A 114,607-nucleotide genomic window follows, 5' to 3' on the forward strand; every position below is an offset into this window, starting at 1 on the left:
GAGCAAGCCGGCGGCGGTGACGGGATCGGGCGCGGCACCGGCCTTGGCCTGCTTCTGCGCGGCCGGTACGGGCAAGGCGATACACAGCAACAGGATCAGCAGCAACGGGCGACATGGTTTCATGCGGATCTCCTGGTGGTGGGCAGCGGCCAGCCGCCGCCGTTCGGGCGCGGCCAGGCCAGGCAGGGTGGGCGGTCGCGGGGTGGGCATTCCTGCTCCTTTGCGTCGAACGTCGTCCTGGCGGTCGAGGGGCCGCCCACGGGCACGGGCGGCTAGCGGCGCGCCGCAGCCGGTCGAGCCGGACTGCGAACCATGGCTCTCCCTCCATGCGGCGCGCAGCCACACTAATAGAGCAGCGGATGTTAGGCCAGCATGAGGCCGGCCCGACCTGCGATTGCACCGCGATCCGCAGCGCCCCGCTCTATTTGCAGGCGTCGTAAACCGCGTCGTTGAGGCGGCGCACCAGGTCGTAGTCGCGGTCCATGCCCGCCGCCTCGAGAGCCCGCTCGCGCTTGGCCCGCGCGCTCACGCAAGCCGAACTGCCGCCCAGCGCGATCAGGTGCGCGCCGCCACCGCGCGGTCGGTCGGTGCCGGCCAGGCGCGAGAGGTAGCCGGGGTCGGGGCGGCGCGGTGCGCGCACCGGCGAGAAGGCGGGCATGACGGTACCGCTCTCCCAGACCTGGATCAGGCGCATGCCCTGCGCGCAGGCTTGGGACTGGTAATGCGGCACGCCATCGGCGGCGAGGCATTTGTAGATGGTTTGCGCGCCGGCAGATGCGGGCAGCAACAGGAACAAGAACAGCACGACGGCGATAGGCATGGCGGTGACGGCTCCAATCGGACCTGCGCCGGAGGGCGCAACGGGTCGGTGTCGTCAGCCTGCCGTCGGCGCAGGACACATCGCATCGCCGCGATGGCCGTCGTAAGCGCAGTGCACGCCCTATTCGGAGGTAGGAAATGTCCTAGCCTGCGAAGAGCCGGAGTGCGGGAGCGAGGTGAGCCGACATCGGCTCCGGACTCGCCAGAACGCCGGCGCTCGGGGGTATCGCGGCTTACGCCCCTCCCACATCCCACCTGCGTCGGCGGGCGTGGTGGCGCGGTCGCGGCTCACGCCGCTCCTACCCCAATGCGGTTGCGCGGGTCATGGGGACTTGGGCGGCAATTTGGAGGCATGGCTGGCCACCATCACCCAGCCCTTCGGCGTGCGCACATAGGTATCGGTGAACTGGAAGTCGGCCGCGAACGCCTGGCCGCCGAACACGCCCTTGACCTCGGTCACGCCCAGAGCGATGGCGGTGTCGTCGCCGTAGAAGCGCAGCTGGGTGCCGTGGTTGCGGAACACCTCGTACTGGGCGGTGCCGCTGGCCAGTTCGGCGACTTCGTCGTCGCGCGTGGTGATCTTGCCGTTGGACGCGGTCAGGGTGAACCGCGGGTCCAGATGGCGCCCGATCCAGTCCGCGTCCTCGCGTTCGTAGGCGGCGCAGATCTCGCGTTCGGCCTGCAGGATGGCGCGCTCGTCGGCGCTGCGGTCGGCGGCGGCGACGGGGGCGGATACGGCCAGGCACAGGGGCAGCAACCAGATCGAGCGCATTGCGGGCAGTCCTTCTATCGGGGGTGGGAGGACGCCTGCGCGCCCCTACGCCCAGCATGCCCGTACCCGCGTTGCGTAGGCTGCACCGATCTTGCGCTTTGGCCTCAGTAGCCCACGCCGTGCGGCTGGATCACGCCGCTGAAGATGCCGGCCGCGACCAGCGCGATCAGCGCCACCGACAAGGCGATGCGCCGGGTCAGCGCGTTGACCGTGCGCTTGCTCTGGCCCTGGTCGACGAGCATGTAGTACATGCCCGCGCCCAGGTTCCAGAGAATCAGCGCCATGAAGGCGAGGATGAACAAGGTTTTCAGAGCGTAGTCCTGCCGGCTCGGCCGGCGCAGTAAGGAACGGCCCGCGCAGCGCCGCGGGCGGCGCACCGCTTAGCCGGCGGTGGCGGACGCGCGCCAGCCGCGCAACAGCCGCAAGCGCAGCAGGAAGGCGGCGGTCATCAGGCCCAGGAACAGGCCGTAGGCCACCGAGGTCGCCAGCACCTGCTTCCAGATCGCGCCGGCGCTGGGGTCGGCGTTGTACATCGACCAGTGCATGCCCCACCCCGCCGCCAGCGTGGCCAGCAGCAGCGCGCCGGCGTCGAACAGGCTGCGCGCGGGCGGCCGCGGCTGCCGCGGGTAGGCCCAGTACAGCCAGGACAGGATCGAGAACCAGGGCACGAACAGGATCAAGGCGAGATTGAGTTCGACCTGGGGGTTCATGGCGGCGGCGAGCATGGCGCGGAGGCTCATGAGGGGGTATGGCGGCATGGTGCGCGGACCGGATCAGTTCCGCCAGAATCAGAAATCGGATAAAAAACCATATCAGTTGCCAGGAACGGCCCCTATGAAGCGCTACCAGGCCCTGGCCGACGACATCGCCGCGTCCATCCGCGACGGCCTGCTGCGGCCGGGCCAGCGCCTGCCCTCGGTGCGCCGCACCAGCACCGCCCGCGGGGTCAGCCCGGCCACGGTGTTCCAGGCCTATTACCTGCTGGAGGCGCGCGGCCTGGTGCGCTCGCGCGCACGTTCGGGCTACTACGTGAGCAGCGCCCCGCCGGCCTTGCCGCCGGAGCCCGACGCGGCTTCGCAGCCCGACGGCGAGTCGCGTCCGGTGGACGTGAGCGAGCTGGTGTTCGAAGTGCTGGAATCGGCGATGGCGCGCGACGTGGTGCCGCTGGGCTCGGCCTTCCCCAGCCCGCAGCTGTTCCCGCTGCGCAAGCTCGGCCGCGCGATGGCCTCGGCCGCGGTGCACCTGGACCCGTGGAGCACGGTCGACGAGCTGACCCCTGGCAAGGTCGCGCTACGCCGGCAGATCGCGCTGCGCTACCGCATCGACGGGCTGCAGGTGGGCGCGGACGCAATCGTGATCACCAACGGCGCGCTGGAAGCCTTGAACCTGTGCGTGACCGCGCTGACCCAGCCCGGCGACGCGGTGCTGGTCGAATCGCCCTGCTTCTACGCCACGCTGCAATCGCTGGAGCGCCACGGCCTGCGCGCGATCGAAGTGCCCACCCATCCGCGCGACGGCATCGACCTGGACGCGATGGACGCGGCCATCGGGCGGCACCGGCCGAAGGCCTGCTGGCTGATGACCAACTTCCAGAATCCGCTGGGCAGCGCCATGCCCGACGAGAAAAAACGCGCCCTGGTCGAGCGCCTGACCCGCCACGGCGTGCCGTTGATCGAAGACGACGTGTACGGCGAGCTGTATTTCGGCGAGCGCCGCCCCACGCCGGCCAAGGCCTACGACCGCGACGGTCTGGTCATGCATTGCGCTTCGTTCTCCAAGACGCTGGCGCCGGGCTACCGCATCGGTTGGGTCGCGCCCGGCCGCTACCTGCGCGAGGTCGCGCGCGCCAAGCTCACCGCCACGCTCAGCACCTGCGTGCCGGCGCAGCTGGCGTTGGCCGATTACCTGGCCCAGGGCGGCTACGACCGCCATCTGCGCCGCCTGCGCACCGCGCTGCTCGCGCAACAAGGACAGTACCTGGAGGCGGTGGCGCGCCACTTCCCCGAAGGCACGCGCGTGACCCGGCCCGCAGGCGGGTACTTCTTGTGGATCGAACTCCCGGAAGGCGCCGATGCGCTGCGCGTGTACCGGCAAGCGGCGGACATGGGCATCAGCATCGCGCCGGGGCCGATGTTCTCGGTGCGGCGCGGCTTCGGTCATTGCCTGCGGCTCAACTGCGGGCATCCGCTGGACGAGCGGGTGGAGGCGGCGCTGGCGACTTTGGGCCGGCTCGCGGCGGCCAGCGCCGGCATTGCTTGAATGCCACAATAAGCAGTAGAGAGTGCGGAAGCGAGAACGCATTAGCACACATGGCGATCCGCAATTCGCACAGCCATCATGCGTATTTTTTGCGCAAACCAGACGTGTGGCTGCGTGAAGAACGCGTCTACAAACTGAACGACTCGTCAAAATAGTGCCCACAGGCACCAGCAACGTTGCACACCGTTAACCCATACGCACCTAGATTGTCCCTGCAACCACGGGGGAATTCGCAGTGTTCAAAGTGTCGTTGAGGGAGCACGCACTGATGAGCGTGCTGGTGGGGCTGCAGCGGGGCGTGCAGCCGGAAACCAGCCATCTGAAGCATTGTTTGGTCGAAGAAGGTCTGGCCCTGAACCAGGGCGGACGATTGTGCCTGTCCGAAGCCGGCAATACCTTGCTGCAAGGCCTGCAGCACCTGCTATGGGCGGAAGTGGAAGCGCTGCAGCAAGTGCTGTCCAATCGCGCCGGCGCCAACGCCAGCAATACGGCAACGCCGGACTACGCGCGCAGCCCCGCGACCACGCCTTGAATCCAGCGGCACCGGCGGCACGCGGCCGCCGGTGCGCTACGGACCTCAGGCCGCGCTCTTGCTGCGGCGGCCCAGCCACCAGGCGATCGCGGCGCCGGCCAGCAGCCAGCCGATCAGCTGTTCCAGCAACACGCCCAGGGTGAACTGCATCGGGAACAGGTACCAGTTCCAATGCGGCACCGCGAGCGAGAACCACAGGAACAGCGCGAACGCGCCGGCGATGGCGACGCGGCGGCCGAAACTCCATGGGCCCAACGACGCCACCCAAGCCAGCAGCCATGCCGCCAGCAGGCAGCTCACGAACTGCTTGATCAGGTTCGGCCCCATGCTCTGGATGGCCGGATTGCCGCCGGGCTGATAGACCACGAAGGCGTAGGCCTTGTCCTTGTTGCCGGCGATGAAGGCGTTGCGCGCGGCTTCGTCGTTCCACTGCGCCATGTCCATGCTCGGGTACATGTAGATGCCCTCGCCCGAGGTCGAGGCCTTCACCGCTTCCAGCACCGTGTCCTGCTGCGCCTGCGCGGGCACCTTGATGCCCATCTCGCCGATTGGCAGCGCCATGTGCGCGACCGCGCCCCAGATGAACATCACGACCGCGCCGATGATGCCTGCTACCAGTACCCGCATGGCCTAGCCCCTTTCGTATGGGTTCCCCCGAACCCGGCGCCGCGAGCTTGCACCCCGGCGGGCGCGGCGGCAATGCGCAGTGCCGCATACCGACGAACGGACGGCCGCTGCGGCGCGGCGGCTGCGTCTGCTGGAGTGGGAGGGACCGATCCCGTCTACAGGCCCGGACGCCGGGGACAGCGCCATGGATTGCCGTCGTTGCACACCCTTGCGGCTGCGCGCCGCGGCGCTGCTGTTGAGCGCGCTGGCCTCGCCCCTGGCGCTGGCCCAGGACCCGCCGCAGCGCCAGCGCATCAGCAGCCGCGCGCTGCAGGGCGAACTGCGCCAACGGCCACAGGGCGTGACCGTGCCGGCCGAAATCACCCAACGCGGCGACCGCCTGGTACTGCAGACCGCCGACGCGGCCGTACCCGTGGTCAACCCCGGCGCGCTGGGCCAGAACGTGCGCCAGCTGCCGGTGCAGGTGGTGGTCAGCGATACCCCGGCCGGCGTCGAGGGCGTGCGCATCGGCGCGGTCAAGCTGCAGGCCACCGAGCGCTGGCGGCAGCTGAGCCCGCAGCAGCGCAGCAAGTTCGGCAATGTCGACGCCGCCCAGCGCCGCCTGGGCGCGGCCGCCGAATCGGCGCTGCGCCCCAACGCCACGCCCGCCGACCTGGGCCGCCTGCGCCAGGCCGTGGACGCGACCGAGCGCCAGGTGCTGAGCGCCTACCGCTCGCTGCCGCCCAGCCAGCGCAGCGAACAACGGGTGCTGGTGGAACAGCACAGCGAACTGCGCCGGGCCAAGAAATCGCTGTACGGCCTCAACCGCGACGACCGCTACCCGCCGCAGGCCTACGAGCGCATCTATGCCAATTCGCGCGGCGCCTTCGCCCTGCGCGTGCGCGGGGAGGAGATGCCGCGCTGCAGCGCGGTGCTGATCGGCGAGACGCTGGCGCTGACCAACAACCATTGCATCCTGGAAGACCTGCCCAGCGAACTGGAGGCGGTGTTCGACTACGAGGACGACCTGGACGGCCGCCACCTGGACAGCCAGGTCTTCCCCATCGCCGACATCCGCCTGACCTCGGAAGAGGAACGCGACAACCTCGACTTCGTGCTGCTGGAACTGGGCGCCAACCCGCAAGGCGCCCTGCCTGGCGCGGTCTACCCGCCGCAGTGCCTGTCGCTGAAGCCGGTGCGCCGCGACGACCCGTTGTACGTGATCGGCTTCCCGCTGGGCGGGCCGCGCACGGTGCACGACAACAGCTACGTCTACTTCCCGTTCCTGGCCAGCGCCGACGAATTCGCCGAGATCGAAATCCTGGTGCGCTCGGAGTTCGCCACCCTGGAGGACGAACAGCAGTCCTACATCGACGGCAAACTCAAGGAATTCATCGACAGCTACCGCCCGCGCACCGCCGCCGACGGCAGCCGCTACTACGAATACGTGAGCGTGCGCTTCGGCGACCAGCCCACCATCGGCGCCGACAGCGACACCTACCACGGCAACTCCGGCTCGCCGGTGTACAGCCGCCGCAACCACGCGGTGGTCGGCCTGTTGTTCGACGGCCAGGAAGACACCTCGCAGCCCTGGTCGCCGGGCTGGCGCGCGCACGAGGCGATCCTGCCGATCGGCAAGGTAGTCGAGCGCCTGGACACCGTCGCGCCGGATTGGCGCAGCGATCCGCGCCTGTGCGTGCGGCCGGCGAGTTGAGGCGCGCATGGCCATCCGCCCACGGCATTGGAAGGCCTGGCTGCTGGCGGCCTGTGCCGCTGGCTGCGGCGCGCAAACGCCGGAACCGCCTGCGCCGGTAGCGACCCAGGCGCCCGCGCAAGCGCCGGTAGCCGCGCCGGAGCCGCCTGCGCCCGCGCCTGCGCCAACGCCCGCCGCCGAGCCGCCCACCGGGGCCGCGCCGCCGCAACCCAAACCAGTGCCAGTGCCGCTCCCGCCGCCGCAAACACCGGATCCCAAGCCCAAACCCGCCGCACCGCCCGCGCCTTACCTAGATATCAGCATCACCACCCTGTCCAAGGGCCGCGGCGTGCCCGAGCCCACGCGCGAGGCCTACCAGCGCGTGCGTGCCCTCATGGACCACAAACAGCGTGAGCAGCAGCTGTCCGGCCTGAGCGTGCGGCGCATGGGCCTGGAAGGCGAAACCCGCTTGTGCGCTCGCTTCAGCGATGCCGCACAGGCACGCGAGGCCCTGGCCGAGATCCGCGAACTCACGGCCGGCGTCGAACTGATCGCCGTCGAATCCACACCCTGCATCCCGTCCAAGGAGGACGCGCCATGAAATCCGCTCCCTCGCTTAGCCTTCCGCTGGCTCTCGCGCTCGCGGCCGTGCTGACGGCACCGGCCTGCAAGCGCCAAGAGGCGCCGCAGCCGGTCGCGCCCGCGCCCGAACCCACGCCGGAACCGCCGCCGATCACCTTGAAGATCCGTCCCGCCAGCGGCGCGGTCGAAGCCAGCGAGGCCAACGTGGCCAAGACCAAGGAGCAGATCGCCGAGTCGGCGCAGAAGATGCGCGAGCAGTGGATCGGCAAGTCCTTCGAGGACTTCGAAAAGGCGGTCTACCGCGAGCCCGGCGAGAACGGCAAGTACATCGTCAACGGCGACATCGCCTTCGCCGACCGCAAGCACCTGGAGGAGTTCTTCGACCATCTGCAGGACAGCGCCAACGGCGTGGCCGGCGGCAAGCTCGTGGTCAACCGCATCGGCGGCGAAGGCGAGCCGGCCGGGCTGGCCGTGGCCACCTTCAACGGCCGCGCCGACGTCTGGAACAGCGGCAACAAGAAGCGGCTCACCTACTGCGTGAGCACCGGTTTCGGCGCGCGTCACGCCGCCGTAGTCGCCGACATGGAGGCCGCCGGCCGCGCCTGGGAGGAAGCGGCCGACGTCGATTTCGTCTACCTGCCCGCGCAGAACGGCAACTGCACCGCCAGCAACCCCGGCGTGGTGTTCGACGTGCGCCCGGTCAACGTGGACGGCAACTACCTGGCGCGCGCGTTCTTCCCCAGCGACCAGCGCCGCGACCGCAACGTGCTGATCGACGAGTCCGCGTTCCAGCTCGACCCGGCCGACAAGCTCAAGCTGGTCGGCATCCTGCGCCACGAACTGGGCCACGCCCTGGGTTGGCGCCACGAACAGACCCGCCCCGAGGCCGGCACCTGCTTCGAGGACAGCGACTACATCCCGGTCACCGACTACGACCGCTTCTCGGTCATGCACTACCCGCACTGCAACGGCGGCGGCGACTGGTCGCTGACCCTGACCGCCGCCGACAAGGCCGGCGCCGGCTGCATCTACGGCAAGGGCAGCAACAACCCCGAGAACCTGGGCGCCTGCCGCTTCCGCATGCCCGACGTGGCCAGCGGCAGCGCCGCCAGCGAGACCTTCGCCGCGCAGACCGTGGCCAAGGGCGCGATGAAGCACTACGGCCCGTTCCGGGTGAAGCCCGGCTCCCTGCTCGAAGTGCGCCTCAGCGGCGCCGGCGCCACCCCCGGCGACCCCGACCTGTACGTGGACTTCACCCGCAAACCCGAACTCAACCGCTGGGTCTGCCGCCCCTACCTAAGCCGCGCCGACGAGGTGTGCGAACTGCAGGTGCCGAGCAACCGCAGCGAGGTGTTCGTGGCCGTGCGCGGGTACACGGCGGCGAACTTCGGCTTGCAGGTGAACTACGTGAAGCCATAAGCCGGCGATAAGTCCGGCGCAGCTTTGCGCACTATTTATTTTTAAAAACAATTAATTAGAGAGTAAATCTCCAGTTAATTCACGAGTGCAATCAAACCGCCCCACCCCACCCGCGTACTGTCGCCATCCCCAGCGCCGTCATCGCCAGCGAGCCGAACAAATGCAGCGCCGCCGTCGCCAGCGCCCAGCCGTACTGCTGGCGCAGCAGCTGCTGCACCACTTCGGCGGAGAAGGTGGAGAAGGTGGTCAGGCCGCCGAGCAGGCCGGTGATGGCGAACAGCCGCCACTCCGGCGCGATCGCGGCGTGGCTGTCGAACCAGGCCACGGCCAGGCCCACGCCGTAGCCGCCGACCAGGTTGGCGGCCAGGGTGCCCAGCGGCAGCGTGGCGGCGATGGGATTCAGCCACAGCGACAGGCCCCAGCGTGCCCAGGCGCCGAGCGCGGCGCCCAGGCCGACCGCGGCGAAGGGAATCAGCCAGGCGCCCATGCTCAGCCCCCCTGCTCGCCCTCGCCGCGCGCGTTCGCACGTGCGGTGCGCAGGCGATCGAGTTTCTCCTTGAGCTTGATCTCCAGGCCACGCTCCACCGGCTGGTAATACACGCGCTCGCCCATGGCGTCGGGGAACCCCGTCTGGTCCAGGGCGATGCCGCCGGCGGCGTCGTGGTCGTACTGGTAGCCCTGGCCGTAGCCGAGCTGCTTCATCAGCTTGGTCGGCGCGTTGCGCAGGTGCAGCGGTACGTCCTGGGTGCCGAACTCGGCCACGTCGGCGCGGGCCGCGTTGTAGGCGCTGTAGGCGGCGTTGGACTTGGCGGTGCTGGCCAGATAGATCGCCAGCTGGGCGAAGGCCAGTTCGCCCTCGGGGCTGCCCAGGCGGTCGTAGGTGTCCCAGGCTTCCAGGGCCATCTGCAGCGCGCGCGGATCGGCCAGGCCCACGTCCTCCACCGCCATGCGGGTCAGCCGGCGCGCCAGGTAGGACGGGTCGCAGCCCCCGTCGAGCATGCGCGCCAGCCAGTACACGGCGGCGTCGGGGTTGGAGCTGCGCACGGATTTGTGCAGCGCCGAGATCTGGTCGTAGAACTGCTCGCCGCCCTTGTCGAAACGGCGGGTGCGGTCGGCCAGCACCTGGGCCAGGGTGGCCTCGGTGATGACGCCGCCTTCGTCGGCGGCCAGTTCGGCGGCGATCTCCAGCAGGGTCAGCGCGCGGCGCACGTCGCCGTCGGCGGCGCCGGCGATGTGCAGCAGCGCCGCATCGTCGACCTGGACGCCCTGCCCGCCCAGGCCGCGTTCTTCGTCTTCCAGCGCGCGGCGCAGGGCCACGGCGATGTCGGCGGCCGACACCGCCTCCATCACGTGCACGCGGCAGCGCGAGAGCAGCGCGGAGTTGAGTTCGAACGAAGGGTTCTCGGTGGTCGCGCCGACGAACAGGATGGTGCCGCGTTCGATATGCGGCAGGAACGCGTCCTGCTGGGCCTTGTTGAAGCGGTGCACCTCGTCCACGAACAGCACGGTGCGCCGGCCTTCGGCGAAACGGTGCGCGGCCTCGGCCAGCACCTGGCGGACCTCGGGCAGGCCCGAGAGCACGGCCGAGATCGCGCGGAAGTCCGCGTCCGCATAGCGCGCCAGCAGCAGCGCCAGGGTGGTCTTGCCGCAGCCCGGCGGCCCCCACAGGATCATCGAATGGACCTTGCCGGCCTCCACCGCGCGGCGCAGCGCGGTGCCCGGCGCGAGCAGGCGGCGCTGGCCGACCATGTCGTCCAATTCGCGCGGGCGCATGCGTTCGGCCAGCGGACGCAGGCCTTCGCGGTCGACGCTGAGCAGGTCGGGGGCGTCCTCGGGACGGCGGGAGGTTCGGCGGGCCACGCGGGGTTCGTTCGTCAGGCGGTATCGAAGGCCACGATAGCAAGATCGCGTCGCAGCAGAAGAGAAATGCGGGCCAAGACCTTGATGCGCAAGGCCGCTCGCCCCCCAGCTCACAAACCGGGGCCCGCCGCGTTGGCATTAAGCGGGCCGGCGACGCGCGCCGCCCGGCGCTCGCCTGCGCCCTACCGCCCCGGACCCCGAGCCATGGCCAATTTCGATCTGTATTTCCCGCAACTGCTGAGCTTCGAAGGCGGCTACGTCGACGATCCGCACGACCCCGGCGGCGCGACCAACAAGGGCATCACCCTGCGCACCTTCCAGGCCCACGCCTCGCCGTTGCTGCAGGTGGCGCCGACCCTGGCCAACCTGCAGGCGCTGACCGACGCGCAGGCCGCGACCTTGTATCGCGCGCTGTACTGGGACCCGCTGCACGGCGACCAGATCCAGCTGCAGTGCCTGGCCAACGAGTTGTTCGATTTCTACGTCAACGCCGGCGTGCACGCGATCTTCCTGCTGCAGCGCCTGCTGGGCGCGCCGGTGGCGGTGGACGGCGTGTTCGGCCACGACACCCTGGCCGCGCTGCAGGCCAGCGACCAGCGCAGCCTGTACGCGCGCTACCGCCAGGGCCGGATCGACTACTACCGCCTGCTGGCGGCGCAGCACCCGGTGCTGGCGCGCTTCCTCGCCGGCTGGCTGCGGCGCGCGCAGTGGTTCCCGGTCAGCGCGCCCTGAGCCTGGCGATCAGCGCTCGCCGCCGATCACGTCGGTGCCGGCCGGCGGGGTGAACTTGAACTGGCCGGTGGCGAAGGCGGGATTGCGGCGCCAGCCGGTGAAGGAAATCTCGGTGCGTTGGCCCAGGCTGTCGACCACCTGCATGCGCGCCAGGCCGGCGGCGTTGAAGCCGAGCTTGGCGCTGCGGAAGCCGGCCTCGGTGCCGGACTTGGGCGCCAGGCTCAGCCAGTTCAGGCCCTCGGCGGTGCCGGCCTCGCGGACCACGAACTGCGCGTCGAGCTTGGCCGGATCGATCAGCGCCGACAACGGGCTGTTCTGCTCTTCGGCGCCCTGCGGACGCACGGTGACCTGCTGCAGGTCCGGGTCGTGCACCCAGACCTTCTTGCCGTCGGCCACGATCAGCTGCGGATAGGGCTTCACGTACTCCCAGCGGAACAGACGCGGCGCGGACAGCGCGACCTTGCCGTTGGAGCTTTCCTTGCGCTTGCCGTTGGCGTCGAACACCTGCTGGGTGAACTGACCGTCCAGGCCCTTGAGGCCGCGGGTGAAGGTGTTGAGGTCGTCGCGCGCGCCGGCGGTGGCGGCGCCGGCGAACAGCGCGCCGGCGATCAGGGCGGTGCGGGCGGCATGGCGGACGGTGGCGGACAGGCTCATGCGGGGGAAGGCTCCGGTACGTAGCTTTGCGGCGAGTCTGCCGCGGTGAAACTGAATAGAGCTGCACAGTATCGCCTGGATGCGAAGACGGCGTTCAGGCGGCGGTATGGCCCCGATCCACTCCCTCCCGTCATTCCGGCGAACGCCGGAACCCACTTTGATCTTCGCTCCGACTGGCGGGGCCAGAGCACAGGCAGGCGGCGATGCGATTTCGTCACACGCCCCACCCGTCGTTGCGGCGAAAGCCGGAACCCACTTTGATCTTCGCTTGCGCCAGCGGAGGTGAAGCAAAGACAAGATGGGTTACGGCTTTCGCCGAATGACGGCTTTTACCGCCGTCGCCCCGCCTTAAAAACTGCGCAAGGCGTTGCGCTTGATCTGCGATTCGATCTGCTGCTGCGGCGATGCCTGGGCCTGCGCCGGCGCGTCCAGGCCGACGCCGGCATGCTCGTCCTGCAACTGTTCGCAGCGGCCGTCGTCGTCGCAGGCGTAGACCTGGGGCGCGGCCGCGACCAGCGAGGCGTCGCTGTCGCTGCCGACGGTGACGTAGGCGCCGCCGCGATGCGGCGTAGGCGCGGGTCCGGTCACGGCGGCCAGGCGCGGGGCGGACGCGGCTGCAGCCACATCCAGTTCGCGCACCGCAATCGGGTCGGCGGCGTCGTAACCGGCGACGGCCATAGCGACCACCGCACGACCGGAGGTGTCAGGCTGGGGCCCGACACGCGCAGGCACTTCATCAGCGGGTTTCGCTGGCACCGGTGCGGCGGTGGCGACGGGCGCGGCGCGCGGCGGCTCCGCTGCCACGGGTGCTGCGACAGGCTCGGGCGCGGTCGCCTGCACAGGCTGCGCCGCAGGCAGGCGCTTGGCCGGATCCTGGTCGCGCAACGAAGGCACGCTGCGCCACCGCACCCACTCCTGCGCGGGCGCCGGCCGATGGACGCAGACGATCAGCAGCAGCGCCGCGGCGACGGCGCCGGTCTTGCTCGAATACCGGGCCATGCGGCCACTCCCCGAGTCCGAACCGCAAGATCCCCCCGTCCCCAGCTTAAGCCGGCTTGTGTGACCGCCGCCAGCGCCGCCGGCGGCCGTCCGTCGGGGTGGCGGGCTACTTCGGCGGGGGCGGCGCCAGCACGCTGCGGTCGCCGTTGTGCTCGGGCGGGGAGACCACGCCGGCGGCCTCCATGGCCTCGATCAGGCGCGCGGCGCGGTTGTAGCCGATCTTGAGCCGGCGCTGCACGCCGGAGATCGAGGCGCGACGGGTCTCGGTGACGATGCGCACGGCCTCGTCGTAAAGCGGGTCGGACTCGTCCCCCGCCCCGCCGCCGCTTTCCGGCAGGCCGGTGGCGCCGACCACCACGCCGTCGCCCAGGGTCTGCACCTCGTCCAGCACGCCCTCGATGTAGTCCGGGCCGCCGCCGACCTGCTTGAGGTGCTCGACCACGCGGTGCACTTCCTCGTCGGAAACGAAGGCGCCGTGCACGCGTTCGGGCATGGCCGTGCCCGGCGGCAGGTACAGCATGTCGCCGTGGCCGAGCAGGGTCTCGGCGCCGGACTGGTCCAGGATGGTGCGCGAGTCGATCTTGCTCGACACCTGGAACGCGATGCGGGTAGGAATGTTGGCCTTGATCAAGCCGGTGATCACGTCCACCGACGGGCGCTGGGTGGCCAGGATCAGGTGGATGCCGGCCGCACGCGCCTTTTGCGCCAGGCGCGCGATCAGCTCTTCGACCTTCTTGCCGACGATCATCATCATGTCGGCGAATTCGTCGATGAAGATGACGATGAAGGGCAGCGTTTCCAGCGGCCGCGGCGCCTCGCCGAGCTCGGCGTTGGGCTTGAACAGCGGGTCCATCATCGGCTGGCCGGCGTCCTGCGCGTCCTTGACCTTCTTGTTGAAGCCGGCCAGGTTGCGCACGCCCACCGCGCTCATCAGCTTGTAGCGCCGCTCCATTTCGGCCACGCACCAGCGCAGGCCGTTGGCGGCCTCCTTCATGTCGGTGACCACCGGCGCCAGCAGGTGCGGAATGCCCTGGTAGACCGACAGCTCCAACATCTTGGGGTCGATCATCAGCATCCGCAGGTCCTTGGCGGAGGCCTTGTACAGCAGGCTCAGGACCATGGCGTTGACCGCCACCGACTTGCCCGAGCCGGTGGTGCCGGCCACCAGCAGGTGCGGCATGCGCGCCAGGTCGGCCACGGTGGGCCGGCCGGCGATGTCCTTGCCCAGGGCCAGGGTCAGCGGGCTGCCGGACTTGTCGTATTCCTTGGAGCGCAGCAGCTCGGACAGGAAGATCATCTCGCGCGAGGTGTTCGGCGTTTCCAGGCCGATCACCGACTTGCCCGGGATCACGTCGACCACGCGCACCGACTTCACCGACAGGCCGCGGGCGATGTCCTTGTCCAGCGAACTGATCTGGCTGACCTTGACGCCCGGCGCCGGCTGCACCTCGAAACGGGTGATGACCGGGCCCGGATAGGCGCCGACCACCTGGGCGTCGATGCGGAAATCCTTGAGCTTGAACTCGATCTGCCGCGACAGGGTTTCCAGCGTTTCCTCGCTGTAGCCCTTGGGCTGCGGCTTGGGATCGTCCAGCAGCGCCAGCGGCGGGATGCCGGTGCCGTCGCCGGTATGGAACAGCGGGATCTGGGTCTCGCGCTTGGCGCGCTCGCTCTTTTCCACCACCGGCGCCGGCGGCGGTTCGATCTTGACCTTCTCGCGCTTGGCGCGCAGTTCCACGTCGACCTTGCGCGCTTCCTCGCGCTCCTCGCGGTAGGCGCGGGTCTGCTGCCATTCGCTGGCCTGCTGGCTGCCGCGGCGGAACAGCTTGCTCAGCAGCGGGCCCAGGGCCAGGGTCCACTGGCCGATCTTGTCCATCACCGCCAGCCAGGAAATGCCGGTGGCCAGGGTCACCGAGATCAGCAGCAGGGCCAGCAGGAACAGGTTGCCGCCGACCGGACCGAAGCCCGAATACAGCGAACGCCCGACCAGCTGGCCGAGGATGCCGCCGCTGCCGGCGGAGAAATATTCGGCCGTGCCCAGGCGCAGGTGCAGCAGGCCGGTGGCCGAGACCAGGAAGCCGACGATGCCGACCAGGCGCAGCGCCGGCCCCAGGTCGGCGTCGCCATCGCCGTCCGCGTCCATGCCGAACAGGGCGATCCAGGCGATCGCGCCCAGCATGACCGGCAGCAGGAAGGCGACGTAGCCGCACAGGTACAGCAGCACATCGGCGGTCCAGGCGCCCACGCGCCCGCCCAGGTTGTGCACCGGCGCGGTGATCGAGCCCGAATGCGACCAGCCCGGGTCCGCGGGCGAGTACGACAGCAGGCTGGCCAGCAGGTACAGCAGCAACGGCGCGATCAGGATCAGCGCGATATCGCGCACCAGCCGCTGCCGGCGCGGCGAAGGCGGCGCCTTTTCCTTGGCCGGAGCGGCCTTTTTGCGGCTTGCGGAAGGAGCTTGCGCCACCGTGAAGTTCTGCCTCAGCTAGATAACGTTAGTTATTGAATATACGCGAAAAGCCCCTGCCCCGCGCAAGCCGCCCCGGGGCTGAGCCGGGGGCTGCGTACGGGCGCCGTCGAAACGAAAACGGGCGGCCAGCGAACGGTAGCATCAAAGCCCGCGTCCGCCGCCGCCCGCCGTGCGGGACAGGGGCCGGCATCCGGCCCCGATCCGCCGTGCTTACAGGCTCATGCCCTGCAGCGCCGGGTGCACCAGCTTGCCGCCTTCGACATTGATGCCGCGCACCAGGGCCGGGTTGTTGCGCCACTCGTTGCCGGCCGCCAGCTTGTTGACCCAGGGCAGGATCGCCGCGCAGATCGCCTGCGAGGAGGTCTGCGGCACCGCGCCGGGCATGTTGGTCACGCAGAAGTGGGTCACGCCCTCCTCCACATAGGTCGGCTCCTTCCAGGTGGTCGGACGCGAGGTCTCGAAGCAGCCGCCCTGGTCGATGGAGATGTCCACCACCACGCTGCCGTCTTCCATGCCCTTGAGCATCTCGCGGGTCAGCACGTGCGGCGCGCGCGCGCCGGTCACCAGCACCGCGCCGATCACCAGGTCGGCCGAGGCCACTTCGCGCGCGACCACGTCCACGTACGGGAACAGCGCGGTCACGTTGTTGCCCAGGCGCATCATCTGGTCCATGCGGTCCTGGCGCATTTCGAACACGGTGACGTTGGAGCCGCCGGCCGCGGCCAGCGCCGCCGACGCGCCGCCGGCCTGGCCGGCGCCGAACACCACCACCTTGCCGCGCTCGGTGGACGGCAGGCCGCCCAGCAGCTTGCCCTTGCCGCTCATGGGCTGGTGCAGCAGGTGGGTGCCGACCTGCACGCCGATCTTGCCGGCGATGATCGACATCGGCGCCAGCAGCGGCAGGTCGCCGTTGGGCAGCTCGACGGTCTCGAAGGCCACGCCGGTCAGGCCGATGTCCAGCAGCTGCTTGGTCAGCACCGGCTCGGCGGCCAGGTGCAGGTAGCAGAACAGCAGGTGATCCTTGCGCAGGTGCTGCAGATCGCCGGCGATGGGTTCCTTGACCTTGACGATCAGTTCGCCCTTCTCGTACAGCGCGGCCGCGTCCGGCGCGATCTTCACGCCCAGGCGGGTGTAGTCGGCATCCTTGAAGCCGCTTTTGACGCCGGCATCCTGCTCCAGCCAGACCTCGTGGCCGCGCTTGACCAGGTCGCCCGCGGCGGCCGGGACCAGCGCGACGCGGCCTTCGAGGGTCTTGGTTTCCTTGGGTACGCCGATACGCATTGCCTTCGCTCTCCAGTGGGGCCAAGAAAAAACGCCGCATGCGCGGCGCACCCAGCCCGGATTGTGTTGTGCAGTTTCGCTGCTGTGGGGGATCGGTCTTTGGCGCTGCAACGTTGCGTCCGCGGCGCGCGCCTTGTTTTGCCGGGACGTCGCCGCCAAGCTATGGCAACGACAGCGCCTTCAACACGCCAGCGTATGGCTCGCGTGCCGGAGGCACATCGCGCTCACGCGCGTCCCAACAGCCCGCGATTATATACATGACCCCTTCGAAGCACTCCCGCGTCGTCATCCTCGGTTCCGGCCCGGCCGGCTGGACCGCAGCCGTCTACGCCGCCCGCGCCAACCTCAAGCCGCTGGTCATCACCGGCCTGCAGCAGGGCGGACAGCTGATGACGACGACCGAGGTGGACAACTGGCCCGGCGACGCCCACGGCCTGATGGGCCCTGACCTGATGGCGCGCATGCAGGCGCATGCCGAGCGCTTCGATACCGAGGTCGTGTTCGACCACATCCACACCGCCGACCTGTCCAAGCGCCCGTTCCGCCTGATCGGCGACAGCGGCGAGTACACCGCCGACGCGCTGATCATCGCCACCGGCGCCACCGCCAAGTACCTGGGCCTGCCCTCGGAAGACCTGTTCAAGGGCCGCGGCGTGTCCGCCTGCGCCACCTGCGACGGCTTCTTCTACAAGGACCAGGACGTGGCCGTGATCGGCGGCGGCAACACCGCGGTCGAGGAAGCGCTGTACCTGTCCAACATCGCGCGCAAGGTCTACCTGGTGCACCGCCGCGACACCCTGCGCGCGGAGAAGATCATGCAGGACAAGCTGTTCGCCAAGATCCAGTCGGGCAAGATCGAGCCGGTGTGGCACCACGTGATCGAGGAAGTGCTGGGCAACGACGCCGGCGTGACCGGCATGCGCGTGCGCTCGGTGCAGGACGACAGCGTGCGCGACATCGCCGTGCACGGCCTGTTCGTGGCCATCGGCCACACCCCGAACACGTCGCTGTTCGAAGGCCAGTTGGAAATGAAGAACGGTTATCTGACCATCAAGACCGGTCTGGACGGCAACGCCACCCGCACTTCGGTGGAAGGCGTGTTCGCCGCCGGCGACGTGGCCGACCAGGTCTACCGCCAGGCCATCACCTCGGCCGGCTTCGGCTGCATGGCGGCGCTGGACGCCGAGAAGTTCCTCGACAAGGACGCCTGAGCATGCGCGCCGCGTTCGCGACCGTGCTGATCGCGGCCGCGGCGCTGTTGCCGTGTGCCGCGCAAGCGAGGGAGCCGGGCCTGTTCTGTCTGGACCGCGCCGAGCTGGCGACCGAGCGCGACAAGGCCAGCCCGGCGGCCCGGCAGCTGATCTACAACGAACAGTCCAGCTTCGGCGCCCTGCTGGCCGGCTATGAACGCATGCTGCAATCGGCCGAGCGCGGCGACGCGACGTCGCAGCGCCGGATCGGCGGCTATTGGGCCGCCTGCGTGCTCGCCGGCGACGGCATGAGCGCACAGAAGCAGGCCACCGCCGTGTCCTACCTGCAAGCCGCGGCCGGCAAGGGCGACACGCAGGCGCAGCGATACCTGGCGCAGTTCCACGCCCTGGGCGCCGGCGTGCCCGCCGACTACGGCCAGGCATACAAGCTGCTGGTGGACTCCGGTTATCCGCCCGACACCGCGGCCAAGACCGCGATCCGGCTCAAGCTCACGCAGTCCGCGCCGTCCGAACAGCAGGCCATGGCGGTGTTCGGCGTGGTGCTGAGCGCCATGCTCAAGGAACGTCTGGAGGCGCTGTCGGACGAAGTGGTGCGCAAGGATGCGGCCGGCCAACTGCAGAACGTGCGCGCCACCGTGCGCACCTGCCCCAATCGCGTCGAGATCCAACAGGCCGACCCGGGCATCGATCAGCCGGCGATGCTGGCTGCGCTGCGGGCCTTGCTCCAGCGCCTGCCCAGCGAAGGGCTGCCGTGCAAGGACGACAGCGGCCAGGCGTTCGGCTTCGCCCTGCCTTTTTCCATCCAGCGCTAATCGCCATGTCCGACACCCGTTTGCAGATCCGCGACGATCGCCACGACGCGCTGTCGGACAGCGACTTCGCGGTCATCCACGGATTCCTGAGCCAGACCTATTGGGCCGGCAACATTCCGGCCGAGACCCAGCGCCGCGCGCTGGAACACTCGCTGTGTTACCGCGGCTATATCGACGGCGCACTGGTCGCGTTCGCGCGCGTGGTCAGCGACCGCGCCACCTTCGCCTATCTGGCCGACGTGTTCGTGCTGCCCGAGCAGCGCGGCCGCGGCCATGCGCGCGCGCTGGTGCGCGCGGCGATGGACGACCCGCGCCTGCAGGGTCTGCGCCGCTGGCACCTGGTCACCCGCGACATGCAGACGCTGTACGCCGGCCTGGGCTTCGAGGCGCTGAGCCAGCCCGAGTACCACATGCAGCGCCACGACCCCGACGTCTACCGTCGCAATGACCGCAACGGCTGAGCCGCTGACCGCACGCCTGTTGCCCGGCCTGGCGCAGATCGCGCCGGCGCAATGGGACGCGCTGCACGACGGCGGCAACCCGTTCCTGGCCCACGCCTTCCTGTCCGGCCTGGAAAGCCAGGGCTGCCTGCGCGAGGACTGGGGCTGGACTCCGCATCACCTGAGTCTGTGGCGCGGCGACGAGCTGATGGCCGCCGCCCCCGCGTATCTGAAGGACAACTCGCACGGCGAGTTCGTGTTCGACCACGCCTGGGCGCACGCCTACGCCCAACACGGCCTGGACTACTTTCCCAAGTGGCTGTGCGCGGTGCCCTACTCGCCCGTGACCGGCCCGCGCCTGCTCGCGCGCGACGACGCGGCGCGCGCGCAGCTGATCGCGGCGATGGCCGCGCTGACCCAGCGCCAGGAGCTGTCGTCGGCGCACGTCAATTTCCACCGTGAGGACGAAGACGCGCTGTTCGGCGAGGACTGGCTGGCGCGCACGGACGTGCAGTACCACTGGCGCAACCCGGCCGGCGCCGACGGCGCGCCCACCTGGCGCAGCTTCGAGGATTTCCTCGCGGCCATGGACCACAAGCACCGCAAGAACATCCGCCAGGAGCGCGCCAAGGTCGCGCGCGCCGGCGTGCGCCTGCGTGTGATCGAAGGCGCCGATGCGAGCGAGGCCGAGCTGGCGGCCATGCACGGCTTCTACCTGCGCACCTTCGCCGACTACGGTAACCACCCGGCGCTGACCCTGGAATTCCTGCACCACCTGGCCCGCACCCTGTCACAGGCCCTAGTGATCGTGCTGGCCGAACGCGACGGCCGCGCCATCGCCGGCGCGCTGTGCCTGCGCGGCGGCGACACCTTGTACGGCCGCTATTGGGGCGCCAGCGAACAGGTGCCGGGCCTGCATTTCGAAACCTGCTATTACCAGGGCATCGACTACTGCCTGCGCACGGGCCTGCGCCGTTTCGAACCCGGCGCGCAGGGCGAGCACAAACTCGCGCGCGGGTTCTTGCCGCAGGTGGTGCGCAGCCGGCATTGGGTCGCGCATGAGGGTTTCCGCGGAGCGCTGTCGGCCTGGTGCCGCGAGGAGAGCGCGTCGGTACGGCGCTACGCGCGCACGTTGGCGGGGCATAGTCCGTTCAAGGGGGGCGACGCTTGAACTGGGGCAACAGCAAATCCCCCCTCGCCCTCCTTTTTCAGAGGGAGAACCCGAATTGCCGCCGCCGTTGCTGTTCCCCCCCTTTGAAAAAGGGGGGCTGGGGGGATTGGCTGTTGCTCTTCCCCCACTCGCCGCTCGCTCGTCCATCATCGCCGCGATGAGCCGCCTGCCCGCCCTGCTCCCCGCCGATCCCGAAGCGCCGTTCCCGCCGGCCGAGCGCGCGCTGCGCCGGCCCAACGGCCTGCTTGCGGTGGGCGGGGATCTGAGCACGGCGCGCCTGCTCAACGCCTACCGCCACGGCGTCTTCCCCTGGTTTTCCGAAGGCGACCCGATCCTGTGGTGGACGCCGGACCCGCGCATGGTGTTCGCCACCGACGGCGTGCGCCTGTCGTCCAAGTTCCGCCGCGGCCTGCGCCGCAGCGGCTGGATCGTGCGCGCCGACACCGCCTTCGCCCAGGTGCTGGACGCCTGCGCGCAAGCGCCGCGACCCGGGCAGGACGGCACCTGGATCACCGCCGGCATGCGCCAGGCCTACCTGGACCTGCACGCGCTCGGCCATGCCCATTCGATCGAGGTCTACGACGGCCCGCGCCTGATCGGCGGCCTGTACGGCATCGCGGTGGGGCGCATGTTCTTCGGCGAGAGCATGGTGTCGCTGCAGTCCGGCGGCTCCAAGGTCGCGCTGGCCGCGCTGGCCCGGCGCCTGCACGGCTGGGACTGGCCGCTGCTCGACGCCCAGGTCGAGAACCCGCACCTGCTCAGCCTGGGCGCGCAGCGCTGGCCGCGTCCGCGCTTCCTGGCCGCGGTGACGGAACTGGCCGCGCAGCCCGAGCCCGCCGGCTCTTGGACCGCCCGCTTCGGCGATTGGCCGGCCCGGTTGCTGGCCGAATCCGAGGCGCCCGACGCCGCTTAACTTAATTTTTGCGCCAGCGCCCCCGGCATGGCACAATGCCGGGCTTCGCGGGCGCGAACCGCCCGCTTTTCCTCATCCAGGGAACACATGGCAAAAGACGACGTGATCGAATTCGAGGGCACGGTGGCGGAAACCCTTCCGAACACCATGTTCCGCGTGCGCCTCGAAAACGGCCACGAGATCATCGCCCACATCTCCGGCCGCATGCGCAAGAACTACATCCGCATCCTGACCGGCGACAAGGTCAAGGTCGAAATGACCCCCTACGACCTGACCAAGGGCCGCATCACCTACCGCATGAAGTAATCGCGGTAACCGATTGAAAAAAGCGGCCGCCGGCCGCTTTTTTCGTTTGCACGCCCAGGCAGCCGCGCCCCCGCCCTCGCGGAACAAGAGAAACCCACCTGCGGCGCAACCCGCATTTTGCGCAACCGGCACGACCCGCTGTCTGTGGAGCCGGCGCAACCCGCTTTCTGTGGGAGCGGCGTGAGCCGCGATTCGCAAGCCGCAACTGCGCACCGCACTCGCCCACGACCCGGCACACGCATCGAACCTGTGCGAGCCGCGCCCCCGCCCTCTCCTCACCTTCGCGCCGTGCATCGCGACGCAAGCGCAGCGCCCGGCCGCACGCCGCCGATCGCCATCGGCCTGCAACGAAATCGCCTCCGCGTACATCCATATTCGCCAGGCCGCACGACACAGCGACCGACGCGTTCGCGGGCCCGCGAACGCACCGTCCGCATGCGGCCTAAGCGCGCATCCGGCGCCGGCAACGCCTGCGCGGCGCCATCGCGCGTGCGGATTCGTCGCCGCTGCAGGCCTTTCGCACCGGCTTGGGCGGGAGTCGTCGCAAACCGTCTTGCGTCGTCGGCGCGCTCGCGCAGCATGCGTGCTGCACGACGCGCACGGTGCCGAAGGTCATGGTGCCGGAGGTCACAACGACTTCCTCCAGATTCGGTGCGAGCCGCACATCACTACCTTGTCCCCGAGCTAGATCCACCCCTTAAGGAGAGCCCCACCATGCGTCACTCTTATCGCGTTTCCCTGCTGCTCGCCGCCGGCCTGTGCGCCGCCAGCGCCCAGGCCTTCGCCGCCGACGCCATCCAGGACTGCGTGGACCTCAGCGGTTCGCAACAGGTGTCGCGCTTCGGCGGTCAGTACGTGCTAGTGGCCGACGGCAGCGACTACTACCGCCTCAGCGTCGGCAGCTCCTGCGACGGCCTGCAGCTGGCCACCCGCTTCGAGCTGTCCACCGAAGGCCAGGCCGGCCGCGTCTGCCCCAGCGGCACGCGGGTCAAGCTCAACAAGGGCGATTGCAAGATCAGCAAGGTCGAGCGCATCGACGAGGCGGCGTACACGCGGTATTCGCGCCGGAGCTGATGGCGATCTTTCGCCGCGATTTGCTGTTGCGACTGCCCTCACCCCAACCCGCACCCCGGCCCGCCCGCAGTGCGGTCGGGCGTTCGGTGCAGCGCGAGCCAGTGGCTCGCAAGCGCTGCCCCTCACCCCGTGAACGGGAGAGGGGCTAAAGCATCAAGCGGCGTCGGATGCGTCCCCTCTCCCGCCTGCGGGAGAGGGCTAGGGTGAGGGGGTGAGCGCAGCGAATGCTCTTGCTCCTCGGTCGGGCACCGAACTCGCCACGCCAATAGCAGACCCGTAGGGCGGCGCACAGGAGGTGCGCCGTTTTTCGCTGGCACAGGATGTGCCATCGAAAAATCCCGGCGCACGCCCCGATCTCGCAGGGGAGCTCTGGCGAAGCGTTTTTCTTTGGTTACTTTCTTTTGACGCTTATCAAAAGAAAGTGACCCGGCCGCTTGCGGACGGAAGCTGTTGCTGTTGCTTCAAAGCAGCACCCCCACACACCTTCGCGAGTTCGGAGCGGATCGCGGCTCACGCCGCTCCTACAGAAAGCACATCCCGCAGAGACCGAAGCGTTCGTCGTAGTTGAGGATTCGCGGTCGCAGCTTACGCAGCTCCTACAGGGGGCAAGCGTGGGGTTCGTCGCAGGTGCGGATTCGCGGTCGCAGCTTGCGCAGCTCCTACAGGGGCAATCGTGGGGTTTGTCGTCGATGTGAATTCGCGGTCGCGGCTTACGCCGCTCCTACCCGGGAGCAAAAAAAGGCGGCCTGGGGGCCGCCTTTTTTCTTGTTGCGTGGGGAACGCTCAGACCGTTGCCGGCAGCAGGCGCTCGGGTTCGGCTTGCGCCTCCACCACCAGTTCGTCGTCCTTGACGTCGATCATGACCCGGCCGCCGCCGACCAGCTTGCCGAACAGCAGCTCGTCCGCCAGCGGGCGCTTGATCTTGTCCTGGATCACCCGCGCCATCGGCCGCGCGCCCATCAGCGGGTCGAAACCGTGCTGGGCCAGCCAGTCGCGCGCGGTCGGGGTGGCGCTCAGGCTCACGCTCTTCTCGTGCAGCTGCGCTTCCAGTTCGATCAGGAACTTGTCCACCACGCGCAGGATGTGGTCGAAGCCCAGCGCCTGGAACTGCACCACCGCGTCCAGGCGGTTGCGGAATTCCGGGGTGAAGCTGCGGCGGATCACTTCCATGGCGTCGGTGGAATGGTCCTGCTTGGTGAAGCCGATCGTGCGACGCGAGGCCTGGGCCGCGCCGGCGTTGGTGGTCATCACCAGGATCACGTTCTTGAAGTTGGCTTCGCGGCCGTTGGTGTCGGTGAGCGTGCCGCGGTCCATGACCTGCAACAGGATGTTGAAGATGTCCGGGTGCGCCTTCTCCACCTCGTCCAGCAGCAGCACGCAGTGCGGCGTCTTGACGATCTTCTCGGTCAGCAGGCCGCCCTGGTCGAAGCCCACGTAGCCCGGAGGCGCACCGATCAGGCGGCTCACCGAATGCGGCTCCATGTACTCGGACATGTCGAAGCGCACCAGCTCGATGCCCAGCTGCAGCGCCAGCTGCTTGGTCACCTCGGTCTTGCCCACGCCGGTGGGGCCGGCGAACAGGAAGTTGCCGATCGGCTTGTCGGGATTGCCCAGGCCCGAGCGGGCCAGCTTGATCGCCGAGGTCAGGGTGTCGATGGCCGCGTCCTGGCCGAAGATCACCATCTTCAGGTTGCGCTCGAGGTTCTTGAGCACGTCCTTGTCCGAGGCGCTGACCTGCTTGGTCGGAATGCGCGCCATCTTGGCCACGATGGTCTCGATCTCCTCCACGTCGATCAGGCTCTTGCGCACGCCCTCGGCGAGCAGGCGCTGACGCGCGCCGGCCTCGTCGATGACGTCGATGGCCTTGTCCGGCAGCAGGCGGTCGCCGATGTGCTTGACCGACAGGTCCACCGCCGCCTGCAGCGCCTCGTCGGCGTAGGTCACGCCGTGATGCGCCTCGTACTTGGGCTTGAGGCCCTGCAGGATCTCGAAGGTCTCGCCCACGGTGGGTTCGACGATGTCGATCTTCTGGAAGCGCCGCGCCAGCGCGCGGTCCTTCTCGAAGATGCCGCGGTATTCCTGGAACGTGGTCGAGCCGATGCAGCGCAGCTCGCCCGAGGACAGCGCCGGCTTGATCAGGTTGCTGGCGTCCATGGTGCCGCCGCTGGCGGAACCGGCGCCGATGATGGTGTGGATCTCGTCGATGAACAGCACCGCGTCGGGCAGCTTCTTCAGCTGCGCCAGCACCGCCTTGAGGCGCTTTTCGAAGTCGCCGCGGTACTTGGTGCCGGCCACCAGCGCGCCCAGGTCCAGGGCGAAGATGGTCGCGTTCTCCAGCACCAGCGGCACGTCGCCGTCGACGATGCGCTTGGCCAGGCCTTCGGCGATCGCGGTCTTGCCCACGCCGGCCTCGCCCACGTACAGCGGGTTGTTCTTGCGCCGGCGGCACAGCACCTGGATGGTGCGCTCGACCTCGTCGGCGCGGCCGACCAGGGGGTCGATCTTGCCGTCGCGGGCGAGCTGGTTGAGGTTGACCGCGAACTCGGCCAGGGCGTCGGACTTGCCCTCGCCCTCGCCGCCCTCGGCCGGCTTGGTCTCGCCGTCCTCGTGCGGGCCGGCGTCCTCGGCGCCCTGCTTGGCGATGCCGTGCGACAGGTAATTGACCACGTCCAGGCGGGCCACGTCCTGCTGGTTGAGGAAGTAGACCGCGTGCGAGTCCTTCTCGCCGAAGATCGCCACCAGCACGTTGGCGCCGGTGACCTCCTTCTTGCCGGAGGACTGGACGTGGTAGACGGCGCGCTGCAGCACCCGCTGGAAGCCCAGGGTGGGCTGGGTGTCGCGGTCGACGTCGTCGGGGAGCACCGAGACCGAGGTGGCGATGGCCTGCTCCAGGTCGCTGCGCAACCGGGCGAAGTCGGCGCCGCAGGCCTTGAGCACGCCCTCGGCCGAGGGGTTGTCGAGCAGCGCCAGCAGCAGGTGTTCGACCGTCATGTACTCATGGCGCGCCTCGCGGGCGCGCTTGTAGCACTGGCCGATGCTGTATTCGAGATCCTTGCTGAACATGGGGAGGGAGCCTCCAGAACGTATGCACCCTAGGTGGGGCCGGCCGGCGGTTTTTCCATCCCCGTCGTCGCGGAGTACGGTTCCTGTTTAAGCCTTTTCCATCGTGCACAGCAAGGGGTGCTGGTGCAGCCTTGAAAATTCGTTCACCTGCGCCACCTTGGATTCGGCGACCTCGCGCGTGAAGACCCCGCATACGCCCCGCCCGCGGGTGTGGACGTGGAGCATGATCTGGGTGGCTTTTTCGGCGTTCATCGGGAAAAAGCGCATCAGCACTTCCACCACGAAATCCATGGGGGTGTAGTCGTCGTTCAGCAGCAGCACGGAATACAGCGGCGGCCGGGCGACTTCCGGCTTCCCCGTTTCCACCAGTACGCCGTGGCTGTGTTCGTGATCGGTCTGTTTGGGCATACGGAAATTATACGTCCGGCAGGCCGCGGGCCGTGGACGCCCACCAGCGGGTGAATCAAAATGGCGACCAAACGCCGTAAACCAAGCCCGACCGCCACCCAACCCGAGAAAGGACTTCCGATGCGCCCGACCGCCCTGGCCCTGCCCGCGATGCTCGCCGCCGCCCTCGCGCTGCTGCCCGCCACCGCTCCTGCCGCCAGCAACAACAAGGCCCAGGCCGCCGAGGCCCAGCATTCCACCGCCGCCGACGCCCGCATCGGCAAGCAGCTGGACGGGCTGGGCTACAAGTACGAGGTCGACGAGGACGGCGACTACAAGCTGACCTTCGACATGGGCGAGGACCGCAGCCAGCTGGGCTTCGTGATCTCGCGCACCGAAAGCTACGGCAAGCACAAGGTCCGCGAAGTCTGGGCGCCGGCCTACCGCTCCTCCGGCGAGCAGTTCCCGGTGGAGATCGCCAACAAGCTGCTCGAAGACAGCCAGTCCAGCAAGATGGGCGCCTGGGTCAAGCAGGGCAACATGGCCGTGTTCGTGGTCAAGATCCCCGCCGACGCCAGCGACCAGGAGCTGGACGACGCCCTGGACTACGCGCTGCGCGCGGCCGACCTGATGGAGAAGGAACTCTCCCCGGGCAAGGACGAGTTCTGATGAGCTACCGCGAGGGCCGCTTCTGGCAGCCGGACGTCACCGTGGCCACGGTGGTGGTCGATGGCGGACGGCTGCTGGTGGTGGAGGAAACCGTCGGCGGCAAACTGGTGCTGAACCAGCCCGCCGGCCACCTGGAGCCGGACGAGAGCCTGGTGGACGCGGCCCTGCGCGAGACCCGCGAGGAAACCGGTTGGGACGTGCGTCTGACCGGTTTCGTCGGTGCCTACCAATGGAAAGCACCGTTGCAGGCCGACGGCAGCGGCGGGCGCCACTACCTGCGCTTCGCCTTCGCCGCCGAGCCGGTGCGGCACGATCCGAACCGGGCCCTGGACGAAGGCATCGTGCGCGCGCTGTGGCTGACCCCGGACGAACTGCAGGCGCAGGCGCCGCGGCACCGCAGCCCGCTGGTCTGGCGCACCGCCGCCGACTTCCTGGCCGGGCGCCGGCACCCGCTGGACCTGTTGCAGCACCTGGGCTGAGGCGGTGACGACGGTGCGCACGGTGGTGGGCATGTCCGGCGGCGTGGATTCGTCGGTGGCGGCGCTGCGCCTGCGCGAGGCGGGCGAGCCGATCGCCGGCTTGTTCATGCAGAACTGGGCCGACGATGGCAGCGGCGACTGCCGCGCGGAGGACGACCGCCGCGACGCGGTCGCGGTCTGCGGCCGGCTGGGCCTGCCGATCCACTTCCGCGATTTCTCGCGCGAGTACTGGGACGGGGTGTTCGCCCACTTTCTGGCCGAATACGCGGCCGGGCGCACGCCCAACCCGGACGTGCTGTGCAACCGCGAGATCAAGTTCAAGCATTTCCTGGACGCCGCCCACAGCCTGGGCGCGGAGTTCATCGCCACCGGCCACTACGCCCGGGTCGAGCGCCGCGAGGGCCGCCACCGGCTGCTGCGCGCGGCCGACCGCAGCAAGGACCAGAGCTATTTCCTGCACCAGTTGGGCCAGACCCAGCTGGCCGCGACGCGGTTCCCGCTGGGCGAGCTGCTCAAGGTCGACGTGCGCGCCATGGCCCAGGCGGCCGGGCTGCCGACCGCGGCCAAGAAGGATTCCACCGGCATCTGCTTCATCGGCGAGCGCGACTTCCGCGACTTCCTCGCCCGCTACCTGCCCGCGCGCGAGGGCGAGATCCGCGCGGTGGCCGGCGACGGCCGTCCGGACGGGCGCGCCATCGGCCGCCACGCCGGCGTGTTCTATTTCACCCTGGGTCAGCGCGAAGGCCTGAATATCGGCGGCGTGCGCGGTTTCGACGCCGCTCCCTGGTACGTGGTGGGCAAGGACGTGGCCCGTAACGTGCTCTACGTCGATCAGGGCACGGACAGCCCCTGGCTGCGCTCGCAGGCGCTGTGGTCGGAAACCGCGCACTGGATCGCCGGCAGCCCGCCGGCGCGCCGCTTCGCCTGCACCGCGCAAACCCGTTACCGCCAGCCGGACGAGGACTGCGAAGTGCAGGTGCTGGACGACGGCCGCGTGCAGGTGCGCTTCGCGCGCCCGCAACGCGCGGTCACGCCCGGTCAGTCGCTGGTGCTGTACGACGGCGAGGTCTGCCTGGGCGGCGCCGTGATCGCCGCCACCGACGCGCCGCTGGAACAACATTTGAAGGTCAACGCCGCATGAGCTCCACCCGCAACGCCTCCCCCGCCCAACGTGCCATCTCCGAACGCGTACTCGCCCTGGCCGGCCTGGTCCAGGCGCTGGCGCAGGTGCGCCGCATCGCCGACACCGGGCAGGCCAATAACGCGGTGCTGACTACGGCGCTGGAGTCGGTGTTCCGCATCGACGCCGACACTCCGGCCGAGATCTACGGCGGAGTCGAGGCGCTGCGCCCGGGCCTGGTGCTGCTGCGCGACTATTTCGTGCGCGACACCAAGGACGAGCAGCTGCCGCGCCTGGCGATGGCGGTGCTGCAGCTGGAGCGCCGCTTCGTACGCGAGAGCGCCATGGCCGAGCGCGTGCAGGCCGGCATCCGCGCCCAGGCGATCCAGGCCGAGCGCCTGGGCAGCAGCCACCCCGACGTGCTGGCCGCGCTGGGCAGCCTGTACGCCGAAACCCTGAGCCACCTGCGCCCGCGCGTGCTGGTGCAGGGCAACCCGCATTACCTGGGCCAGGCCAACGTGGTGGCCGAGGTGCGCGCGGTGCTGCTGGCCGCAGTGCGCTCGGCCGTGCTGTGGCGTCAGCTCGGCGGCAGCTTGTGGGACTTCCTGCTGCGCCGGCGGGACATGATCGCGGCGTTGAACGGGTATTTGGACTGAGGGGCGTCCCGCCCCGCTGCATGGGCGCGCCGTGCGGTGCGCCTGCGGCTTACCGCCACGCTACGGGCTCCTATGGGAGTAACGTCGGCACTCTGGATTCCCGCCTTCGCGGGAATGACGGGGTGGAAGGACGCTCTTGCTCGTCATTCCCGCGAAAGCGGGCTCCGCTTTACTTCGGCGGAGCCGAACATCCAGACCTCCGGCGTGGCAATGACGGGGCGGACGTCTGCCGCTCTTGCCCGTCATTCCCGCGGAAGCGGAAACCCAGGCCTCCGGCGCGGTTACGCCAGCGCGCCTACAACGCCGCGCCACCCTGGGCCCAGGCCCAGGCGACGGCGGCGATCAAGGTCAACCCCAGCGTCCAACGCAAGGCGCGGTCGAGCCGGTCGGCTCGGACGGTTTTCATCGACTTCATACTGCTCCCCCTGTGCGTGCAGATCACACACCAGCGCCGTGCCGGTGTCTGCGAATACGGTCACGCGCTGCACGCTGTTCTTGCGCATATTGCGACCGTGTTCGCGCCTACGCTCCCGTATGCAATGGCCCTACCCCTAGCCTACGTCGCAAACAAAAAACCCCGGCCAAGCCGGGGTTTTTCGTGATTCATCGCGATGCAGCGACGCGATCGGGCCGGGACGGTCCCGGTCACCCTCTACTGGGCCACGAACGCCGCGGCCCAACGCCTGAAGAGCCGCTACGCGAAGCGACCTCCGCTTAGACCCGCTCTCGAGCAGCCTGCATCACCGCGCGGCCCGCTTGGACAGATGCTTCATGTGATAAGCGGAGTACTCCGCTGGTATCAGGCGATAATACGGGTATGGCTCCGCTCCGTTGACGTACAGGAGATAAGCGGAGGTCCTATCGGGCAAGCGAACTTCGTAGGTGCAGGGTGACGCGGGATACGTGTGACGGGTAGTGAACTTATCCCCGGATTTCCACGCACCTTTCCAGCTAAGCAGCACCTCCCATAAGACGGTCTCACGGAAGGTTCCGGCGTAGCGCCTAGCCGCCGCTTGCTTGGGTAAGAACGAGCCCCCCACAGGTCGCGCGAGTACAACCACGTCGCTGCGCTCAAACTCTTGATCGGGTGGGAACATGATGACCGAACATGCTGCCGCTGGCATGGAGGCCGTTAGCAAGAGCAGTAAGCCCATCGTGCATTTCATGCCGCACCCCATTGCTGGATTGGATGAAGCTAGCGCAGATCGCGGGCGAAGCGCTACAGCACGGGAACCGCCCCTGCCCTCCGACAGGCAACAAAAAACCCGGCCGAAGCCGGGTTTCTCGTAGAACGCCGCGCGGCCCGGATCAGGCCGCGACCGTATCGGCCACGGTCTTGTAATCCTCGATCTGGTCGAAGTTCATGTAGCGGTAGATCTTGTCGCCATTGGCGTTGATCACGCCGATGTCCGCCATGTACTCCTCGCGGGTCGGGATGCGGCCCAGGCGCGAGCAGATCGCGGCCAGTTCGGCCGAGCCCAGGTAGACGTTGGTGTTGCGGCCCAGGCGGTTGGGGAAGTTGCGGGTGCTGGTGGAGAACACCGTGGCGCCCTCGCGCGCCTGTGCCTGGTTGCCCATGCACAGCGAGCAGCCCGGCATTTCCATGCGCGCGCCGGCCGTGCCGAAGGTGCCGTAGTGGCCTTCCTTGGTCAGCTCCGAGGCGTCCATCTTGGTCGGCGGCGCGACCCACAGGCGGGTCGGGATGTCGCGCTTGCCTTCCAGCAGCTTGGCCGCGGCGCGGAAGTGGCCGATGTTGGTCATGCACGAGCCGATGAAGACCTCGTCGATGACCGCGCCGGCCACGTCGGACAGGGTCTTCACGTCGTCCGGGTCGTTCGGGCAGGCGACGATCGGCTCGACGATCTGGTCCAGGTCGATCTCGATGACCGCGGCGTACTCGGCGTCGGCATCGCCTTCCAGCAGCTGCGGGTTGGCCAGCCAGGCTTCCATGGCCTTGATCCGGCGCTGCAGCGAGCGCGGGTCGGCATAGCCCTCGGCGATCATCCACTTCAGCAGGGTGATGTTGCTGGTCAGGTACTCGATGATCGGTTCCTTATCCAGCTTGACCGTGCAACCGGCGGCGGAGCGTTCGGCCGAGGCGTCGGACAGCTCGAAGGCCTGCTCGACCTTGAGCTGCGGCAGGCCCTCGATCTCGAGGATGCGGCCGGAGAAGATGTTCTTCTTGCCCTGCTTGGCCACGGTCAACAGACCGGACTTGATCGCGGCCAGCGGGATCGCGTTGACCAGGTCGCGCAGGGTCACGCCGGGCTGCATCTGGCCCTTGAAGCGCACCAGCACCGACTCGGGCATGTCCAGCGGCATCACCCCGGTGGCCGCGGCGAAGGCGACCAGGCCGGAGCCGGCCGGGAACGAGATGCCCACCGGGAAACGGGTATGCGAGTCGCCGCCGGTGCCGACGGTGTCGGGCAGCAGCATGCGGTTGAGCCAGCTATGGATCACGCCGTCGCCCGGACGCAGGGCGATGCCGCCGCGGTTGCTGATGAAGGCCGGCAGCTCGTGATGGGTCTTGACGTCCACCGGCTTGGGGTAGGCGGCGGTGTGGCAGAAGGACTGCATGACCAGGTCGGCCGAGAAGCCCAGGCAGGCCAGGTCCTTGAGCTCGTCGCGGGTCATCGGGCCGGTGGTGTCCTGCGAACCCACCGAGGTCATCTTCGGCTCGCAATAGGTGCCCGGGCGGATGCCCTGTCCTTCGGCCAGGCCGCAGGCGCGGCCGACCATCTTCTGCGCCAGCGAATAGCCCTTGCCGGTGTCGGCCGGGTTCTGCGGCAGGCGGAACAGGGTGGACGGCGCCAGGCCCAGAGCCTCGCGCGCCTTGGCGGTCAGGCCACGGCCGACGATCAGCGGGATGCGGCCGCCGGCGCGCACTTCGTCCAGCAGCACGTCGGACTTGAGCGCGAACTCGGCGATGGTTTCGCCGTTCTTGTAGGCCTTGCCCTCGTACGGGCGCAGCTCGATCACGTCGCCCATGTTCATCTGCGACACGTCGAGTTCGATCGGCAGCGCGCCGGCGTCTTCCATGGTGTTGTAGAAGATCGGCGCGATCTTCGAACCCAGGCACACGCCGCCGAAGCGCTTGTTCGGAATGTAGGGGATGTCCTCGCCGGTGAACCACAGCACCGAGTTGGTGGCCGACTTGCGGCTGGAGCCGGTGCCGACCACGTCGCCGACGTAGGCGACCAGGTGGCCCTGCGCTTTCAGCGATTCGATGAAGGCGACCGGACCGCGCTTGCCGTCTTCCTCGGGCACGATGCCGTCGCGGGCGTTCTTCAGCATGGCCAGCGCGTGCAGCGGGATGTCCGGACGGGTGGTCGCGTCCGGCGCCGGCGACAGGTCGTCGGTGTTGGTCTCGCCGGTCACCTTGAACACGGTGACGGTCAGCGACTGGGGCACTTCCGGCTTGCTGGTGAACCACTCGGCGTCGGCCCAGCTTTGCAGCACGGCCTGGGCGTTGGCGTTGCCCTTCTCGGCCTTTTCCTGCACGTCGTGGAAGGCGTCGAACATCAGCAGGGTGTGCTTGAGCGCGTCGGCGGCGACGGCGCCGACTTCGGCGTCGTCCAGCAGTTCGATCAGCGGATGGATGTTGTAGCCGCCGAGCATGGTGCCCAGCAGCTGGGTGGCGCGGGCGCGGCCGATCAGCGAATTGGTTTCGGTACCGAAGGCGACTGCGGCCAGGTAGGAAGCCTTGACCTTGGCCGCATCGTCGACGCCGGCCGGAACGCGGTGGGTGATCAGGTCGAGCAGGAACTCTTCCTCGCCCGCCGGCGGGGCCTTCAGCAGTTCGATGACGTCGGCGGTCTGCTGGGCGGTCAGCGGCAGCGGCGGAATGCCCAGCGCGGCGCGCTCGGCAACGTGTTGGCGGTAGCTGGAGAGCATGGAGAGTCCCGTAGATGAAGCTGGATTGCACCGCGCCGGCGCCGCACCGGCCATGGCAATGGCGTGCGTCGCGGGCTGGCGGGGAGTCGGAGCTTGCCCGGTGGGAGCTGGTCGTCAGCGGGCGGCCCCTCGACCGCGTATTTTGCCTGGAATGGCGTTTCACGGCAACGCGCCGCAGGCCTGTCAGCCATATCCGGCAAGGCTTTGCGCGGTTTTTGCGGAACGCTGTGGCGCGGCTGCGACCATTGTCTGCACGCTACCTGAATCCGATAGGGTGATAATCAGGACCACGCATGCCACCCCGCCCGCACCGGGCCGGTCAGCCGCACTCAGGAGCCCCACCCCATGCCCGACTCCTTCTCCACCCGCCGCCAGCTCGATGTCAACGGACGCCGCTACACCTACTTCAGCCTGCCGGCGCTGGGCGAGCGCTACGACATCGCCCGCCTGCCCTACTCCATGAAGATCCTGCTGGAGAACCTGCTGCGCCACGAGGACGGCGGCATGACCGTGGGCAAGGAGCACATCGAGGCGGTGGCGCAATGGGACGCGGCGCGCGAACCGGACACCGAAATCGCCTTCATGCCCGCGCGCGTGGTGCTGCAGGACTTCACCGGCGTGCCCTGCGTGGTCGACCTGGCCGCCATGCGCGACGCGGTGACCCGGCTGGGCGGCAGCCCGGCGCAGATCAACCCGCTGATCCCGTCGGAACTGGTCATCGACCACTCGGTCCAGGTCGACGTGTTCGGCCGCCCGGACGCGCTGGACCTCAACGGCAAGATCGAGTTCGAGCGCAACAAGGAACGCTACAGCTTCCTGCGCTGGGGCCAGAAGTCGTTCGAGAACTTCAAGGTGGTGCCGCCCAACACCGGCATCGTCCACCAGGTGAACCTGGAGAACCTGGCACGTGTGGTCGTGGGCCGGGAGGTCGACGGCGAACTGCAGGCCTTCCCGGACACCGTGTTCGGCACCGACAGCCACACCACCATGATCAACGGCATCGGCGTGCTGGGCTGGGGCGTGGGCGGCATCGAGGCCGAGGCGGCCATGCTCGGCCAGCCCTCGTCCATGCTGATTCCGCAGGTGGTGGGCTTCAAGCTCAGCGGCAAGCTGCCCGAGGGCACCACCGCCACCGACCTGGTGCTGACCGTGACCCAGATGCTGCGCAAGCTGGGCGTGGTGGGGAAGTTCGTCGAGTTCTACGGCGACGGCCTGCAGCACCTGCCGCTGGCCGACCGCGCCACCATCGCCAACATGGCGCCCGAGTACGGCGCCACCTGCGGCATTTTCCCGATCGACGCCGAGGCGCTGAATTACCTGCGCCTGTCGGGCCGCTCCGAGGAGCAGATCGGCCTGGTCGAGGCCTATGCCAAGGCCCAGGGCCTGTGGCACGAGCCGGATCAGCCGCACGCCACCTATTCGGCCACCCTGGCGCTGGACCTGGGCGACGTGAAGCCCTCGCTGGCCGGGCCCAAGCGGCCGCAGGACCGGGTGCTGCTGGAGGACGTGAGCCGCAACTTCGAAGAGAACCTGGGTCCGCTGATCGCCGGCCGCAAACCGCGCGGCGTGGGCTGCGCCATCGACGAGCTCAAGACCGAGGGCGGCGCGCAGCCGCAGGCCGAGCATCTGGCGGCCAAGCCGGTGTCGAAGATCCGCATCCAGGACCAGGACGCCGAGCTGTGCGACGGCTCGGTGGTGATCGCCGCGATCACCTCCTGCACCAATACCTCCAACCCGGCGGTGATGCTGGGCGCCGGCCTGCTCGCGCGCAACGCCGCGCGCCTGGGCCTGAAGGCCAAGCCCTGGGTCAAGACCTCGCTGGGCCCGGGCTCGCTGGTGGTCACCGACTACCTGCGCAAGGCCGGCGTGCTCGACGACCTGGAAAAGCTGGGCTTCTACGTGGTCGGTTACGGCTGCACCACCTGCATCGGCAACTCCGGCCCGCTGCCGGACGAGGTCTCCAAGGGCATCGCCGAGAACGAGCTGGTGGTGGCTTCGGTGCTGTCGGGCAACCGCAACTTCGAGGGCCGCGTGCACCCCGAGGTCAAGGCCAACTACCTGGCCTCGCCGCCGCTGGTGGTGGCTTACGCGATCGCCGGCACCGTCAACCTGGACCTGACCCGCGACCCCATCGGCCAGGGCAGCGACGGCCAGGACGTGTACCTGCGCGACATCTGGCCCAGCAACAAGGAGATCGGCGACACCATCGCCGCCACCGTGGGCCCGGAACTGTTCGCGCAGAACTACGCCGACGTGTTCAAGGGCGACAGCCGCTGGAACCAGATCGCCTCGCCCGACGGCGAGTCCTTCCAGTGGGACGAGTCCTCGACCTACATCAAGAACCCGCCCTATTTCGACGGCATGACCATGGCCGTGGGCGGCATCGACGACGTGCACGGCGCGCGGGTCATGGGCCTGTTCGGCGACTCGATCACCACCGACCACATTTCCCCGGCCGGCAACATCAAGAAGGACTCGCCCGCGGGCCGCTTCCTGATCGCGCGCGGGGTGCAGCCGGCGGACTTCAACAGCTACGGCAGCCGCCGCGGCAACGACGACGTGATGGTGCGCGGCACCTTCGCCAACATCCGCATCAAGAACCTGATGTTCGGCGGCGAGGAAGGCGGCAACACGCTGTATTACGGCAAAGACGGCGCCGCACCGGAAAAGCTGGCGATCTACGATGCCGCCATGAAGTACAAAGCCGACGGCGTCCCGCTGGTGGTGTTCGCGGGCAAGGAATACGGCACCGGCTCCTCGCGCGACTGGGCCGCCAAGGGCACCAACCTGCTCGGGGTCAAGGCGGTGATCGCCGAAAGCTTCGAGCGCATCCACCGCTCCAACCTGGTCGGCATGGGCGTGCTGCCGCTGCAGTTCCTGGATGGCGAGAACGCGCAGAGCCACGGCCTGGACGGCTCCGAAACCGTGGACGTGGTCGGCCTGGACGACGGCAAGGCCAAGGCCGCCACCGTGGTGGCCAGGAAGGCCGACGGCCGCGATATCAAGTTCCAGGTCAAGGTGCTGCTGCTGACGCCGAAGGAGGCCGAGTACTTCCGCCACGGCGGCATCCTGCATTACGTGCTGCGGCAGTTGGCGGCGAAGAAGGCCGCATAAGCCGCGCTGAGCCCCTTTCCCTCCGGGAGAAGGGTTAGGTAACCGCTCCCTTCTCCCGCTGGCGGGAGAAGGTGCCCGGAGGGCGGATGAGGCTGCGGGGCGTGGTTGGAGTTGGCGCTACAACCTCGGCGTCCACTCCGCACTGGTCATCCGCCACTGCCCATCGCTGTCGCGCCAACCGGTGCGCACCTCGTACAGCTGCGCGGCATCCGGCAGCACGCCGGCGCCGCCGGTGAGCGCGGCGCTGAAGGAGACCGTGGCGCGGTCGCCCTGGATGTCGATTTCGGCCGGGCCCAGGTTCACGCCCACGTCGTGGTAGCGGCGGAAGCTGATCATGGCCAGAGCGCGCGCGCCCTTGCGGTCCAGCCCCTCGGGGCCGACGAAGTCCTCGGCCAGCGCCGCCTGCAAGCCCTCCAGGTCGCGCGATTCCATCGCCTGCTGCAACTGCCCCAGCGAATCGCGCAGGCGCTGTTCCGGCGCCTGCCGGGAGCACCCGCCCAGCAGCGCCGCCAGCGCCAGCGCGCACAGCCACAGCGCTGCGCCGCGCGGGCGCGAAACTGCGATCGCCGTCCTTGTCCGGGTCGTCATGGTCCTGACCGTTCGTTCGATTTCCCCACCCCTATCCTGCCATGCCGAGACGGCCGCGGCGCGTCTTCTTGCCAGCCAATAGAGCCTATGCTCCAATCCGGAAAGGACCGTACGGCGGCGCATTCGAGCGCCGTCGCTCAACGGAAGGCGCAGCGATAGAGAGGGGATCGCGATGAGTTTGGAACGTCCGTGGCTAGACCAGTACCCGGCGGAAGTGCCGCCGCAAATCGACGTGGACGAGTTCCCGTCCATCGTCTCGGTGCTGGAGACCGCGATCGAAAAGTATCGCGACCGCCCGGCTTTCCATAACCTCGGCAAGACCCTGACCTACGGCGAGATCGACCGCCTCAGCGCGCAGTTCGCGGCCTACCTGCTGGGCGAGCTCAAGCTCAAGAAGGGCGATCGCGTCGCGATCATGATGCCCAACTGCCTGCAGTACCCGATCGCGACCTTCGGCGTGCTGCGCGCCGGCCTGACCGTGGTCAACACCAACCCCATGTACACCGCGCGCGAGCTCAAGCACCAGCTCGACGATTCGGGCGCCAGCGTGATCCTGGTGCTGGACAACTTCGGCAACACGGTCCAGGACGTGGTCGCCGGCACCCAGGTCAAGCAGGTCATCACCACCGGCCTGGGCGACATGCTCGGCTTCCCCAAGGGCTCGATCGTCAACTTCATGCTCAAGCACGTGAAGAAGATGGTGCCCGACTACGACATTCCCGGTGCGATCCGCTTCCGCGACGCGCTGACCCTGGGCCAGCGCCACACCCTGCCCGAGCTGGAAATCACACCCGACGACATCGCCTTCCTGCAGTACACCGGCGGCACCACCGGCGTGGCCAAGGGCGCCATGCTCACCCACCGCAACCTGGTGGCGAACATGCAGCAGGCCGCGGCCTGGGTCGGCACCAACGTGCGCCTGGGCGAGGAAGTCATCATCACCGCGCTGCCGCTGTACCACATCTTCGCTTTGACCGCGAACGGCCTGGTGTTCATGAAGTTCGGCGGCCTCAACCACATGATCACCAACCCGCGCGACATGCCGGCGTTCGTGAAGGAACTGAAGAAGACGCCGTTCACCGCCATCACCGGCGTCAACACCCTGTTCAACGGCCTGCTCAACACGCCCGGCTTCAGCGAGGTCGATTTCTCGCGCCTGCACCTGACCCTGGGCGGCGGCATGGCGGTGCAGCGCGCAGTGGCCGAGCGCTGGAAGCAGGTCACCGGCGTGACCCTGCTGGAAGCCTACGGCCTGACCGAGACTTCGCCCGCGGCCTGCATCAACCCGATGGACCTGGCCGACTACAACGGCTCGATCGGCCTGCCGATCTCCTCCACCGACGCCTGCGTCAAGGACGAGAACGGCAACCAGCTGCCGATGGGCGAAGTCGGCGAGCTGTGCATCAAGGGCCCGCAGGTGATGAAGGGCTATTGGCGCCGTCCGGAGGAAACCGCCAACGTCATCGACGAGGACGGCTGGCTGCACACCGGCGACATGGCGCGCATGGACGAGCAGGGCTACTTCTACATCGTCGACCGCAAGAAGGACATGATCCTGGTCTCGGGCTTCAACGTGTACCCGAACGAGGTCGAGGACGTGATCGCGATGATGCCCGGCGTGCTCGAAGTGGCCGCCGTCGGCGTGCCCGACGAGAAGTCCGGCGAAGCGGTCAAGGTGGTGATCGTCAAGAAGGACGCCTCGCTGACCGCCGAGCAGGTCAAGGCGCACGCGCGCGAGAACCTCACCGGCTACAAGCATCCCAAGTACGTCGAGTTCCGCACCGAGCTGCCCAAGACCAACGTGGGCAAGATCCTGCGCCGCGAACTGCGCGACGCACCGGCGGCTTGAGCGCCGCCGCGCGCCAGGGAGCGTTCGCCCCTGGCGCGCGGAAACCGTCGAATCGCTCAGCGGTTCCTGCCGCAACGGCCAGCTGAACCGGGCGCCTACAAGCCCCGGCAACGAAGCCGGCATGACTGCACCCTACCCCGCGTTGCCGGCCATCGCCGGTCCGCCTCGCCGACGGCGCCGTCCGTCCGATAAGCCCCGCCGCCGCGCCCGCATGGCCGCTATGCCTTGCGGGACGCGTGTTTTGGGCGCATAGAATCCGTCAACCGGGCACATCCTTGCCATGCCGACCACAGTGGCGGCGGCAAGCTGCACCGGCCGCACACCCGTTCCGGCTGGGGAGCCGGCGTTTCTCGAGCTTCGAGTCTGAACGGCAGGTGTAGCATCGATTGCCGGGCCCTTGCCCGTCACCACCTCTACGACCAGGAGCCTCGCCATGTCCGCTGTTCCCACCCGCTTGCACCTCGAAGACACCTCCTTGCTGCGCCGCGTTACCGATGCCGCCGGCACCTCCGACTGGTGCTACATGCATGCCGCCGCCAACGGCGCTTACCACCCCTGCTTCTCCGAGCGCCTGCTCTGGGACATGAAGCGCACCCAGGAATGCATCCGCCGCGAGCTGGCCGCCGACAATTCCAAGTCCGCCGGCATCCATCATCTGATCCTGGCCTCCGACGACAAGCTCGCCTTCAACCTGGGCGGCGACCTGTCGCTGTTCTCGCAGCTGATCCGCAACGGCAACCGCGGCCGCCTGCTCGAGTACGCCAAGCTGTGCATCGAAGTGGCCTTCAACCTGTACCAGCTCTACGAAGACCGCGTACACAGCATCGCCGTGATCCAGGGCGACGCGCTGGGCGGCGGTTTCGAGGCGGCGCTGTGCTGCCACACCATCATCGCCGAGGAAGGCACCGGCATGGGCTTCCCGGAAGTGCTGTTCGATCTGTTCCCCGGCATGGGCGCCTACACCTTCCTGACCCGCCGCGTGACCCCGGTGCAGGCTGAGCGGATGATGCTCGACGCGCGCGTGTACCCGGTGGAAGAGCTGCATCGCATGGGTGTGGTCGACATGGTCGTGCCGCGTGGCGAAGGCTTGCGCGCCGCCGCCGACATGGTCCGCCGCAACCAGCGCATCGGCAACGCGCTGCGGGCGATGAACACCGTGCGCCAGGCCTGCAACCCGGTCACCCTGGACGAGCTGCTGTCGGTCACCACCGAGTGGGTCGACGCCGCCATGCGCCTGAACGATCGCGGGCTGAAGACCATGGAACGCCTGGTGCGCGCGCAGCAGCGCCGCGCCGAATCCAACGCTCCGGCGGTGGCGTTCGCATGAAATCTTCTCGGGGGGAGCCTGCCACGCAGCACGCCGGGCGTGGCAGGACGGGCCCCCTAGGAAACGTCGGGAACGTCCTTGCCGCGGCCGCCGCGGCTGAGGCGTGCGACTTCGTGACGGCTGGCGTCGGTCACCGCGGCTAGCTGCCCGGACAGATCGGTCACCAGCTTGGCCTGTTCGCGTGCGAGCACTTCGTCGCTGGCGCGCATGATCTGCGAGCAGCGCTCGGCGATCGAGTGCGCGCCCAGGTTCTCGGCCACGCCCTTGTAGGCATGCGCGACCTCGCGGAACTGCTCCCAGTTGCGCGCCTGCCCTACCCGCTCCAGCTCCTGCTGGCAGCCACCGGCATCCTTGAGACACTGCTCGACGAAGTCGCGCAGGAATTGCTCGCCCAGGCCCATTTCGGCCAGCTCGGCCAGCACCGCCGGATTGGTCAGCGGCCGGCTGATGTCGCTGACCGCGCGCACCGCCGGCAGCTTCTGCGAATCGAGCACGTCGGCGATGGTCTCCAGCAGCTTGCCGACCACGATCGGCTTGGTCAGGAAGGCCATGGCCCCGGCTTCGTTGGCCGCTTCGGAGGCCTGCAGGGTGGCGTCGGCGCTGAGGATGATGGTGGGCGTGCTGCGGCCGGTGCCGGCCTGCATGAAACGAAGCTGGCGGATCACGTCCAGGCCGCTGAGGCCGGGCATGTGCATGTCCAGCACGGCCAGTTCGAACTGCGCGCTCTCCAACTGGTCCAGCGCCTGCTCGCCGTCGTTGACCGCGGTCACCCGGTGGCCGGCGCGCTCGAGGATGCGCGTGAGCACGGTGCGGTTGGCCTGCTGATCGTCGGCGATCAGCACGCGCAGGTTGCGCACCCGGGTCTTGTGGCGGATGAAGGGATCCTCGAACGAGATCACCTTGCCGCCGCCGTCGCGCACGGTCTCGTGCTGCTGCGGCTGGGTCTGTTCCAGCAGCATCGGCAGCTCGATCCAGAAATGGCTGCCGCCGCCGGGGTTGTTCTCCAGGCCGATCTCGCCGCCCAGCAATTGGGTCAGGGTACGGGCGATGGTGGTGCCCAGGCCGGTGCCGCCGAAGCGGCGGGTGGGACCGTTATCGACCTGTTCGAAGGCCTGGAAGATGCGCTCGGCGTCCTGCTGCGGCACGCCGATGCCGGTATCGCGCACCGAAAAGCGCAGCCATACCCGGCGCTCGCCGTCGCCTTCGCGCGCGTCCGCCGGACGCGTCTCGGCCAGGCGCGCCACCAGCGACACCCCGCCCTTCTCGGTGAACTTGACCGCGTTGTGCAGCAGGTTCAACAGCACCTGGGTCAGCAATGCGCTGTCGCCGTTCAGGCGCACCGGCACGTCGTCTTCCAGGTCGACCTTGAAGGTCAGGCCCTTGGCCGCGGCCAGCGGCTGCATCATCTTCTGCAGGCGCTTGAGGGTTTCCTGCAGGTTGAAGTCGACGTCGCGGCGCTGCAGCTTGCCGGCCTCGATGGCCGAGATGTCGAGCACGTCGTTGACCAGCAACAGCAGCGACTGGGCCGAGGTGTGGATGACCTCGGCGTACTCGCGCTGCTCCGGCGCCAGGCGGGTGCCGTGCATGAGTTCGGCCATGCCGATAATGCCGTTGAGCGGCGTGCGCAGCTCGTGGCTCATGTTGGCCAGGAACCGGCTCTTGGCTTCGTTGGCGCGGCGCGCGTCCTCGGTGGCTTTCTGCAGGCTGCGCAACAGCGAAGACAGGTAGGCCGGGATCGAGACCAGGCCCAGCCACAGGCCCACGGCCAGATAGGGCTGCACGCGCCAGTACGGATTGCCGATCGCGACCATGGCGAACGAAGCCGCGGCCAGCGCCGATGCGGTGTACAGATAGGTGGTGCCGTAGCGCAGGCCGTTGCCGATGGTCACCCACAGCACGATCACGTACAGCGGCGCCAGCGACGGCGGGTCCAGCGACATCAGCATCGCCAGGGTCGAATAGTCGGCGACCATGCCGATCCAGCGCCGGAAGTGCGACACGCCCGGGGCGATCACGATGCCGGCGAACAGGCCCAGGCCGATCACCGACTCGGCCAGCATCACCCACAACATCACCAGGGTGGCCTGGCTGTCGCGCTCGAACGCATGCAGGCTGAGCAGATAGGCGACGATCAGGCAGGCGATGACCAGCCGCACCAATGCCTGCCCGTGCTCGCTGTCGGGGCGATTCGAAAGGCGCTCCTTCAACAAGCGCAGGACGGAAGCCATCGGCTGCTCCATGCCGGGACGGGGGACACTCGTCGAATAGCGGCTGCAGATCTCTTCGAGGCGGGCACGGCTGCGGATCAGGGCGTCCACGCAGCGCGGGTCGAACAAGCGGCCGCGCTGGGCGTACAGGTAGCCCAGGGCGGCGTCCACGTCCCAGGCCTTCTTGTAGGGGCGCGGGGAAATCAGCGCATCGAACACATCGGCCACGGCGACGATGCGCGCTTCCAGCGGGATCTCCTCGCCGACCAGGCCGTCGGGATAGCCGCTGCCGTCGTAACGCTCGTGGTGGCGCAGCGCGATCATCGCGCCGGCCTGGATGAAACGGTTCTGGCTGCCGCTGAGCAGCTCGTAGCCGATCTTGGGATGACGGCGCATCACCGCCGTCTCTTCCTCGGTCAACGGGCCGGGCTTCATCAGCACCGCGTCGGGAATGGCGATCTTGCCCACGTCGTGCAGCGGCGCGGCCATCTCGATCACCCGCACCTCGTCCTCGAACATGCCCAGCGCTTCGGCGATCAGGCCGGCGATGTGGGCCATGCGTTCCAGGTAGGCGCTGGTGCCGGCATCGCGGTACTCGATCGCGCGCGCCAGCCGCGACAGGGTCTCGCGCTCGCGTTCCTCGACCTCGTGCATGCTCGACAGCAGGCGCTGCTCCAGCGACAGCGCACGCTGCTTCACGTTCTCCGACTGCTGGCGCAGCTGCAGCAGGTTGCGGCAACGCGCGCGCAGTTCGCGCGGGCGCACCGGCTTGACCAGGAAATCGATGACGCCGGCTTCCAGCGCGGCCTGGCGCACCGGCTCGTCGCCGACCACGGTCACCAGAATGATCGGAATGTCGCGGTGCAACGGCAGGCGGCGGAAACGGCGCGCGAATTCCAGCCCGTCGATGCCGGGCATGCGGTAGTCCAGCAGCAGCAAATCCGGCTGGCTGGATTCGCACCAGGCCAGCGCGGCCTCGGGCTCGCCGAAGTCGTGCACGGCCAGCTCGGACGCGATGTCCTCGATGATATGGCGCAGCATGGTGCGCGCGGACGTTTGGTCATCGACGATAACGACGTTCACACCGGCATCCGTGAGGGGCCACCCCCTGTGGTGGCCGTTGGACTGAGGATACCCCGCCAAGCGGCAGTTGGCAGCCGCCCCGTTCATTATTGCTTTTACTTGTACACCCACAACGGCAAAAGACCGCCTGGGCGGCCTGTTTGCGCCGGACCGGTCGGGCGCAGCGGCTTCACGCCGGCCGTGCCCGGGCGTTGCCCGAGCCGGGCCCGCCTCAGCCGGCTTCGGGGCGCATGTAGGGGAACAGCAGCACGTCGCGGATCGAGTTCGAGCCGGTCAGCAGCATCACCAGGCGGTCGATGCCCACGCCCAGGCCGCCGGTGGGCGGCAGGCCGACCTCCAGGGCGCGGATGTAGTCGGCGTCGAAGTGCATGGCCTCGTCGTCGCCGCCGGCCTTCTGCTCGACCTGGGCCAGGAAGCGCGCGGCCTGGTCCTCGGGGTCGTTGAGCTCGGAGAAGCCGTTGGCCAGCTCCTTGCCGCCGATGAACAGCTCGAAGCGGTCGGTCAGCTCCGGGTCCACGTCGTTGGCGCGGGCCAGCGGGCTGACCTCGACCGGGTGGTCGGTGATGAAGGTGGGCTGGATCAGGGTGTGCTCGACGGTCTTCTCGAACACCTCCAGCAGCAGCTTGCCCCAGCCGTAGGACGGCTTGACCGGGATCTTCAGCCGCGCGCAATGGGCGCGCATGGCGTCCACGTCGCGCAGTTCCTCGCGGCCGATCTCGGGATTGAGCTCCAGCACCGCCTCGGTCATCGACCAGCGCCGGAACGCCGGGCCCAGATCGATGCGCTGGCCGTCCCATTCGGTCGTCACCGCGTCCACTTCCTGCGCGCAGTGGCGGACCACCGCCTCGGTCAGGTCCATGATCTCGGTATACGTGGCGTAGGCCTCGTACAGCTCGAGCATGGTGAATTCGGGGTTGTGCCGGGTCGACACGCCCTCGTTGCGGAAGTTGCGGTTGATCTCGTACACCCGCTCCAGGCCGCCCACGGTCAGGCGCTTGAGGTACAGCTCCGGCGCCACGCGCAGGTACAGCTGCAAATCCAGGGCGTTGTGGTGGGTGGTGAAGGGCTTGGCCGCGGCGCCGCCGGGGATGTAATGCATCATCGGCGTTTCCACTTCCAGGAAACGGCGCGCGTCCAGCCAGGCGCGGATGGCGCGGATGATCTTGGAGCGCTTGACGAAGACCTCGCGCGATTCGGGCGACACGATCAGGTCGACGTAGCGCTGGCGGTAGCGCTGCTCGATGTCGGCCAGGCCGTGGAACTTGTCCGGCAGCGGGCGCAGCGACTTGGTCAGCAGGCGCAGGCGGTCGGCGCGCACCGACAACTCGCCGGTCTTGGTCCGGGTCAGCGGACCTTCGGCGGCGACGATGTCGCCCACGTCCCAGCCCTTGAAGGCCTCGTAGGTCTCGCCCAGGGCGTTGGCCTGCAGGAACAGCTGGATGCGGCCGGACTCGTCCTGGATCTGCACGAAGCTGGCCTTGCCCATCACCCGCTTGAGCAGGATGCGGCCGGCCACGGCCACGCGCCGGGCCTGCGCGTCCAGCGCGTCCTGGGTCCAACGCTCGGCGTCGGCGTACTCGGCGGCCAGGTCGCCGACGTAGTCGCCGCGGCGGAAATCGTTGGGGAAGGCGATGCCCTGCCCGCGCAGGGCCGCGAGTTTGGCCCGGCGCTCGGCGATCAGGTGGTTCTCGTCGGTGGGCGTCTGGCGGGTCTCGTCGGTCATGGTCTTGGCGGGTTGGGTGTAAAGGGATAAGGCGGGGCTAGCCGCAGAGTACTGGCCCCGGCGCGGCTTTGCTCGCGCCGGCACCGGTCGGCAGGGGGACCTTCGGCAGGCTCGGGCCCGGTGTAGCCGGCGTTAGCGTTTGCAGGCGGCGCCGTTGGGGCGTGCGCGCATCGTCAACGACGGGGGTGAAACGTGTTCAAGAAAGCGCTGATCGGAATGGCGGGGGTGCTGGTGGTGTGCCTGCTCGCGGCGGCCGGCTACCGTTACGGCCAGCATCTGGCCCAGCGCGACAAGGCGGCCGAGCAAGCGGCTGCGGCCGACGCGACGCGCTGAGCGCGCCGCGCCGGAGCGCGGCTCAGACCGCGTCGCTGCGTTTGGAGCCCGCTTCCAGGCCCGATTTCAGGCTGGCCTCGACGAATTCGTCCAGGTCGCCGTCCAGCACCTTCTGGGTGTCGCTGCGCTCCACGCCGGTGCGCAGATCCTTGATCCGGCTCTGGTCGAGCACGTAGTTGCGGATCTGGCTGCCCCAGCCGATGTCGGACTTGGTGGCCTCCACCGCATCTCGCTCGGCGTTGCGCTTCTGGATTTCCAGCTCGTACAGCTTGGCCGCCAGCATCTTCATCGCGCGGTCGCGGTTGGCGTGCTGGCTGCGCTCGGTCTGGCAGGCCACCACGATGCCCGAGGGCACGTGGGTGATGCGCACCGCCGACTCGGTCTTGTTGACGTGCTGGCCGCCGGCGCCCGAGGAGCGGTAGACGTCGGTCTTCAGGTCGGCCGGGTTGATCTCGATGTCGATCTTGTCGTCGACCTCGGGCGAGACGAACACCGAGGTGAAGCTGGTGTGGCGGCGGTTGTCGGAGTCGAACGGCGACTTGCGCACCAGGCGGTGCACGCCGGTCTCGGTCTTCAGCCAGCCGTAGGCGTAATCGCCCTCGACCCGGAAGGTCGCCGACTTGATCCCGGCCACGTCGCCGCCGCTGACTTCCATCAGCTCGGCCTTCCAGCCGCGCGATTCGGCCCAGCGCAGGTACATGCGCAGCAGGATTTCGGCCCAGTCCTGGGCCTCGGTGCCGCCGGCGCCGGCCTGGATGTCGACGAAGGCCGAAGCGCCGTCCATCTGGCCGGAGAACATGCGCTGGAACTCCAGCTTCTCCACGTCCTTGGCATAGCGCTCGACGTCGTCGACCACGGCCTGCGCGGTGGACTCGTCGCTCTCCATTTCGGCCAGTTCCAGCAGCTCGCCGGCGCCGTTCAGGCCGTCGGTGAGGTCGCGGATGCCGTTGACCACCTTTTCCAGCGCGGAGCGCTCGCGGCCCAGGCCCTGGGCGCGCTCGGCGTTGTTCCAGATGTCGGGGTTTTCCAGCTCGCGGTTTACTTCTTCCAGACGTTCGACTTTGCTGTCGTAGTCAAAGATACCCCCTGAGCGAATCCAGCCGTCCGGTGAGGTCGGCGATGCGCTGGCGGACGGGATTGAGTTCGATCATGTCCGGTGGTCGTGATGCGGATGAACCGGCGATTCTAGCAGGCCGGGGGCCGCGCCGGCTGCGGCCTAGCGCCCGTGCCCTGCCCTGAACGGAGCGCTCGCTGCCACGCCCCAAAAGACCGTCATTCCGGCGAACGCCGGAACCCATCTTGATCTTGGCGCTTGCAGCGGCGGCCGGTGGTTCGGCACGGAGCGAACGCAAAATGGGTTCCGGTTTTCGCCGGAATGACGCGGAGGGGCATCGCCCTGCCCGACCGGCCCCATCGGACCGGCCGGCGGCGCGCTCACTTCACCTCGAACTCGCCCACGAACACCGTCTCCGAGCGCTCCTTCAGCCGCAGCGTTACGCGCTGGTCGCGCTGGTTCGGGGTGCCGAAGCCGGTGCTCAGCCACAGCTGCAAGGTGGTGGCGCCGGTGACCAGTTGCTGGCGGTCGCCGAAGAAGTTGGCCTCGACCTTGTACTTGCCCGGCTTGGCCTGGCGCAGCATGAACTCTTCCGGCCCGTAGCCGCCGGTGAAGTCGTCGGAGATACGCCCGCCCTGATAGGTGAGCTTGTGCTGGTAGAAGCAGCGCTCGCCGTTGGGGTCGGTGACCCACAGGTCCATGTCGGAGTTGTCGCTGTCCCAGCTCAGCACCGCGCGCAGGTCCAGCGGCAGGTTGCGCAGCAGGCGCGGGTCGATGGCGGCGGTGTCGAGTCGGCCGCCGGCGCCGGCCGCGATCGCATTGAGCTCGTGCAGGGCGATCAGGGCCACGCCTTCGAAGCGCGCGTCCCAGGGCCGCGCGACCACTTCGTACAGCGAGCCGATCGCGGCCTGCGGCTGCCCGGCGGCGGCCTGGGCCAGGCCCAGATCGCGGAAGCTCTGCGGCTCCTGCTCGCCCAGGCGCGCGACCCGCTCGAACAGCGGTAGCGCCAGCGCCGGTTCGTCGGCCTGCAGCAGGCGGTAGCCGAGCACGCGCAGCACGTGGCGGTTCTCCAGGTCCAGCTCAGCCAGGTTCGACAGCACCCGCAGCGCCAGCGCGCGCTGGCCCTTTTCCAGCAGCACGTCGGCCACGTCCAGGTAGAAGGCGGTGCTGGACGCGTAACCGTCGCGTTCGTCCAGGTAGATGGCGTAGGCCTGTTCGGGCGTGGCCGCGCGCAGGCGCCGGGCGTAGGGCGAGTCGGGCTGCCAGGGCTGCAGGGCGATGCGGGCGCCGATGCCCGCGTTGCCGGGGGCGCCGCCGGCGACGTCGTCGGCGCGCAGCCGCGAACCGGTCACTTCCACGCGCTCCAGAGCCGGACTGTCCACAGGTGAGGGCTCGTCGAATACGACCGGCGGTTCCGCCGGCGGCGGCGCCATGGCGGCCGGGGCCGGCGCATAGAGCACCCCATCCGGTCCCTGCGCACGCGCTTCGGCCTTCAGATGCTCCGGCTCCGGCGGCCGGCCTTTGGGCCAGGTCTTGGCCCACCACTGCTGCTCATCGGCGAAGGCCGCGGCGATCCGGTCCAGGTGCGCGCGGCGATCGTGCTCGCGCTGCCGGCCGCGCTCGGCCAGCAGGCGTTCGTACTGGCCGCGGTACTCGGCCGGCGGCACGATCTCGTGCTGCACGTAGTCCTCGATGGCTTCCAGCACCAGCAGCGAGGTTTCCGGCGTGACCAGGGCGAAGTCGCGGCTCAGGCGCGCGATCTGGGCGCGGTGCAGCTCCGGCTCGGCGCCGAGCTCGCCCACGCGGTAGCCCGCCCACAGGCGCGCGGCGTAGGCGCTGACGGGGGTATCGGCCTCCAGCTTCAGCTGCAGCGGCGCGCGATCGGACAGGTGCAGGGTGATCCGCGCCTGCGGCGAAGTCAGGCGGCCGGCGATGCGCAGCACGCCGTCCTGCGGGTACGGCGAGGCGGCGACCAGATCGGTGGCGCCGTCGCCGTCGAGTTCGTCCAGCCGCGTCGGCGCGGCCAGCAGCGCTTGCGCGGCGGCTTCGCGTTCGGCCGCATTGCGCCAGCTCAGCAAGCGGCCGCCATGCGCCTGCGCCAATGCGGCCAGACGCTGGCTGTCGGCGGCATCGCCGGCGCCGTTGATCGCGTACAGGCGCTGCACCCGCTGCAGTGTCGGAAAACGGCGCTGGCCGTAATTGAACAAGCCGTCGCTGACCAGCAGGTATTCCTGCACCTGCAAAGACGGGGTCCAGCCGCCGGGATCGGTGGCGCCGTCGTAGACCGTAGCCTTGAGCGCCGCGCGCAGTTCGCGCCAATCGCCGCCGCGCACCTGGAAGCTTTGCGCTTCCTCGGCGCGATCGCGCAAGCGGGTCAGGCGCACTTCGGCGTCGCCCAATGCGGCGAAGTAACGCTCCAGCAAGGCCAACTCGCCGGCATGGTCGCGTTTGCGGCCCGAGGCCGAGCTGTCCCACAGCAGGCCGACCACCTTGGGCAGCGCGCGCTGTGCCTGCGCCGCGGCCACCGGCACTTCGGCCACGAAGTAGCGCTGGCCGTCGTAGGCCTGGGTATAGGCCTGGGCGCCGCGTGCGGCCGGCAACAGCAGGCTCACGCCGCCCGCGGCCACGCGCTCGGCCGGCAGCTGCGCGCGGTAGCCGTCGCGCTCGCGCACGAAGTCCACCGCACCGAAACCGGTCTGCGCGCGCGGCGCACCGCCGGCGCGGTTGAGCACGCGCAGATCCACCGTAGGCAGGCCGCGCGCATACGCCAGCGGCAGGTGCAGGCGCCGGCCCTGGCCATCGGGCTGCAGCGCTTCGACATAACTCAGGCGCACGCGCCGCGTGCCCTGCGCCGGGATCGGGTAGACGCGCAGGCGGAAGTGGTTGCCCTCGGTGCGTTCCAGCAGCGCGGGATCGACGTTGCGGCGTTCGATCGCCTCGAACACCGCCTGCCCCTGCGCCTTGGGCACCGGCACCGCGTCGCGCAGGCGGCCGTCGATGTCCAGGGCGAAGGCGCTGATCTGCTGGCCGTCGGCCAAGGGGAACTGCAGGTTGCCTTCCAGCGGCCGCGCGTTGGGGTTACGGAACACCAACTCCACCGTGGTCTGGGCCAGGCCGCCGTTGATCTCCACTTCGACCTGGGCCGACTGCAAGGCGATCGGCCGTTCGGCGCCGTCGGCGCGCATCAGCGGCGGCGCGGTCAGCGGACCGGTCACCTGCGCGGCGGCCGCGCCGCTCAGGCCCAACAGCAGGCAGATGGACATCAGATAGGAACGCACCGGTCACCCCGTTTCGGTTTGCGGCGGCCGCGGCGGCCGCCTTGTCTGTCTGGTTCAACGCCCGAATCCCGCGTTCGGGGTTGCGCGCACGGCCGCGCATGCGCGGCGGCAGCGGCCACCTTAGCGAAGGATTGCGGCGCCGCGTGCGCGGCGCGCGGCCGCGGTTCCCTCCTCCTTAATGGCGCTTGCGGGCACGCTTGAGTTGTCGAATCGGAAAATGTGATGAATTCGACCATTTATGAGCATTTACCCCCTGCCAGAGCGGCTTCCGACCCTTCCGGCCGCGCGCATGATCGCCGACAGCCCGTGCCGCGCCGCGGGCCCACCGCACTCAACCACGACCCCTGGGGAGCCACACGCAATGACACGTAAAGGCATGCTTCGCACCACCCTGCTGCTAGGTATTTCCTGCGCCGTCGGCACGGTTTCTGCCGCGGAAATGTCGTCCGCGCCGGTGACCGCACGGCCCATGGCCAGCGCCCTGGGCGGCGCCGATTTCGCCACCGGCGGCAAAGTCCGCGCGCAGCGCGCGGTCGACCTGGGCCTGCCCGATGCGGCCAGCCTGGCCGCGGTGCGCACCCGCCGCGCCGACCAATACAAGCACGGCCAGCCGCTGGAAATCGGCTTCGCCCGCAACGTGGCGCGCAGCAAGGTCGACCTGACCACGCTGGACTGGGAAGCCCTGCCCGACGGTTCGCACGGCGCCCGCTTCACCCTGAGTTCGACCCACGCCGTGGCCCTGCGCGCGGGCCTGGTCCTGCGCCCGGCGCGCAAGTCCGGCGGCGATCCGGCGGCGGTGACCCTGCGCTTCGCCGGCAACGACGGCCGCGTGTTCACCGACAACGGCCGCAGCTACAGCGGCGATGAAGCCGGCTGGTCGCCGACCGTGGCGGGCGACACCCTGACCGTGGAAATCGTGCTCGCCCCCGGCCAGCGCCCGGACGGCTTCAGCCTGAGCGTGCCGCAGCTCTCGCACCTGGACGTGGACCCGGCCTCGAACACCCGCGACCTGTCCAAGGCCAGCGGCATCGGCGCCAGCGGCGCCTGCGAGAAGGACATCGTCTGCCGGGTCAATCCGACCGCGGGCTTCCTGGCCGCGAGCAAGGCCGTGGCGCGCATGGTCTACACGTCCAAGGGCAAGTCCTACCTGTGCACGGGCACCCTGCTCAACAACAACAATTCGCCCAAGCGCCAGCTGTTCTGGACCGCCGCGCATTGCATCAGCACGCAGAAGGTCGCCGACACCCTGCAGACGTACTGGTTCTTCGACGCCACCGCCTGCAATAACGACACCGCCAACCCGGGCGCGGTCACCCTGACCGGCGGCGCCTATCTGCGCCATGCCAACACCACCCGCGACACCGCGCTGCTGGAGCTCAAGACCGCTCCGCCGACCGGCGCGTTCTACGCGGCCTGGAACAGCAGCGCCATCGCCGCCACCGGCACCGCGATCGAGGGTATCCACCACCCCGCCGGCGATCTGAAGAAGTACTCGCTGGGTTCGGTGACCAGCCTGTCCTACACCCTGGACGGCAAGTCGCCGCTGACCCGCGTGGTCTGGAACACCGGCGTGACCGAGGGTGGCTCCTCGGGCTCGGCGTTGTTCACCATCGCCGGCAGCGGCGACTACCAGCTGCGCGGCGGCCTGTACGGCGGCACCTCGTTCTGCTCGGCGCCCAGCGATCCGGACGGCTACTCGCAGCTCAGCGGCGTGTGGTCGAGCATCTCGACCTACTTCGGCCCGTAAGCTCCACCGCCGCCGCTCCCACCGGAGCGGCGGCTTCCGCTTTAGGGTAGGAGCGGCGTGAGCCGCGACCCGGCCGCTCTGCGCGTGGGCCCAGCCATGCCCATCGAAGTCCGCCTGCTGTGGGAGCGGCGTAAGCCTCGATCTACTCCAGACCTGGATCCCCCGCCCAGCCTAAGCTCAATGCATCGGCTCGCCCGATGCCGCAGCGCCTTCCTCGATGCCCTGCGCCAGCAAATACTCCCCCAGCACATGGGTCACGAAGCCCGACAGGCCCTGAAACCCCAGCGCCTGCGCGTGGGTCTCCGGATCGGGCAGCATCGGACCGTAGCGATGTTCGTACCAGCGCTGCAGGTCCGGGTAACCGATACCGAAATCTTCGGCGGACAGTTGCTTGAGCCAGGTCTCGCCATAGCGCTGGCGAATCGCGGCGACGTTGGCGACGGCGTCGGCGTAGCGTCCGTTGGCTTTCAAGGCGGCCAGCAGATAGGCATCCACGCCGGCCATGGCCTGCAAGGACAGCTGCTGCACGCGCGCGTCCATCTGCAACAGCGCCAGCCAATCCGCATCGCTCAACCCCTGCTGCGCGCGCCAGGCGCGCAGATCCTCGCTGCTGCGCAGGCCGTTCTTGGCTGCGATCCGGAACACGGCCGCCTTCAGGTCCTGGGCGCCGGGCGGCGCCGCCGCGCGGCTCTCCCGGGCGATCTTCATCAGTAGCGCCTCGCGCAGCAGCGCGTCGCGCAGCGGCGAGGCCGCGCGCGCGTGCTCGACCACTTCGGCATCGATCGGCGCGCTGGACAGCGCCGCCTGCAGCGACTCGCTGGCCACGCGCGCTTCCTGCGACTGGGTCAGGTCGCGCCACAGGCCGGTTTGCTCCAGCACGAAGCCGGGCTCGCGCGGCTCGTCCGCGCCATCCTCCAGCGCCGCCAGATGCCGCAGCAGCGCGACGGCATCCTGGGCCTTGGCGTCGGGTTCGGCGGCGACGTCGCGCAGCGCCGCCAGCACGTCCTCGCCCAGGCCGAGGCCCAATGCATAAGCATAGGTGTCGGCCCAACTGCGCACGTTGTAATGCTGCGACTTGGCGTAGGCGCACAGCCGGTCGTGCTGCTCGGCCGAGATACGGCCCGCTTGACGCAACCCGTCCAGACCGAAGCGCAGGCTGACCATGGCCGTGGACAGGGAGCGATAGCCCTCTTCCTGGGTGGCGTGCGCCACCGCGACCTCGTCGTCGTCCTCGATGACCAGATCGCGATAGGCCTCGAACACCCGGCCCAGGCCGCGCATGCCGAAGCCGTGCAGCTCCGCCGCGCGCAAGGCGCCCATGCTGGAGGCGCCATAGACCGCGATCCCCTGTTCGATCGCGTACAGGATTTCCTTGTGCCAGACCGCGGGCACCTGTTCGAAGAAACCGTCGACGATCGCCACCCGGTCGCCTCGGCGCGCGCGGGTCCGCACCAGGGTGTAGAGATCGCCCATGGCGATGGGATCCAGGTACTCCGCCGGCAGGATCCGCTCGGCCTGGTCGCGCGGCAAGGATGGGCCCAGATAGACGTAGGTGGCCATCAGCGCGGCGCTCCACCGCGGGCGAGCCGGTCGCGCTGCGGCACCCGAATCGCGCGGCCGTGCGACAGGGCGCCGGCCAGGCCCGGCACCACCATGCGCACCACCGACACGCCGATCTCCGGTTTGCGTAGGTCCACGGCCACCGCGTTGTCGATGCCGGCCGCGCGCAGGGTGTCGAGCAGGTAGCGGATGTCGCCGTTGAAGCTCGAGGTCGCCAGGTTGCGCCGCTCGCGGAAGTCCAGGCTGGCCGGCGAGCGCGCCCAGGCCTCGCGATAGCTCTTGAGCGCGTTGGGATTGCCGCCTGAACGGTACTGCCCGGGCGCGATGTCGTCGCGCGAGCCGCTGATGTAGGTCAGGCGGCTCTGCACCGCCTCGGTCACCGCGCGCAGCATGGCGATGCCGGGGTTGAGATGGCAGCCGTAGCCGTTGAAATGCGGCAGCGTGCGCCAGCGCAACGCATCGTCGGCATCGACGATGGAGCAGCCGTACACGGGGATGCCCAGGTCCGAGGTCAGGTCGAAGGCGGCGACCGATACGCCGGCGGCATCGAGCTTGTCGATCACCGCGCGGCAGTCCGCGTCGTCGATGGTCTCGATGCGCACGCGGCGCGCGCTGTCGAAGCTGCGCATCGCCTCGCCCGCGTAGTGGATCGCGTCGCGCTCGATGAGCTCCTTGAGCGCGTGGACGATCGCTTCCAGCACTTCGTTGCCGCCAGCCAGGCCGTTGCTGGACTGCATGAACGTGGTCGCCGAGCCGCGTTGGCCGCTGCCGACGTAGTTGGTGCTCACGCTCTCCAGCGGCAGCCAGCAGGGCCCGTCCTGCAGCAGATCGTAGCCCTCGACCCAGGCGATGGGCTGGTCCGCGCGCGGCGGGCTGTCCTCGTAGTGGCTGAGCCGCTGGTATTGCACAATCGGCGCCTTGCGCCCGAACGACCAGGGCGAATCCACGCGTACGGGCCGCTCGATGTGCTCCGCGTGCCAGCACTCCACCGACTCCATCAGCGCCGAGGCCTGCGCCGCGGCATGGGTCAGGCCCTTGCCTTGCGAAGTGGCCAGGCCGCGGGAATTGGGCCGGATCGCGACCCACACCGGCACCCCCACCACGTCCAGCCCGGTCACATTGGCCAGCCGGGTCAGGCCGATCCGCGGCGCCAGCGCCCGCAAGCGCCGCACCGTGTCCTGCGGATCGCAGGCGCGCTGGGTGCCATCCCAGAACGACTTCGCCAAGCTCAGGTCTTGGCCGAACACGCGGATCGGCGCGGCCGCCGGCGCGCCAGCGTTCGAGACCTCGGGCGCGGTCGCCGACGGCGCGGCTGCGTGCATGCGCGGCTCCATGCGTCTGCGCCGGCCTCAGGCCGCGGCCAGGGCCATGTCGACGAAGCGGCCCTTGTCCAACTGCATGCCCAGCGTGGCGTAGCCGGCCGCGCGCTGGTCGTGGGTGACCATGACCACGGTCTTGCCGAGTTCGCGGTTGAGATCGCGCAGCAGGTCCAGCACTTCGCTGGCGACCGCACGGTCCAGGTTGCCGGTGGGCTCGTCGCACAGCAGCACCGGGGCGTCGCCGACGATCGCGCGGGCGATGGCCACGCGCTGCTGCTCGCCGCCCGAGAGCTGGCTGGGCATGTGCCGGGCGCGATGGGACAGGCCGACCAGATCCAGCGCCGAGGCCACCCGGCGCTTGCGCTCGCCGGCGGCCATGCGCACCAGCGACAGCGGCAGCGACACGTTCTGCTCGGCGCTGAGCATCGGCAGCAGGTTGTAGGACTGGAAGATGAAGCCGACGTTGCGCGCGCGCCATTCCGACATGGCCGCCTGCGGCATGTCGTCGATGCGCTTGCCGCCGAACAGGATCTGCCCGGAGCTGGGCCGGTCCACGCCCGCGAGCAGATTGAGCAAGGTGGTCTTGCCCGAGCCGGACGGCCCCATCAAAGCCAGGAACAGGCCCTGCGGAATGTCCATGTTCAGCTCGTCGAAGATCGCGGTCGACTCGGCGCCCCGCTGGTAGACCTTGGAAACGGAAACCAGCTTGAATCCAGTGTTGTTGCCCATGACTCCCCCCGAAACCGATCGTTCGACTAGATGAAATTGACGTTGGCGCGCATGCCCGGCAGGACCCGCGGGTCCTTGCCGACGATCACGATCTGCACCTGCAGCGTGCCCTTGGCCCGATCCGCGCTGGGCACGATGCGCTGCACCTTGCCCTGCATCTGGGTCTGCTCGTCCGAGTACAGGCGGAAGGTCACCGACTGGCCGACCTTGACGTTCTGAATCTGCTGTTCGCCCACGTCGACCACCAGGATCAGCGAATCCATGTCGACGATGGTGCAGATGCCGGTGCGGGTGAAGCTGCCGCCCGCGCTCATCGGCGCCACCAGCTCGCCAACCTGCGAATTGCGCTCGACCACGATGCCGGAGAACGGCGCGCGGATGGTGTAGTTGCCCAGCAGGCTGCGCTGCTGGCGCACCCGCACCTCGCCCAGGTCGAGCTCGGCGACGGTGCTGGCCAGCGAGGTGCTGGCGACGATGCTGGCGGCCTTCTTCTCGTCCACGCGCGCGCGCGAGGTGTAGTGGCTCTTTTCCAGTTCCAGCTCGCGCCGGTACTCGCTCTCGGCCTGGTCCTTGCGCGCCTGTTCGCGCGCGACCATGGAGCGCAGCGAAAACAGTTCCTTCTCGGCCAGTTGCAGGTCTTTTTCGGCCAGGTCGGAATTGAGCACGCCCACGACCTGGCCGCGCTCGACGTAGTCGCCCACGTCCACCGGCACCTCGGTGACGATGCCGGCGACGCGGGTGGACACGGTGGCCTGGCGCCGGGCGACGACGAAGCCCTGTGCCTGCAGCACCACGTTGGCCTCGCCGATCGCCGCGGCGGCGCCAGCTTGGGCCCGCGGCGAACCGCCGGCGGCGCCGGCCGCACCCACCGCGCTAGCGGCGGCAGCGGCACCGCCCGCCGTGTCATCGCCGCGGCCGACCATGAAGTAGGCGAAGACCAGCGTCTGCGCCACCAGCAGGCCGGCCAGGCCCAGCACCCAGCCGGACGGACGCTTGCCGCGCGCCGGCGCCGGCTCGTCGCGCACCAGCGACAGCCCCCTGATTTTTTCGATCCGCGCTTTGGCGGCGCTGTTCATCTCTTCCATGTCGGACTCGGCTGTGCTCATGCGCTGCGGCTCGCGGGCGTCTTGCGGTAGCTGGGAATCGCCAGGCTGGAGAAGGCGCCGCCGATCAGGCCCACCGTGATGGCCAAGCCCAGGGCGTTCAACAGCACGCTCCAGTCGACCTTCATGGTGTACTCGACGGTGGCGTAGTACTTGCCGACGATGGTGGCCGCGCGACCGTCGACGAACAGGTACATGAGCAAGGTGCCCAGCAAGGCGCCGGTGACCGTCAGCAGCAGGGTTTCCAGCAGCACCGCCAGGCGGATCGCCGCCGGCGCGAAGCCCAGCATCATCAGCACGCTCAGGTTGCGCTTGCGCCCTTCGATGACCATGAGCATGGTGTTGAGCACGCCGGCGAAGGTGCCGATGGTCAGCACGAAGGCCAGCGGCCAGCCCAGGTACATGATGACGTTGCTGGTGTCCTCGACCTGGTCGCGGTACAGGTCGCGCTGGGTCAGCACGTCGACCTGGAAGCGCGGGTCGGCCTCGACGAAGCTGCGCAGGCCGTCCAGGGTCGCGCCCGGCTCCAGCCAGGCGTACAGCGACTGGTATTGGTTGTGGCGGTCGAACGCGGTCTGCACCGATTGCACGTCCGCGTAGTACTCGCTCTCCAGCAGGCTGTTGGACATGGTGAACACGCCCACCACCGTCCAGGTCTTGCCGCTGAGCACGATCTTGTTGCCCAGCTCCAGGCCGCTGACCCGCTCGGCCAGCTTGCGGCCCACGATCATTTCGTAGACGCCGGGGCGGAACACCCGCCCTTCGACCAGCTTGAAGCCCTGGCGCTCGCGCAGCAGCAAGCCTTCGGGACGCATGCCGCGCAAGGTCGAGTTGATGCGCTTGGCGAAGCCCTTGGCGCGGCGGCTGACCGAGACCACGACCTCAGGCGAGACCTTGGAGGTCGTGCTGAGCATGGACAAGCCGGGAGCGCGTTCCAGCAGCACCGCCTCGGCCGGATCGATGTCGCTTTCGATCTCGATCGGCGCCTGCCGCCCGAGCATGACCGCCATGCGGTCCGAGCCGGCGCTGTCGCCGGCGGCGTAGAAGCCGCGCGACATGGCCAGGAACGAGCACAGCACGATCACCGACAGCATCACGCAGCCGATGGTGGTGGCGCTGGCCCAGCGTGCGCGCAGCGCGTTGCCGATGGCCACCGGGATCAGCGCCGCGAACTGCGACAGCGTGCCCACGTGTTCGGCGCTCACCGGGCCGCTGCCCGCGGAGGGTTGGGATGGGCTCATATCGCTTCCTCCGCCATGGCTTCGACCGGCTTGGTTCGCAATGCGATGTACGCGGGAATCGCCGCGGCGATCAGGCTCAGCACGATGCCGATGACCAGGGCCTGGCCCATGACCGGAACCGGCAGATACAGATGCGGCAGGATCTCGGGGTAGCGCGAGGTCACCGCCCAGTTGAAGGCGAAGGCGACGAGCATGCCCAGCGCCGCGCCGGCCAGGACCACCATCATGGTCTGGCCGACCACAATGCGCAGGATGCGGGCGTTGGAGTAACCGATCACGCGCATGATGCCCAGGTCGCGCCGGCGCTGGCGCACGCCCAGCGCCATGCCGCTGCTGACCATCAGCATCAGGGCGCAGAAGGTCACCACGACCACCATCTCGATCATCGACACGATGTCGCCGAACTGTGCGAAGAACTCGTTGTGGAACACCTGGTCGGAGCTGGTGTACGAAGGCCAGGCGCTGGTCTCCAGCGCGGTGTCGATGCGCTGCGAGGCGTCGTCGGCGGTGACGTGCGGCTTGAGCGTGATCACGAAGCTGCCGACGGTGTCCTTCCAGATGTCGCGGTTCTCGTTGAGGAAGTCGTAGTGGGTGACCGCGAAGTTGCGGCTGCCCGCGCCCTTGGTCGAATCGAAGATGCCGGCCACGATGTGATTCCAGGCGCGCTCGCCATGCGGCGGCCGGAACAGCAGGCTCTGCAGCGGAATCGAGTCGCCCTTCTTCCAGCCGAACTTGTCGGCGATGTCGGCGCTGACCAGGATCGCGCGCTTGTCGGTGAGGAAGGTCTTGCGGGTGTCGGCGTCCATGACCATGTCGGGATGGGTGTCCAGCCAGGTCTGCGGCTCCACCGCGAAGCTCATGAACATGTTCGACTGTTCGCGGTAGTACAGGCCGATCCAGGTCGCGTAACTGATCGTCTCCAGCCCCTCGACCTTGCGGATGGTGTCGATCGACGACAGCGGCAGCACCTGCATCGCGCCGGCGTCGCTCATCGCCATCAGCCGGCGCGAGGCGATGGAGTTGTCGCCGCCGTTCATGGAATAGCGCAAGGCGCCGAGGATGCCGAAAGTGCAAAACGCCAGGGCGACGGCCGCGGTCAGCAACAGCGAGCGCAGCTTGAAAAACCTGTGGTACCGCCAGATGAGGTTCAACTCGTTCATGCCACCGTGTCCTGTTGCTGCAAAGCGTTAGCGGCACCGCCGAGGATGCGCGCCAGTAGTAGCTCACCTGCCGCCGGCAGGCCCAGGCGGTTGTTCAACATGTGCATCTGCGAGCCGACGATGCCGAGCACGGCGTTGCGGCACATCGCATCGCCGACGGTCGCGCGGCCGTCGTAGGGCGCCAGCAGCCGCCCTTGCGCATGCAATTCCCTCAGGTGCAGCGCCAGCTTCTGCACGCCGCGTGCCCAGACCGCATGCGCGCTGCGGCTGTCCCAGCCCGCCGCCGCTTCCCGCTCCAGGCGCAGCAACAGTTGCAGTTGTTCATCGCTGGCGCGCGGCGCGTCCGCTTCCAGCGCCTCGCGGCCGACCATCGGCGTCCACAGCGCGCCATAGCGCTCGAAATAGCCGCCCAGCGCCGCCAGATCTTCGCCGCAGGCCAGCACCGCCGCGGCCATCAGCGCGAAGGCCGCCGACAGGCGCGCGCTGCGGCTGCCTTGCGTGGCCTTACACAGGCTCAGCGCCAGCCGCGAGGACAGCTCGAACAGCCCCTCGTTGGCGGCCATGGCCTGCTCGCCGCCGTAGCGCAGCCATTCGGGCTCGTAGGCGATGGCCGCCACGGTGCCCTCGGCGTACCAGGGCAGGTCCTCCGGCGCCACCGGGCGGCCGTCGAAGGCGTGTCCGCGGTAGTACTCCTCGCGTGTGGGGGGCCGGGCCGACAGATAAGGCTCGACGCCCTCGGCCAGCACCGCCCGGGCCGCGGCCTCGTCGGCCGCGATCGGGCCGGCCAGACGCACGCGCAGGTGCGGCCCGCCTTCCCAGTAGCGGATGAAGAACCATTGCCGCAGCGCACCGTCGGCGCTCCAGCGCTGGATCGCCGGCGCCAGGCGCTCGTGCAGATAGCGCTCGCTGGCGACCGGGTCGGACAGGAACACATGCAGCGAGAGCCAATCGCGCGGCGCGGCGTCCATCAGCACAGCTCCATGGTCGGATTGGCCGAGCGCGAGTGCCCGCACAGCACCAGGTAGACGGCCTGGCCGCGTAGCGCGAGCTCGGACTCCAGCCGGGCCTCGCGCATCATCTTGGTCGGCCGCGCATACAGGTCGTGGGCGGCGGCGGCCAGCGAAAAATCCTGCGCCGTCGCTCCGGCGGCCAGGTGGATCTCGCGCAGCGCGGCATCGCCCAGCCGTTCCATCGCCGCGCGCACGTCGGCCTGCACGATCAGCACCGCCGTCAAGGTGGCGAAGTTGTACTTGGTGTTGGCGTACGGAAGCATGCGCACCACCGCTTCGCGCAGGTCGCCGCGCCAGGCTTGCGGCGCCGGCGCGTCGGCATCGATGTCGAGGACGCCCGGCGGCCGACCCGGCTCCTGCCCCAGCCACAGCAGGGAATGGGCCAGCTCAGCGGCCGCGGCGCTGGACGGACGCCTGCGGCGGATGGCGCTCCAGGTCGCGATCACCGAAGCGCAGGTGCCGGCGGGCACTTGGGTCAGCACCGAGGACGCCAGGCCGCGATCGTTGCCGGAACTGCGCCGGCGCATCACGCCCAGCACCCCGCGCCCGCCGACGTCGCCGCGGCGCGCCGCACTCAAGCCCGGGACGGCCGACGCGGCCACGCGCGCGGGTGTGGCGCCACGGTCGAAGCTGCGCTGGAACAGCCGCAGCCGCGGGAATCGCTGCTCCATCTCCGGGTAGGGCCGCGGCGCGCTGAGACGGGGGTGTTCGGCCGGCAAGTCTTCGGGCTCGAAGCCCGGGCGCAAGCCGATGGCATACAGCGGAATTTCGAACGGCTGCGAGCACAAGGGCCGGCCGGTCTCGCGATCCGGATCGGCGGTTTCGTCGATGCCGAGCAGTTGGGCCAGATGCTGGGCTTGCGCCTGCGCATGACCCGCCTCGAGCACGCAGGGCACATGCGCGAACTCGCCGTACTCCTCGGCGTAGCGCCAGGCCCGGCCCACGCACACCAGCGCCGCGGTCCCCTCGCCCATCGCCCCCGCGGCCAGCGGCGGCAGCGCTTGCAGGCCATGGAACTCGGGCACGTAGGCATGCACCTGCGTGGTTCCGCCGCGGCTGCGCAGCAGGTAGTACTTGAGCGGATAGCGGCCGCGCGAGGACGGCACGGCCTTGTGGATCGCCGACTCGCTGTAGGGCTCGTAGCGCAGCGGAGCGGCCAGATAGCGGAAGAACAGCGACCAGCGGACCGGCTCGTCCAGCGCCGGCATGCCCGCGCGCGAGCCCGACAGCCACGCATCCAGGTCGCACAGCTCGCGCGGCAGGCCGGCCGAGGGCAGCAGGCGCAGGCTCGCCGGTTCGACCGCGCTGGCCTGGCGCCGCAACGCTTTCTTGCCCTCGGCGAAGGCCGGCACGATCAGGCGCTCCAAGCGCTGGTGGCCCGAGAGCAACCAGGCTTCCAGCTGATCCGCGCGTGCCGGGTCGGGAGCGGTCATGGGAAGTTGTGCGGATAGGGGTTGACGTTGGCCAGCGTGTACGCCGGGGCGGCGATGCCGCGATGGCGGGCGAACCGGTCCAGGCGGTCGGTGTCGATGCGCCGGTACTGGTGCCCGAAGGTCACCGGCATCAGGCCCGGCACCAGCACCTTGGCCGCGCTCAACCCCAGTTCGCGCAATTCGGCGAAGGTCTGGTCCACCACGATGATGTCGGTGGCGATCCCCAGCACCTTGGCGCAGTCCTCTTCCAGCTCCCGGGTTAGGTCCAGATGCCGCACGTCGGGCAGGCGCTCGCGGCATTCCTGCAAGGTCCGGACCTCGCCTTGGAGCAGGAACAGCAGCCGCTCCAAGGTTTCGTCCAGGCTGTACAGCAGCACGTGGTCGAACATGTCCTTGACCAGCGCATGGTCTTCGTACATGGCCCGCGCTCGGGCGAAATCCAGGGTCTCGCTCTTGCGGTACACGCCCATCGAGGTGGTGACTTCGGCCAGCGCGGAGAAGATCGTGTCGCTCCAGCGCCCGCCGCAGGCCGAGGCGCAGTAGGACTTGACCTTGGCGTCGCTGGACGGGTCCACGATCATGGCGCCGACCACCGGGATCTGCGCCTCGCTGGTCATGTCGAACAGGTAGACCTCGAAGCCGGCGGCTTCGGAACGGGCGATCAGGGCGGCGCTGTGGCGGTCGTCGATGCTGCGGTTGTCGATCCGCGCCGGCGCGATCCGCGAATACCAGGTCGAGAAATAGGCGTCGCGCTCGATCACTTCGTGCAGCCCGCCCAATACCGCTTCCTCGATGCTGCCGCCCAGCGAGCAGCCGTTGGACGAGTCGTAGATGAAGCGGTTGGCCGGCACGCCCGGCCGGCTCTTGATGTTGTAGTAGCCCAGTTGCTCGGGCACCAGGATGGGCTCGTCGCGACGTAGCGAATGCCCCCAGACCCAGCCGAACTCCAGGTCTTCGGTATAGGTTTCGAAGCGGAACAAGGGGTTCGCGCGCTGCTCGTCGGTGTGCATCACGAACACCGCCGGATCGACCACGCGGTCGCCGTAGCGCGCGACCATCTGCGCGCGGCTGCCGCGCAAGGCGACCATGCCGTCGCGCGGCTCGTTGCCGGCGTAGCGCTCCACGCCTTCCAGCAATGCGATCAGCTCGGAAGTCTGGTAGTTGAAGGCGCGGCCATGGTTGTAATCGGTGGAGCCGCCGCCCGGGAACGGCCGCTCCGAGGTGAACAGCGGCATCAGGTCGGATTGCCAGTTCTGGAACACGTGCTTGATCAGCCCGCAATGGCGATCCAGGAACATCCGCCGCACGCTGCGCAGCGACAGCTTGTCGTTGGGCGGCCGCCGGTCGCTCGGGTCGAGCTTGATCCGCGACTGGAACCGCAGCGCCGCCGGTTGCGACGGCGCCGGCCGGATATCGCAGGCCGGGCACTGGCTGACCTGCATATAGCGGTGCCGCGCGATCTCCAGCGCGTCCACGCGCAGCGTGTAGTAGTGGCCCGGCGGCAATGCGCTGTCCTGCTGGCCCAGGTCCGCGCCGGCCAGCGACGCCATCAGCTCGGCGACGGCGATGCGCGCGGCGGGCGACAGCGGCTTGAACGGCGTGGGACGGCGGCCCGACCGCTCGGCCGTATAGGTCTTGCCGGTGGGGTGATTGGTGCGGATCCATTCCTGCAGGCACTGCAGGCAACGGCCCTGGCCGGGCACGACCACCGGCCCGATCTGCACGGACCCCGGCTCCACGCCGACGAAGAACACCGTGACCCCGGCTTGGACCAGGCGCCGTTGCAGGTCGATCGCCGACAGCAGATCCAGCCTCTGGTCGAACAGCAGCAGGCATTGGCTGCCCGGCTCGGCTTCGAAATGCTCGGCCCGGGCCAGATCGGCGAACGCTTCGACGTTCGCGTCCCACAGGCGCGCCACCGCAGCCGGGCCGCCGAGCACGTCCAGGCAGGCCGGATTGGCGACCACATAGCGACGGCTGCGGTCGCCGCTCATGCCGCACCCGCCGCGGCGGTCAGGCTGGCATGACCGCAATACACGCCGGGCGGTAGTCCCGGTGCGGCGAACAGGTGGAAATCGGCCTGCCGCGGCGCGGCGGCCTGCGCCGCGATCAGGGCCGTGCGCCAGTCCGGCACCTGCGTCGCGGCGGCCGGCTCGGGCAGCGCCAGCGGCGGATCGAAGCGGTCGCCGTGCAGGCCCTGCAATTGGAACAGGCTGCACGCCTTGCCCAGCGCAAGCTCCACCGCGCCCAGCGGGCTGTCGGCGACCGCGCTGCACAACGCGGTGTGCTCGTGCGACACGCGGGCGATGAAGGCGTCGCCGGCCGAATTCCACTGCAAGCGCAGGCCGATGCCGTCGGGCGCATGGAAGCGCAGCAAGGCATGCAGCACGCGCGCCGGGCCGGGCGGCAACTGGGCCAGATCAACCCAGGCCCATTGCTGGGTTCGCGCCATCTCTTCCGAGACCGCGACCGCCTGGGCGAGCGCGAGACGTTTCCATGCGTCCTCTTCGAAGGCGCAGACCGGCGCCGGCAGGTCCGGCTGGAAGCTGTGCGCCAGCGCGGCGACCGCCTGGGACAGGCCGTGGACGACAGCGGCCGCATGCTCCAGGCCCCAGCCCACGACGATGCGCTCGCGCCCGGCTTCGGACGCCGAGCGCACGCGCACCGGGTACTGCATCAACGGAACCTGCTCGATGCGGTCGTCGGCGACCACGCTGAACGGCCCCAGCAAGGGATCCAGCCACGGTTCCAGCGCGAACTTGACCCGCTCGAACGGCAGCAGGGCGCGGCCTTCCGGCATCTGGTACTTGCTGGGGTGCACGAACGGAACCGGTGCGCCCTCGCCTCGCGCGGACGCCACCAGCATGCGGTATTCGACTTCCAGATCCGCCGACACGATCGCGGCCTGACCGCCGGACGCGGCCGCCTCGATGCCGAAGTAGCGGCAGATCGCCGCCTGCGCGACCACACAGCCGAGCAAGGCCTTGGCCACGGAACCCAAGGTGGCCGAGTTCGGATCCGGCGGCGGCAACCAGTGCAGCAAATCCGCAATGCCGGGACGGCCGGCTTGCGACGCCGGCGCCACCCAGGCGCGGCCGTCGACGATCGCGCCGATCGCGCCGGCGATGCCGCGCTCGCGCATCGTCCGCTCGACCTGGGCCGCCCTGGCCGTGATCGCGCCATCGCCGATGTACAGCAGCATGCCGGCCGATTCGATGGGGCTGCCGTCGTCGATCGCCGCACGCAGGGCCAGCCGTGGACCTTGAGCGGACTCGATCTCGTCGCGCAGTTCGTCCCAGCCCGGGGTCGCCGCGCCATCGAACTGCACGCTCAGGTGGCCGCAGCCGCTGTCGGCCAGCGCCCTGACCGCCGACAGCAGCGCCGGTCCGCCTCCGATCACGACCACCTGCGCGTCGCGCCAGCGGCGCAGCGCGGCTTCGACGCCCTGCCCCTGCAGCCGGTCTTCCAGGAACTTGCGCAGTTCGTTGCTCGCGGTATGGGCCACGAGCCGGTCGGCCGACGGTTCCTCGGCCTCCACCGCCAGCAGCATGCCGTGCTCGCTCAGCGAGGCCAGCAACCGGCGGAAGAACTCGGCCAGCTTCGCCGGCGCGCGCTCCAGGATGCTCTCCACCGGATTGCCGGCGTCGATCAGCGCGATCAGCTTTTCGACCAGCGGATAGGCCGATGCGTCCTTCAGGACGAAGGAGCTATCGCCGGCGTCGAACAGGATGCCGTCGGGCACCAGGCCGAAATAGACATGGTTCTTGAGTTTGACGCGGCTACCGGCAACGGTTTGATTCATGGGCTGGAGCTCTCCATAGCGCGGATCCGCTCGACTTTCTGCCTCCAGTCCTGGCCGAACACGCGTTCGACCGAATTCGACAGCACGTGGCAGAGCAGGAATTTCTGGATCGGCGCCACTTCCAGCAGCGGAAGCAGCGCATAGAAGAAGTTGACGTTGATCCGATAGGCCAGGAACGCCGGCTTCTGCAGCGCCTCCTTTCCGGCCTTGGTGTTGATGAACGCATCGCCGATCTCGGAGATCTGCCGTTGTTCGATGCGCTGGAAGAACTCGTCGGGCACGTCCTGGCGCATCTGCGTGGCCATGTCCATGAACTGATCGTTCTGACCGACCAGTTCCTGGTAATGCGACTCGACGATGCGCTTGCTGCGCGCATCGACCTCCGCCAGGGCCCGGACCCAGTCCTCCAGCACCCGGACGAACGGCGCCGGCAGCCCGGTCTCGTCGTAACGACCGGCCACGACCGCGGCCGTGGCGCGGTCCAGCCTGGCCTGGTGTTTGGCATCGACCTGGTCGAAACGCCCGCGCAGGGCGTTGTCGGTGTCGTAGGCGGCGAAGAAGTAGTCGGCGTGCGAGCGCATCGACATGTAGCCTTCTTTCGCCCCGGCCTTGGGCGTGTTGGCGGTGGCCGCCAACATCGAATGCAGGGTGATGAAGAAGGCGTCGCGGTCGGCGTCCTTCAGCCGGTACAGCGCCAGGATCAGCTCGGCGCAGTCGCTGAGCATCAGTTCCTTGCTCTCGGCCACCGCCGGGATCAGCAGGGTCTTGGGCCGAAGGTAAGGCACCGGCGCGACCGTGTTGTCCTTGAGCAAGGGCAGATAGGGCCCGCTGTCGATCTCGAAGGTGCCGATCCACCTCGAGGTCTTCTCGTATTCCTCCGGATCGATCCGCACCTGGCTCGGATGCTCGGCGATCCACCGCTCCACGATCGCCTGGATCGCCGGCAGCACGCGCAGCGCGTAGGACTCCGAATCGCAGCGCAGGACCAGGTCGATGTGCGGGCCGAACTTCCAATGCGGCAGGAAGAACGCCCGCTCGACCCCGAAGTCGCGCTTGGCGGTCTCGATCGCTTCGGCGACCGGGCCCAGAATCAGCGGCCCGCGATCGCCGAAGTAGGCGATACGCAGCGCATGCCAGCGCGCCTCGGGCGCAGGCCGCTCGAGATTGCTGGTCAGCTCGAAATGCAGTTCCGAGACATGGGTTTCACCCTCGACAGAAGAGGCGTGGTCGTCGAAGTCCGGCAACAGCTCCGTCACCATCAGCGACAGGGTGTGGCGCTTGAGCATGTTCTGCAGCAGGCGCACGAACCTGGGGTTGCGCAGATCCACATAGAACGGCTTGAGATCCTTGAAATTGATCTCCTTCATCGCCGAGTAGCGCGAGATCCGCGCGCGCTCGCCGGTACCGGCCAGCAAGGCACGGACGAAGAAGCGCTGCGGCAGGCCATGGGCCTTCTGCCAGTCGCGTATGGCCAGGTAGAAGCGCGCCGCCGGCATCGACGGGTCCGGACAGGTGGAGTACGCCAGGGTCCAGGACCTGCGCGAGATCACCACATTACCCAAGGCGATCCGGGGCGAGTACAGCACGTCGCTGCCGCTGGCTTCCTTGGCCTTGGCCAGCGCGTTGGCGGCCAGGAAACACGGGCCTTCGCTGAACGCCAGCGCGATCGTGCGCTGTACCGCCGGCAGCATCACCGGGGTGAGCAGACCGTGGTACCAGATGTCGATGGCGCGGCCGTCGCGGTCGCGGAACTCCAGGCGATGCTCGGCCGGGACGTACACCAGATGCAGGTCGGCCAGGGCGAGCTTGCCGGTGTGCGGGTAGGACGGCGCGAACGGCGGAACGACCAGCTCCAGGCCCGACATGGCCGGGTGCCGGTTGGCGTTGAAGCCGAACACTCCGCCCAGTTCCGCATGGCGTCCGGATTCGGAGCCCTTGCCCAGGTACGCGCGCAGGCGTGCCATGCCGTCGTCGTCCAGCACTTCGCAGAACCGGGACAGGATGCCGGAGCGCCCGCCGTAGATCTGGTTCAGCACCACGCCGTCGCCGCCGTCGCTCTTGAACGGCTGGACCAGGTAGCTGTAGGACGCGCGCCGGTTGCGCATGCCCGGTGGCAGCATCGACACGATGCCGCGCAGCGCCTCGGGCTCCAGACGGATGTCGCGTCCCTGCCCCAGCTGCTGCCTGAGATGGTCCTCGAACGCGCGCTTGGCGCGGGTCAAGGCCAGCGTGCGCGGCGAACTCGCCGCCACGCCCTCGGCGTCCATCTTGCCCTCCGACACCAGCGGCGCGTAAGCGGCGTCGAACTCCTCGATGAAGCGCTGCACGTCGGTGCACACGCCCTGCTCGCCGAAGCGCGAAACGAAGTAGTCGCACAGGCTGGTGTGGACCAGGTAGTTGGCGTCCACGACCCGGTTGAGCTGCTGGATCAGTTCGAACTCTTCCCGGTACGCGTCGATCGCGCCGATCGACAGGTCCGCGTCGTCGCCGGCGTAATAGCAGTTCTCGTAGTAAGGCGTGCGGTACAGATAGCCGCCTACCCGAGCGCCCGCGGCCGTGGCCAGGTAATAGATCGACGGGTCGATGTCCCGGCTGGCCTGGATCCGGCGCTCGAGATCGTCGCCGCGCATCACCTCCAGGTTCGCGCGCAGGCGCGCGAGCGCCGTGCGGAAGGCGTCGTCGGTGCCGTCGTCCAGCGCGGCCTCGACGCCCGCGATCCACTCCAGGGTGTCGGTCTGCTCGTGCAGGCCCGTGCGCGCGACCAGGTAGCCGATCTCGTACAGCTTCCTCACATAGCCTTCGACGGCCGGCGGCGGCAGCTTGGGCGCGAGCGCGCAGATCCGCGCGACCAGCGCCTGCGCAGGCAGGGAGTCGTCGTCCGATTCCTCCAGCGCATGGCGCACGCAGGCGAGCACCGGATTGGCGTCGAACTTGGCGATGTCCACGCCGGTGCCCCAGATCCGGCCGATGAAGTCCTTGCCCGCGCTGACGGTCTGCAGTTCCAGCTTGCCGTCGGCCTCGCGCACCGTCGGATTGAGCGCCAGCGGGAACGCCTGGGTCGCCTTGGCGTAATCGCGCAGCCAGCTTTCGACGATGTGGCGCATCAGCGCGGCCTTGGCTTCGACCCGCCGTTCGATCCGGTTGGACAGCCGGCTCTCGCTCGCGCCCTCCTCGCCCTGCCAGTGCCCCACCCGGTTCAACGTCAGCGACGACAAGGGGCTGGTCTTGGTCGAGGCGCGGGCGAAGAACTGCAGCAGGGAGTCTTCCAGATTGCGTGCGGTCTTGGCGTCCGTGGGCGCGGCGCCCTCGCCGTAGTGCTTGTGCAGGCGAGTCAGCAGCTTCTCGTTGTTGTAGCTCAGGGCGAGCTGGAGATTCATCGACTCCAGCAGCAGGTGGATGGACTGGGCTCCGTCGGCCAATTCCCGATCGAAAGCCGCGGCGAACGCCTGTTGCGCCGTAGCCAGGGTGGCGTGGACGCCGTCCAGTTCGACGATGCGGGCGTACAGTTCGGCATCGGCGTACTTACCGCCCGCCTCCAGTTCGGAGGCCTTGGCCGGACGGCCGTTGTGCAGGGCGCGACGCAGTTCCAGCACCCGCCGCCGGTCGCCGACGTCGAGTACGCTGGGCACGACCAGCGCCAATCGGTCGCACACGTCGGGGGCCAGCGCAGCCGAACGCTCGCGCAGTTCGGTCAGCTGCGCCCAAGCCCGGTCGGATTCGCCCGTCCAGATCGCGTCCAGCTTGGACGCCGGCTCGCCGGCGACGCGCAGCACGTAGTTCGGGTGCACCCACATGGCGGCGACGCCGGTGTCCGACCCGCCGATTGAGACCACTGCCCTGTCGTCCATGGCCGCCGTCAACGGTAGCTGTTGCGAAAGATCACCGCGGCGGCGAAGGCGCAGACCGCGCCGAACACCAGCAGCAGCGCGATCGGGAATACCGAAGCCCGGGTGAACAGCTCGTTCTCCCAGGCCAGCCGCGAGATCTGCACCGCGTAGGTGGTGGGCACGAAGTCGGACAGGGCCTGGGCCCACTGCGGGAACGCATCGCGCGACATGCCCGCCCCGGACAGGATCAGCAGCGGCTGCATGAACAGCATGCCGGCGGAAAAGGCCCGCTGCGGGGCCGGGAACAGCACGCCGATCAGGATGCCGGCCGGCAGCATCGCGAAGCCGATCACCAGCATGGGCAGCATCAACTGGATCGGATTGGCCTTGGGCCAGTAGCCGAACATCACCAGGCCCGCCAGCAGCATGACCACGTAGCCGATCGCGAACAGCAGCATCGCGCGCAGGCAGAAGCCGGCCCAGAGCTCGTACACCTTCACCGGCGTCACCATCAGCCGGTTGAGGAAGCCCATGTGCTTGGCCATCGCCACCGACGGCGCGATGTTGAGGAACGAGATCAGCAGGATCAGCACCGCGGTGAAATTCGGGGTATTGGTGTTGTAGTACTTCAGCGACGCCGCTTCGGAGCCGATCGCGCCGGAGAACGAAGCGAAGAAAATGTAGAAGCCGACCGGGAACACCAGCAGGAAGAAGATCGCGGTCTTGTCGCGCAGGGTGCTTTTCACGTCCAGCGCGGTCACGGCATAGATGTTGGCGACGTTCATGCCGCACCTCCGGCGGACTTGCTCACCAGGATGTTGTAGGCATCGTCCAGGTTGTTCGCGGCCTCCCCGGCCAGCGATACCAGCTGCGCCACGCTGCCTTGGGCGACGATGCGCCCGGCGGTGAGCATGATCACGCGCGAGGCCAGCGCTTCGGCCTCCTCCATGTGGTGGGTGCTGAACAACAGCGTCTTGCGGCCGCTGGCATGGGCCTTGCGGATGATGGCCCAGAACTCCCGGCGCATGATCGGGTCCAGACCCACCGTGGGCTCGTCGAGTATCACGAACTCCGGCTCGTTGATCATCGCCAGCGCCAGCGCGATGCGCTGCCGTTCGCCGCCGGAGATCTTGCCCAGCGGCCGGTCGATGAAGGCCCGGAGCTCGAATTCGTCGACCATGGCGTCGATGCTCAAGCATCGCGGGTAGACGCGCTGGAAAAAGCGTATGTAGTCGCGGCCGCTGAGGCTGCCGAAGAATTTGGTCTGCTGGATCTGCACGCCGATCCGCGACACGTAGCTGCGATCGATCGCCGGATCGCAACCCAGCACCGAGACCGCACCGTCGTCGGCACGGCGCAGCCCCATCATGATTTCCAGCATGGTGGTCTTGCCGGCGCCGTTGGGGCCGACCAGGGCGACGATCTCGCCGGCGGGGATATCGAACGACACCCGGTTCAGGGCGCGATGGCGCCCGTACGACTTGCAAACGTCGGCGAACGCGACGACCGCGCCGCGGCCCGGTGCGGCGTCCGCCGCTCCGATCTCCGCCGCGGGGGCGTCGACCGCAATGGAATATTCGACCTGCATGGATGGCTCCGCGATCTCGATCGGCTCAAGACCGGACACATCGGCCGATAGGCACCGATGTGTCCGGCCCACTGAACGGTGGAGTGCTGCGATGCCGATTCGCGAACGAATCGGCGATCGTCAGCGCTTACCGGACAGTTACTCCACCGTCGCCACGTCGTTGAAGCACGACGAGGAACCGCAGCTCGAGCACGAGCTACAGATGCTGACGGCGCTGGACGCGCCGGTTTCCGGCAGAGCCATCGCTTCCTTCAGGGTCACAACTTCCATGCCTTCGATGTTCAGGCTGGCCAGATCCAACGAGTCGAAATCGAAATCATTGTTCATGACAACTTCTCCTTACGATTTATCCACTACCATGTGGACATACATTGGGTGGAGTGGAGGCACCCAATTCCTTGACACGGTTCCTTGCGTGGTCAGCGCTTTCCATTCGGATCCTCGAGCCGGACGCGCACGCACAGCGGCGGCATCGCGCTCTCGCGGCCCCTTAGATCGAGTAGCGTATTCGGACGCGAATCCGGGTCGCGCCATTCACCTTGATGCGGGATGCATCGAACTGCGGCGCGGCCTTGGCCAGGTTCGCGTTGTTGCTGAAGCCGATTCCTTCCGCGCCCAGCTCCAGGCGCGAATTGTCGTTCTCGTCGTGATAGAGCGCGAGCGCGTAGTCGCCTTGCGCCAGGCCCTTGAAGTCCAGCGACACCACGCCGTCGGCGGCCTTGGCGCGCGCGGTACGGGTGCAACCGGACGGGAACGCCTCGCCTTCCTTGCACAAGGTGCCGATGATGAAGCCGTGATCGCCGCGAACGCCGCTGACGTCCACGCGCAGCGCGTCGCCCTGCCCTGCCTGCGCCGCGAGCGGTGCCTTTGCGCCGCGCTCGCGCGCGTTGCGCGCCCCGTCTTCGGCGCCGCCCTTCGAGACCTGCCACGCTCCCCAGAGCACCGCGACCGCGACTACCGCGCCGATCGCTCCCCGTGCGACTTGCGACCTCACATACGATTTGCCAGTTTCCAAGTCACTTCCCTATGTTGACCGGACGGGCTTCAGCTCGTCGCCTTCCCATGCGACGAACGCTTGCCCACTACGAACCCCAGCACCACGATCTCCCTGGCGCCGTCCGCCCCCACGTATGCCGCTACATCCCCATCGCAGAATCCGCCCCAGACGCAGCCAGGCAAGCCGCGCGCCATCGCGGTCAGATGCAGGTTCTGGCTCAGCGCGCCGGCCTCGTTCATCACGAAGCGGTAGCCGCGATCCAGGTACTTGGCCATCGAGCGCAACAGCACCGCGGTGACCACGAACACCACGCTGGCCTGTGCCTTGAACTCCGGCTGCAGGTCGAAGCCCGGCATCGCCGCGCGCGCGTCCTCGCGGCGCAGGCAGGACAGCGCATGGGCGACCGCGTCGTAGTGGTAGACGCCCGGCGCCAGGCCGGTCACGTCCATCACCACCGGATAGATTTCCAGCGGGTACAGCGCGCCGGCCGACGGGCAGGCCCGTAGCCGCTGCACCGGGACCGTCTCGCCGAGGCGGCGTTCGCCCAGCACGCCGTAGGAATACTTGAGGATCGCGGCCAGATCGTCGACACCGACCGCACCGTCGCGCGGCGCAGCGTCGCTGGCCAGGGAACGCCGGCGCAGCAAGGCCTGCTGCAGCGTCAGCTCGCCCAGCTGCGCCTCCGGCAAGGCGATCGATTCGGCATCGCGATGTTCGTTGCGGCTGCGCGACACGATCTCGCGCAGCGCCGGCTCGCTGAGGAAGGCGCGGATGCGCGAGGACAAGCCGCGATCCAGCGTCCGGCCCCAGGTGGTGCGCGCATGGAAGGCATCGACGGCCGAGGTATCGTCGCCGGCGAACAGCAGTTCGGTGCGGTCGCGGCGCACGCCGTTCGCGCCCGCTGCCCGGGTATCGGCTGGCATCGTCGCGCTGGCCTCAGTAGACCGCATCGGTGCGCTCGATATCGCGGGTCCAGGCTTCGATGCCGCCGTCCAGGCTGGCCACGTCGCGGAAACCGCGCTCGGCCAGGAAGGCCGCGGCGCGCAGCGAGCGCACCCCCGACTTGCAGTAGCACACCACCGGCAGGTTCCGGTCCAAGGTGTGGAAGTGCTCCTCGATTTCATCCACCGGCATCAACAGCGAACCGTCGATGCGCACGATCTGGTGCTCGTTGAGCGTGCGCACGTCGACCAGTTGCAGCGCATCCGCCTGCCCCAGACGCTGCTGCAGCCATTGCGCGCTGACCCGCTCGATCGGCGCGGCCTCCGCGTCGCCTGCGCCGTCGCCCAGGCCGGTGCCGCAGAACACCGCGTAGTCGACCAATCCGGTCTGGGTCGGGTAGTCGCCGCAGACGCAGCAGCCCGGATCGCGACGCAGTTCGAGTTCGCGGAAGCTCATCTCGGTGGCGTCGAAGCGCAGCAGCCGCCCCGCCATGGGCCGGCCGATCCCGGTAATGAGCTTGATCGTCTCCACCGCCTGCAGCAGGCCCATGGTCCCGGGCAGCACGCCGAACACCCCGCCCTCCGCGCACGAAGGCGCAAAGCCCGGCGGCGGCGGCTCCGGGTACAGGCAGCGGTAGCACGGGCCGTCGCCGAGGTTGAACACCGACAGCATGCCCTCGAAGCGGAACACCGAGGCGTAGACGTTGGGCTTGCCGCTGAGCACGCAGGCGTCGTTGATCAGGTAACGCGTGGCGAAGTTGTCGGTGCCGTCGACGACGATGTCGTAGTCGGCCAGCAGCGCCAGGGCGTTATCGGCCTCGATCCGGCAGCGGTGCTCGACGATCGTGATGTGCGGATTCATCGCCGCCAGGCGCGCGGCGGCGGCTTCGACCTTGGGCCGGCCCACGTCCTGCGCGGTGTACAGCACCTGGCGCTGCAGATTGCTCACGTCGACCGTGTCGTGTTCGACGATGCCGATCGTGCCCACGCCCGATGCCGCCAGGTACTGCGCGGTAGGCGAGCCCAGGCCGCCTGCGCCGACCAGCAGCACGCGCGCGGCCTTCAGCCTGCGCTGACCCTCGCTGCCGATCTCCGGAATGATGATGTGCCGGCTGTAGTGACGGATCTCGTCGCGCGAGAGTTCCGGGCCTGGCTTGAATTCGGGAGTCCTTTCCCTGTTCATCGCTTATCCCCCAGCGATCGCGGGCAGGATGGTGATGACGTCCTGCGGGCGCAGCGGCGTTTGTTCCTGCTGCAGGAAGCGGATGTCCTTGGAGTTGAGGAAGACGTTGATGAAACGGCGCAGTTGCTGATCGCCGGCGAACATCTGCGTGCGCAGCAGCGGGTATTGGTCCGAGATCAATCGCAGGGCTTGTCCGACCGTTTCAGCCTGGACATCCACGGAGCCGGCCTGGCCGGTGAAACGTCGCAATCCCGATGGGATCAATACGACTACGTCCGCTAGCGAAGGCGCGCTTGCAGCGGCGCCATCTTCCTTGCGATCCATCCCCGTTCATCCTTGATGTGCATCCCCTTTTTTCACACTTGCATACCCAAATAGGAAAAGCAATAGCCCAAAGTAAGTCATACCAACGGACAAGAAATGCAAAGCATCGCGCGGAGATTTTCGTTAGCGAGCGCGCCATACACTCGCGCATTGGCTTGCGTTTTTCGCCTCCCGGTTCGCGGGTAAAGCAGCGGTTTTTCAGTGCGATGGACGCGATTTCTTAAAGCCCGTACGAGCGTGAATGCAGCGCCAACGCAACACGAATGCATTCTCCCCCATACGCAGCAGTACATCGGCGGCGAACGGAGCGATGCGCCCGACGAACGGTGCGCGGGCGCAGTGCGGTTCCCGTCGTGCCATCGCTTTGCTTAACTGTTGCGTTGCAGCAGCACGAACGATCGGAATTCAACGTCAGGAAGGGTCATGTCACTGTCTATCGCTCCATCGCATCAAAGCGAAATGCGCCATGCCTATTACGGCGGCGCGCCGGGAGCGCTGGTATCCGGACTGGTGTGGATCGCGGCGGCGGCCGTGTGCCACGCGCGCGGTGTCGAACCAGCGGTATGGACGCTGCTGATCGGCGGCGCCCTGATCCACCCCTTGGGCATGGCCGTCGCCAAGCTCGCGGGACGACCAGCGAGCACCGGCAAAGACAACGCGCTCAACGCGCTGGCGATGGCCTCCACGGTCTGGCTGATCGTGTGCTGCGCGATGGCTTACGGTCTGTTCCTGCTCAAGCCCGCGCTGTTCTTCCCGGCGATGATGGCGGTGATCGGCAGCCGCTACCTGGTACTGGCCAGCGTATACGGCCGCAGGATCTTCTGGGGCTTGGGCATCGCGTTGATCGTGGCCGCGAACGCGGCGCTGTTCGTGGCGATGGCACCGGCGATCGTCGCGGCATTAGGCGGCGCGATCGAACTCGCGGTCGCGTGCCTGCTGTTTTCCAAGGCCTCCAAGACCGGCGCCTGATGGGCTTGCTGTGGGAGCGGCGTGAGCCGCGATCCTGCGCCGCCACGCAAGCCTTGGGCGGCTTAGCGGCTCAAGCGTCCGCCGATTCCCGATGCACCACCACCAGCTGGATCGCATCCCCGCCGCGATAATCGTCCGGCTCCAAACGATAAGCGATGCGCACGCGCGCCGGCGGCGGATTGCCGTGCCAGCCGTTGAACTCGATGGCGTTCAGGCGCCGGCCCTGATGGCCGAGTTCCAACTTGAGGTGGCGTTCGCCGACCACGCGCCAAGCCAGTACCGGGAATTCGCCGTCGAACTGGGGTTCGGGAAAGCCCTGTCCCCAAGGCCCGCCGTCGCGCAGGCATTCGGCGCTGCGGCGGTCGAAGTCGGCCGGGTCCAGTTCGCCGTCGCTGAGCACGTCGGCCTGCAGCAGTTCCGGCGTCAGCAGCGCCTGCGCGCAAGCCTCGAACGCGGCGCGGAAGGCCTCGAGCGCGTCGCGCCGCAGCGACAGGCCGGCGGCCATGGCGTGGCCGCCGAAGCGTTCGATCAGCTGCGGATGGCGCGCGGCCACGTCGGCCAGCGCATCGCGGATGTGGAAACCGGGAATCGAGCGCGCCGAGCCGCGCAGCGCGTCGCTGCCGGGCTCGGCCGGGGCGAAGGCGATCACCGGGCGGTGCACGCGCTCCTTCATTTTCGAGGCGACCAGACCGACCACGCCGGGGTGCCAGTCCGGGTCGTACAGGCAGAGCGCGGCCGGATCGCGGGTGGCGTCCAGGCTCACGCGCGCGAACGCGGCGGCGGCTTCGTCGGTCATCTGCTGCTGCACCGCGCGGCGCTCGGCGTTGATCTCGTTGAGCGCGTGGGCGATCTCGCGCGCCTGCGACTCGCTCTCGGTCAGCAGGCATTCGATGCCCAGGGCCATGTCTTCCAGGCGCCCGGCGGCGTTGAGCCGCGGCGCCAGCGCATAGCCGATGTCGGTGGCGGTGAGCCGGCCGGCATCGCGCTGCGCGACTTCGATCAGCGCGCGCAAACCGGCGCAGCCCTGGCCCGCGCGCAGGCGGCGCAGGCCGGCGGCGACCAGGGCGCGGTTGTTGGCGTCCAACGGCACCAGATCGGCCACGGTGCCTACCGCGACCAGATCCAGCAGGCTCTGCAGGTCCGGTCCCTGCCATTCGCAGCGGCCTTGCTCGCGACGGTGGCGGCGCAGCGCCAGCAGCACGTAGAACATCACGCCCACCCCGGCCAGCGCCTTGCTCGGGAAGGCGTCGCCGTCCAGGTTGGGATCGACGATGGCGTCCGCCGGCGGCAGGCGTTCGCCCGGCAGATGGTGATCGGTGACCAGCACGCGCCAGCCGCGCGCCTTGGCCGCGGCGATGCCGGCGTGACAGGCGATGCCGTGATCGACGGTGACCAGCAGTTCGGGCTGCAGCGCGGACAGCTCCTCCACCAGCGCCGGCGACAGGCCGTAGCCGTGGACGATGCGGTTGGGCACTGCATGCGAGACGCGGCGCGCGCCGAGCATGCGCAGGCCGCGCACGCCGACCGCGCAGGCGGTGGCGCCGTCGCAATCGAAGTCGCCGACCACCACGATGTGCTGGTCGCGCTCGATCGCCTCGTCCAGCAGGGCCACGGCCGCGTCCAGGCCGCCCATCGCGTCCGGCGGCAACAGCTGCGCCAGGCGCGGCTGCGCCTGCTCGATCGCGGTCGCGCCACGCGCGGCGTAGACCCGGCGCAGCAGCGGCGGCACGTGCTCGGGCCAGGCGCCGGGGTCGGCGATGGCGCGGCGGCGCAGGCGGGCGTTGGGCGTCATGGCTGCGGCGAACGCAGCGGCCGGCGCCAGAAGCGCCAGCCTTGGCCGCGCGCCAGCGCGTAGGCGCTGCCGTCGGCGAAATCCAGTTCGATGCGCGCGAGCTCGCCGGCGTCCAGCTGCGCGCACAGCGGCGCCAGCCAGTCGCGCTGCAAGGCGTCCAGATCGCGCGAGCGGCGCAGGTCGATCGCGGTGCTGCCCTCGCCCGCCGCCCAACGCGGCGGCAGGCCGGCGACGGCGGCGCCGGCCAGCGCCCCCAGCGCGGTCAGGGCTTCGTCGTCGCTGCAGATGCGCGCGTAGTCGCTGCGCACGTGGTCGGGCAGCACGCCCGCGCCCCAGAACCACAGCGAGTTCACCGGCGCCAGGCCAGCGGCGATGCGTTGGGCGTTGCGCGGGTGGTTGTGCAGCAGCACCTGGGCCTCGCTGAGCAGCGCGCGCCAGCGCCGGCCCTCGGCGCTGGCGTCGGCGGCGTCGGGCAGGTGCTCGAACAGGTCGGCGCCGAGCGCGGTCTCCGGCGAGTCGAACGCCGGCAGGCGCGCGCCGGCCGGCAGGCGCAGGTACCAGCGCGACGGCGCAGGCGCGTCGATGGGGAAACCGGCGTCGCCGAACAGCGGCTTGAGCGGACGCACGAATTCGGCGGCCTCGGCCGCATCCAGGTGCAAGGCCTGGCCGTAGGCGAGCAGGCGCGCGCCGTTGATATCCGGCCGCACATAGGCCGGATCGGCGCGCAGCCAGGCCGCGTGGGCGGCGTCGCCGGCGTCGCGCTGGCGCGTGGCCGCGGCCACCGGCCAGCCGCGCGGCAGCACGTCGAGCACGCGCGCGAGCGCGTCGCCGGTGCGCTGCGACCGGTCCGCGCGCGCGAGGCGGCGGCCCAGGTCTTCGCTCAGGCGCTGGCCGCCGTAGCGTTCGCGCTCGGGCAGCAGCAGGGTGACGTGGGGGGCGCCCATGCGCGGCGCGGGCCGGCTCAGCCGGCGTAGCTCACGCCGACGATTTCGTACTCGCGGGTGCCGCCCGGCGCCTCGATGACGACGCTGTCGCCCTCGTGCTTGCCGATCAGGGCGCGCGCCACCGGCGAGGAGATCGCGATCAGACCCTGTTTGATGTCCGCTTCCAGGTCGCCGACGATCTGGTAGGTGTGCTCTTCGTCGGTGTCCACGTCGGTCAGTTCGACGGTGGCGCCGAACACGATCTTGGAACCGGCGTTGAGCGTGGCCACGTCGATCAGCTGGGCGTGCGAGAGCTCGGACTCGAGCTGCTTGATCCGGCCTTCGATGAAACTCTGCTGTTCGCGCGCGGCGTGGTACTCGGCGTTTTCCTTCAGGTCGCCGTGGGCGCGGGCTTCGGCGATCGCATTGATCACGGCCGGCCGCTTGACCGACTTCAGCTCATCCAGTTCCGCGCGCAGGCGCTGCGCGCCCTTCACCGTGATCGGTGCTCTCATGACTGCTTCCTCATGCCGGCCCAGCCGGCGCCATCTTTGTCCAATCGGGATTGTGCCGCGAACGCGGCCGCTTGGCACCCCGTCCGGGGCGCCCCTGCCGCGGCGGCGGCTGGGCGGACGCGGGCCTGGGCCCGCGTCCGCAGCGGGACTCAAGCGCTGGCCTGGATCTGCGCGTGCAGCTCCTGCAGCGACCACACCGGGCCCTGGCCGCGGTAGTCCAGCGAGTTCACCAGCGCGCGCGCGCCCGACACGGTGGTCGAGTACGTCACTCGAGCCTGCAGCGCTTCGCGGCGGATCGAGAACGAGTCCGAGATCGCCTGGCGGCCTTCGGTGGTGTTGATGATGTAGACGATTTCGCCGTTCTTGATCAGGTCGACGATGTGCGGGCGGCCTTCGGTGACCTTGTTGATCACCTCGCAGGCCACGCCGTGCTCGGCCAGGAAGGCCTGGGTGCCGCGGGTGGCGACCAGGCCGTAGCCGCGGCGCAGCAGCTCCTGCGCCACCGGCAGCACGCGTTGCTTATCGGGGTCGCGCACCGACACGAACACCTTGCCCACCGGCGGCGCCTTGATGCCGCCGGCTTCCTGCGCGCGCGCCATGGCCGCGCCGAAGTTCTTGCCCACGCCCATCACCTCGCCGGTGGAGCGCATTTCCGGGCCCAGGATCGGGTCCACGCCCTGGAACTTGGCGAACGGGAAGATCGCTTCCTTGACCGAGTAGTAGTCCGGCACGATCTCCTCGATCGCGCCCTGCGAGGCCAGGGTCTGGCCGACCATGCAGCGCGCGGCGATCTTGGCCAGGGCCATGCCGGTGGCCTTGGACACGAACGGCACCGTACGCGAGGCGCGCGGGTTGACCTCGATCAGGTAGATGGTCTCGTTGCCGTCGGCGTCGGTCTGGATCGCGAACTGGGTGTTCATCAGGCCCACGACCTTGAGCGCCTTGGCCAGCGCCACCACCTGCTCGCGCAGCTTTTCCTGCGTGGCCGCCGACAGCGAGTACGGCGGCAGCGAGCAGGACGAATCGCCCGAGTGCACGCCGGCCTCTTCGATGTGCTCCATCACGCCGCCGATCAGCACCCGGCCTTCTCGGTCGGCGATCACGTCCACGTCCACTTCCACGGCGTTGTCGAGGAAACGGTCCAGCAGCACCGGCGAGTCGTTGGACACCTTGACCGCGTCGCGGATGTAGCGGGTCAGGTCGGCGTCGGAGTAGACGATCTCCATGGCGCGGCCGCCGAGCACGTAGCTCGGGCGCACCACCAGCGGGTAGCCGATCTGGCCGGCCAGTAGCAGGGCCTCGTCCGGATTGCGCGCGGTGCGGTTCAGCGGCTGGGCCAGGCCGAGCTCCTGCACCAGCTTCTGGAAGCGCTCGCGATCCTCGGCCAGGTCGATGCTGTCGGGCGTGGTGCCGATGATCGGCACGCCGTTGGCCTCCAGCGCGCGCGCCAGCTTCAGCGGGGTCTGGCCGCCGTACTGCACGATCACGCCCTTGGGCTTTTCCAGGTCGGCGATTTCCAGCACGTCTTCCAGGGTCAGCGGCTCGAAGTACAGCCGGTCGGAGGTGTCGTAGTCGGTGGACACGGTCTCCGGGTTGCAGTTGACCATGATGGTTTCGTAGCCGTCCTCGCGCAGGGCGAGCGCGGCGTGCACGCAGCAGTAGTCGAACTCGATGCCCTGGCCGATGCGGTTGGGGCCGCCGCCGAGCACGACGATCTTGTCGCGGTTGGTCGGCGCGGCTTCGCACTCGTCCTCGTAGGTCGAGTACATGTAGGCGGTGGTGGTGGCGAACTCGGCCGCGCAGCTGTCCACGCGCTTGTACACCGGGCGCACGCCGAAGGCGCGGCGCAGGGTGCGCACGGCGGTTTCGTCGGTGCCGGTGAGCTGGGCCAGGCGCGCGTCGGAGAAGCCCATACGCTTGAGCGCGCGCATGCGCGCCTTGTCCAGCGCGGCCAGGCCGCTGTCGGCCACCTCGCGCTCGGCCGCGATCAGTTCCTCGATCTGGTCCAGGAACCAGGGATCGACGAAGGACAGCGCGTGCACGTCTTCCACGCTCAGGCCGGCGCGGAAGGCGTCGCCGATGTAGAACATGCGCTCCGGGCCGGGCTCCTTGAGCTCGCGCTTGAGCCGGGCCACGTCGTCGGCGACGCTCAGGTCCAGACCGGTGGGGTCCAGGCCGACCTTGCCGGTCTCCAGGCCGCGCAGGGCCTTGTGCAGCGATTCCTGGAAGGTACGGCCCATGGCCATCACCTCGCCCACCGACTTCATCTGCGTGGTCAGGCGCGCGTCGGCCTGCGGGAACTTCTCGAAGGCGAAGCGCGGGATCTTGGTGACCACGTAGTCGATGGTCGGCTCGAACGAGGCCGGGGTGGCGCCGCCGGTGATCTCGTTGCGCAGCTCGTCCAGGGTGTAGCCCACCGCCAGCTTGGCCGCGATCTTGGCGATCGGGAAGCCGGTGGCCTTGGACGCCAGCGCCGAGGAGCGCGACACGCGCGGGTTCATCTCGATCACCACCACGCGGCCGTTCTGGGCGTTGATGCCGAACTGCACGTTGGAGCCGCCGGTGTCCACGCCGATCTTGCGCAGCACCGCGATCGAGGCGTCGCGCAGGCGCTGGTATTCCTTGTCGGTCAGGGTCTGCGCCGGGGCCACGGTGATCGAGTCGCCGGTGTGCACGCCCATGGCGTCGAAGTTCTCGATCGAGCAGACGATGATGCAGTTGTCCGCCTTGTCGCGAACCACCTCCATCTCGAACTCCTTCCAGCCCAGCACCGACTCCTCGACCAGGATCTCGTGCACGGGCGAGAGTTCCAGGCCGCGCTTGGCGATCTCCTCGAACTCTTCCTTGTTGTAGGCGATGCCGCCGCCGGTGCCGCCCAGGGTGAAGCTGGGGCGGATGATGGTCGGGTAGCCGACCTTGGTCTGGATCTCCAGGGCCTGCTCGAAGTTGCGCGCGACCTCGGCCTTGGGGCACTCCAGGCCGATCTCCTGCATGGCCACGCGGAACAGCTCGCGGTCTTCGGCCATGCGGATGGCCTCGCGCGAGGCGCCGATCAGCTCCACGCCGTACTTCTCGAGCACGCCGTTGTCGGCCAGGTCCAGCGCGCAGTTCAGCGCGGTCTGGCCGCCCATGGTCGGCAGCAGCGCGTCGGGCTTTTCCTTGGCGATGATCTTCTCGACCGTCTGCCAGTTGATCGGCTCGATGTACACGGCGTCGGCCATGTTCGGGTCGGTCATGATCGTGGCCGGGTTGCTGTTGACCAGCACCACGCGGTAGCCCTCGTCGCGCAGGGCCTTGCAGGCCTGGGCGCCGGAGTAGTCGAACTCGCAGGCCTGTCCGATCACGATCGGACCGGCGCCGATGATGAGGACGGTTTGGATGTCGGTACGCTTGGGCATTTAGCTCACTCGAAAATCGTGGAAGTCGAAACGTTGCAGGTGGTCATGGCGCCCAGCATCAGCTTGGTCACCAGGCGCGCGCCGATGCTCTTGCCGGCGTCGCTGTTCTGTTCGGCGCTCTTGCCCGGGTCGAAGGCGTCGCCGATGCCGACCAGCTCGCGCAGCGGCGCGTGCTTGGGCTCGCTGATGAATTCGACGAAGGACAGCATCTGGTCGGCCTTCATCTTCTTGATCACGTCGGCGGCCTCGACCTTCTGTCCGGTCTGGGCCTCGCTGACGCCGGCATTGATGAAGTCGCCGAACACGCTGGCCGCACCGCCTTCGAGCAGCTTGAGGTCGGCGCCGACGCGGCCGGGGTTGGCCTGGGCGTAGGCGGCGACCTCGGCGCGCTTGCTGCGCTGGTAGCCCTGCGAGGACAGCTCGCGGCGCAGGCAGCCCAGCTGGGCCGGGTCGACCTTGCGGGCCTTGCCCTGCAACGGCCAGGTGGGATCGGCGGCGGCGGCATCGTCGAGGATCTTGCCGAAGGGCAGCATCTGCACCAGCACGCCGGTCAGGCGCTCGACCTGGGCGTCGCCGGCGGCCTGCGCCGAGGCGGCCAGCGGCGCCAGCGCGATCAGGGCGACGGCGGCGGCGCGGATGCAGGCGATTCGAATCTGGGTCATTCCATGTCTCCGTTGGGGTCGCGTCGCAAGTCGTTGGTGGGCAAAGCGCACATCAGTACAGGCGGTCCTGCCAGTCCGAGGGCGGCAGCCAGGTGATGCGGTCGGGCTCGCTCGCATCGATCGCGCCCGCGCGCACGGCCTGCAGCACCGCGGCGTTCATCGCCGGCCAGTCGGCGGCAGCGGCGCCGATCTGCGCGCCGATGCGGTTGTTGTGCGCGTCCATCGCGCGGCCGCGGTTGCCTTCGCCGCCGCGTTCCATGACCTGGGTGACCAGGTCCACCAGCCGCGGCGAGGTCGTGTAGGCGACCACCGCGCTGGCCAGGCTGTGCCGGTAGGCGTCGGCCGGGCCGTTGCGCCCACCCGGCAGGTCCGCGGCGAAGAAGCGCGAGTACACCGCCACCAGCACGAACGCCGGATACACCGCGAGCAGCGCAGCAACGGCCAGCCACCGGCGCCAGCGGCGCTTGGGCTTGCCCGGCGCGGACGCGGCGGCCATCACCGCTCCAGCGACACGCCGCAGCGCTGCGCGACCTGGGCCACGAGCTGGTCGATCTCGGCCTCGTCGGGCGCGGTGTCGGGGAAATCGCGCTGCAGCACGGCCGCGGCCGGACTCTGCATGAACAGCATCACCTGCTGCAGCTCTTCGGCGTTCATGTCCTTGAAGAACTGCACGTCCGGCTGCGGGTTCTGGCCGCTGACCTGGCGGTCGATGCTGGCGTTGACCTGCTGACGCATGCCGGCGAAGAACTTGGCGCCGCCCTCGGTCTGGCCGAAGCGCGACCACGCGGCGATGGTCTCGCCGTCGCCGAACAGGGTGCGGAAGGAGTCGCGCATCTGCGCCTCGAACGGCGGCAGCACCTGGTCGCGGATGCAGCCGCGCTCCTGGCCGCTGAGGGTCTTGAACTCCTCGGCCTTGTCGATCTTGCCGGCGATCACGTTGCGGATCGCGGTGTCGAACCCCAGCAGCTGCTGGATGGTCCGCACCTCCGCGTCGGTGGGCACGGCGGCCGCGGCGGCGCCGGACAGCGCCACGCTCAGGGCCAGCGCGATGCGCGCCAGCGCCGTGCTCACGAGGCGCGCCCCGCGGCGGCCATGCTGGCCACGAAGCGATCGAACAGCGGCGCCACGTCGTGCGGGCCGGGGCTGGCTTCCGGATGGCCCTGGAAGCTGAAGGCCGGCGCGTCGGTCAGCTCGATGCCCTGATTGCTGCCGTCGAACAAGGAACGATGGATCACCCGCACGTTGGCCGGCAGGGTGGTCTCGTCGACCGCGAAGCCGTGGTTCTGCGAGGTGATCATGACCCGGCCGCTGTCCAGGTCCTGCACCGGATGGTTGGCGCCGTGGTGGCCGAACTTCATCTTCAGCGTCTTCGCGCCCGCGGCCAGGCCCAGCAGCTGGTGGCCCAGGCAGATGCCGAAGGTCGGGATCTTGCGCGCCAGGAACTGCTTGATCGCGGCGATCGCGTAGTCGCAGGGCTCCGGGTCGCCGGGGCCGTTGGACAGGAATACGCCGTCGGGGTTCAGCGCCAGCACGTCGGCGGCCGCGGTCTGCGCCGGCACCACGGTCACCTGGCAGCCGCGCTCGGCCAGCATGCGCAGGATGTTGCGCTTCACGCCGAAGTCGTAAGCCACCACGTGGAACTTGGGCTCGGCCCGGACGAAGGCGTTGGCATCCAGGTCCAGCTGGCCGTCGCGCCATTCGTAGCGCTCGCGGGTGCTCACGTCCTTGGCCAGGTCCATGCCCTTGAGGCCGGGGAACTTGCGCGCGGCTTCGATGGCGCGGGCCGCGTCGATGCCCTCGCCCGCCATCAGCGCGCCGTTCTGGGCGCCGCGGTCGCGCAGCAGCCGGGTCAGCTTGCGGGTGTCGATGTCGGCGATGGCGACCACGCCGCGCTCGGCCAGCCACTGCGGCAGCGCGGCCTGGCTGCGCCAGTTGCTGGGGCGCCGCGGCACGTCGCGCACGATCAGGCCCGAGGCCCAGACCTGGCCGGCCTCGTCGTCCTGGTCGGTGCAGCCGGTGTTACCCACGTGCGGATAGGTCAGCGTAACCAGCTGGCGCGCGTAGGACGGGTCGGTGAGGATTTCCTGGTAGCCGGTGATGGCGGTGTTGAATACGACTTCGCCGACGCTGAGGCCGGGCGCGCCTACGGAAACGCCCTCGAACACGGTGCCGTCTTCGAGAGCGAGGATTGCGGGTTGGGTCACGGGGGTCGCCTTGGCTGCCGGGGGTACTGACCCCTCCAGCGCACGCCGGCAAAACCGGCTTGCAGCAAAGCGCGGACGCGGTGCGGGACCGGTCCGGCGGAAGGGGTTCAGGCGAGCGGGAATTGTACCGGCGCCGGCCGGCGAACGCCAGCGAAACCGCGCCCGTGGCGTGTACCGGGCGTGGCGACTGTGGGCCGGGCTACGCCGGGAGCCGAGCGCGGCAGGCGGGCCCCTTCGCCGTCGTTCCGGCGCAAGCGGGAACCCATTTTGCTTTCGATTCGCAGGGCCGGGCCGAGGCTGGGGAGGCCAAGATCCAAACGGGTTCCGGCTTGCGCCGGAATGACGGGGCCTGGGGTTCCCGACCCTACAGATTCGGGAACATCAGCTCCGCCAGCCGGTAGCGCCCCGGCGCCTGCCGGGCCAGCTTCAGCGCCGCCTCCAGCGCGCCGCGGGCGAAGATGTCGCGGTTGGTGGCGCGGTGGATCAGCTCCAGGCGCTCGCCGGCGCTGGCGAACTGCACCAGGTGCTCGCCGACGATGTCGCCCGCGCGCAGGCTGGCGTAATGCGGCTCGCTGCCGCGGCCGATCGCCACCGCCTGGCCCAGGTGCAGGGCCGTGCCCGAGGGCGCGTCCAGCTTGCGGGTGTGGTGGGCCTCGATCAGGTCGCAGTCCCAGGCCGGCAGCGCGGCGGCGGCGCGGCGCACCAGTTCGGTCAGCACCGCCACGCCCAGGCTGTAATTGGCCGCCCAGACCACGGCGATGCCGGCCGAGGCCGCATCGATGGCCTGGTTCTGCGCCGAGGACAGGCCGGTGGTGCCGGAAACCAAGGCACAACCGCGCTGGACGCACAGCGCCAGCACCGGGTCGAAGCCTTCGGGCAGGCTGAAATCGATGGCCACGTCGAACTCGGGCACGCCGTTCAGCTCGCTGGCGGCGAACTGCGGCACGCCCTCGACCACGCGCTGCGCCGGCGATTTGCGCGCCACCGCGGCGGCCACGCTCAGATCGTCGCGTTCGGCGGCCAGGCGCAGCAGGGCCTGGCCCATGCGCCCGGAGGCGCCGTGGATCAGCAATCGCAGGGGGCTAGTCATGCGCGCAGGCTAACGGCTGGCGCGCGGTTTCGACAAGGCGCGCGATGAACTGCGTTATGGCGGGTAAGCGTCCTGCAGCGTGCGCTTGAACGACAGCCCGGCCGGCCCGACCAGATCGTCGGCACGCCAGCAGCCGGACGCACCGCTGAATTGCAAGGTCGCGCTACGCATCTGCGCCGGTTCGGAAGGAGCCAGCAGGAAGCGGTAGCTAACGCGCACCGCACGCTCGCCTATCGCCGTGTACTGCGGATCGCGGGCCTCGCCGTCTTGCGCGTCCAGCCAGGGGTCCGCGCCCAGGGCGCAGAGTTCGCCCTGCGCGGTGCAGTCGTATTCGCGCTGCAACAGGCGATACAACTCCGCCGTATACAGGTCGCGCGTGGGCGCCGGATCGTCGTTGAAGAATTCGTAGTGACGTTCGAACCAGGCCCGCGCCGCGGCCAGCGGCGTTGCGCCCAGGCAGGCTGCCTGCGCCGGCATGGCGCAGCACAGCAAGAGCCCCATCGCGATCGCCTTCATCCCTACCCTCCCCTCATTCCGCCGGCAACAGACGCCCGGGCTCCTGCCCGCGCTCGCGCATGCGCGCTTGCTCGCTGTCGCGCGACAGCGGCGGCCAGCGCAGGCCGCGCGCGACCAGCCGGTCGCGGATCGCCAGCAGCTTGCGCTGCGCAGGCGAGCCGTCCTGCTGGCGCACGATCTGGAACTGCAACTGACCGGCGAAGGACACGCCGTTGATGTTGACGAACTCCGGCTCGGCGCCACGCTCTAGCAGCCAGTCCACGGTGTCCAGGCGCTGATAGGTCAGCGCATGCATCAGCGCGGTATTGCCCAGGCGGTCGTGGCGGTTAATGCGCGCGCCGCGCTCCAGCAGCAGCGCGGCGAATTCCGTACCCTGCGCCTCCACCGCGTCGAACAGCAGCGGCCGGTCGCCGGGCGCCGCGTCCGCGTTCAAGCCGGCGTCGAGCAACGCGCGCAGGTACAGCGGGCTCTTGGCGCGCAGCGACACGCCGGCCGCGCTGCCCAGTTCGGGCACCGGCTGCAGCGGATCGGCGCCAGCGGCGACCAGCGCGCCCAGCACCTGCAGGCCGGTGGGCTGCTCGCCGAAGGCGTGCTGCAGGGCGAAGAACAACAGGGTCATGTCCTGCGCGCCGGGACGATTGAGCGTGGGGACGTCGAGCGCGGCCGCCAGGCGTCGCACCTCGTCCACGCGACCGCGCGCGATCGCCTGAGCCAGCGGCAGTTGCTCGCCGGCGAAGATGCGCTCGGCGGCCGGCACGCGCGCGCCGGCGACGTTGACGCCCAGCAGCGAGGCGCCCAGCGCGATCAGACCCAGCCAGCGACGCATGCCTTGCGCTCCTGCGGCCAGCGGCGGCCGTTCGCGCTCATTCATACCATCGCCAGGCCTGCAGCAGCGCGTCGGCGCGCGCGGCGTCGGCATCCAAAAACGCGGCCAATGCGTCGCGCACCTGGGCGCGCGCCTGCGGGCGCAAGGCGCCGTCTTCGTCCAGGGCGTCCTCGCCCAGCGCGGTGTAGGCGTCGGCGACCGTGGCGATCGCGCCCAAGGCGGTGGCCGCATCCCCGGCGATGAGCCGCGGGTTCCAGTCGCCGCCGGCCAGGTCGAAATAGACCCGGCCGCTGCGCAAGTCGTAAATGAAGGGGTGGCTGCCCTCGTGCGCGATCACCAGCCATTCGTCCTTCCAGCCGCGCAGGCGCTCGCCGCTGAGCCCGTGCCAGCGGTAGCCGGCCTGGCGCGACCACAGATGCTGCAGCGGCGGGATCGAGACCGGGTTGCCGCCGCAGGGCAAGTCCAGGCCGACGGGTCCGATATTGGCGTGATGCACGCCGCCCCACGGCCCGATCTGTCGATAGAAATCCAGCAAATCCGGCGGCAGCGCGAACTCGCCCTGCCAGTCCGAAGCCGGCTGTGCGCGCAGTTCGCCCCAGCGTTCCAGCAAGGGACGGATCCAGGCGTAGCCGCGGCTCACGCGTCGGCGATCTCGGCCACGCCCCAGCCCTGCGCGGCGGCGTAGCGCTGCAAAGTCTGCATCCACTGCGCGGCCGCCGCTCCGCCCGTCAGTTCCACGTGCAGGCGCGATTGCGGCAGGGCCGGATCCCAATCGCTGCCGCGCACCCGGCACACCGCGCCGTCGCGGCCGCCCTCCCAGTAGAAGTCGTAGGACTGGTTGGGACCGTGCCGCTCCTGGAAGCGGTAGCGGCCGATGCCCAGCGCGGCGTAGATGCGGCTGGCACCGGCCTGCAGGCTGCAGGCGTGGCGGCCCAGGGCCAGGCTCAGCTCAGCCACCGGCGCAGGCATGCGCGACCGGCAGCGGCGCGGCTCGCGGCCGGCTCACTGGTACACCACCTGCGCCTTCAGGTTCGGCAGCACCTTCTTGGCGAAGTCGCGGAACGCGCGGTTGTATTCGGGCGTGCAGGTCGGTCCCGGCGTGGCGTCCTCGATCACGCGGTTGGCTTCGAGCACGTTGCCCTTGAGCTGGTAGCGGGCGCTGTAGCGCAATCCGCCCGATTCCACCGCCAGATCCGAAGGCACGGCGATTACCTTCATTTCCGCTGGAAATTCGATCCGGTACACCTCTTCCGAGCGTCCGCCGGTGCAAGCGGTTTCCACCTCGGTGCCGACCTCGTCGTTGGCATCGGACACGAAGCCGATCACCGGCATGGGGTTCATGAAAGGCGACGCCAGCGGGATGGCGCCGGGCACCGGCAGCATCTGCGCGACTTCGAACTCGACGTCGTAGTTCTGGCGATCGATCAACGGCTTGGGATCGTCCTGGCGGAAGCGACCTTGCGCGACCAGACCCTGCCCCTGGAAGTAATTCTTGACCATATCGCGCGAATGCTCTTCGGTCATCTCGCGCAGCAAGGCGCGCATCGTGATGGCCGGAATACCGGAAACGTCCACCGCCACCTTGCCCTTCACCGAGCCGTCCGCGGCCACGGTCAGATGGGTGGTGATGCGCTGGCGGTTGCGGTCGCCGGGAAACACCGGCGCCTGCGCCTTGAGCTCCGGCCGGTCCAAGCGCAGTACCGGCTTGCCAGCGACACTGGGCGGCAGATAGCCGAACGGGATGCCCTTGGCGGTCGCGTCCAGATACAGATCCATCCCCGGCAGGTAATTGATCACGTGATTGACGCTGGACACCACCGGCAGGTCCGGCAGCTCGTAGACGCTGCCCGCGTTCACCAGCGCCTGGGTCGCCTCGACCCCCTTGGCGGCGAGCAGGGCCTGCAGCAAGGTCGCGTGGTCCTTGCAGTCGCCGATGCGGTTGTCCAGCACGAATTCCTGGTCGCGCGGCACCACCGCGCCCAACCCGATGCAGTTGCCCCCGTAATGGATGTTGGTCGATACCCATTCGTACAGTGCGCGCGCGATGTCGCGCTGGTCGGTCTTGCCGGCGGCGATCTCGTCGGCCAGCTTGCGCACGCGTTCGGTCGGCACGGCCTTGGGCAGCGCGCGCTGGCCGTAAGCGCGCACGATGTCGCCGTAGCTGGCGAAACTGGAATAAGCGAAGCCGGGGAACTGCTCGACCCGGCGCACGGAATAGTCGCGGCGCTTGTTCTTGACCGGCTTTAGGTTCTGGTAGCGCCATTCCAGCAGGCGGCGGTCGCCGCGGGTTTCGTCGCGCACCAGCTTCATCGCGCCCCAGGCGCGGTGCTGCGCCGCCATGGCCGCAGGCGCGTCTATGCGCACGCGCACGTCGCCCTGGTAGCTGTGCGCATCGAAACTGTCGAGCTCGGAGAAGTGACCGTCGAACAGCGGCTGTTTGCCGGTCAGGCGGTAGGACAACACCACCGTATCGCCCACGGCGACGTCGGGAAACACCAGGCTGGTAGTGGCCACGTCGGAGAACGCCGGCTGGCCGCCTTCGCGGCCGTCGTTGGTCTCGACCTGGTAGTTGGACTCGGGCACCGCGATGCGGCGGCCATCGGACTTGAGCGTATAGGCCTCCAGCACCTTCAATTCCTGGATGCTGGCGCTGTAGCTGATCGACTCGCGCTTGGCGTACTCGATGGCGCGCGGGTCCAGCACCTTGTAGGCCACTTCGCGCTGTTCGGTGTAGCGGCCGTCGGGCTGTACCGTGTAGTCGATGTAGCGCCGTTCGGTCCGTAGCGGCTGTTCCGGGGCCGCCTCGTCCTGGGCGTCGGCGGCGGGGCTTGCATCGGCGGGTTTGGCCGCGGCCTGGGCGGATGCCGGGGCCGTGGCGCCGGCCGCGGCCAGCGCAAGACAGATCGCGGCGCACAGCCGCAGCGTTGCCAGTTGCATCCCGTTCCCCTGTTCCGTGAGTACGCCGCGACGGCGATTGCGCACAGGTTCTACCACAAGCCGGTGCCGCCTTAGCAACCGGCCGGGCGCAAGCACAAAAAAGGAGCCATACGGCTCCCTTTTCGTTTCATGCCTTGCCGCAGCACCGCTTATGAGGTCATTCGGTCCCAAAAGCCCTTCACGCCGTCCAGGAAGGTCGACGAGCGCGGCGAATGGCGGCGCGCGCCCTCGCCGACGAAGGTGGCCTCGAACTTCTCCAGCAACTCGCGCTGCTCGTTGGTCAGATTGACCGGCGTTTCCACCACCGCGCGGCAGTACAGGTCGCCGGGCTTGCGGCTGCGCACCGACTGCACGCCCTTGTCGCGCAGGCGGAACAGCTTGCCGCTCTGGGTTTCGGCCGGAATGCGCAGCTCGACCTCGCCGCCCAGGGTGGGCACGCGGATGGTGTCGCCGAGCGCGGCCTGGGAGATGCGGATGGGCACGTCGCAGTGCAGGTCGTCGCCGTCGCGCTGGAAGATCTCGTGCTCGCGCACGCGCACTTCCACGTACAGGTCGCCCGGCGGCGAACCGGCCGGGCCGGCCTCGCCTTCGCCGGTCAGGCGGATGCGGTCGCCGTTGTCCACGCCGGCCGGAATCTTGACCTGCAGGGTCTTGGTGCGTTCGACCCGGCCCTGGCCGTGGCAGTCCTTGCACGGGTCGGCCACGGTCTGGCCGCGGCCGCCGCACTGCGGGCAGGCCTGCTGCATGGAGAAGATGCCGCGCTGGAAGCGCACCTGGCCGCGGCCGTTGCAGGTGGTGCAGGTTTCCAGCTTGCCGTCGGCCGAACCGGTGCCGTCGCAGGTCTCGCACTCGTCCAGGGTCGGGATTTCGATCTGCTTGTCCAGACCGCCGACCGCTTCCTCCAGCGACAGTTCCATCACGTAGCCGATGTCGGCGCCGCGGCGCGGAGCGCGCTGGGCGCCGCCTCCGCCGAAGATGTTGCCGAAAATGTCGCCGAAAATGTCGCCCATGTCGGCGTAGCCCGCGCCGGGACCGGCGCCGCCGCCCATGCCGTGCTCGAACGCGGCGTGGCCGTGCTGGTCGTAGGCGCGCCGGCGGTTGCCGTCGGACAGCACCTCGTAGGCTTCCTTGCACTCCTTGAACGATTCCTCGGCGGCCTTGTCGCCGGGGTTGCGGTCGGGGTGGTACTTCATCGCGCAGCGGCGGTAGGCCTTCTTCAGGTCTTCGTCGCTGGCGTTGCGTTGCACGCCCAGCACTTCGTAATAGTCGCGTTTGCTCATGGACGTGATCGGTGATTCTTGGTGGGTGGTTCGTAACGGCTAAAGCGGCGGTGCCGGCACTCGGAACTCCGACGACAGAAGGAGCGGGGCCCAAGCCCCGCTCCTTCCAATCCCGAATCCCTAATCCCGAATCACGGCCTTACTTCTTGTCGTCCTTGACCTCGGTGAACTCCGCGTCCACCACGTCTTCGGACTTGGCGCCGCCGGCCGCGCCCTCGTCGGCGCCCGGCTGCTGCGCCTGGGCCGCGGCGAACAGCGCCTGGGCGGCGTCCTCCAGGGCCTTGGACTTGGCCTCGATCTGGCCCTTGTCGTCGCCCTTCATCGCCGTTTCCAGCTCGGCGATGGCCGATTCGGCGCGGCCGATCGCCTCGCCCGGCAGCTTCTCGCCGTGCTCCTTGATCGTGCTGCGGGCCATGTGGATCAGGCCGTCGGCCTGGTTGCGCGCCTGCACCAGGTCATGGAACTTCTGGTCTTCCTCGCGGTTGGCTTCCGCGTCGGCGACCATCTTGGCGATCTCCTCCTCGGACAGGCCCGAACCGGCCTTGATCTCGACCTTCTGTTCCTTGCCGGTCTTCTTGTCCTTGGCCGACACGTGCAGGATGCCGTTGGCGTCGATGTCGAACGACACCTCCACCTGCGGCATGCCGCGCGGCGCCGGCTCGATGCCGGACAGGTCGAAGCGGGCCAGCGACTTGTTGTAGCGGGCCTGCTCGCGCTCGCCCTGCAGCACGTGCACGGTCACGGCCGACTGGTTGTCCTCGGCGGTGGAGAAGGTCTGCGAGGCCTTGGTCGGAATGGTGGTGTTCTTCTCGATGATCTTGGTGAACACGCCGCCCAGGGTTTCGATGCCCAGGCTCAGCGGGGTCACGTCCAGCAGCAGCACGTCCTTGACGTCGCCTTGCAGCACGCCGCCCTGGATCGCCGCGCCCACGGCCACGGCTTCGTCCGGGTTGACGTCCTTGCGCGGCTCCTTGCCGAAGAATTCGGCCACCGCTTGTCCAACCTTCGGCATGCGGGTCTGGCCGCCGACCAGGATCACCTCGCTGATGTCGCTGGCGCGCAGGCCGGCGTCGTTCAGAGCGATGCGGCAGGGCTCGATGGTCTTCTTGACCAGGTCCTCGACCAGCGATTCCAGCTTGGCCCGGGTCAGCTTGATGTTCAGGTGCTTCGGGCCCGAGGCGTCGGCGGTCACGTACGGCAGGTTGACCTCGGTCTGCTGCGCGCTGGACAGCTCGATCTTGGCGCGCTCGGCCGCGTCCTTCAGGCGCTGCAGCGCCAGCGGGTCCTTGCGCAGGTCGATGCCCTGGTCCTTGAGGAATTCCTCGACCAAGTAGTCGATCACGCGCTTGTCGAAGTCTTCGCCGCCCAGGAAGGTGTCGCCGTTGGTGGACAGCACCTCGACCTGCATTTCGCCGTCGACCGACGCGATCTCGATGATCGACACGTCGAAGGTGCCGCCGCCCAGGTCGTACACGGCCACCTTGCGGTCGCCGCCCTTCTTGTCCATGCCGTAGGCCAGCGCGGCCGCGGTGGGCTCGTTGATGATGCGCTTGACGTCCAGGCCGGCGATCTTGCCGGCGTCCTTGGTCGCCTGGCGCTGGCTGTCGTTGAAGTAGGCCGGCACGGTGATGACCGCCTCGGTGACGGTCTCGCCCAGGTAGGCCTCGGCGGTCTTCTTCATCTTGGCCAGCACTTCGGCCGAGATCTGCTGCGGCGCCATCTTCTTGCCGTCGGCGGTGGCCACCCAGGCGTCGCCGTTGTCGTGCTGGACGATGCCGTAGGGCACCAGGTCCAGGTCCTTCTGCACTTCGGCGTCGGTGAACTTGCGGCCGATCAGGCGCTTCACCGCGTAGAAGGTGTTCTTGGGGTTGGTGACGGCCTGGCGCTTGGCCGATGCGCCGACCAGGACTTCGCTGTCCTTGGTGAAGGCGACGATGGACGGCGTGGTGCGATCGCCTTCCGCGTTCTCGATGACCTTGACGTTGCCGCCTTCCATGATCGCCACGCACGAGTTGGTCGTGCCCAGGTCGATGCCGATGATCTTGCCCATGGTGTTGCTCCCTCGCTAATGCTTGTAGACGTTGGGGCGGGCTGCCGCACGGGCGCGCCGCCGATGTTCGCTATCTGGGGCCGGCGCAGGGCGGTTCAAGCGCCGCGGGCCCCTGCCCTAATGACCGCTTCAGGCGTCCTGGCTGACCACGACCAGGGCCGGGCGCAGCAGGCGCTCGTTGAGCAGCCAACCCTTCTGGTAGACCTGGACCACGTGGCCCGGCGCCACGCCCGGTGCCGGCACCATGCTCATGGCCTGGTGATGCTCGGGGTTGAAGGGCTGGCCGGCGGGATCCACCGCCACCAGACCGTTGTCGGCGGCCACCTTGAGCAGCTGGCGCAGGGTCAGCTCCATGCCTTCGCGCAGCGCGCCGGCATCGCCGCCGGCCGCTGCCAGGCCGGCTTCCAGGCTGTCGATCACCGGCAGCAGGTCGCCCAGCAGGCGCTCGTTGGCGAACTTGCGCGCCATGTCGATGTCGCGGGCCAGGCGCTTGCGCTGGTTGTCGAGTTCGGCGCGCTCGCGCAGCGCCTCGTCGCGCACCTTGGCCAGCTCGGCGCGCAGGCCGTCGGCCTCGTTGAGTTCGGCCGCGCTGTCGGGGCCGTCTAGGGGGGCGTCGGAATGGGGATCGTGCTGGTTCATGCTGGGTCCTGGGCGGTACGTCCGCGACCGGGCAGCTATTGGGGCCCCAACGCCCGCGTTCAAGGGCGCAGGGCCCGACAACGGCATTGATCTGCGCCGAACGTGCGGCAACGGCGGCGAGCGGCCGCGATCCGATACGTTTTTGGGACGATGGGTGCCAGTACCACCGAAATGGCGCGCCCGTAGCCACTATCGCCCCGCCTTGGGGTAGGAGCGGCGTAAGCCGCGACCGCGACCCAACGGCCTGCAGCGCAAGACACCGCTCTGGGCGAAACCCCGGTTGCGGATCCTCTGCGCGCCACCGGTCGCGGCTCACGCCGCTCCTACCCCAAAGCCAACAAGCACTCAGCCATCGGCCTTGAACGCATCCCCCAGCGCATCCGCCGCCGCCTGCACCACCGGAATCACCCGGTCGTAAGCCATGCGGGTGGGGCCGATCACGCCCAGCACGCCCAGCACGCGGCCGCCGGCGGTGTACGGTGCGGTCACCAGCGACACCCCTTCCAGCGGCGCCAGCCCGGTTTCCTCGCCGATGAAGATGCGCACGCCCGGCGCATGCACGGTGCGCTCGAGCAACTGCAGGATCTCGCGCTTGCGGGCGAAGGCCTCGAACAGTTCGCGCAGGCGCTCCAGGTCCGACAGCTCCTGCACGCCCATCAGCCGGGTCTGCCCGGCCAGCACCATGTCGTCGTCCGGCTCCGGCGCCAGCGCCTGCTCGGCCAGCTCCACCGATTGCGCCAGCAATGCGGCCATCTCCGACTGCGCGCTGCGCAGCTCGTGCAGCAAGGTGGCGCGGATTTCCGCCACCGGCCGGCCGGCGAAATGGGTGTTCAAGTAATTGGCCACCCGCTCCAGCTCGCTCGCCTCGAACGGCCGCCGGGTCTGCAGGATGCGGTTCTGCACGTCGCTGTCGGCCAGCACCAGGATCGCCAGCACCCGCTGCGCGTCCAGGGCGACGAAGTCGATGCGCCGGAACGCGAACTGCTCGCGCTTGGGCACGCTGACCACGCCGACGAAATGGGTCATCGCCGACAGCAGCTCCGAGGCGCTGCCCAGCAGGGCCTGGGTGCCGGTGCCGGCCGGCAGCTCGCTGCGCAGCCGCGCCAGTTCGCCGTCCGGCAGCGGCCGCACCTGCAGCAGCGAGTCCACGAACAGCCGGTAGCCCTGGGCGGTGGGCACGCGCCCGGCCGAGGTGTGCGGCGCGCTGAGCAGGCCGGCGTCTTCCAGGTCGGACAGGATGTTGCGGATCGTCGCCGGGCTCACGTCCAGGCCGGCATGGCGCGCCAGCGTCTGCGAACCCACCGGCTCGCCGCTGTGGATGTAGCGCCCGATCAGCGTGCGCAGCAGCTGCCGCGCGCGCGGGTCCAGGCTCAGGTCGGAAGGGCGGCGGCTCATCGTGCTGCCGATATAAGCACGCCCGGCGGCGCACGCAAGCGGGTTCGGGCCCGCGGCGGCGGCAGGTAGGAATTTTCCGTCTCAGCCACGGAGACGAATCCGACCCAGATTGGCGCCCTGCGCCGCTAGCCCGGTCTTGCGCGACCCGGCACAATCGCGGCTCCACAACGCCATCGCCGCATGCTCACCCACCTGTCCCTCAAGCATTTCGTCGTGGTCAGCGCCGCCGAACTCAGCTTCGGCCCCGGCCTGACCGTGATTTCGGGCGAAACCGGCGCCGGCAAGTCGCTGCTGGTCGACGCCCTGGGCCTGATCTCCGGCCTGCGCGCCGACAGCGGCGTGGTCCGCCACGGCGCCGACCGCGCCGAGCTGGTGGCCGAGTTCTCGCTGCAGCACTCCGCCGCCGCGGCCGCCTGGCTGCGCGACAACGAGCTGGACGAGGACGAGGCCTGCCAGGTGCGCCGGGTGATCCGCGCCGACGGCGGCTCGCGCGCCTGGATCAACGGCCGCCCCGCCACCCTGGGCCAGCTCGCCGACCTGGCCTCGCGCCTGGTCGAGATCCACGGCCAGCACGAACACCAGGCGCTGCTGGCCAAGGGCAGCCAGCTCGCCCTGCTCGACGCCTACGCCCGCAACGACGGCGCCCGTGCCGCGGTCGACACCGCCGCGCGCGGCTGGACCGCGCTGCTGCGCGAGCGCGAGGCGCTGATCGCCAAGGGCGACGTGTCCGAGCGCATCGGCTGGCTGGAGCACCAGTACCACGAGCTGGAGCGCGAAACCCTGGAGCCCGAGGCGATCGCGCGCCTGCTCGCCGACCACAAGCGCCACGCCCACGCCGCCGGCCTGATCGCCGCCTGCGACGCCGCCTTCGCCCGCCTCGGCGGCGAGGACGGCCCTTCGCTGTCGCGCGCCCTGCAGCAGGTGCGCGGCGAGCTGCAGCGCGTGGCCGAGCACGAGGCGCGGCTGACCGACGTCGACGCCATGCTCGACGCCGCCGCCATTCAGATCGACGAGGCCCTGGCCTTGCTGGGCCGCGTGCGCGACGACCTGGACCTGGACCCCTCCGCCTTCGACACCCTGGAACAGCGCCTGGGCCGCCTGCACGAGCTCGCGCGCAAGCACCGCGTCGCCCCCGAGCAGTTGGCCGCGCACCGCGACGGCCTGGCCGCCGAACTGGAACTGCTGCGCGGCGCCGGCGAACGCCTGGCCCGCCTGGACGGCGAGATCGCCGCCGCCGCCCAGGCCTGGCGCCGCGCCGCCGACGCCCTCACCGGCTCGCGCCGCGAGGCCGCCACCGCACTGTCGGCCGCCACCACCGCCCTGATCGCCGAACTGGGCATGGGCGGCGGCCGCTTCGATATCGCCCTGGAACCCATAGGCGAGGACCGTCCCGACCCGCAGGGCGCCGAACGGGTGGAATTCCTGGTCGCCGCCAACCCCGGCCAGCCGCCGCGCGCGCTGCGCAAGGTCGCCTCCGGCGGCGAACTCTCGCGCGTGTCGCTGGCCATCGAGGTCGCGGCCCTGGGCCTGGACGCGGTGCCCAGCATGGTCTTCGACGAGGTCGACTCCGGCATCGGCGGCGCCGTGGCCGAAATCGTCGGCCAGAAACTGCGCGCCCTGGGCGCCAGCCGCCAAGTCCTGTGCGTGACCCACCTGCCGCAGGTCGCGGCGCAGGGGCATGCGCATTACCGGGTCAGCAAGTCGGCCAGCGACGGGGTCACCCAGAGCCTGGTCCAGCGCCTGGACCCCAAGCAGCGCGAGGAAGAGCTGGCGCGCATGCTGGGCGGCGTGGAACTGACCAAGGAAGTGCGCGCCGCGGCCAAGCGCCTGCTGGCCGACGTCGACTGACGGCCGCTTCAGCCTTGGGGTAGGAGCGGCGTAAGCCGCGACCACGGATCCCGCTCACGACGAAAACTGCGCCTACCCCTGTAGGAGCTGCGCAAGCTGCGACCGCGAATCCGCAGCTACGCCGCAACCCTCGTTTCTCTGCTTCCGCCTTTGCTTGTCTTCCCCCTTTGAAAAAAAGGGGGATTGAGGGGGATTTGCTTTGGCTGTTGCTCTTGCTTAGAAGCAACAGCAACGGCTTCCGTCCGCAAGCGGCCGGGTCACTTTCTTTTGATAAGCGTCAAAAGAAAGTAACCAAAGAAAAACGCTTCGCCAGAGCTCCCGTGCGAGATCGGAGTTTGCGCCGGGATTTTTCGATGGCACATCCTGTGCCAGCGAAAAACGGCGCACCTCCTGTGCGCGCCGCCCTCCGGGTCTTCTGTTGGGGCTGCGAGTTCGGCGCCCGAGCGAGGATCAAGAGCATTCGCGCTTTGCGCTCACCCCCTCACCCTAGCCCTCTCCCGCAAGCGGGAGAGGGGATGCATCCGACGCCGCTGCTCTTAGCCCCTCTCCCGCGTGCGGGAGAGGGGTTGGGGTGAGGGCACACGAGGTCACCGTCTCGCGCCGAACCCGCCAGCCAAGCGGCGCCCCCAAAGAAAACAAAAACGCCGCTGACATCAGCGGCGTCCAGATATCCGGGTGCGGGTGCGGGCGGCAGCATCGCCGCCCCGCCCTCAGCGCTTCTTGCGCACGTACAGCACCAGCGAATGCTCCTCGATCTCGTAGCCGTGCTTGGCCGCGATCTTGCGCTGCAATTCCTCGATCTCCACGCTCTCGAACTCGGTGATCTTGCCGGTCTCGATGTCCACCATGTGGTCGTGGTGATGGCCGCGGTCCAGCTCGTACACCGACTGCCCGGCCTCGAAGTTGTGCTTGAGCACCAGGCCGGCCGACTCGAACTGGGTCAGCACGCGGTAGACCGTGGCCAGGCCGATGTCCTCGCCCTTTTCCAGCAGCATCCGGTAGATGTCTTCGGCCGTCATGTGGCGCGGCTTGGACTGCTCCAGCAGCTCCAGGATCCGCATGCGCGGATGGGTGACCTTGAGCCCGGCGTTGCGCAGATCCTGCGATTCCATCTGGATGTCCCTCGTTGCGTGCTGGGGCGTCCGGCCGCGCCGCGTGCTGCGGTGCGGGCCGGAACGGCGGATGAACGCGCGGCCGTGCGCGCCGGCCCGCCCATTGTCGGTTCGGGCTTCAGTGTATCATCGGCCCCTTACCGCTCCGCTCCCTGCCCGTCGCAGACATAGGTCCCCGCACACGATGCGCAAGCTCCTGCTCGTACTCTCGATTGCCCTGATCACCTCCGGCTGCGGCATCCTCTACAAGCAGCCGATCTACCAGGGCAACCTGCTGGAAAAGACCGCCGTCGACCAGCTGCAGACCGGCATGAGCAAGCAGCAGGTGCAGTTGCTGCTGGGCAGCCCCTCGATCGAAGACCCGTTCCACCACAACCGCTGGGACTACACCGCCACCCAGCGCACCGGCCGCCTGGGCCGCACCGACATGAAGAACCTGGTGCTGTTCTTCGAAAACGACAGCCTGGTCCGCTGGGAGGGCGACTACTTCCCCGAGCAGGACGAGCAGATCGCCAAGGCCGCGCCCAAGCAGTTCGGCCGCAATCTGGCCAAGGAAAAGGACAAGAAGCGCCGCCGCTGAGGCGCGCCGGGGCCGCGGCCCCGTCCGAACGAGACGACGCCGGCGCCCGACGCCGGCGTTTTCGTTTGCGCGGCCTGGGTCGGGGCGGCTAGCGTGCCCTGCCCCGCCATCAGCCCCTGCGGCTGCCGTCCGCGTCGGCCTTGGCCTGCGCGCGCCGGCGCCGCGCATCCTTGGGGTCGGCCAGCAGCGGCCGCAGCAGCTCGACGCGGTCGCCGTCGCGCAGCGCCGTCTCCGCCGTGGCGCGCACGCCGTGCAGGGCGTAGGCCACCGTCTCTTCATCCTGCGCCCAGCCGGCCGCGGCCAGCGCCTGGGCCAGGGTCGCCCCCTCGGGCAGGTCCAACTGGCGCGATTCGTAGCGCCGCGGCCAAGCCCGGACCAGCTCGATCTTCACGCCTCGTCACCGCGATCGGCCACGCGTACGAAATCGTCGACCATGCGGTCGGCCAGGCTCTGGAAGCCCAGCGCCATGGCCGGGCCCAGCAGCTTCACCGCCGGCTCGAATTCCAGGGTCAGGGTGACCTTGCAGGCCGACTCGTCCAGGGCGTGGAACTCCCAGCGCCCGCCGAGCTGGCGGAACGGACCGTCGACCAGCTTCAGGTCGATGTGGTGCGGCCGCGCCAGGGTGTTGCGGGTAGTGAACCAGGTGCGCAGCGCGCCGAGGCCCAGGTCCAGCCGCGCGACCATGTGCGATTCGCTGGATTCCAGCACCTGCGCGTTGTCGCACCAATCGAAGCGGCGCGGGTATGCGGCGACGTCGTTGACCAGCGCGAACATGCGCGCGGCGGAGTGCTCGACCAGGGCGGAACGTCGGATCGTGGTCATCGGTACGGGCGGCGAACGTGGGCGGGAAGGACGGCGGAGGCGGCGGAACGGGGACCGCGGCAGGGTTCCCTATGCCCGCCCCGCCGCTTCTGTGACAATGGCGCGATGGCTAAGAATGCAAACAACAAGGCCGGCAAGGATAAAGGAAAGGGCGGCGCCGGCGGCACCATCGCGCTGAACAAGCGCTCGCGCCACGACTACCACCTGGAGCAGCGCTACGAGGCCGGCCTGGCCCTGCAGGGCTGGGAGCTCAAGGCGATCCGCGCCGGCCGCGCCAACATCGGCGACGCCTACGCGATGATCCGCGACGGCGAGATGTACCTGTACGGCTCGCAGATCACCCCGCTGATCTCCGCCTCCACCCATGTCGTGGCCGAAGAACGCCGCAGCCGCAAGCTGCTCCTGCACCGGCGCGAAATCGACAACCTGATCGGTCGCGTCCAGCGCGACGGCTACACCGTGGTGCTGACCGCGCTGTACTGGAAGGGCAACAAGGTCAAGGCCGAAATCGCCCTGGCCAAGGGCAAGCAGGCCCACGACAAGCGCGAAGCCAGCAAGGAACGCGATTGGGCGCGCGAGAAGCAGCGGGTGATGCGGCGGCACAATCGGGACGCTTGAGGCTAGGGACATGCCCTGGCATCGGCGCCTTGCCGGAATTCGAAGCATGGCGAACGCCGCGATTTGCTGTTGCGCGCGCCCTCACCCCAACCCCTCTCCCGCAAGCGGGAGAGGGGCTAAAGCAAAGCGGCGTCGGATGTGTCCCCTCTCCCGCTTGCGGGAGAGGGCTAGGGTGAGGGGGTGAGCGCAGCGAATGCACTTGATCCTAGCTCGGGCACCGAACTCGCCACACCAATAAAAGACCCGGAGGGCGGCGCACAGGAGGTGCGCCGTTTTTCGCTGGCACAGGATGTGCCATCGAAAAATCCCCGCGCCCGCTCCGCTCTCGCACGGGAGCTCTGGGGAAGCGTTTTTCTTTGGTTACTTTCTTTTGACGCTTATCAAAATAAAGTGACCCGGCCGCTTGCGGACGGAAGCTGTTGCCATTGCTTCGACCAGCACACCCAAACACCTTCGCGAGCTCGGAGCTGATCGCGGCTCACGCCGCTCCTACAGAAGGCGCAGATCCCACAGAGATCGGAGCGTTCGTCGTAATCGCGGGGTCGCGGTCGCAGCTCACGCAGCTCCTACCCCAAAGCTGGGAGCAGGCAGCGCCAGGCCTCCGCGAGTTCGGAGCTGGTCGCGGCTCACGCCGCTCCTACCCCAAGGCGCCAGAGCAGACCCACGCCGACCGAGGGCTTGATCGCGACTGTGGATTCGCGGTCGCAGCTTGCGCAGCTCCTACAGGGGCAATCGCAGCATTCGCCGTGGTTGCGGATTTGCGGTTGTGGCTCACGCCGCTCCTACCCGGCGGTGGAGCGACGCGCTCATTCGCCCGGCAAGGTGAAAGTAAACGTAGCCCCCTTCCCTTCCACGCCTTCGGCGCGGATCGCGCCGCCGTGGCGTTCGACGATGCGCTTGACCGAAGCCAGGCCGATGCCGTGTCCGGGGAAATCCTCGTCGGTGTGCAGGCGCTGGAACGGCCGGAACAGCTTGCCCACGTATTCCTGGGCGAAACCGGCGCCGTTGTCGCGCACGTAGTACTCCGGCAGCCCCTGTGCATTGGCGTGCACGCCGAACTCGATGCGCGCCCGCGCGTTGCCGCGGGTGAACTTCCAGGCATTGCCCAACAGGTTCGACAGCAGGTTGCGCAACAGCGCCGCGTCGCCCACCACCGACAGCGCCGGCGCGATCGTCACCTCGACGTTGCGCTGCGGGTCGCCCGCGCGCAGTTCCTCGACGATCTCGCCGGCCAGCTTGGCCAGGTCCACGCGCTCCAGGCGCAGCTCGCTGCGGGTCAGGCGCGACATGTGCAGCAGCGCGTCGATGAGCTCGCCCATGCGCCCGGCCGCCTTGCGCACCCGGCCCAGGTAGCCGCGGCCGGCCTCGTCCAGCTGCGGCGCGTGCTTCTCCACCAGAATGCGGCTGAAACCCTCGATCGCGCGCAGGGGCGCGCGCAGGTCGTGCGAGACGCTGTAGGCGAACGCCTCCAGCTCCTGGTTGGCCTGGCTGAGCTCGCGCGTGCGCAGGGCCACGCGCGCCTCCAGGGTGCGGTTGAGCGCGTGCACGCGCGCTTCCGCGCGCAGGCGCTCGGTCACGTCCTCGACCTGGACCAGGCCGCTGATGTCCTGGCCCACGTTGCCCGGCACCGGCGCATAGGTCAGCTGCACCTGCCGCACCAGCCCGTCCTCGCGGTGCAGGCGCCGGGTGGCGCGGTGCACGCCGTCGGTGTCGGTGCGGCCGTGGGCGTGGCCGGCCAGTTCGGCGTCGTCGGTCTCGAACAGCGCGTCGAAGCGCGTGCCCAGCAACGACTCCTCGCTATTGCCGACGATCGCCACCAGCGCCGGATTGGCCTCGACGATGCGGCCCTCGCTGTCCAGCAGCGCCTTGCCGATCGCCGAGTAGCGCATCGCGCTGCGGAAACGGGTTTCGCTGCGGCGGTAATCCTCGGTCATGCGCACCGCGATCTTGCGCGCGCGGTCCTCGGTGCGGGCCAGGGTCAGCGCCACCGCGTACAGCAGCAGCGAGGCGAACAGGCCCAGCGCCAGCATGTTCTGCAGGCTGGCCAGGCGCGGCGCCGCGCGCGCCTGCGCCGGCGATTCGAAATCGATGCGCCAGTTGCGCCCGTACGCGTCCAGGGTGGTGCTGAGCTTGAACGCCGGCGCATTGCGGTCGGTCTCGGCCTCGCCGCGACCGTTGACGCTGGCGTAGAGCAGCCGCGGATAGCCGTCGGTCACGTCGTAGACGCGAAAACGCTCTTCGCTGAAAGCAGTGCCCATCGAGGCTTCGACGAAGCGCTTCATCCGGAACGGCACGTACACCCAGCCCTGCATCGAGGTGCGGCGCGCGTCCACCGACTGCGGCCGGTCGCCGCCGCGGTACACCGGCAGGTACAGCAGCAACCCCAGGCTTTCGTTGGCGTCGTCCTGGATCAGCCGCACCGGGCCGCTGAGCCGCGCCTGGCCCGATTCCAGCGCCGCCAGCATGGCCGCCGCGCGCGTGGGCTCGGAATACATGTCGTAGCCGATCGCCGCGGCATTGGCCGGTGTGCGCGGCTCCAGGTACAGGATGGGCCCGTAGTCGCGACGGATACCGCGAGGGCGCACTTCCAGCAGACCGTAGCCGGCCTCGCGCCATTCGGTCTGCAATTCGGGCAGGCGCGAGCTGCGCACGTAGCCGCCGAAGCCCAGGCCGATCATGGCCGGGAAGCGCCGCGGCAGGTTCATGCCGTCGACGTAGGCCTGCCACTGCTGCGGCGTGGGCCGCGCGACCGAGCCGAACAGCGACACGCCACCGCGCGCGACCAGTTCGTAATAGATCATGCGCTGGCGCAGCAGGTCGGTCATGACCGCGGTCTGGGCCACGAACTCGGACTCGGCCGAACGCAGTTCGCGCTCGCGCGCCACCCGCCAGGTCACGAACACCAGGATCAGCGCGCCGATCAGCACCAGCAGGGCCAGCAGATAGCCGCGGCGCGGCGCCAGGGCGGTCAGGTCGGCGGGTTCCCCCGAAGGTGCGGCACTCATGCGGCGAGCATACAAGCCGCGACCGTGATGCGGCAGTTGACGCGGCTCAGCGCGAGGCGCCGGTATCGCGCCGCAGCGCCTCCAGCATCAAGGCGTTGACGCAGTCCAGGCGCTCGCCGGCCAGGCGCCGGCATTGCCGCGCCCAGCGCCGCTGTTCGATGGCGCTGTGGCCGGCGAGCTCCAGCGACTGCGCGTAGGTATCGATCTCACGCGCCAGGCCCAGCAAGGCCAGGCCGCTGCGCCCGATGCGCCGAGCGGGATCGCGGCGCTGCCGGCGCATCCACAGCGCCAGGGCCAAGGCCGCGGCGGCCACCAGCACCGCCAGGCCGGCGGCCACCGCCGCGGCCAGCGGCGGCAGCGCACCGCCCTCGCCTGCCGCCTGCACCACGCCCCAGATGGCGCGATCATCGGCGGCGAACAACCGCAACCAGCGGTTCATCGGCGCCGCCTGGCCGGGGCCGGCAGCGCCATCAGTTCGGCCGGCTCCAGGCGTCCTCCGCAGGCCTCGGCCATGCGCAAGGCTCGGTTGCGCGTTGAAACGAAGCCTTTTATGCGCATCTGACGCAGCATTTCTGTGGAGATACCCGCGGCCCGGGCCGCAGCGCTCACCGTCGCGAAGCAGGCGATGTAGCGCAGTATCGGGTTTTGGCCGGAGTTTTCGCGCAAGGCCGGGGTCTGCAACAACCCGGGGCGCGCTCCGGCGGCGATGTCCCTATCGTCGTCCATGGCGAAAATATTGCCACTACAAGTTGCTAAATACAACACCTAAAAGTTGTGATTACAGTCCACAAGATGCGCAACAATGAGTTGCGCTATCCCGCGCGGGATCGAATGGACACTCCGGTGAAGGACGACCGCAATAGCCTGGCAGGACGCACGGGCGGTATCGCATGAGCCACGCCCCACACGACGAATTCGCCCGCCGCCTGCACCAGGCGCTGGACTTCTCCGGTTTCGCCAAGGGCCGCGCCCGCACCGGCGCCCTGGCCTCGTATTACGGCGTGAGCCGCGAGACCGCGCGCAAATGGCTGATCGGCCTGGCCCTGCCCGAACTGGAGCGCATGCTGTCGATCTCGGTGCAGCAGCACGTGAGCTTCGAATGGCTGGCCACCGGCCGCGGCACCATCGAGGGCAAGTCGCTGTCGGTGCGCGACCAGACCACCAAGTACTCCGACCCGGACGAACTGCGGCTGATGGGCCTGATGCGCAAGCTCTCGCGCAAGAAGCGCCGCGCGCTGATCGAATTGCTCGACGGTCATTGATGCGGCCCCCTCGCGGCAGCGCGCGGCGCGGCCGTTAGCCCTTGATACCCGCGATGCGTCGCACCGGTTGAGACCGGTTGGGCGCATCGCCGCCGCTGCGGCGCGATCGCGTCGCAGGCCGGTGGCATGCTGCGCGCCTGAGCGGCCGATCGTGGCGCCGCAGAGAAAGCGAATGGGATCCAAGCTGTGCGCCTGGGCGTTGCTGGCCTGCCTGTCGTGGCTGCCCGGCGCCGCTGCCGCCGACGATGGCGCGCTGTCGCGCGCGCTGACCCGGCAAATGGAGCTCAACCGCCAGCGCTACGGCGTGGCCGGCCAGGCGGTACTGGTCGCGCATAACGGCCGGGTGCTGTTCCGCGGCAGCGACGGCCTGGCCGATCGGCAGCGCGGCGAGCGCGCCACGCCCGAGCATGTGTTCGCCTCGTTTTCGCTGAGCAAGCTGTTCGTCAGCACCTTGCTCATGCAACTGGTCGAGCAAGGCGCCGTGCGTCTGGAGGCGCCGATCCAGACCTACTTGCCCGAACTGCCCCAGCGCTGGCGCCCGATCCCGGTGCGCGACTTCCTGGATCACAGCTCCGGCGTGCCGGAGTACTTCGCGCGCGATCCGCGCACCGGGATGCCGGCGCTGCCGTTTCCCAAGGACCTGCCGTCGGCGTTCGCCGCCTTGGCCGACACGCCGCTGCAGTTCGCACCCGGCAACGACACGCGGTATACGCAGACCAATTACCTGGTGCTGACCGCGCTGCTGGAACGCCACTACGGCCAGCCCTATCCGCAGATCGCGGACGCACGCATCCTGCGCCCGCTCAAGCTGCGCCACACCTGGCTGGGCCCGGACCGTTTGCCTGAGCAAGGCGTGGCCGCGAACTATGCCGGCAAGGACGGAGGCCTGCAGCCCGAGACGGACGCGCCCTGGCCCAGCTACGCCTACGGCCACGCGGCGCTCTACACCGACATCGACGACCTGGGCCGTTTCCTGCAGGCGATGAGCGCGGGCGAACTGGTCGGCAAGGCCACCCTGCAACGGCTGTGGCAGCCGCGCACGCTGGGCGACGGCCGCCGCGGCGGCTTCGCCGGCGGCTGGGAATACGGCGAAAGCGGCCGCTACCGCGAACTGGGACACGATGGCGGCACCCGCGTGCGCGCGCGCATCGCCTACACCGGCTCGCTGGACGGCGACGTCTATCTGTTCGTCTACCTGAGCAACGGCAGCGCCCGCAAAGTGTGGTCGCGCGTGCTGCTGGACAGCGCGATGGCCGCGGTCGCGCCGGACGCGTTTCCGCGCGAGGCGCTGGGTGAGGCCCTGATCGGCTACGCCTTGCGGGCGCCAGTGCGAGGCGATGCCCAGGCGTTCGCGCAGTTGCTTCGTGCCGACAGCCCGCTGAGCGCCGCCGACCTGGAACGCAGCGTCAACGCCAGCGGCTACAGCATCCGCGAGAACCTGGGCCCGGACCCCGCGCTGCGCGTGTTCGAGCTCAACACCCAGCTCTTCCCGGATTCGGCCAATGCCTGGGACAGCCTGGCCGAGACCTATGCGGCCAAGGGCGACGCCGCCCAGGCTAAGGCCGCGTACGCGAAAGCGCGGCAGCGGTCGGAACGCGCGAAACCCGGCCACTAGCGCCGCGCGGGCGCCATGCTCATCCCGCCGATAGCAGACGCAACGCCAGCCACACCGGCACGCCCAGGTAGAACGTCACCCGGCCCAGCCATTCCAGCGCATCGCGCAAGGCGCCCGCCTGCGAGTAGCGCAGCGCTACCGCCGGCACGACGATGGTCTCGATCGCGATCCGCAGCGCGGCGGCGAACAGCATCAGGCCCAGCGACCACGAGGCCCACCAGATCAGCGCCGCCGTGAGGTAGGCGCCCAAGCCATAGCTGTAGTACTCGCCCAAGGGCCCGCCGAAGGCGATGACCTGGTGCAGACGGAACGCGACCAGCGCCGGCAGCAGCGGGAACAGCAGGAACTTCAGCAGCGGATGATCGAGCCGGCGCCGGCGCGCGTCCGCACGCGCCTGCGCCCATTCGGCCCAGGCGGCGGCGAAGCGCCCTTCCCAGCGCAGCGAGGCACCGGCGGCAGCGAGCAGGCGCTGCAACGAATACGGCCGGCGCAAGGCCAGTCCGCGCGTCCACAACGGCCCTTCTGCCAGGCGCAGGTCCGCGCCGGCCTGCGGCAGCGGCAGGCGCCAGGGCCGCAAGGCGGCCAGCGAGGCCAGCGGCAGTTCGATCCGCTGCCGGCGTTGCTCCAGCACCAGTGTCGCGCCTTCGATGCGCGCCTGCGCCGCGTGCGCGCGCAGGATCGCCCATGCCGCCGCCAGCGGCACCAGTACCGCAATGGCATACCACGCGAGTTGCTTCAGCGACTGCACCTGCACGCCGCTGCGCCACAGCATGTCCCAGGCCAGCCACAGCAGACCCGCGCCGGCGCACAGCCGCAGCGCGCCGGCGAGCGCGCGCCAGAACGGCGTGAGCAGCGCCAGCTCGATAGCCGACTCCGGCGCCGGCACGGCCGCCGCGCGCCGGCGCGCGGCCTGCCACACCGCCAGCGCCACCAGCACCAGCAGGAACGCCGCGCCCGCCCGCCCCACCCAGTCGCCCCAGCGCACCATCAGCGTGGGCGCCGGATCGCGCGCGCTGACGAAGGCGGTCAGCACCGCCTGGTCGCCCATCGCCGTGCTCGCCAGTACTTCGCCGGTGTCGTCGACGATGGCGCTGAGCCCGTTGGTGGTCACGCGCACCTGCGGCAGCCGGGTTTCGATGCTGCGGAAGGCCGCCACCGACAGGTGCAGACGCGCACCCTGCGGATAGGCGGTGAACCAGGAGTCGTTGGACATGCCCAGGATCGCCTGCGCGCCCAGCCGCGCGCCGTCGATGGCCAGATCGCTGTGCACATCGTCCAGGCAGATCAGCGGCACCACGTTGACCTCGCGCCCGTCCGCGCTGCGCAGCGGCAGCACGCGCGCGCCGTCGCCCGCGCGCCAGCCGCCGGTCCAGGGCAGCGCGCCGCGCAGCCAGCGGCCGTCGAGCCAGGCCGGCACGTATTCGGTCAGCGGGAACGGATGGGTCTTGCGGTAGCTGCCCAACCGGCCCTTTCCTGGCTCCAGGAACGTGGCCGCGTTGTACTCGCCCTGCCCGTCCAGGTCGTAGGTGCCGAACACCAGCGGCACCCCGGCCGCGTCGACGAAGCCCTGGATCTCGCGATCCAGCGCCGCTCCGTCTTCGCTGCGCGGACTGCCGTAGGTGGTGGGATACACGGTTTCCGACCACAGCAGCACGTCGGCCTGGTGATCGCGGATCGCCGACCAGGACAAGGCGTAGTGCGTGTCGAGCACGTGCCGGACCACGGCGTAGGCGCCCATTTCCCGGCGCAGCCGCTCGTAGTCGGTGATGCTGGCCTGGACCATGGCCACGCGCAGCGTCGCCGCCTCGTCGCTGGGCGGCGCCTGCAACGCCGCGCGCCGCGCCAGGCCGTAGCCCGTCATGCACACCACGATCAGCGCACTCAACGCGATCGGCCGCAGCCACACGCGCGGGCCGCGGCGGCGCTGCTCGATCGCCACGGCGAGCGCCTCGTTGACGAGCAACAGCAGGAACGTGAGACCCGCCGCGCCACCCAGATCGGCGACCTGGCGCAGCGCTGCCGACGGATACAGGCCGTGCCCTAGCGTGTCGCCCAACAGCTTGGGCACCAGCCATTCGCAGGCCACCCAGGCCGACGCCGCGGCCAAGGCGCGCAACAAGGGCCCATAGCGGCGCCCGGCCCACTGCCGTACCAGCGCGTAGGCGATGAATTGCGGTTGCAGCACCGGCGCCAGCACCAGCAAGGCCACGCTGCCCGTGACCGCGCCGATCCCGGTGTAGGCGCCGATGGCCGCGCCGAACCAATGGAACACCGCGGCCGTGAACGCCACGCAGAGCAGCGCGGCGTTGACCACCACGGTGAGGGGCTTTTGGTCGGCGCCCAGGGTGAGCAGCCAAGGCACCAAGGCGACGAAGCCCAGCGCCCAGGCGGGTCCGCCCAGTGCGTACAGGCCCAACAGCGCGGCGGTGAGCAAGAGGCCGGCGAGGCTACGCCAGCGGGACGGGGACAGCCGCTCCTGGGTCAAGCAACACTCCGTATCGCGGTCTTAGCGCGGGGGAATCCGGATCGGCCGCAGCGGCATGCCCGGCGGCGCGAGTTCCGGCGGCACCACCCGGTCGGGCGGCATGGCGATGGGGCGACCCTTGCGGTCGTAGAGGACGAAGTCGGGCGCGAACATCAGCATCGGCTCGATGGGCACGCCTTCGTCGGTGACTTGGTGGTGACGCACATAGCCTTCGGGCAGCGCATAGCCTTCCGGCACGGCCAGTCCCTGCAACGGCGGACTGGTTCCCGGCGGGTTGAACGCGCCCAGGCCCGTGCGCACGCCGGCCTGCTGCAGGGCCTCGATGACCTGCTTGCCGGTGGGCTCGGGATCGCCGGGCTGGAAGTAGCTGGCCAGGTCGTCGGGATCGTTGCTGGGCATGTCCTGCGGGTCCTGCAGCGAGGCCTTGCGCAACGAGGGCTGCGCGGAAACGGCGCGGCCGTCGCTCCGGCTGGCCGCCGCCGTGCGCTGCGCCGCAGCGGCGATCGCCGCAACTCCGTCGCTGCGTTGCTCACGCGCGGACCAACGCGACCAACCCACCGCCGCCACCGCGATCGCGAACATCGCGCACACGGTCCAGGGCAGCCAGCGGCGGCGCGCCGCCGGCGCCTTGGCGATCACGCGCATACCCTCGCCGTCCGCTCGGGACGGCGGGGTACGCGCGGGGCGGTGCTCGGCCACGGTACGTCGCTCCGCCTAAACCGGACTCAGGGCGTGGCCGGCTGGTAGACCGACAGCGCCCAACCCATGCGCTCGTGCCCGTACTGGTTCCAGATCGGGCTGCGGCCGCCGGTGAAGCTGGTGTAGCGCGGTGCGCCGCTGCCGGTGCTGCCGCCCCACAGGCCGGCCGACACGGTGCCGCCGGTGTAGGTCGGGTGGGTATCGTCGGACTGGATGTAGTCGTACGAACTGGAGGACGAGACGAAGTGGGTGTTGGCGTCGCGCAAGGTCGGACGCAGCGTCACCGAGGTCCGGGTGATGTAGCTGGACTCGGTCTCGCCGGCCACGTAGCGCAGCGCGTCGGAGTCGATCTGGCCGTCGCCGTTGCTGTCGTAGTCCGCGCCCATGTACTGGGCGAAGCTGTCCGCGCACTTGAAGCCCTTCTGGCGCGCGTACTCGCACATCCAGTAGTTCATCTTGGCGATCGCGGGCAGGAAGCGGTCGCGCATGTTGACCGTCTGACCGGTGCCGGCGTCGCGGCACGAGCTCTGCACATTGTCGGCGTTGTAGCCGGGGTAGTACAGGTTGGAGATCACCTTGAGCTTGGTGTTGGCGTGCGCGTTGGCGTTGATGTAGTCCATCGCCGCCGACACGTAGGTTTTGCAGGAGTTGATCGCCGCATCCAGGCCGCTGTAATCGCAGGTGCCGGTTTGCGACTTGAACGCCGAACGCGCCTGCAGGCCGTCGTTGCCGCACATTTCGAAGCTGACCACGCGCGTGGACGCGGCCTGCATGTACGAACGCTCGGCCACGATCTTGTTCTCGTACACGTCGCGCGCGACCGCACCGGACTTGGCCCGGCGGATGCTTTCGATGTCGGCGTTCCAGCGCGCCGACAGGTACTCGGCGTCCACGGTCGGCGCCGAATAGCGCGCCGCGTTGCTGATCGAGCCGTTGTAGCCGGCGAAGATCGAATCGCCGTAGGCGACCACGCGGTACTTGGTGCTGGTGCCGGCCCGGTCGATGGTCCACGACACGTTCTGGTTGAGGGTGCTGGCCATGGCCGGCGCCGACAGCGCGAGCAGCGCCGCGGCCGACAGCCACCGCCCCGCCCTGGTGCGGAACAGAGTCTTCATCCTTAATTCCCCTTCGAGATGGTGCGCCACGGACACCGGCTGGTGCCCGACGAAAAAACGCTAAACCAAGATCACGACAAGGACACCCTCGAACCCGGGGCATCCTTCCCCTGCATCGCCCGCCGGACGCTAGCGTATGGTCCGGGGCTGGCGCAATGTGCGCTGCAACAGGCGATGCGGATTAGGTCACGTTTCGGTGGCTCGCTGGCCGAACCTGAGACCGCCCAGAACCGGCTTGGCCGGCAGGCGGCTAAGAGCCGGAAGGATGCTTCGGCCGCAATTCCGCAGCTTGGGCAACCTGCTGCTTGACCCACCGCAGCCAGGCATCTGCCGATCCGAATACCTGCTCATTGGTAGGAGCAAGGGCCGCCCAATAGGGCGTGCCGCCCTTGATCAGCATCAGGTACTCGCCGCCGACACGATACTCCATCGCAAAGCACATGCCGCGACGCCCAGCCGGCCGCACGAATTCGTAGGGCACGGCGTGATCGTTCCTATCGTCCGCTTTCACCAAGACCCCAGGGAACTCAAGCGGTGCCTTGGGAGCGCTGCCTTTAACGACACCCAGCAAGCCGAAGCGAACCGTGGCGTCTTCGTGCCTGGAACGCTTTGGCAGAAACGCGTAGCCATCGGCCTTGACGTGATAGATGGCCTGAGCCTGCTCCACTAAAAGCTCCGGCCGCAGCACCTCCCTCACGCTACAGGCGTGGGTCGGAAGCGCTGCGAACAGAAGAGCGAGGAAAGCAACCGCTTTCATTGGGTGACTCCAGAATATCGATCAACTTTCGCGTCTTCGCCGGCAGATGCTTGCGCGCGGAAAACACCGCGTAGATGCCGAGTTGTTACACGCGCAGCGAGGCTTGTGATCGCCATCAGGAACCGCAGCTGAGTTCGCCCGTGTACGTCTGCCCGCCCACCAGCAGCTGTGTATGCCGACCTCGTCCCTTGACGGTGAAGCTGGGAGGCAGGGCCGGGTCGCCAGGATTGGTGTACACGAAGTGGATCGCCTTGGACCGCTCGTCGAACGTCACCACCTTCCATGACTTGTACGGAAGGGTCGATGGACCGCCGGCGCCATGGATCAGCACCGGGCCGACCCGCTCATACCCCAGGAACTCCACCGAGGGCACAGGCGCGGTGGCAGGCGGATAGAAGGTGCATTTCGTGCTGGTTGCTGCGGCTGTAGCCGAGGAGAGCAAGAGCAGACCACCGATAACCAACCGCATTGGCGCCTCCATGGCGAATGTCCGAGCTAAACCGTACTCCGACGCGGCATGGATGGGAATGGACGGAAGGCGTGCGGGGCCATGCATGGCTTATATCCGCCGGCCACGGTTCGCACCCGTCGTTCAAGCCTGCCAGGGGGGCATCCGAAACGACTCGACCAGAAAATCGATCAACTTGCGCGTCTTCGCCGGCAGATGCTTGCGCGTGGGAAACACCGCGTAGATGCCGATCTCGCTGGAGCGGTAGTCGGGCATCACCTCGACCAGATCGCCGCGGCGCAGGTCCGGGCCGACCAGGAAATCCGGCTGCAGGATCACGCCTTGGTGGGCCAGCGCCGCGAGCCGGCAGGTGTCGCCGTTGTTGGTGTGCATGAAGGGGCGCGTGCGCACGCTGACCTCGCCGTCGGGGCCGGTGAAGACCCATTCGTCGCGCGTGGCCCAGTAGCTGTAGGAAATGACGCGGTGCTGGGTCAGGTCTTGCGGCTGCGCGATCCGGCCGTGCCGGCGCAGGTAGTCCGGCGAGGCGCAGGCGACCATGCGCGTGGAGGCCAGCTTGCGGCTGATCAGCTGCGAACTGGGCAGTTGGGTGATGCGCACCGCCAGGTCGTAGCCCTCCTCCACCAGGTCGACGACGCGGTCGTTGAGCTGGACGTCAAGCGAGACCTTGGGGTGGCGCTCCAGGAAGCGGCACCACAGCGGCGCCAGGTGCCGCACGCCGAAGGTCAGCGGCGCGTTGACGCGCAGCATGCCCACCGCCTCGGCCGTGTGCGAAGTGAGTTCGGACTCCAGTTCCTCGACCGAGGCCAGCAGGTCCTTGGCGCGTGCATGCAGCACCTGGCCGTCCACCGTCAGGGACAGGCGGCGCGTGGTGCGGTGGAGCAGGCGCACGCCCAGGCGCTGCTCCAAGGCCGCGACGTGGCGCGACAACGCCGCCTTCGACAGGCCGGTGCTGTCGGCGGCACCGACGAAGCTGCCCGCCTCCACCACGGCCACGAAGCTGCTCATTTCCTGTAGACGGTCCATGCGGCCTTTGTCTCGCAAATCGAGACAATTTGTCAACATAATCCATATTTATCTGCATCTTAGGCGCTAATACAGTGACTCCATCGCCCGGACCGCCCGGGCCAGACGGAGCCCCACCATGACCCGCGCCCCTGCTCTTTTCGTCTCCCACGGCTCGCCGATGTTCGCGCTGCAGCCGGGCCAGCTCGGCCCGCGCCTGCGCCGTCTGGGCACCGGGCTGGAGGGCGTGCGCGCCGTGCTGGTGGTGTCGCCGCATTGGCAGTCGCGCGGCGTGCGGGTGATGACCACGCCGCGCCCGGCGACCGTCCACGACTTCGGCGGCTTCGCGCCTGAGCTTTACCAATTGCAGTACCCGGCCGCGGGCGCTCCGGCCATCGCGAACGACGCGATTGGCCTGCTGGCGGCCGCCGGATTCGACGTCGCCGCCGACGCGGCGCGCGGCTACGACCACGGCGCCTGGGTGCCGCTGCGCCATCTGCTGCCGGGTGCCGACCTGCCGGTGTTCCAGGTCTCGATGCCGCACGACCTGGACACCGCCGGCGCGATGCGCCTGGGCGCCGCGCTGGCGCCGCTGCGCGAACAAGGCGTGCTGATCGTCGGTTCCGGCAGCCTGACCCACAACCTGCACGAGTTCCGCCGCGACATCCGCGATCCGGAATACGCGCAGCAGTTCGCGTCCTGGGTCGACGAGGCCGTGCTCGCCGGCGATGCCGCGTCGCTGCTGGATTACCGCCGACGCGCACCGCAGGCGCAACGCGCGCATCCCACCGAGGAGCACTACCTGCCCTTGCTGGTCGCGCTGGGCGCAAGCCACGGCGGCGAAACGCCGCTGCGCATTCCCGGCGGCATCACCGACGGCGTGCTGTCGATGGATTCCTTCGGCTGGGGCCTGCCGGCGTCGGCGGGCAGCGGCTTGGCGGAGGCGGCATGAACGCGTTGTCGCAGCTGGCCAGCGCCGAGGATTTCGCGCTCGCCTATCGCGTGCGCACGCCGGCGCCGACCCGGCCCACGGCCTTGCTGGTACTGCTGCACGGCGTGGGCGGTCACGAAACCAATCTGGCCAGCCTGGCCGCCGACGCGCCGGCCGACACGCTGGTGGTCCTGCCGCGCGGCCGCCTGGAATTGGGCCCGGACCGGTTCGCCTGGTTCCATGTCGCCTTCGCCGCCGACGGTCCGCAGATCGTCGCCAGCGAAGCCGAAGCCAGCCGCGTGGCGCTGATCCGGTTCGTGGCCCAGCTGCAGGCGGCTTATGGCATCGCCGCCGAGCGCAGCGTCATCGCCGGCTTCAGCCAGGGCGGCATCCTCGCCGCCAGCGTGGGGCTGAGCGCGCCGGAGCGGGTGCGCGGATTCGCGGTGCTGTCGGGGCGCATCCTGCCGGAACTGGAACCGGTGCTGGCCTCGCGCGAGCGCTTGTCGCGCCTGCATGCCCTGATCGCGCACGGTCGCGACGATGCCAAGTTGCCCGTGGCCTGGGCGGAGCGCGCCGATGCCCTGCTCGATCGGCTCGGCGTGCCGCATGCGCTGCGCTTGTATCCGGGCGGCCACGGCATCGCGCCGCAGATGACGGCCGACTTCCATGCCTGGCTGGCGACCCTGCTGCCGCCATCGCCTCAGAACTAATCCACCACCTAGAAATCGCCTCGATCCGTCTCGGCGAGCGCTCGCCCTCGCGCTGAACGCCGCCGTTCGTGCAGTACCCACCTAGGAGAAACCCGCCATGACCGCCCTGAAGCAACTCGCCCTGTCGATCTCGCTGGCCACCGTGCTGGTCGCCGGTGCTGCCCACGCGCAAACCCCGTCCAAGCAATGGCCCGGCACCCGCGACGGCCAGCCCGCCCCCAAGGTCAAGGGCATGCCCGCCGACCTGGCGCGCAACCTGGCCAACTTCGACGACCTGGATTTCAAGGTCTACACCGGCCAGCAGTGGCAGCACCTGCACAAGTCGCACACCCAGGACGTGATCGTGCACTGGCCCGACGGTCACACCACCCAGGGCATCGACAAGCACATCGCCGATCTCAAATACATGTGGACCTTCGCGCCGGACAACCGGATCCTGGAACACCCGGTGCGCTTCGGCAGCGCCGACGGCGAATGGACCGCGGTGACGGGCTGGCTGGAAGGCACCTTCACCCAGCCCATGGTCTTGCCCGACGGCACCACGATCCAGCCCACCGGCAAGGCCTACCGCATCCCGATGGCCACGATCGGCCACTGGAACAAGCAGGGCATCATGTTCGAGGAGTACCTGTTCTGGGACAACGGCGAGTTCATGAAGCAGATCGGCTTGGGCAAGTAACGGGCTGGCCGTAGACCGCACCATCCCATCCCGTCATTCCGGCGCAAGCCGGAACCCATTTTGCCGTTGCGTTTGTAGTTGCGGTTCGCTGAGCAGGTCAGAAGCAAGATCAAAATGGGTTCCGGCTTACGCCGGAATGACGGATGCGGGGTGGACAGTGAAGCCTGGCTGCAGGTCTCGTCTGCGCAAACAAAAAACCCCCGACGAGTCGGGGGTTTTTTGGGATTGGTGGAGGTGGGCGGAATCGAACCGCCGTCCGAAGGCACTCCATCCCCGGCACTACATGCTTAGCGCTCCGTTAGATCTCGT

99 protein-coding genes, 1 other RNA gene and 1 pseudogene (2 of these 101 cut by a window edge) are annotated in these 114,607 nt (G+C 69.0%); 31 read left to right on the top strand and 70 right to left on the bottom strand.

Going from position 1 to position 114,607, the window contains the following annotated elements:
• The 5 genes from DX914_RS05485 to DX914_RS05505 form a co-directional block, all read right to left on the bottom strand.
• Positions 1–210: the beginning of a penta-EF hand family protein gene (locus tag DX914_RS05485; protein WP_115859143.1), read on the bottom strand. 294 nt of this gene lie to the left of the window's left edge; 210 of the gene's 504 nt are visible here — the first part of the coding sequence; it begins with the start codon at positions 208–210; the stop codon falls past the left edge of the window.
• 211 nt (positions 211–421) lie between these two features.
• Positions 422–820, bottom strand: coding sequence for a DUF4124 domain-containing protein (locus tag DX914_RS05490; protein WP_115858020.1), 399 nt, complete (start codon positions 818–820; stop codon positions 422–424).
• 321 nt (positions 821–1,141) lie between these two features.
• Positions 1,142–1,591: a nuclear transport factor 2 family protein gene (locus DX914_RS05495; protein ID WP_115858021.1), complete on the bottom strand. Its 450-nt coding sequence runs from the start codon at positions 1,589–1,591 to the stop codon at positions 1,142–1,144.
• A 104-nt stretch (positions 1,592–1,695) separates the two neighbouring features.
• Positions 1,696–1,932 carry a twin transmembrane helix small protein gene (locus DX914_RS05500; RefSeq protein WP_269204248.1) on the bottom strand — a complete coding sequence of 79 codons (237 nt, stop codon included), beginning with the start codon at positions 1,930–1,932 and terminating at the stop codon, positions 1,696–1,698.
• 39 nt (positions 1,933–1,971) lie between these two features.
• Positions 1,972–2,331 carry a hypothetical protein gene (locus DX914_RS05505; RefSeq protein ID WP_231118155.1) on the bottom strand — a complete coding sequence of 120 codons (360 nt, stop codon included), beginning with the start codon at positions 2,329–2,331 and terminating at the stop codon, positions 1,972–1,974.
• 94 nt (positions 2,332–2,425) lie between these two features.
• Here DX914_RS05505 and DX914_RS05510 point away from each other — a divergent pair, with 94 nt between their 5' ends.
• The gene (locus DX914_RS05510) at positions 2,426–3,850 is read left to right on the top strand and encodes an aminotransferase-like domain-containing protein (RefSeq protein ID WP_115858022.1); all 1,425 of its coding nucleotides are present in this window, start codon (positions 2,426–2,428) and stop codon (positions 3,848–3,850) included.
• A gap of 268 nt (positions 3,851–4,118) precedes the next feature.
• A complete protein-coding gene (locus DX914_RS05515) occupies positions 4,119–4,382 on the top strand; it encodes a hypothetical protein (RefSeq protein ID WP_115858023.1) in 264 nt (87 codons plus the stop codon).
• Positions 4,383–4,427: 45 nt separating this feature from the next.
• Here the strand turns inward: DX914_RS05515 and DX914_RS05520 are convergent, their stop codons facing one another.
• On the bottom strand, positions 4,428–5,009 hold the full coding sequence (locus DX914_RS05520) for a hypothetical protein (RefSeq protein ID WP_115858024.1): 582 nt from the start codon (positions 5,007–5,009) through the stop codon (positions 4,428–4,430).
• A 184-nt stretch (positions 5,010–5,193) separates the two neighbouring features.
• On the opposite strand from DX914_RS05520, the gene DX914_RS05525 reads away from it, so the two are divergent.
• The 3 genes from DX914_RS05525 (at position 5,194) to DX914_RS05535 (ending at position 8,682) form a co-directional block, all read left to right on the top strand.
• Positions 5,194–6,702 carry a trypsin-like serine peptidase gene (locus tag DX914_RS05525; protein ID WP_147300608.1) on the top strand — a complete coding sequence of 503 codons (1,509 nt, stop codon included), beginning with the start codon at positions 5,194–5,196 and terminating at the stop codon, positions 6,700–6,702.
• 217 nt (positions 6,703–6,919) lie between these two features.
• Positions 6,920–7,282: a hypothetical protein gene (locus tag DX914_RS05530; protein ID WP_147300609.1), complete on the top strand. Its 363-nt coding sequence runs from the start codon at positions 6,920–6,922 to the stop codon at positions 7,280–7,282.
• Entirely contained in the window at positions 7,279–8,682 is a 1,404-nt protein-coding gene (locus DX914_RS05535; RefSeq protein WP_115858027.1) for a matrixin family metalloprotease, read from the top strand. The genes DX914_RS05530 and DX914_RS05535 overlap by 4 nt, the downstream gene beginning before the upstream one ends.
• Positions 8,683–8,773: 91 nt before the next feature.
• Here the strand turns inward: DX914_RS05535 and crcB are convergent, their stop codons facing one another.
• Together crcB and DX914_RS05545 are read right to left on the bottom strand one after the other, a co-directional pair.
• The gene (gene crcB, locus DX914_RS05540; RefSeq protein WP_115858028.1) at positions 8,774–9,169 is read right to left on the bottom strand and encodes a fluoride efflux transporter CrcB; all 396 of its coding nucleotides are present in this window, start codon (positions 9,167–9,169) and stop codon (positions 8,774–8,776) included.
• Positions 9,170–9,171: 2 nt separating this feature from the next.
• Positions 9,172–10,455, bottom strand: a complete 1,284-nt coding sequence (locus tag DX914_RS05545; RefSeq protein WP_196778879.1) for a replication-associated recombination protein A — start codon at positions 10,453–10,455, stop codon at positions 9,172–9,174.
• 291 nt (positions 10,456–10,746) lie between these two features.
• On the opposite strand from DX914_RS05545, the gene DX914_RS05550 reads away from it, so the two are divergent.
• A complete protein-coding gene (locus tag DX914_RS05550) occupies positions 10,747–11,274 on the top strand; it encodes a glycoside hydrolase family 108 protein (protein ID WP_115858030.1) in 528 nt (175 codons plus the stop codon).
• A 9-nt stretch (positions 11,275–11,283) separates the two neighbouring features.
• On the opposite strand, the gene lolA is transcribed toward DX914_RS05550, so the two are convergent.
• From lolA to DX914_RS05570, 4 genes are all read right to left on the bottom strand, one after another.
• Entirely contained in the window at positions 11,284–11,928 is a 645-nt protein-coding gene (gene lolA / locus DX914_RS05555; RefSeq protein ID WP_115858031.1) for an outer membrane lipoprotein periplasmic chaperone LolA, read from the bottom strand.
• A 348-nt stretch (positions 11,929–12,276) separates the two neighbouring features.
• Positions 12,277–12,927 (bottom strand): hypothetical protein, encoded by a 651-nt coding sequence (locus DX914_RS05560; RefSeq protein WP_115858032.1) that lies wholly within the window; start codon positions 12,925–12,927, stop codon positions 12,277–12,279.
• A 106-nt stretch (positions 12,928–13,033) separates the two neighbouring features.
• The gene (locus DX914_RS05565; protein ID WP_115858033.1) at positions 13,034–15,394 is read right to left on the bottom strand and encodes a DNA translocase FtsK; all 2,361 of its coding nucleotides are present in this window, start codon (positions 15,392–15,394) and stop codon (positions 13,034–13,036) included.
• 213 nt (positions 15,395–15,607) lie between these two features.
• Positions 15,608–16,678 carry an alanine dehydrogenase gene (locus DX914_RS05570; protein ID WP_115858034.1) on the bottom strand — a complete coding sequence of 357 codons (1,071 nt, stop codon included), beginning with the start codon at positions 16,676–16,678 and terminating at the stop codon, positions 15,608–15,610.
• A gap of 257 nt (positions 16,679–16,935) precedes the next feature.
• Between DX914_RS05570 and trxB the strand changes: the two genes are divergently transcribed.
• From trxB to DX914_RS05610, 7 genes are all read left to right on the top strand, one after another.
• Entirely contained in the window at positions 16,936–17,889 is a 954-nt protein-coding gene (trxB, locus tag DX914_RS05575; RefSeq protein WP_115858035.1) for a thioredoxin-disulfide reductase, read from the top strand.
• A 2-nt stretch (positions 17,890–17,891) separates the two neighbouring features.
• Entirely contained in the window at positions 17,892–18,701 is an 810-nt protein-coding gene (locus DX914_RS05580) for an SEL1-like repeat protein (protein ID WP_115858036.1), read from the top strand.
• A 5-nt stretch (positions 18,702–18,706) separates the two neighbouring features.
• Positions 18,707–19,162 carry a GNAT family N-acetyltransferase gene (locus DX914_RS05585; protein ID WP_115858037.1) on the top strand — a complete coding sequence of 152 codons (456 nt, stop codon included), beginning with the start codon at positions 18,707–18,709 and terminating at the stop codon, positions 19,160–19,162.
• Positions 19,146–20,312, top strand: coding sequence for a GNAT family N-acetyltransferase (locus DX914_RS05590; RefSeq protein WP_115858038.1), 1,167 nt, complete (start codon positions 19,146–19,148; stop codon positions 20,310–20,312). Before DX914_RS05585 ends, DX914_RS05590 begins: the two co-directional genes overlap by 17 nt.
• Positions 20,313–20,469: 157 nt before the next feature.
• A complete protein-coding gene (gene aat / locus DX914_RS05595) occupies positions 20,470–21,225 on the top strand; it encodes a leucyl/phenylalanyl-tRNA--protein transferase (protein WP_115858039.1) in 756 nt (251 codons plus the stop codon).
• A gap of 87 nt (positions 21,226–21,312) precedes the next feature.
• The gene (infA, locus tag DX914_RS05605; protein ID WP_031372296.1) at positions 21,313–21,531 is read left to right on the top strand and encodes a translation initiation factor IF-1; all 219 of its coding nucleotides are present in this window, start codon (positions 21,313–21,315) and stop codon (positions 21,529–21,531) included.
• Between the two features lie 714 nt (positions 21,532–22,245).
• Positions 22,246–22,605: a DUF6491 family protein gene (locus tag DX914_RS05610; protein ID WP_115858040.1), complete on the top strand. Its 360-nt coding sequence runs from the start codon at positions 22,246–22,248 to the stop codon at positions 22,603–22,605.
• 783 nt (positions 22,606–23,388) lie between these two features.
• Here DX914_RS05610 and clpA read toward each other — a convergent pair.
• Both clpA and clpS read right to left on the bottom strand, forming a co-directional pair.
• The gene (gene clpA, locus DX914_RS05615) at positions 23,389–25,668 is read right to left on the bottom strand and encodes an ATP-dependent Clp protease ATP-binding subunit ClpA (RefSeq protein ID WP_115858041.1); all 2,280 of its coding nucleotides are present in this window, start codon (positions 25,666–25,668) and stop codon (positions 23,389–23,391) included.
• Between the two features lie 87 nt (positions 25,669–25,755).
• Positions 25,756–26,076 carry an ATP-dependent Clp protease adapter ClpS gene (gene clpS, locus DX914_RS05620; protein WP_115858042.1) on the bottom strand — a complete coding sequence of 107 codons (321 nt, stop codon included), beginning with the start codon at positions 26,074–26,076 and terminating at the stop codon, positions 25,756–25,758.
• A 150-nt stretch (positions 26,077–26,226) separates the two neighbouring features.
• On the opposite strand from clpS, the gene DX914_RS05625 reads away from it, so the two are divergent.
• The 4 genes from DX914_RS05625 to hflD are packed head-to-tail and all read left to right on the top strand — an operon-like array spanning position 26,227 to position 28,979.
• On the top strand, positions 26,227–26,724 hold the full coding sequence (locus DX914_RS05625; protein WP_425480672.1) for a hypothetical protein: 498 nt from the start codon (positions 26,227–26,229) through the stop codon (positions 26,722–26,724).
• A complete protein-coding gene (locus DX914_RS05630; RefSeq protein ID WP_115858044.1) occupies positions 26,724–27,203 on the top strand; it encodes an NUDIX hydrolase in 480 nt (159 codons plus the stop codon). The genes DX914_RS05625 and DX914_RS05630 overlap by 1 nt, the downstream gene beginning before the upstream one ends.
• 4 nt (positions 27,204–27,207) lie before the next feature.
• The gene (gene mnmA / locus DX914_RS05635) at positions 27,208–28,344 is read left to right on the top strand and encodes a tRNA 2-thiouridine(34) synthase MnmA (protein ID WP_115858045.1); all 1,137 of its coding nucleotides are present in this window, start codon (positions 27,208–27,210) and stop codon (positions 28,342–28,344) included.
• Positions 28,341–28,979, top strand: a complete 639-nt coding sequence (hflD, locus tag DX914_RS05640; protein WP_115858046.1) for a high frequency lysogenization protein HflD — start codon at positions 28,341–28,343, stop codon at positions 28,977–28,979. The genes mnmA and hflD overlap by 4 nt, the downstream gene beginning before the upstream one ends.
• A 1,308-nt stretch (positions 28,980–30,287) precedes the next feature.
• Here the strand turns inward: hflD and acnB are convergent.
• Positions 30,288–32,873 (bottom strand): bifunctional aconitate hydratase 2/2-methylisocitrate dehydratase, encoded by a 2,586-nt coding sequence (gene acnB / locus DX914_RS05645; protein WP_115858047.1) that lies wholly within the window; start codon positions 32,871–32,873, stop codon positions 30,288–30,290.
• 345 nt (positions 32,874–33,218) lie between these two features.
• Here acnB and acnA point away from each other — a divergent pair, with 345 nt between their 5' ends.
• A complete protein-coding gene (gene acnA / locus DX914_RS05650; protein WP_115858048.1) occupies positions 33,219–35,987 on the top strand; it encodes an aconitate hydratase AcnA in 2,769 nt (922 codons plus the stop codon).
• Between the two features lie 117 nt (positions 35,988–36,104).
• On the opposite strand, the gene DX914_RS05655 is transcribed toward acnA, so the two are convergent.
• Positions 36,105–36,575, bottom strand: coding sequence for a nuclear transport factor 2 family protein (locus DX914_RS05655; protein WP_115858049.1), 471 nt, complete (start codon positions 36,573–36,575; stop codon positions 36,105–36,107).
• A 172-nt stretch (positions 36,576–36,747) separates the two neighbouring features.
• Here DX914_RS05655 and DX914_RS05660 point away from each other — a divergent pair, with 172 nt between their 5' ends.
• Both DX914_RS05660 and DX914_RS05665 read left to right on the top strand, forming a co-directional pair.
• Positions 36,748–38,424, top strand: a complete 1,677-nt coding sequence (locus DX914_RS05660) for a long-chain fatty acid--CoA ligase (protein ID WP_115858050.1) — start codon at positions 36,748–36,750, stop codon at positions 38,422–38,424.
• Between the two features lie 433 nt (positions 38,425–38,857).
• On the top strand, positions 38,858–39,751 hold the full coding sequence (locus DX914_RS05665) for a crotonase/enoyl-CoA hydratase family protein (RefSeq protein ID WP_115858051.1): 894 nt from the start codon (positions 38,858–38,860) through the stop codon (positions 39,749–39,751).
• Between the two features lie 56 nt (positions 39,752–39,807).
• Here the strand turns inward: DX914_RS05665 and DX914_RS20540 are convergent, their stop codons facing one another.
• From DX914_RS20540 to lysS, 3 genes and pseudogenes are all read right to left on the bottom strand, one after another.
• Positions 39,808–41,991: an ATP-binding protein gene (locus DX914_RS20540; protein ID WP_331250644.1), complete on the bottom strand. Its 2,184-nt coding sequence runs from the start codon at positions 41,989–41,991 to the stop codon at positions 39,808–39,810.
• A pseudogene (locus DX914_RS20545) lies at positions 41,992–42,999 on the bottom strand (HD domain-containing phosphohydrolase); the annotation flags it as partial.
• A 253-nt stretch (positions 43,000–43,252) separates the two neighbouring features.
• On the bottom strand, positions 43,253–44,764 hold the full coding sequence (gene lysS, locus DX914_RS05675; protein ID WP_115858053.1) for a lysine--tRNA ligase: 1,512 nt from the start codon (positions 44,762–44,764) through the stop codon (positions 43,253–43,255).
• A gap of 192 nt (positions 44,765–44,956) precedes the next feature.
• Here lysS and DX914_RS20180 point away from each other — a divergent pair, with 192 nt between their 5' ends.
• A complete protein-coding gene (locus DX914_RS20180; RefSeq protein ID WP_158549192.1) occupies positions 44,957–45,097 on the top strand; it encodes a hypothetical protein in 141 nt (46 codons plus the stop codon).
• A 22-nt stretch (positions 45,098–45,119) separates the two neighbouring features.
• On the opposite strand, the gene prfB is transcribed toward DX914_RS20180, so the two are convergent.
• A protein-coding gene (prfB, locus tag DX914_RS05680) for a peptide chain release factor 2 (protein ID WP_115858054.1) occupies positions 45,120–46,248 on the bottom strand; the annotation gives its coding sequence in 2 pieces (ribosomal slippage) (positions 45,120–46,172 and positions 46,174–46,248; 1,128 coding nt in all).
• A 283-nt stretch (positions 46,249–46,531) separates the two neighbouring features.
• Positions 46,532–49,414: a VIT domain-containing protein gene (locus DX914_RS05685; protein ID WP_115858055.1), complete on the bottom strand. Its 2,883-nt coding sequence runs from the start codon at positions 49,412–49,414 to the stop codon at positions 46,532–46,534.
• Between the two features lie 376 nt (positions 49,415–49,790).
• Here DX914_RS05685 and DX914_RS05690 point away from each other — a divergent pair, with 376 nt between their 5' ends.
• Positions 49,791–51,176: a trypsin-like serine peptidase gene (locus DX914_RS05690; protein WP_115858056.1), complete on the top strand. Its 1,386-nt coding sequence runs from the start codon at positions 49,791–49,793 to the stop codon at positions 51,174–51,176.
• A 177-nt stretch (positions 51,177–51,353) separates the two neighbouring features.
• On the opposite strand, the gene DX914_RS05695 is transcribed toward DX914_RS05690, so the two are convergent.
• The 18 genes from DX914_RS05695 to DX914_RS05780 form a co-directional block, all read right to left on the bottom strand.
• Positions 51,354–52,736: a TfuA-like protein gene (locus DX914_RS05695; protein ID WP_115858057.1), complete on the bottom strand. Its 1,383-nt coding sequence runs from the start codon at positions 52,734–52,736 to the stop codon at positions 51,354–51,356.
• A complete protein-coding gene (locus DX914_RS05700; RefSeq protein WP_158549193.1) occupies positions 52,736–54,058 on the bottom strand; it encodes a YcaO-like family protein in 1,323 nt (440 codons plus the stop codon). The genes DX914_RS05695 and DX914_RS05700 overlap by 1 nt, the downstream gene beginning before the upstream one ends.
• 27 nt (positions 54,059–54,085) lie before the next feature.
• Positions 54,086–54,784 carry an ABC transporter ATP-binding protein gene (locus DX914_RS05705; protein ID WP_115858059.1) on the bottom strand — a complete coding sequence of 233 codons (699 nt, stop codon included), beginning with the start codon at positions 54,782–54,784 and terminating at the stop codon, positions 54,086–54,088.
• Between the two features lie 26 nt (positions 54,785–54,810).
• Positions 54,811–55,890, bottom strand: a complete 1,080-nt coding sequence (locus DX914_RS05710; RefSeq protein WP_115858060.1) for an efflux RND transporter periplasmic adaptor subunit — start codon at positions 55,888–55,890, stop codon at positions 54,811–54,813.
• Positions 55,887–57,128, bottom strand: coding sequence for an ABC transporter permease (locus DX914_RS05715; protein ID WP_147300610.1), 1,242 nt, complete (start codon positions 57,126–57,128; stop codon positions 55,887–55,889). The genes DX914_RS05710 and DX914_RS05715 overlap by 4 nt, the downstream gene beginning before the upstream one ends.
• Complete coding sequence (locus tag DX914_RS05720; protein ID WP_115858062.1) at positions 57,125–58,288, bottom strand: ABC transporter permease; 1,164 nt, start codon at positions 58,286–58,288, stop codon at positions 57,125–57,127. Before DX914_RS05720 ends, DX914_RS05715 begins: the two co-directional genes overlap by 4 nt.
• The gene (locus DX914_RS05725; protein WP_115858063.1) at positions 58,285–59,256 is read right to left on the bottom strand and encodes a thiopeptide-type bacteriocin biosynthesis protein; all 972 of its coding nucleotides are present in this window, start codon (positions 59,254–59,256) and stop codon (positions 58,285–58,287) included. The genes DX914_RS05720 and DX914_RS05725 overlap by 4 nt, the downstream gene beginning before the upstream one ends.
• Positions 59,256–60,731: a nitroreductase family protein gene (locus tag DX914_RS05730; RefSeq protein WP_115858064.1), complete on the bottom strand. Its 1,476-nt coding sequence runs from the start codon at positions 60,729–60,731 to the stop codon at positions 59,256–59,258. The genes DX914_RS05725 and DX914_RS05730 overlap by 1 nt, the downstream gene beginning before the upstream one ends.
• A complete protein-coding gene (locus DX914_RS05735; protein WP_115858065.1) occupies positions 60,728–62,725 on the bottom strand; it encodes a TOMM precursor leader peptide-binding protein in 1,998 nt (665 codons plus the stop codon). Before DX914_RS05735 ends, DX914_RS05730 begins: the two co-directional genes overlap by 4 nt.
• Positions 62,722–64,533 carry a hypothetical protein gene (locus DX914_RS05740; RefSeq protein WP_115858066.1) on the bottom strand — a complete coding sequence of 604 codons (1,812 nt, stop codon included), beginning with the start codon at positions 64,531–64,533 and terminating at the stop codon, positions 62,722–62,724. Before DX914_RS05740 ends, DX914_RS05735 begins: the two co-directional genes overlap by 4 nt.
• Positions 64,530–68,381, bottom strand: coding sequence for a lantibiotic dehydratase (locus tag DX914_RS05745; protein ID WP_115858067.1), 3,852 nt, complete (start codon positions 68,379–68,381; stop codon positions 64,530–64,532). Before DX914_RS05745 ends, DX914_RS05740 begins: the two co-directional genes overlap by 4 nt.
• Positions 68,382–68,389: 8 nt before the next feature.
• Entirely contained in the window at positions 68,390–69,145 is a 756-nt protein-coding gene (locus DX914_RS05750; protein ID WP_115858068.1) for an ABC transporter permease, read from the bottom strand.
• Positions 69,142–69,948 carry an ABC transporter ATP-binding protein gene (locus DX914_RS05755; RefSeq protein ID WP_115858069.1) on the bottom strand — a complete coding sequence of 269 codons (807 nt, stop codon included), beginning with the start codon at positions 69,946–69,948 and terminating at the stop codon, positions 69,142–69,144. Before DX914_RS05755 ends, DX914_RS05750 begins: the two co-directional genes overlap by 4 nt.
• Positions 69,949–70,086: 138 nt before the next feature.
• Positions 70,087–70,275 (bottom strand): thiazolylpeptide-type bacteriocin, encoded by a 189-nt coding sequence (locus DX914_RS05760; protein ID WP_115858070.1) that lies wholly within the window; start codon positions 70,273–70,275, stop codon positions 70,087–70,089.
• Between the two features lie 163 nt (positions 70,276–70,438).
• Positions 70,439–70,963, bottom strand: coding sequence for a DUF2141 domain-containing protein (locus DX914_RS20350; protein WP_196778831.1), 525 nt, complete (start codon positions 70,961–70,963; stop codon positions 70,439–70,441).
• A 29-nt stretch (positions 70,964–70,992) separates the two neighbouring features.
• Positions 70,993–71,868: a SagB family peptide dehydrogenase gene (locus tag DX914_RS05770; RefSeq protein ID WP_158549194.1), complete on the bottom strand. Its 876-nt coding sequence runs from the start codon at positions 71,866–71,868 to the stop codon at positions 70,993–70,995.
• Positions 71,869–71,881: 13 nt separating this feature from the next.
• Positions 71,882–73,069, bottom strand: coding sequence for a molybdopterin-synthase adenylyltransferase MoeB (gene moeB / locus DX914_RS20720; protein WP_115858072.1), 1,188 nt, complete (start codon positions 73,067–73,069; stop codon positions 71,882–71,884).
• A 3-nt stretch (positions 73,070–73,072) separates the two neighbouring features.
• On the bottom strand, positions 73,073–73,393 hold the full coding sequence (locus DX914_RS05780) for a MoaD/ThiS family protein (protein WP_115858073.1): 321 nt from the start codon (positions 73,391–73,393) through the stop codon (positions 73,073–73,075).
• 423 nt (positions 73,394–73,816) lie between these two features.
• On the opposite strand from DX914_RS05780, the gene DX914_RS05785 reads away from it, so the two are divergent.
• Entirely contained in the window at positions 73,817–74,362 is a 546-nt protein-coding gene (locus DX914_RS05785) for a DUF7010 family protein (RefSeq protein ID WP_147300611.1), read from the top strand.
• A gap of 70 nt (positions 74,363–74,432) precedes the next feature.
• Here the strand turns inward: DX914_RS05785 and recJ are convergent, their stop codons facing one another.
• The 18 genes from recJ to hrcA all read right to left on the bottom strand — a co-directional run bounded on the left by recJ (position 74,433) and on the right by hrcA (position 94,589).
• Positions 74,433–76,154: a single-stranded-DNA-specific exonuclease RecJ gene (gene recJ / locus DX914_RS05790; protein WP_115858075.1), complete on the bottom strand. Its 1,722-nt coding sequence runs from the start codon at positions 76,152–76,154 to the stop codon at positions 74,433–74,435.
• A complete protein-coding gene (locus tag DX914_RS05795; protein WP_115858076.1) occupies positions 76,151–77,098 on the bottom strand; it encodes a phosphoglycerate mutase in 948 nt (315 codons plus the stop codon). Before DX914_RS05795 ends, recJ begins: the two co-directional genes overlap by 4 nt.
• A 17-nt stretch (positions 77,099–77,115) precedes the next feature.
• Complete coding sequence (greA, locus tag DX914_RS05800) at positions 77,116–77,592, bottom strand: transcription elongation factor GreA (RefSeq protein WP_115858077.1); 477 nt, start codon at positions 77,590–77,592, stop codon at positions 77,116–77,118.
• Positions 77,593–77,741: 149 nt separating this feature from the next.
• Positions 77,742–80,990, bottom strand: a complete 3,249-nt coding sequence (carB, locus tag DX914_RS05805; RefSeq protein ID WP_115858078.1) for a carbamoyl-phosphate synthase large subunit — start codon at positions 80,988–80,990, stop codon at positions 77,742–77,744.
• A gap of 5 nt (positions 80,991–80,995) precedes the next feature.
• Positions 80,996–81,652 carry a hypothetical protein gene (locus DX914_RS05810; protein WP_115858079.1) on the bottom strand — a complete coding sequence of 219 codons (657 nt, stop codon included), beginning with the start codon at positions 81,650–81,652 and terminating at the stop codon, positions 80,996–80,998.
• Between the two features lie 52 nt (positions 81,653–81,704).
• Positions 81,705–82,148 carry a DUF6973 domain-containing protein gene (locus DX914_RS05815; RefSeq protein WP_115858080.1) on the bottom strand — a complete coding sequence of 148 codons (444 nt, stop codon included), beginning with the start codon at positions 82,146–82,148 and terminating at the stop codon, positions 81,705–81,707.
• The gene (locus DX914_RS05820) at positions 82,148–82,723 is read right to left on the bottom strand and encodes a hypothetical protein (protein ID WP_115858081.1); all 576 of its coding nucleotides are present in this window, start codon (positions 82,721–82,723) and stop codon (positions 82,148–82,150) included. Before DX914_RS05820 ends, DX914_RS05815 begins: the two co-directional genes overlap by 1 nt.
• Positions 82,720–83,856, bottom strand: coding sequence for a glutamine-hydrolyzing carbamoyl-phosphate synthase small subunit (gene carA, locus DX914_RS05825; RefSeq protein WP_115858082.1), 1,137 nt, complete (start codon positions 83,854–83,856; stop codon positions 82,720–82,722). The genes DX914_RS05820 and carA overlap by 4 nt, the downstream gene beginning before the upstream one ends.
• A 364-nt stretch (positions 83,857–84,220) precedes the next feature.
• Positions 84,221–84,946 carry a 4-hydroxy-tetrahydrodipicolinate reductase gene (dapB, locus tag DX914_RS05830; RefSeq protein ID WP_115858083.1) on the bottom strand — a complete coding sequence of 242 codons (726 nt, stop codon included), beginning with the start codon at positions 84,944–84,946 and terminating at the stop codon, positions 84,221–84,223.
• Between the two features lie 54 nt (positions 84,947–85,000).
• Entirely contained in the window at positions 85,001–85,462 is a 462-nt protein-coding gene (locus DX914_RS05835; protein WP_115858084.1) for a hypothetical protein, read from the bottom strand.
• Between the two features lie 13 nt (positions 85,463–85,475).
• Complete coding sequence (locus DX914_RS05840; protein ID WP_158549195.1) at positions 85,476–86,288, bottom strand: ankyrin repeat domain-containing protein; 813 nt, start codon at positions 86,286–86,288, stop codon at positions 85,476–85,478.
• A gap of 37 nt (positions 86,289–86,325) precedes the next feature.
• Positions 86,326–86,928 (bottom strand): SMI1/KNR4 family protein, encoded by a 603-nt coding sequence (locus DX914_RS05845; RefSeq protein ID WP_115858086.1) that lies wholly within the window; start codon positions 86,926–86,928, stop codon positions 86,326–86,328.
• Complete coding sequence (locus DX914_RS05850; RefSeq protein WP_147300612.1) at positions 86,925–87,245, bottom strand: hypothetical protein; 321 nt, start codon at positions 87,243–87,245, stop codon at positions 86,925–86,927. Before DX914_RS05850 ends, DX914_RS05845 begins: the two co-directional genes overlap by 4 nt.
• A 45-nt stretch (positions 87,246–87,290) precedes the next feature.
• A complete protein-coding gene (locus DX914_RS05855; protein ID WP_115858088.1) occupies positions 87,291–89,225 on the bottom strand; it encodes a DUF3857 domain-containing transglutaminase family protein in 1,935 nt (644 codons plus the stop codon).
• 149 nt (positions 89,226–89,374) lie between these two features.
• Positions 89,375–90,505: a molecular chaperone DnaJ gene (dnaJ, locus tag DX914_RS05860; RefSeq protein WP_115858089.1), complete on the bottom strand. Its 1,131-nt coding sequence runs from the start codon at positions 90,503–90,505 to the stop codon at positions 89,375–89,377.
• Between the two features lie 139 nt (positions 90,506–90,644).
• On the bottom strand, positions 90,645–92,555 hold the full coding sequence (dnaK, locus tag DX914_RS05865; protein ID WP_115858090.1) for a molecular chaperone DnaK: 1,911 nt from the start codon (positions 92,553–92,555) through the stop codon (positions 90,645–90,647).
• A 129-nt stretch (positions 92,556–92,684) separates the two neighbouring features.
• Complete coding sequence (gene grpE, locus DX914_RS05870; RefSeq protein WP_115858091.1) at positions 92,685–93,194, bottom strand: nucleotide exchange factor GrpE; 510 nt, start codon at positions 93,192–93,194, stop codon at positions 92,685–92,687.
• A 345-nt stretch (positions 93,195–93,539) separates the two neighbouring features.
• Positions 93,540–94,589 (bottom strand): heat-inducible transcriptional repressor HrcA, encoded by a 1,050-nt coding sequence (gene hrcA, locus DX914_RS05875; protein ID WP_115858092.1) that lies wholly within the window; start codon positions 94,587–94,589, stop codon positions 93,540–93,542.
• A gap of 180 nt (positions 94,590–94,769) precedes the next feature.
• On the opposite strand from hrcA, the gene recN reads away from it, so the two are divergent.
• On the top strand, positions 94,770–96,437 hold the full coding sequence (gene recN, locus DX914_RS05880) for a DNA repair protein RecN (protein WP_115858093.1): 1,668 nt from the start codon (positions 94,770–94,772) through the stop codon (positions 96,435–96,437).
• A gap of 710 nt (positions 96,438–97,147) precedes the next feature.
• On the opposite strand, the gene fur is transcribed toward recN, so the two are convergent.
• Positions 97,148–97,549 carry a ferric iron uptake transcriptional regulator gene (fur, locus tag DX914_RS05885; RefSeq protein ID WP_115858094.1) on the bottom strand — a complete coding sequence of 134 codons (402 nt, stop codon included), beginning with the start codon at positions 97,547–97,549 and terminating at the stop codon, positions 97,148–97,150.
• 184 nt (positions 97,550–97,733) lie between these two features.
• Here fur and DX914_RS05890 point away from each other — a divergent pair, with 184 nt between their 5' ends.
• Positions 97,734–98,129: an outer membrane protein assembly factor BamE gene (locus DX914_RS05890; RefSeq protein ID WP_115858095.1), complete on the top strand. Its 396-nt coding sequence runs from the start codon at positions 97,734–97,736 to the stop codon at positions 98,127–98,129.
• Positions 98,130–98,238: 109 nt separating this feature from the next.
• Here the strand turns inward: DX914_RS05890 and DX914_RS05895 are convergent, their stop codons facing one another.
• Together DX914_RS05895 and DX914_RS05900 are read right to left on the bottom strand one after the other, a co-directional pair.
• Positions 98,239–98,520: an RnfH family protein gene (locus DX914_RS05895; RefSeq protein WP_115858096.1), complete on the bottom strand. Its 282-nt coding sequence runs from the start codon at positions 98,518–98,520 to the stop codon at positions 98,239–98,241.
• Positions 98,517–98,951 (bottom strand): type II toxin-antitoxin system RatA family toxin, encoded by a 435-nt coding sequence (locus DX914_RS05900; RefSeq protein ID WP_115858097.1) that lies wholly within the window; start codon positions 98,949–98,951, stop codon positions 98,517–98,519. Before DX914_RS05900 ends, DX914_RS05895 begins: the two co-directional genes overlap by 4 nt.
• Positions 98,952–99,056: 105 nt before the next feature.
• Here DX914_RS05900 and smpB point away from each other — a divergent pair, with 105 nt between their 5' ends.
• Positions 99,057–99,569 carry an SsrA-binding protein SmpB gene (smpB, locus tag DX914_RS05905; protein ID WP_115858098.1) on the top strand — a complete coding sequence of 171 codons (513 nt, stop codon included), beginning with the start codon at positions 99,057–99,059 and terminating at the stop codon, positions 99,567–99,569.
• Between the two features lie 806 nt (positions 99,570–100,375).
• Here the strand turns inward: smpB and DX914_RS05910 are convergent.
• From DX914_RS05910 to DX914_RS05920, 3 genes are read right to left on the bottom strand one after another with little or no spacing between them, the layout of a single operon-like run.
• On the bottom strand, positions 100,376–102,574 hold the full coding sequence (locus tag DX914_RS05910; protein WP_115858099.1) for a CHASE domain-containing protein: 2,199 nt from the start codon (positions 102,572–102,574) through the stop codon (positions 100,376–100,378).
• A gap of 46 nt (positions 102,575–102,620) precedes the next feature.
• Positions 102,621–103,013, bottom strand: a complete 393-nt coding sequence (locus DX914_RS05915; RefSeq protein ID WP_115858100.1) for a hypothetical protein — start codon at positions 103,011–103,013, stop codon at positions 102,621–102,623.
• Positions 103,010–103,300 (bottom strand): hypothetical protein, encoded by a 291-nt coding sequence (locus DX914_RS05920; protein ID WP_115858101.1) that lies wholly within the window; start codon positions 103,298–103,300, stop codon positions 103,010–103,012. Before DX914_RS05920 ends, DX914_RS05915 begins: the two co-directional genes overlap by 4 nt.
• Positions 103,301–103,464: 164 nt before the next feature.
• On the opposite strand from DX914_RS05920, the gene DX914_RS05925 reads away from it, so the two are divergent.
• Both DX914_RS05925 and DX914_RS05930 read left to right on the top strand, forming a co-directional pair.
• The gene (locus DX914_RS05925; RefSeq protein WP_115858102.1) at positions 103,465–103,836 is read left to right on the top strand and encodes a helix-turn-helix domain-containing protein; all 372 of its coding nucleotides are present in this window, start codon (positions 103,465–103,467) and stop codon (positions 103,834–103,836) included.
• A gap of 172 nt (positions 103,837–104,008) precedes the next feature.
• Positions 104,009–105,451 (top strand): serine hydrolase domain-containing protein, encoded by a 1,443-nt coding sequence (locus DX914_RS05930; protein ID WP_115858103.1) that lies wholly within the window; start codon positions 104,009–104,011, stop codon positions 105,449–105,451.
• A gap of 19 nt (positions 105,452–105,470) precedes the next feature.
• Here the strand turns inward: DX914_RS05930 and lnt are convergent, their stop codons facing one another.
• The 6 genes from lnt to DX914_RS05960 form a co-directional block, all read right to left on the bottom strand.
• Entirely contained in the window at positions 105,471–107,885 is a 2,415-nt protein-coding gene (lnt, locus tag DX914_RS05935; protein WP_196778832.1) for an apolipoprotein N-acyltransferase, read from the bottom strand.
• A gap of 72 nt (positions 107,886–107,957) precedes the next feature.
• The gene (locus tag DX914_RS05940; protein ID WP_115858105.1) at positions 107,958–108,581 is read right to left on the bottom strand and encodes a hypothetical protein; all 624 of its coding nucleotides are present in this window, start codon (positions 108,579–108,581) and stop codon (positions 107,958–107,960) included.
• 80 nt (positions 108,582–108,661) lie between these two features.
• The gene (locus tag DX914_RS05945) at positions 108,662–109,750 is read right to left on the bottom strand and encodes an SGNH/GDSL hydrolase family protein (RefSeq protein WP_115858106.1); all 1,089 of its coding nucleotides are present in this window, start codon (positions 109,748–109,750) and stop codon (positions 108,662–108,664) included.
• Between the two features lie 250 nt (positions 109,751–110,000).
• Positions 110,001–110,507, bottom strand: a complete 507-nt coding sequence (locus DX914_RS05950) for a hypothetical protein (protein WP_115858107.1) — start codon at positions 110,505–110,507, stop codon at positions 110,001–110,003.
• A 115-nt stretch (positions 110,508–110,622) separates the two neighbouring features.
• Positions 110,623–110,976, bottom strand: coding sequence for a hypothetical protein (locus tag DX914_RS05955; protein WP_147300613.1), 354 nt, complete (start codon positions 110,974–110,976; stop codon positions 110,623–110,625).
• Between the two features lie 123 nt (positions 110,977–111,099).
• Positions 111,100–111,999: a LysR family transcriptional regulator gene (locus tag DX914_RS05960; protein WP_115858109.1), complete on the bottom strand. Its 900-nt coding sequence runs from the start codon at positions 111,997–111,999 to the stop codon at positions 111,100–111,102.
• Between the two features lie 118 nt (positions 112,000–112,117).
• On the opposite strand from DX914_RS05960, the gene DX914_RS05965 reads away from it, so the two are divergent.
• The 3 genes from DX914_RS05965 (at position 112,118) to DX914_RS05975 (ending at position 114,298) form a co-directional block, all read left to right on the top strand.
• Positions 112,118–112,930: a dioxygenase family protein gene (locus tag DX914_RS05965; protein WP_115858110.1), complete on the top strand. Its 813-nt coding sequence runs from the start codon at positions 112,118–112,120 to the stop codon at positions 112,928–112,930.
• The gene (locus DX914_RS05970) at positions 112,927–113,619 is read left to right on the top strand and encodes an alpha/beta hydrolase (protein ID WP_115858111.1); all 693 of its coding nucleotides are present in this window, start codon (positions 112,927–112,929) and stop codon (positions 113,617–113,619) included. The genes DX914_RS05965 and DX914_RS05970 overlap by 4 nt, the downstream gene beginning before the upstream one ends.
• A 97-nt stretch (positions 113,620–113,716) precedes the next feature.
• Entirely contained in the window at positions 113,717–114,298 is a 582-nt protein-coding gene (locus DX914_RS05975) for an ester cyclase (protein WP_115858112.1), read from the top strand.
• Between the two features lie 226 nt (positions 114,299–114,524).
• Here the strand turns inward: DX914_RS05975 and ssrA are convergent.
• Positions 114,525–114,607, bottom strand: a transfer-messenger RNA (tmRNA) gene (ssrA, locus tag DX914_RS05980) (it continues 271 nt past the right edge of the window).

It is taken from the genome of Lysobacter silvisoli (assembly GCF_003382365.1).
Lineage (GTDB): Bacteria > Pseudomonadota > Gammaproteobacteria > Xanthomonadales > Xanthomonadaceae > Lysobacter > Lysobacter silvisoli.

Coding starts and splice junctions, on each gene's coding strand:
- DX914_RS05720 (WP_115858062.1), bottom strand. CDS start 58,288: ATGAACGAGTTGAACCTCATCTGGCGGTACCACAGGTTTTTCAAGCTG.
- DX914_RS05930 (WP_115858103.1), top strand. CDS start 104,009: ATGGGATCCAAGCTGTGCGCCTGGGCGTTGCTGGCCTGCCTGTCGTGG.
- DX914_RS05725 (WP_115858063.1), bottom strand. CDS start 59,256: ATGGACGCCGCGCCGCGCGATTGGCTCTCGCTGCATGTGTTCCTGTCC.
- clpA (WP_115858041.1), bottom strand. CDS start 25,668: ATGTTCAGCAAGGATCTCGAATACAGCATCGGCCAGTGCTACAAGCGC.
- dnaJ (WP_115858089.1), bottom strand. CDS start 90,505: ATGAGCAAACGCGACTATTACGAAGTGCTGGGCGTGCAACGCAACGCC.
- acnA (WP_115858048.1), top strand. CDS start 33,219: ATGCCCGACTCCTTCTCCACCCGCCGCCAGCTCGATGTCAACGGACGC.
- DX914_RS05690 (WP_115858056.1), top strand. CDS start 49,791: ATGACACGTAAAGGCATGCTTCGCACCACCCTGCTGCTAGGTATTTCC.
- DX914_RS05770 (WP_158549194.1), bottom strand. CDS start 71,868: ATGCCAGCCGATACCCGGGCAGCGGGCGCGAACGGCGTGCGCCGCGAC.
- DX914_RS05660 (WP_115858050.1), top strand. CDS start 36,748: ATGAGTTTGGAACGTCCGTGGCTAGACCAGTACCCGGCGGAAGTGCCG.
- DX914_RS05655 (WP_115858049.1), bottom strand. CDS start 36,575: ATGACGACCCGGACAAGGACGGCGATCGCAGTTTCGCGCCCGCGCGGC.
- DX914_RS05920 (WP_115858101.1), bottom strand. CDS start 103,300: ATGGACGACGATAGGGACATCGCCGCCGGAGCGCGCCCCGGGTTGTTG.
- recJ (WP_115858075.1), bottom strand. CDS start 76,154: ATGACGCCCAACGCCCGCCTGCGCCGCCGCGCCATCGCCGACCCCGGC.
- DX914_RS05580 (WP_115858036.1), top strand. CDS start 17,892: ATGCGCGCCGCGTTCGCGACCGTGCTGATCGCGGCCGCGGCGCTGTTG.
- DX914_RS05715 (WP_147300610.1), bottom strand. CDS start 57,128: ATGAGCCCATCCCAACCCTCCGCGGGCAGCGGCCCGGTGAGCGCCGAA.
- acnB (WP_115858047.1), bottom strand. CDS start 32,873: ATGCTCTCCAGCTACCGCCAACACGTTGCCGAGCGCGCCGCGCTGGGC.
- lysS (WP_115858053.1), bottom strand. CDS start 44,764: ATGACCGACGAGACCCGCCAGACGCCCACCGACGAGAACCACCTGATC.
- DX914_RS05520 (WP_115858024.1), bottom strand. CDS start 5,009: ATGCGGGTACTGGTAGCAGGCATCATCGGCGCGGTCGTGATGTTCATC.
- DX914_RS05610 (WP_115858040.1), top strand. CDS start 22,246: ATGCGTCACTCTTATCGCGTTTCCCTGCTGCTCGCCGCCGGCCTGTGC.
- greA (WP_115858077.1), bottom strand. CDS start 77,592: ATGAGAGCACCGATCACGGTGAAGGGCGCGCAGCGCCTGCGCGCGGAA.
- DX914_RS05910 (WP_115858099.1), bottom strand. CDS start 102,574: ATGAGTGCCGCACCTTCGGGGGAACCCGCCGACCTGACCGCCCTGGCG.
- hrcA (WP_115858092.1), bottom strand. CDS start 94,589: ATGAGCCGCCGCCCTTCCGACCTGAGCCTGGACCCGCGCGCGCGGCAG.
- DX914_RS05585 (WP_115858037.1), top strand. CDS start 18,707: ATGTCCGACACCCGTTTGCAGATCCGCGACGATCGCCACGACGCGCTG.
- DX914_RS05740 (WP_115858066.1), bottom strand. CDS start 64,533: ATGAATCAAACCGTTGCCGGTAGCCGCGTCAAACTCAAGAACCATGTC.
- DX914_RS05970 (WP_115858111.1), top strand. CDS start 112,927: ATGAACGCGTTGTCGCAGCTGGCCAGCGCCGAGGATTTCGCGCTCGCC.
- DX914_RS05515 (WP_115858023.1), top strand. CDS start 4,119: ATGAGCGTGCTGGTGGGGCTGCAGCGGGGCGTGCAGCCGGAAACCAGC.
- DX914_RS05700 (WP_158549193.1), bottom strand. CDS start 54,058: ATGCACGCAGCCGCGCCGTCGGCGACCGCGCCCGAGGTCTCGAACGCT.
- DX914_RS05780 (WP_115858073.1), bottom strand. CDS start 73,393: ATGGATCGCAAGGAAGATGGCGCCGCTGCAAGCGCGCCTTCGCTAGCG.
- DX914_RS05855 (WP_115858088.1), bottom strand. CDS start 89,225: ATGCAACTGGCAACGCTGCGGCTGTGCGCCGCGATCTGTCTTGCGCTG.
- carB (WP_115858078.1), bottom strand. CDS start 80,990: ATGCCCAAGCGTACCGACATCCAAACCGTCCTCATCATCGGCGCCGGT.
- fur (WP_115858094.1), bottom strand. CDS start 97,549: ATGGAATCGCAGGATCTGCGCAACGCCGGGCTCAAGGTCACCCATCCG.
- DX914_RS05890 (WP_115858095.1), top strand. CDS start 97,734: ATGCGCAAGCTCCTGCTCGTACTCTCGATTGCCCTGATCACCTCCGGC.
- DX914_RS05755 (WP_115858069.1), bottom strand. CDS start 69,948: ATGCAGGTCGAATATTCCATTGCGGTCGACGCCCCCGCGGCGGAGATC.
- DX914_RS05975 (WP_115858112.1), top strand. CDS start 113,717: ATGACCGCCCTGAAGCAACTCGCCCTGTCGATCTCGCTGGCCACCGTG.
- DX914_RS05560 (WP_115858032.1), bottom strand. CDS start 12,927: ATGGCCCGGTATTCGAGCAAGACCGGCGCCGTCGCCGCGGCGCTGCTG.
- DX914_RS05835 (WP_115858084.1), bottom strand. CDS start 85,462: ATGAAGGCGATCGCGATGGGGCTCTTGCTGTGCTGCGCCATGCCGGCG.
- DX914_RS05710 (WP_115858060.1), bottom strand. CDS start 55,890: ATGAGCACAGCCGAGTCCGACATGGAAGAGATGAACAGCGCCGCCAAA.
- DX914_RS05965 (WP_115858110.1), top strand. CDS start 112,118: ATGACCCGCGCCCCTGCTCTTTTCGTCTCCCACGGCTCGCCGATGTTC.
- DX914_RS05950 (WP_115858107.1), bottom strand. CDS start 110,507: ATGAAAGCGGTTGCTTTCCTCGCTCTTCTGTTCGCAGCGCTTCCGACC.
- DX914_RS05915 (WP_115858100.1), bottom strand. CDS start 103,013: ATGAACCGCTGGTTGCGGTTGTTCGCCGCCGATGATCGCGCCATCTGG.
- DX914_RS05925 (WP_115858102.1), top strand. CDS start 103,465: ATGAGCCACGCCCCACACGACGAATTCGCCCGCCGCCTGCACCAGGCG.
- DX914_RS05665 (WP_115858051.1), top strand. CDS start 38,858: ATGTCCGCTGTTCCCACCCGCTTGCACCTCGAAGACACCTCCTTGCTG.
- DX914_RS05510 (WP_115858022.1), top strand. CDS start 2,426: ATGAAGCGCTACCAGGCCCTGGCCGACGACATCGCCGCGTCCATCCGC.
- DX914_RS05745 (WP_115858067.1), bottom strand. CDS start 68,381: ATGGACGACAGGGCAGTGGTCTCAATCGGCGGGTCGGACACCGGCGTC.
- DX914_RS05810 (WP_115858079.1), bottom strand. CDS start 81,652: ATGACCCAGATTCGAATCGCCTGCATCCGCGCCGCCGCCGTCGCCCTG.
- dnaK (WP_115858090.1), bottom strand. CDS start 92,555: ATGGGCAAGATCATCGGCATCGACCTGGGCACGACCAACTCGTGCGTG.
- DX914_RS20540 (WP_331250644.1), bottom strand. CDS start 41,991: ATGGAGCAGCCGATGGCTTCCGTCCTGCGCTTGTTGAAGGAGCGCCTT.
- clpS (WP_115858042.1), bottom strand. CDS start 26,076: ATGCCCAAACAGACCGATCACGAACACAGCCACGGCGTACTGGTGGAA.
- DX914_RS05940 (WP_115858105.1), bottom strand. CDS start 108,581: ATGCGCGTGATCGCCAAGGCGCCGGCGGCGCGCCGCCGCTGGCTGCCC.
- DX914_RS05625 (WP_425480672.1), top strand. CDS start 26,227: ATGCTCGCCGCCGCCCTCGCGCTGCTGCCCGCCACCGCTCCTGCCGCC.
- lolA (WP_115858031.1), bottom strand. CDS start 11,928: ATGAGCCTGTCCGCCACCGTCCGCCATGCCGCCCGCACCGCCCTGATC.
- DX914_RS05695 (WP_115858057.1), bottom strand. CDS start 52,736: ATGGCCACCTACGTCTATCTGGGCCCATCCTTGCCGCGCGACCAGGCC.
- smpB (WP_115858098.1), top strand. CDS start 99,057: ATGGCTAAGAATGCAAACAACAAGGCCGGCAAGGATAAAGGAAAGGGC.
- DX914_RS05730 (WP_115858064.1), bottom strand. CDS start 60,731: ATGACCGCTCCCGACCCGGCACGCGCGGATCAGCTGGAAGCCTGGTTG.
- DX914_RS05760 (WP_115858070.1), bottom strand. CDS start 70,275: ATGAACAATGATTTCGATTTCGACTCGTTGGATCTGGCCAGCCTGAAC.
- dapB (WP_115858083.1), bottom strand. CDS start 84,946: ATGACTAGCCCCCTGCGATTGCTGATCCACGGCGCCTCCGGGCGCATG.
- DX914_RS05945 (WP_115858106.1), bottom strand. CDS start 109,750: ATGAAGACTCTGTTCCGCACCAGGGCGGGGCGGTGGCTGTCGGCCGCG.
- grpE (WP_115858091.1), bottom strand. CDS start 93,194: ATGAACCAGCACGATCCCCATTCCGACGCCCCCCTAGACGGCCCCGAC.
- infA (WP_031372296.1), top strand. CDS start 21,313: ATGGCAAAAGACGACGTGATCGAATTCGAGGGCACGGTGGCGGAAACC.
- recN (WP_115858093.1), top strand. CDS start 94,770: ATGCTCACCCACCTGTCCCTCAAGCATTTCGTCGTGGTCAGCGCCGCC.
- DX914_RS05490 (WP_115858020.1), bottom strand. CDS start 820: ATGCCTATCGCCGTCGTGCTGTTCTTGTTCCTGTTGCTGCCCGCATCT.
- DX914_RS05570 (WP_115858034.1), bottom strand. CDS start 16,678: ATGCGTATCGGCGTACCCAAGGAAACCAAGACCCTCGAAGGCCGCGTC.
- DX914_RS05525 (WP_147300608.1), top strand. CDS start 5,194: ATGGATTGCCGTCGTTGCACACCCTTGCGGCTGCGCGCCGCGGCGCTG.
- DX914_RS05960 (WP_115858109.1), bottom strand. CDS start 111,999: ATGGACCGTCTACAGGAAATGAGCAGCTTCGTGGCCGTGGTGGAGGCG.
- crcB (WP_115858028.1), bottom strand. CDS start 9,169: ATGGGCGCCTGGCTGATTCCCTTCGCCGCGGTCGGCCTGGGCGCCGCG.
- DX914_RS05955 (WP_147300613.1), bottom strand. CDS start 110,976: ATGCGGTTGGTTATCGGTGGTCTGCTCTTGCTCTCCTCGGCTACAGCC.
- DX914_RS05735 (WP_115858065.1), bottom strand. CDS start 62,725: ATGAGCGGCGACCGCAGCCGTCGCTATGTGGTCGCCAATCCGGCCTGC.
- DX914_RS05785 (WP_147300611.1), top strand. CDS start 73,817: ATGTCACTGTCTATCGCTCCATCGCATCAAAGCGAAATGCGCCATGCC.
- DX914_RS05505 (WP_231118155.1), bottom strand. CDS start 2,331: ATGAGCCTCCGCGCCATGCTCGCCGCCGCCATGAACCCCCAGGTCGAA.
- trxB (WP_115858035.1), top strand. CDS start 16,936: ATGACCCCTTCGAAGCACTCCCGCGTCGTCATCCTCGGTTCCGGCCCG.
- DX914_RS05705 (WP_115858059.1), bottom strand. CDS start 54,784: ATGGGCAACAACACTGGATTCAAGCTGGTTTCCGTTTCCAAGGTCTAC.
- DX914_RS05685 (WP_115858055.1), bottom strand. CDS start 49,414: ATGTCCATCTGCCTGCTGTTGGGCCTGAGCGGCGCGGCCGCCGCGCAG.
- DX914_RS05795 (WP_115858076.1), bottom strand. CDS start 77,098: ATGGGCGCCCCCCACGTCACCCTGCTGCTGCCCGAGCGCGAACGCTAC.
- DX914_RS05815 (WP_115858080.1), bottom strand. CDS start 82,148: ATGGCCGCCGCGTCCGCGCCGGGCAAGCCCAAGCGCCGCTGGCGCCGG.
- moeB (WP_115858072.1), bottom strand. CDS start 73,069: ATGAACAGGGAAAGGACTCCCGAATTCAAGCCAGGCCCGGAACTCTCG.
- DX914_RS05495 (WP_115858021.1), bottom strand. CDS start 1,591: ATGCGCTCGATCTGGTTGCTGCCCCTGTGCCTGGCCGTATCCGCCCCC.
- DX914_RS05630 (WP_115858044.1), top strand. CDS start 26,724: ATGAGCTACCGCGAGGGCCGCTTCTGGCAGCCGGACGTCACCGTGGCC.
- aat (WP_115858039.1), top strand. CDS start 20,470: ATGAGCCGCCTGCCCGCCCTGCTCCCCGCCGATCCCGAAGCGCCGTTC.
- DX914_RS05550 (WP_115858030.1), top strand. CDS start 10,747: ATGGCCAATTTCGATCTGTATTTCCCGCAACTGCTGAGCTTCGAAGGC.
- DX914_RS05535 (WP_115858027.1), top strand. CDS start 7,279: ATGAAATCCGCTCCCTCGCTTAGCCTTCCGCTGGCTCTCGCGCTCGCG.
- DX914_RS05840 (WP_158549195.1), bottom strand. CDS start 86,288: ATGCGTCGCTGGCTGGGTCTGATCGCGCTGGGCGCCTCGCTGCTGGGC.
- DX914_RS05900 (WP_115858097.1), bottom strand. CDS start 98,951: ATGACCACGATCCGACGTTCCGCCCTGGTCGAGCACTCCGCCGCGCGC.
- DX914_RS05590 (WP_115858038.1), top strand. CDS start 19,146: ATGACCGCAACGGCTGAGCCGCTGACCGCACGCCTGTTGCCCGGCCTG.
- DX914_RS05545 (WP_196778879.1), bottom strand. CDS start 10,455: ATGCGCCCGCGCGAATTGGACGACATGGTCGGCCAGCGCCGCCTGCTC.
- DX914_RS05750 (WP_115858068.1), bottom strand. CDS start 69,145: ATGAACGTCGCCAACATCTATGCCGTGACCGCGCTGGACGTGAAAAGC.
- hflD (WP_115858046.1), top strand. CDS start 28,341: ATGAGCTCCACCCGCAACGCCTCCCCCGCCCAACGTGCCATCTCCGAA.